The organism is Tamlana flava, from assembly GCF_041287255.1.
Lineage (GTDB): Bacteria > Bacteroidota > Bacteroidia > Flavobacteriales > Flavobacteriaceae > Tamlana > Tamlana flava.
In genome coordinates this window covers 346,029-461,371 of sequence record NZ_JBGGTX010000001.1, presented here as the reverse complement: position 1 = coordinate 461,371, position 115,343 = coordinate 346,029, and the positions used below count along the sequence as shown (strand labels likewise).

106 protein-coding genes, 1 tRNA gene and 2 pseudogenes (2 of these 109 cut by a window edge) are annotated in these 115,343 nt (G+C 35.7%); 35 read left to right on the top strand and 74 right to left on the bottom strand.

Features of this window, described 5'->3' with window-relative positions:
* The 3 genes in view from ACB104_RS01880 to ACB104_RS01870 are tightly spaced (at most 26 nt apart) and all read right to left on the bottom strand, a layout consistent with a single transcriptional unit that may run on beyond the window.
* Positions 1 to 428 carry the start of a cytochrome P450 gene (locus ACB104_RS01880; protein WP_370476582.1) on the bottom strand. 928 nt of this gene lie to the left of the window's left edge, so 428 of the gene's 1,356 nt are visible here — the first part of the coding sequence; its start codon is at positions 426 to 428; the stop codon falls past the left edge of the window.
* A gap of 13 nt (positions 429 to 441) precedes the next feature.
* Entirely contained in the window at positions 442 to 2,418 is a 1,977-nt protein-coding gene (locus tag ACB104_RS01875) for a 3-oxoacyl-[acyl-carrier-protein] synthase III C-terminal domain-containing protein (protein ID WP_370476581.1), read from the bottom strand.
* Positions 2,419 to 2,444: 26 nt separating this feature from the next.
* Positions 2,445 to 3,935, bottom strand: coding sequence for a hypothetical protein (locus tag ACB104_RS01870; RefSeq protein WP_370476580.1), 1,491 nt, complete (start codon positions 3,933 to 3,935; stop codon positions 2,445 to 2,447).
* 318 nt (positions 3,936 to 4,253) lie between these two features.
* Here ACB104_RS01870 and ACB104_RS01865 point away from each other — a divergent pair, with 318 nt between their 5' ends.
* From ACB104_RS01865 to ACB104_RS01845, 5 genes are read left to right on the top strand one after another with little or no spacing between them, the layout of a single operon-like run.
* The gene (locus tag ACB104_RS01865; RefSeq protein ID WP_370476579.1) at positions 4,254 to 5,936 is read left to right on the top strand and encodes a fatty acyl-AMP ligase; all 1,683 of its coding nucleotides are present in this window, start codon (positions 4,254 to 4,256) and stop codon (positions 5,934 to 5,936) included.
* 16 nt (positions 5,937 to 5,952) lie between these two features.
* Positions 5,953 to 7,263, top strand: coding sequence for an LLM class flavin-dependent oxidoreductase (locus tag ACB104_RS01860; RefSeq protein WP_370476578.1), 1,311 nt, complete (start codon positions 5,953 to 5,955; stop codon positions 7,261 to 7,263).
* A 29-nt stretch (positions 7,264 to 7,292) separates the two neighbouring features.
* A complete protein-coding gene (locus ACB104_RS01855) occupies positions 7,293 to 12,956 on the top strand; it encodes an SDR family NAD(P)-dependent oxidoreductase (RefSeq protein ID WP_370476577.1) in 5,664 nt (1,887 codons plus the stop codon).
* A gap of 1 nt (position 12,957) precedes the next feature.
* Positions 12,958 to 16,176, top strand: a complete 3,219-nt coding sequence (locus ACB104_RS01850; RefSeq protein ID WP_370476576.1) for a non-ribosomal peptide synthetase — start codon at positions 12,958 to 12,960, stop codon at positions 16,174 to 16,176.
* Between the two features lie 2 nt (positions 16,177 to 16,178).
* Positions 16,179 to 17,312: a fatty acid desaturase family protein gene (locus ACB104_RS01845; RefSeq protein WP_370476575.1), complete on the top strand. Its 1,134-nt coding sequence runs from the start codon at positions 16,179 to 16,181 to the stop codon at positions 17,310 to 17,312.
* Here the strand turns inward: ACB104_RS01845 and ACB104_RS01840 are convergent.
* Entirely contained in the window at positions 17,293 to 18,375 is a 1,083-nt protein-coding gene (locus ACB104_RS01840) for a sulfotransferase family protein (RefSeq protein ID WP_370476574.1), read from the bottom strand. The two genes, ACB104_RS01845 and ACB104_RS01840, sit on opposite strands and share 20 nt — an antisense overlap.
* A 142-nt stretch (positions 18,376 to 18,517) precedes the next feature.
* Between ACB104_RS01840 and ACB104_RS01835 the strand changes: the two genes are divergently transcribed.
* The 9 genes and pseudogenes from ACB104_RS01835 (at position 18,518) to ACB104_RS01795 (ending at position 26,769) form a co-directional block, all read left to right on the top strand.
* Positions 18,518 to 19,414: an alpha/beta fold hydrolase gene (locus ACB104_RS01835; RefSeq protein WP_370476573.1), complete on the top strand. Its 897-nt coding sequence runs from the start codon at positions 18,518 to 18,520 to the stop codon at positions 19,412 to 19,414.
* On the top strand, positions 19,407 to 21,068 hold the full coding sequence (locus ACB104_RS01830; RefSeq protein ID WP_370476572.1) for a fatty acid CoA ligase family protein: 1,662 nt from the start codon (positions 19,407 to 19,409) through the stop codon (positions 21,066 to 21,068). The genes ACB104_RS01835 and ACB104_RS01830 overlap by 8 nt, the downstream gene beginning before the upstream one ends.
* Before the next feature lie 10 nt (positions 21,069 to 21,078).
* Positions 21,079 to 22,071: an NAD-dependent epimerase/dehydratase family protein gene (locus tag ACB104_RS01825; RefSeq protein WP_370476571.1), complete on the top strand. Its 993-nt coding sequence runs from the start codon at positions 21,079 to 21,081 to the stop codon at positions 22,069 to 22,071.
* Between the two features lie 94 nt (positions 22,072 to 22,165).
* Positions 22,166 to 22,309, top strand: a pseudogene (locus ACB104_RS01820) (IS3 family transposase); the annotation flags it as partial.
* Between the two features lie 260 nt (positions 22,310 to 22,569).
* Complete coding sequence (locus ACB104_RS01815) at positions 22,570 to 22,959, top strand: hypothetical protein (protein WP_370476570.1); 390 nt, start codon at positions 22,570 to 22,572, stop codon at positions 22,957 to 22,959.
* Between the two features lie 254 nt (positions 22,960 to 23,213).
* A complete protein-coding gene (locus ACB104_RS01810; RefSeq protein WP_370476569.1) occupies positions 23,214 to 23,699 on the top strand; it encodes a hypothetical protein in 486 nt (161 codons plus the stop codon).
* A 398-nt stretch (positions 23,700 to 24,097) separates the two neighbouring features.
* Positions 24,098 to 24,700 (top strand): porin family protein, encoded by a 603-nt coding sequence (locus ACB104_RS01805; protein WP_370476568.1) that lies wholly within the window; start codon positions 24,098 to 24,100, stop codon positions 24,698 to 24,700.
* A gap of 701 nt (positions 24,701 to 25,401) precedes the next feature.
* A complete protein-coding gene (locus ACB104_RS01800; protein ID WP_370476567.1) occupies positions 25,402 to 25,710 on the top strand; it encodes a hypothetical protein in 309 nt (102 codons plus the stop codon).
* A 12-nt stretch (positions 25,711 to 25,722) separates the two neighbouring features.
* Positions 25,723 to 26,769, top strand: a complete 1,047-nt coding sequence (locus ACB104_RS01795) for a toxin-antitoxin system YwqK family antitoxin (protein ID WP_370476566.1) — start codon at positions 25,723 to 25,725, stop codon at positions 26,767 to 26,769.
* A gap of 334 nt (positions 26,770 to 27,103) precedes the next feature.
* Here ACB104_RS01795 and ACB104_RS01790 read toward each other — a convergent pair whose 3' ends face one another.
* On the bottom strand, positions 27,104 to 27,550 hold the full coding sequence (locus ACB104_RS01790) for a DUF2846 domain-containing protein (RefSeq protein ID WP_370476565.1): 447 nt from the start codon (positions 27,548 to 27,550) through the stop codon (positions 27,104 to 27,106).
* A gap of 210 nt (positions 27,551 to 27,760) precedes the next feature.
* Positions 27,761 to 29,008, bottom strand: coding sequence for a T9SS type A sorting domain-containing protein (locus ACB104_RS01785; protein WP_370476564.1), 1,248 nt, complete (start codon positions 29,006 to 29,008; stop codon positions 27,761 to 27,763).
* Between the two features lie 334 nt (positions 29,009 to 29,342).
* Here ACB104_RS01785 and ACB104_RS01780 point away from each other — a divergent pair, with 334 nt between their 5' ends.
* The 6 genes from ACB104_RS01780 (at position 29,343) to ACB104_RS01755 (ending at position 32,663) form a co-directional block, all read left to right on the top strand.
* Entirely contained in the window at positions 29,343 to 29,708 is a 366-nt protein-coding gene (locus ACB104_RS01780) for a hypothetical protein (protein WP_370476563.1), read from the top strand.
* Positions 29,709 to 29,758: 50 nt separating this feature from the next.
* A complete protein-coding gene (locus ACB104_RS01775) occupies positions 29,759 to 30,130 on the top strand; it encodes a hypothetical protein (RefSeq protein WP_370476562.1) in 372 nt (123 codons plus the stop codon).
* A gap of 201 nt (positions 30,131 to 30,331) precedes the next feature.
* Positions 30,332 to 30,814: a hypothetical protein gene (locus ACB104_RS01770; RefSeq protein WP_370476561.1), complete on the top strand. Its 483-nt coding sequence runs from the start codon at positions 30,332 to 30,334 to the stop codon at positions 30,812 to 30,814.
* Between the two features lie 137 nt (positions 30,815 to 30,951).
* Complete coding sequence (locus ACB104_RS01765) at positions 30,952 to 31,422, top strand: hypothetical protein (protein WP_370476560.1); 471 nt, start codon at positions 30,952 to 30,954, stop codon at positions 31,420 to 31,422.
* A gap of 11 nt (positions 31,423 to 31,433) precedes the next feature.
* Positions 31,434 to 31,850, top strand: a complete 417-nt coding sequence (locus ACB104_RS01760; protein ID WP_370476559.1) for a hypothetical protein — start codon at positions 31,434 to 31,436, stop codon at positions 31,848 to 31,850.
* A gap of 243 nt (positions 31,851 to 32,093) precedes the next feature.
* Entirely contained in the window at positions 32,094 to 32,663 is a 570-nt protein-coding gene (locus ACB104_RS01755; protein ID WP_370476558.1) for a hypothetical protein, read from the top strand.
* Here ACB104_RS01755 and ACB104_RS01750 read toward each other — a convergent pair.
* Together ACB104_RS01750 and ACB104_RS01745 are read right to left on the bottom strand one after the other, a co-directional pair.
* Positions 32,658 to 33,074 (bottom strand): TfoX/Sxy family protein, encoded by a 417-nt coding sequence (locus tag ACB104_RS01750; RefSeq protein ID WP_370476557.1) that lies wholly within the window; start codon positions 33,072 to 33,074, stop codon positions 32,658 to 32,660. The two genes, ACB104_RS01755 and ACB104_RS01750, sit on opposite strands and share 6 nt — an antisense overlap.
* Complete coding sequence (locus ACB104_RS01745; RefSeq protein ID WP_370476556.1) at positions 33,061 to 34,167, bottom strand: heparan-alpha-glucosaminide N-acetyltransferase domain-containing protein; 1,107 nt, start codon at positions 34,165 to 34,167, stop codon at positions 33,061 to 33,063. The genes ACB104_RS01750 and ACB104_RS01745 overlap by 14 nt, the downstream gene beginning before the upstream one ends.
* 90 nt (positions 34,168 to 34,257) lie before the next feature.
* Between ACB104_RS01745 and ACB104_RS01740 the strand changes: the two genes are divergently transcribed.
* The 5 genes from ACB104_RS01740 to ACB104_RS01720 all read left to right on the top strand — a co-directional run bounded on the left by ACB104_RS01740 (position 34,258) and on the right by ACB104_RS01720 (position 40,247).
* Entirely contained in the window at positions 34,258 to 35,622 is a 1,365-nt protein-coding gene (locus ACB104_RS01740) for an alanine/glycine:cation symporter family protein (protein ID WP_370476555.1), read from the top strand.
* A gap of 128 nt (positions 35,623 to 35,750) precedes the next feature.
* Entirely contained in the window at positions 35,751 to 36,005 is a 255-nt protein-coding gene (locus tag ACB104_RS01735) for a DUF4212 domain-containing protein (RefSeq protein ID WP_370476554.1), read from the top strand.
* Complete coding sequence (locus ACB104_RS01730) at positions 35,995 to 37,728, top strand: sodium:solute symporter family protein (protein WP_370476553.1); 1,734 nt, start codon at positions 35,995 to 35,997, stop codon at positions 37,726 to 37,728. The genes ACB104_RS01735 and ACB104_RS01730 overlap by 11 nt, the downstream gene beginning before the upstream one ends.
* A gap of 92 nt (positions 37,729 to 37,820) precedes the next feature.
* The gene (gene acs / locus ACB104_RS01725) at positions 37,821 to 39,728 is read left to right on the top strand and encodes an acetate--CoA ligase (protein WP_370476552.1); all 1,908 of its coding nucleotides are present in this window, start codon (positions 37,821 to 37,823) and stop codon (positions 39,726 to 39,728) included.
* A 216-nt stretch (positions 39,729 to 39,944) separates the two neighbouring features.
* Entirely contained in the window at positions 39,945 to 40,247 is a 303-nt protein-coding gene (locus ACB104_RS01720) for a hypothetical protein (protein ID WP_370476551.1), read from the top strand.
* Here ACB104_RS01720 and ACB104_RS01715 read toward each other — a convergent pair.
* The 21 genes and pseudogenes from ACB104_RS01715 to ACB104_RS01615 form a co-directional block, all read right to left on the bottom strand.
* Complete coding sequence (locus ACB104_RS01715; RefSeq protein ID WP_370476550.1) at positions 40,200 to 40,862, bottom strand: 3'-5' exonuclease; 663 nt, start codon at positions 40,860 to 40,862, stop codon at positions 40,200 to 40,202. The genes ACB104_RS01720 and ACB104_RS01715 overlap by 48 nt on opposite strands.
* A 1-nt stretch (position 40,863) precedes the next feature.
* On the bottom strand, positions 40,864 to 42,786 hold the full coding sequence (locus ACB104_RS01710) for a DUF294 nucleotidyltransferase-like domain-containing protein (protein WP_370476549.1): 1,923 nt from the start codon (positions 42,784 to 42,786) through the stop codon (positions 40,864 to 40,866).
* Positions 42,787 to 42,815: 29 nt separating this feature from the next.
* Positions 42,816 to 43,430, bottom strand: coding sequence for a fumarylacetoacetate hydrolase family protein (locus ACB104_RS01705; protein ID WP_370476548.1), 615 nt, complete (start codon positions 43,428 to 43,430; stop codon positions 42,816 to 42,818).
* A gap of 157 nt (positions 43,431 to 43,587) precedes the next feature.
* Entirely contained in the window at positions 43,588 to 44,022 is a 435-nt protein-coding gene (locus ACB104_RS01700) for a universal stress protein (protein WP_370476547.1), read from the bottom strand.
* 209 nt (positions 44,023 to 44,231) lie between these two features.
* On the bottom strand, positions 44,232 to 44,744 hold the full coding sequence (locus tag ACB104_RS01695) for a CIA30 family protein (RefSeq protein ID WP_370476546.1): 513 nt from the start codon (positions 44,742 to 44,744) through the stop codon (positions 44,232 to 44,234).
* Positions 44,745 to 44,853: 109 nt separating this feature from the next.
* A complete protein-coding gene (locus ACB104_RS01690) occupies positions 44,854 to 46,158 on the bottom strand; it encodes a cryptochrome/photolyase family protein (protein ID WP_370476545.1) in 1,305 nt (434 codons plus the stop codon).
* On the bottom strand, positions 46,155 to 46,622 hold the full coding sequence (locus ACB104_RS01685; RefSeq protein ID WP_370476544.1) for an SRPBCC family protein: 468 nt from the start codon (positions 46,620 to 46,622) through the stop codon (positions 46,155 to 46,157). Before ACB104_RS01685 ends, ACB104_RS01690 begins: the two co-directional genes overlap by 4 nt.
* Positions 46,623 to 46,624: 2 nt before the next feature.
* Positions 46,625 to 47,086, bottom strand: a complete 462-nt coding sequence (locus ACB104_RS01680) for a TspO/MBR family protein (protein WP_370476543.1) — start codon at positions 47,084 to 47,086, stop codon at positions 46,625 to 46,627.
* A gap of 3 nt (positions 47,087 to 47,089) precedes the next feature.
* Positions 47,090 to 47,773 (bottom strand): SDR family NAD(P)-dependent oxidoreductase, encoded by a 684-nt coding sequence (locus ACB104_RS01675; protein WP_370476542.1) that lies wholly within the window; start codon positions 47,771 to 47,773, stop codon positions 47,090 to 47,092.
* A 23-nt stretch (positions 47,774 to 47,796) separates the two neighbouring features.
* Positions 47,797 to 48,012 (bottom strand): hypothetical protein, encoded by a 216-nt coding sequence (locus ACB104_RS01670; RefSeq protein ID WP_370476541.1) that lies wholly within the window; start codon positions 48,010 to 48,012, stop codon positions 47,797 to 47,799.
* Positions 48,013 to 48,165: 153 nt separating this feature from the next.
* On the bottom strand, positions 48,166 to 48,399 hold the full coding sequence (locus ACB104_RS01665; RefSeq protein ID WP_370476540.1) for a hypothetical protein: 234 nt from the start codon (positions 48,397 to 48,399) through the stop codon (positions 48,166 to 48,168).
* A 4-nt stretch (positions 48,400 to 48,403) separates the two neighbouring features.
* On the bottom strand, positions 48,404 to 49,099 hold the full coding sequence (gene folE / locus ACB104_RS01660) for a GTP cyclohydrolase I FolE (RefSeq protein ID WP_370476539.1): 696 nt from the start codon (positions 49,097 to 49,099) through the stop codon (positions 48,404 to 48,406).
* Positions 49,100 to 49,148: 49 nt separating this feature from the next.
* Positions 49,149 to 49,421, bottom strand: coding sequence for a TIGR03643 family protein (locus ACB104_RS01655; protein WP_370476538.1), 273 nt, complete (start codon positions 49,419 to 49,421; stop codon positions 49,149 to 49,151).
* The gene (locus ACB104_RS01650) at positions 49,418 to 49,846 is read right to left on the bottom strand and encodes a hypothetical protein (RefSeq protein ID WP_370476537.1); all 429 of its coding nucleotides are present in this window, start codon (positions 49,844 to 49,846) and stop codon (positions 49,418 to 49,420) included. The genes ACB104_RS01655 and ACB104_RS01650 overlap by 4 nt, the downstream gene beginning before the upstream one ends.
* A gap of 88 nt (positions 49,847 to 49,934) precedes the next feature.
* Positions 49,935 to 51,466 (bottom strand): annotated as a pseudogene (locus ACB104_RS01645) (cryptochrome/photolyase family protein).
* 12 nt (positions 51,467 to 51,478) lie between these two features.
* Complete coding sequence (locus ACB104_RS01640; RefSeq protein WP_370476536.1) at positions 51,479 to 51,625, bottom strand: DUF2256 domain-containing protein; 147 nt, start codon at positions 51,623 to 51,625, stop codon at positions 51,479 to 51,481.
* Entirely contained in the window at positions 51,615 to 53,045 is a 1,431-nt protein-coding gene (locus ACB104_RS01635; RefSeq protein ID WP_370476535.1) for an SDR family oxidoreductase, read from the bottom strand. The genes ACB104_RS01640 and ACB104_RS01635 overlap by 11 nt, the downstream gene beginning before the upstream one ends.
* The gene (locus ACB104_RS01630) at positions 53,042 to 53,674 is read right to left on the bottom strand and encodes a flavin reductase family protein (RefSeq protein ID WP_370477090.1); all 633 of its coding nucleotides are present in this window, start codon (positions 53,672 to 53,674) and stop codon (positions 53,042 to 53,044) included. Before ACB104_RS01630 ends, ACB104_RS01635 begins: the two co-directional genes overlap by 4 nt.
* Positions 53,674 to 54,984 (bottom strand): ABC1 kinase family protein, encoded by a 1,311-nt coding sequence (locus ACB104_RS01625; protein WP_370476534.1) that lies wholly within the window; start codon positions 54,982 to 54,984, stop codon positions 53,674 to 53,676. The genes ACB104_RS01630 and ACB104_RS01625 overlap by 1 nt, the downstream gene beginning before the upstream one ends.
* A gap of 7 nt (positions 54,985 to 54,991) precedes the next feature.
* Complete coding sequence (locus ACB104_RS01620; protein WP_370476533.1) at positions 54,992 to 55,648, bottom strand: TetR family transcriptional regulator C-terminal domain-containing protein; 657 nt, start codon at positions 55,646 to 55,648, stop codon at positions 54,992 to 54,994.
* A 72-nt stretch (positions 55,649 to 55,720) separates the two neighbouring features.
* Entirely contained in the window at positions 55,721 to 56,377 is a 657-nt protein-coding gene (locus ACB104_RS01615) for an MIP/aquaporin family protein (protein ID WP_370476532.1), read from the bottom strand.
* Between the two features lie 239 nt (positions 56,378 to 56,616).
* On the opposite strand from ACB104_RS01615, the gene ACB104_RS01610 reads away from it, so the two are divergent.
* Positions 56,617 to 57,462, top strand: coding sequence for a DUF2911 domain-containing protein (locus tag ACB104_RS01610; protein WP_370476531.1), 846 nt, complete (start codon positions 56,617 to 56,619; stop codon positions 57,460 to 57,462).
* A 79-nt stretch (positions 57,463 to 57,541) separates the two neighbouring features.
* Here the strand turns inward: ACB104_RS01610 and ACB104_RS01605 are convergent, their stop codons facing one another.
* From ACB104_RS01605 to ACB104_RS01515, 19 genes are all read right to left on the bottom strand, one after another.
* On the bottom strand, positions 57,542 to 58,528 hold the full coding sequence (locus tag ACB104_RS01605; RefSeq protein WP_370476530.1) for a Gfo/Idh/MocA family protein: 987 nt from the start codon (positions 58,526 to 58,528) through the stop codon (positions 57,542 to 57,544).
* Positions 58,525 to 60,219, bottom strand: coding sequence for a sodium:solute symporter family protein (locus tag ACB104_RS01600; RefSeq protein ID WP_370476529.1), 1,695 nt, complete (start codon positions 60,217 to 60,219; stop codon positions 58,525 to 58,527). The genes ACB104_RS01605 and ACB104_RS01600 overlap by 4 nt, the downstream gene beginning before the upstream one ends.
* A 115-nt stretch (positions 60,220 to 60,334) precedes the next feature.
* Positions 60,335 to 62,860, bottom strand: a complete 2,526-nt coding sequence (locus ACB104_RS01595) for a PIG-L family deacetylase (RefSeq protein ID WP_370476528.1) — start codon at positions 62,858 to 62,860, stop codon at positions 60,335 to 60,337.
* Between the two features lie 92 nt (positions 62,861 to 62,952).
* Positions 62,953 to 63,432, bottom strand: coding sequence for a hypothetical protein (locus ACB104_RS01590; RefSeq protein ID WP_370476527.1), 480 nt, complete (start codon positions 63,430 to 63,432; stop codon positions 62,953 to 62,955).
* A gap of 149 nt (positions 63,433 to 63,581) precedes the next feature.
* A complete protein-coding gene (locus ACB104_RS01585) occupies positions 63,582 to 64,352 on the bottom strand; it encodes a trypsin-like peptidase domain-containing protein (protein WP_370476526.1) in 771 nt (256 codons plus the stop codon).
* A gap of 46 nt (positions 64,353 to 64,398) precedes the next feature.
* On the bottom strand, positions 64,399 to 65,613 hold the full coding sequence (locus ACB104_RS01580; RefSeq protein WP_370476525.1) for a DUF3500 domain-containing protein: 1,215 nt from the start codon (positions 65,611 to 65,613) through the stop codon (positions 64,399 to 64,401).
* Between the two features lie 76 nt (positions 65,614 to 65,689).
* Positions 65,690 to 66,517, bottom strand: a complete 828-nt coding sequence (locus tag ACB104_RS01575; protein WP_370476524.1) for a CPBP family intramembrane glutamic endopeptidase — start codon at positions 66,515 to 66,517, stop codon at positions 65,690 to 65,692.
* 24 nt (positions 66,518 to 66,541) lie between these two features.
* The gene (locus tag ACB104_RS01570; protein ID WP_370476523.1) at positions 66,542 to 66,841 is read right to left on the bottom strand and encodes a DUF1905 domain-containing protein; all 300 of its coding nucleotides are present in this window, start codon (positions 66,839 to 66,841) and stop codon (positions 66,542 to 66,544) included.
* Between the two features lie 12 nt (positions 66,842 to 66,853).
* Positions 66,854 to 68,308 (bottom strand): alpha/beta fold hydrolase, encoded by a 1,455-nt coding sequence (locus ACB104_RS01565; RefSeq protein ID WP_370476522.1) that lies wholly within the window; start codon positions 68,306 to 68,308, stop codon positions 66,854 to 66,856.
* Between the two features lie 76 nt (positions 68,309 to 68,384).
* Positions 68,385 to 69,560, bottom strand: coding sequence for a DmpA family aminopeptidase (locus ACB104_RS01560; protein WP_370476521.1), 1,176 nt, complete (start codon positions 69,558 to 69,560; stop codon positions 68,385 to 68,387).
* A gap of 82 nt (positions 69,561 to 69,642) precedes the next feature.
* Complete coding sequence (locus ACB104_RS01555) at positions 69,643 to 70,827, bottom strand: outer membrane protein assembly factor BamB family protein (protein WP_370476520.1); 1,185 nt, start codon at positions 70,825 to 70,827, stop codon at positions 69,643 to 69,645.
* Between the two features lie 90 nt (positions 70,828 to 70,917).
* Positions 70,918 to 72,030, bottom strand: coding sequence for an ATP-grasp domain-containing protein (locus ACB104_RS01550; protein WP_370476519.1), 1,113 nt, complete (start codon positions 72,028 to 72,030; stop codon positions 70,918 to 70,920).
* A 39-nt stretch (positions 72,031 to 72,069) separates the two neighbouring features.
* Positions 72,070 to 72,576: a YybH family protein gene (locus tag ACB104_RS01545; RefSeq protein ID WP_370476518.1), complete on the bottom strand. Its 507-nt coding sequence runs from the start codon at positions 72,574 to 72,576 to the stop codon at positions 72,070 to 72,072.
* 168 nt (positions 72,577 to 72,744) lie between these two features.
* Positions 72,745 to 73,812: a magnesium/cobalt transporter CorA gene (gene corA, locus ACB104_RS01540; RefSeq protein WP_370476517.1), complete on the bottom strand. Its 1,068-nt coding sequence runs from the start codon at positions 73,810 to 73,812 to the stop codon at positions 72,745 to 72,747.
* Between the two features lie 66 nt (positions 73,813 to 73,878).
* Positions 73,879 to 74,430 (bottom strand): mechanosensitive ion channel domain-containing protein, encoded by a 552-nt coding sequence (locus ACB104_RS01535; RefSeq protein ID WP_370476516.1) that lies wholly within the window; start codon positions 74,428 to 74,430, stop codon positions 73,879 to 73,881.
* Between the two features lie 99 nt (positions 74,431 to 74,529).
* Positions 74,530 to 75,123 (bottom strand): Maf-like protein, encoded by a 594-nt coding sequence (locus ACB104_RS01530; protein WP_370476515.1) that lies wholly within the window; start codon positions 75,121 to 75,123, stop codon positions 74,530 to 74,532.
* On the bottom strand, positions 75,123 to 76,037 hold the full coding sequence (locus ACB104_RS01525) for a geranylgeranylglycerol-phosphate geranylgeranyltransferase (protein ID WP_370476514.1): 915 nt from the start codon (positions 76,035 to 76,037) through the stop codon (positions 75,123 to 75,125). The genes ACB104_RS01530 and ACB104_RS01525 overlap by 1 nt, the downstream gene beginning before the upstream one ends.
* Before the next feature lie 60 nt (positions 76,038 to 76,097).
* Complete coding sequence (locus ACB104_RS01520; RefSeq protein WP_370476513.1) at positions 76,098 to 76,628, bottom strand: KdsC family phosphatase; 531 nt, start codon at positions 76,626 to 76,628, stop codon at positions 76,098 to 76,100.
* On the bottom strand, positions 76,609 to 77,376 hold the full coding sequence (locus ACB104_RS01515; RefSeq protein ID WP_370476512.1) for a Rossmann-like and DUF2520 domain-containing protein: 768 nt from the start codon (positions 77,374 to 77,376) through the stop codon (positions 76,609 to 76,611). Before ACB104_RS01515 ends, ACB104_RS01520 begins: the two co-directional genes overlap by 20 nt.
* Before the next feature lie 59 nt (positions 77,377 to 77,435).
* Here ACB104_RS01515 and ACB104_RS01510 point away from each other — a divergent pair, with 59 nt between their 5' ends.
* Entirely contained in the window at positions 77,436 to 77,825 is a 390-nt protein-coding gene (locus tag ACB104_RS01510) for a group III truncated hemoglobin (protein ID WP_370476511.1), read from the top strand.
* A 99-nt stretch (positions 77,826 to 77,924) separates the two neighbouring features.
* The gene (locus ACB104_RS01505; RefSeq protein ID WP_370476510.1) at positions 77,925 to 81,113 is read left to right on the top strand and encodes a cytochrome c biogenesis protein; all 3,189 of its coding nucleotides are present in this window, start codon (positions 77,925 to 77,927) and stop codon (positions 81,111 to 81,113) included.
* Positions 81,114 to 81,293: 180 nt separating this feature from the next.
* On the opposite strand, the gene ACB104_RS01500 is transcribed toward ACB104_RS01505, so the two are convergent.
* Entirely contained in the window at positions 81,294 to 81,566 is a 273-nt protein-coding gene (locus ACB104_RS01500; RefSeq protein ID WP_370476509.1) for a DUF4242 domain-containing protein, read from the bottom strand.
* Positions 81,567 to 81,740: 174 nt separating this feature from the next.
* Here ACB104_RS01500 and mscL point away from each other — a divergent pair, with 174 nt between their 5' ends.
* A complete protein-coding gene (mscL, locus tag ACB104_RS01495) occupies positions 81,741 to 82,193 on the top strand; it encodes a large conductance mechanosensitive channel protein MscL (protein ID WP_370476508.1) in 453 nt (150 codons plus the stop codon).
* 18 nt (positions 82,194 to 82,211) lie between these two features.
* Here mscL and ACB104_RS01490 read toward each other — a convergent pair whose 3' ends face one another.
* The 3 genes from ACB104_RS01490 to ACB104_RS01480 all read right to left on the bottom strand — a co-directional run bounded on the left by ACB104_RS01490 (position 82,212) and on the right by ACB104_RS01480 (position 86,594).
* Positions 82,212 to 82,874 (bottom strand): HAD family hydrolase, encoded by a 663-nt coding sequence (locus ACB104_RS01490; protein WP_370476507.1) that lies wholly within the window; start codon positions 82,872 to 82,874, stop codon positions 82,212 to 82,214.
* Between the two features lie 210 nt (positions 82,875 to 83,084).
* On the bottom strand, positions 83,085 to 84,716 hold the full coding sequence (gene pckA, locus ACB104_RS01485; protein ID WP_370476506.1) for a phosphoenolpyruvate carboxykinase (ATP): 1,632 nt from the start codon (positions 84,714 to 84,716) through the stop codon (positions 83,085 to 83,087).
* 36 nt (positions 84,717 to 84,752) lie between these two features.
* The gene (locus tag ACB104_RS01480; RefSeq protein ID WP_370476505.1) at positions 84,753 to 86,594 is read right to left on the bottom strand and encodes an SLC13 family permease; all 1,842 of its coding nucleotides are present in this window, start codon (positions 86,592 to 86,594) and stop codon (positions 84,753 to 84,755) included.
* A gap of 271 nt (positions 86,595 to 86,865) precedes the next feature.
* Here ACB104_RS01480 and bshB1 point away from each other — a divergent pair, with 271 nt between their 5' ends.
* Together bshB1 and ACB104_RS01470 are read left to right on the top strand one after the other, a co-directional pair.
* Positions 86,866 to 87,582: a bacillithiol biosynthesis deacetylase BshB1 gene (gene bshB1, locus ACB104_RS01475; RefSeq protein WP_370476504.1), complete on the top strand. Its 717-nt coding sequence runs from the start codon at positions 86,866 to 86,868 to the stop codon at positions 87,580 to 87,582.
* 181 nt (positions 87,583 to 87,763) lie between these two features.
* A tRNA-His gene (locus tag ACB104_RS01470) sits at positions 87,764 to 87,839 on the top strand.
* 72 nt (positions 87,840 to 87,911) lie between these two features.
* Here the strand turns inward: ACB104_RS01470 and ACB104_RS01465 are convergent.
* The 5 genes from ACB104_RS01465 to ACB104_RS01445 form a co-directional block, all read right to left on the bottom strand.
* Positions 87,912 to 88,382: a DUF1572 family protein gene (locus ACB104_RS01465; protein WP_370476503.1), complete on the bottom strand. Its 471-nt coding sequence runs from the start codon at positions 88,380 to 88,382 to the stop codon at positions 87,912 to 87,914.
* A 151-nt stretch (positions 88,383 to 88,533) separates the two neighbouring features.
* On the bottom strand, positions 88,534 to 89,274 hold the full coding sequence (locus tag ACB104_RS01460; protein ID WP_370476502.1) for a DUF2268 domain-containing putative Zn-dependent protease: 741 nt from the start codon (positions 89,272 to 89,274) through the stop codon (positions 88,534 to 88,536).
* Positions 89,275 to 89,288: 14 nt separating this feature from the next.
* Positions 89,289 to 89,711, bottom strand: coding sequence for a VOC family protein (locus ACB104_RS01455; protein WP_370476501.1), 423 nt, complete (start codon positions 89,709 to 89,711; stop codon positions 89,289 to 89,291).
* Positions 89,712 to 89,913: 202 nt separating this feature from the next.
* Positions 89,914 to 91,401, bottom strand: a complete 1,488-nt coding sequence (locus ACB104_RS01450) for a M61 metallopeptidase family protein (protein ID WP_370476500.1) — start codon at positions 91,399 to 91,401, stop codon at positions 89,914 to 89,916.
* A 17-nt stretch (positions 91,402 to 91,418) separates the two neighbouring features.
* A complete protein-coding gene (locus ACB104_RS01445) occupies positions 91,419 to 92,273 on the bottom strand; it encodes a CPBP family intramembrane glutamic endopeptidase (protein WP_370476499.1) in 855 nt (284 codons plus the stop codon).
* A 219-nt stretch (positions 92,274 to 92,492) separates the two neighbouring features.
* Here ACB104_RS01445 and ACB104_RS01440 point away from each other — a divergent pair, with 219 nt between their 5' ends.
* Both ACB104_RS01440 and ACB104_RS01435 read left to right on the top strand, forming a co-directional pair.
* On the top strand, positions 92,493 to 93,854 hold the full coding sequence (locus tag ACB104_RS01440) for a hypothetical protein (RefSeq protein ID WP_370476498.1): 1,362 nt from the start codon (positions 92,493 to 92,495) through the stop codon (positions 93,852 to 93,854).
* A 134-nt stretch (positions 93,855 to 93,988) separates the two neighbouring features.
* The gene (locus ACB104_RS01435; RefSeq protein ID WP_370476497.1) at positions 93,989 to 94,486 is read left to right on the top strand and encodes a CPBP family intramembrane glutamic endopeptidase; all 498 of its coding nucleotides are present in this window, start codon (positions 93,989 to 93,991) and stop codon (positions 94,484 to 94,486) included.
* A 189-nt stretch (positions 94,487 to 94,675) separates the two neighbouring features.
* Here ACB104_RS01435 and ACB104_RS01430 read toward each other — a convergent pair whose 3' ends face one another.
* The 17 genes from ACB104_RS01430 to ACB104_RS01350 all read right to left on the bottom strand — a co-directional run bounded on the left by ACB104_RS01430 (position 94,676) and on the right by ACB104_RS01350 (position 111,039).
* Entirely contained in the window at positions 94,676 to 95,155 is a 480-nt protein-coding gene (locus ACB104_RS01430; protein WP_370476496.1) for a nuclear transport factor 2 family protein, read from the bottom strand.
* 94 nt (positions 95,156 to 95,249) lie between these two features.
* Positions 95,250 to 96,017, bottom strand: a complete 768-nt coding sequence (locus ACB104_RS01425) for a DUF6090 family protein (RefSeq protein WP_370476495.1) — start codon at positions 96,015 to 96,017, stop codon at positions 95,250 to 95,252.
* A 157-nt stretch (positions 96,018 to 96,174) separates the two neighbouring features.
* Positions 96,175 to 96,900, bottom strand: a complete 726-nt coding sequence (locus ACB104_RS01420) for a DUF6090 family protein (RefSeq protein ID WP_370476494.1) — start codon at positions 96,898 to 96,900, stop codon at positions 96,175 to 96,177.
* A gap of 151 nt (positions 96,901 to 97,051) precedes the next feature.
* Positions 97,052 to 97,969 (bottom strand): carbon-nitrogen hydrolase family protein, encoded by a 918-nt coding sequence (locus tag ACB104_RS01415; protein WP_370476493.1) that lies wholly within the window; start codon positions 97,967 to 97,969, stop codon positions 97,052 to 97,054.
* A gap of 239 nt (positions 97,970 to 98,208) precedes the next feature.
* A complete protein-coding gene (locus ACB104_RS01410) occupies positions 98,209 to 99,120 on the bottom strand; it encodes a hypothetical protein (protein WP_370476492.1) in 912 nt (303 codons plus the stop codon).
* Between the two features lie 167 nt (positions 99,121 to 99,287).
* Positions 99,288 to 100,058 (bottom strand): DUF6090 family protein, encoded by a 771-nt coding sequence (locus ACB104_RS01405; RefSeq protein WP_370476491.1) that lies wholly within the window; start codon positions 100,056 to 100,058, stop codon positions 99,288 to 99,290.
* A gap of 133 nt (positions 100,059 to 100,191) precedes the next feature.
* Entirely contained in the window at positions 100,192 to 100,515 is a 324-nt protein-coding gene (locus ACB104_RS01400; protein WP_370476490.1) for an EthD family reductase, read from the bottom strand.
* Between the two features lie 244 nt (positions 100,516 to 100,759).
* Positions 100,760 to 101,788 (bottom strand): alpha/beta hydrolase, encoded by a 1,029-nt coding sequence (locus tag ACB104_RS01395; RefSeq protein ID WP_370476489.1) that lies wholly within the window; start codon positions 101,786 to 101,788, stop codon positions 100,760 to 100,762.
* 82 nt (positions 101,789 to 101,870) lie between these two features.
* Entirely contained in the window at positions 101,871 to 102,650 is a 780-nt protein-coding gene (locus ACB104_RS01390) for a DUF6090 family protein (RefSeq protein WP_370476488.1), read from the bottom strand.
* 162 nt (positions 102,651 to 102,812) lie between these two features.
* Positions 102,813 to 103,580 (bottom strand): DUF6090 family protein, encoded by a 768-nt coding sequence (locus tag ACB104_RS01385; protein ID WP_370476487.1) that lies wholly within the window; start codon positions 103,578 to 103,580, stop codon positions 102,813 to 102,815.
* Positions 103,581 to 103,729: 149 nt separating this feature from the next.
* Positions 103,730 to 104,539 carry a DUF6090 family protein gene (locus ACB104_RS01380; protein ID WP_370476486.1) on the bottom strand — a complete coding sequence of 270 codons (810 nt, stop codon included), beginning with the start codon at positions 104,537 to 104,539 and terminating at the stop codon, positions 103,730 to 103,732.
* Between the two features lie 162 nt (positions 104,540 to 104,701).
* Complete coding sequence (locus ACB104_RS01375; protein ID WP_370476485.1) at positions 104,702 to 105,679, bottom strand: PliI family lysozyme inhibitor of I-type lysozyme; 978 nt, start codon at positions 105,677 to 105,679, stop codon at positions 104,702 to 104,704.
* 204 nt (positions 105,680 to 105,883) lie between these two features.
* Positions 105,884 to 107,512 carry a M28 family metallopeptidase gene (locus ACB104_RS01370; RefSeq protein WP_370476484.1) on the bottom strand — a complete coding sequence of 543 codons (1,629 nt, stop codon included), beginning with the start codon at positions 107,510 to 107,512 and terminating at the stop codon, positions 105,884 to 105,886.
* A gap of 137 nt (positions 107,513 to 107,649) precedes the next feature.
* Positions 107,650 to 108,657, bottom strand: coding sequence for a M28 family metallopeptidase (locus ACB104_RS01365; RefSeq protein WP_370476483.1), 1,008 nt, complete (start codon positions 108,655 to 108,657; stop codon positions 107,650 to 107,652).
* Between the two features lie 66 nt (positions 108,658 to 108,723).
* Positions 108,724 to 109,776 (bottom strand): M28 family peptidase, encoded by a 1,053-nt coding sequence (locus tag ACB104_RS01360; RefSeq protein ID WP_370476482.1) that lies wholly within the window; start codon positions 109,774 to 109,776, stop codon positions 108,724 to 108,726.
* A gap of 126 nt (positions 109,777 to 109,902) precedes the next feature.
* Complete coding sequence (locus ACB104_RS01355; protein ID WP_370476481.1) at positions 109,903 to 110,274, bottom strand: FUSC family protein; 372 nt, start codon at positions 110,272 to 110,274, stop codon at positions 109,903 to 109,905.
* A 12-nt stretch (positions 110,275 to 110,286) separates the two neighbouring features.
* Entirely contained in the window at positions 110,287 to 111,039 is a 753-nt protein-coding gene (locus ACB104_RS01350; RefSeq protein WP_370476480.1) for a DUF3108 domain-containing protein, read from the bottom strand.
* Between the two features lie 251 nt (positions 111,040 to 111,290).
* Here ACB104_RS01350 and ACB104_RS01345 point away from each other — a divergent pair, with 251 nt between their 5' ends.
* The gene (locus tag ACB104_RS01345; RefSeq protein ID WP_370476479.1) at positions 111,291 to 112,130 is read left to right on the top strand and encodes a universal stress protein; all 840 of its coding nucleotides are present in this window, start codon (positions 111,291 to 111,293) and stop codon (positions 112,128 to 112,130) included.
* Between the two features lie 117 nt (positions 112,131 to 112,247).
* On the top strand, positions 112,248 to 115,343 hold the 5' portion of the coding sequence (locus ACB104_RS01340) for a tetratricopeptide repeat protein (RefSeq protein WP_370476478.1). It continues 279 nt past the right edge of the window; 3,096 of the gene's 3,375 nt are visible here — the first part of the coding sequence; it begins with the start codon at positions 112,248 to 112,250; its stop codon lies off the right edge, out of view.

Genomic DNA, 115,343 nt, shown 5'->3' with positions numbered 1-115,343 from the left:
TCCGGAAGAATGTTAATTTCCTGTCCATCTCTCCAGCTATTCATAATTCGTTCTGAATATTCGACCATTGCAGGAACATACAATTCCATCATTCGCATATGAAATGCGGGTTGAATAATTCTTGATTGTTTCTTGTGAAACAGGCCTTCACTACTCAATAATCCCTCCCCAAGTAATTCTTTGGCCATTTCAAGAGGCCTTCCTTTAACGAAATTTGAATGTCGCGACGTGAGAATCTCCTTTATGGGATCCGGGTGATTAAGTAAAACAACACGAAGTGGCCCCATACGAAAATGTACGATGTCGCCATATTCGTTGGCTATATTTCTAAGGAACTGAAGACTATCTTTCCTGAAACCAAAAACATTCCCGAATGGAACCTTAGATTTAGGTCCTGGAGGTAATTTCGATGATTTAGCTGATTTCATTAAAGTTCAGTAATTAGAAATGATAGATTGCACATCCAACCTGGATTCCAGAACCAACAGTAATAATTAGTCCTAGATCGCCATCCTTAGTATTAACTTCCTTTAACGCAAACGGAATCGTTGACGTAAACAGATCCACACCTTCTGCGATATCGAACATCTTCTCTCTTGGAACATTAAGTTTAGTTCTTAGCCTCTCAATAAATTTTGAACAGAATTGCGGAGGGATAATGATGTCGAATTCATCAATAACTAACCCTGATTTGGCTAGCAGTTTGTCCACACTTTTCAATATAGCTTCCTGGTATATATCTTCGAGATGAAGTGATTTAGTGATTTTAAGGAAAAGATCTACTGGTGATGGTTTTGCATATGAGGTGTAAGTATTAATGGCATCTGTAAAATACTCAAAGTGAAATTTCGAGAACCCTTTTTTAATTTGCGAACTATTTTTTAAAATAATGGCAGATGCAGTTTCTCGTAATCCAATCTGAGTATCCGGGAAATTGACGGCATTATTTTCAATTTCAGATGCTACTATCATAGCGGTTTTATATTGACCTGATAAAAAAAAGTTCTGTACCATGAATAAGGCATTCATAAAGCCCACCGTTCCGTTAAAAATATCAAACGCAAAAGTTGATTTATCTTCATTCTGATAACTCGAAGCATTCATCTCAAGTTTTCCAGCCAGCAAGGCTGCCATCGCAGGCTCAAGCAGATATTCACTTCTATAAACCCCGCAGAAAATTAATAATTCTATATCATTGCCTTTAAGATTCGAATTATTGAGACATTTTAATGCTGCTGTCTGCAATAAGTCCAGTGTATCCTTAACATTTGCTTCTTTATCTGCAATTCCGATACTCTCAACTACCATTCCTAAAGGAACAGGATCTGAAACCTTATTATCAATTAATCGTTGAAAAGAAGATTTTTCTTCTGGTTTATTTATAAATTTATTAGGCAGATCATCGAATGTATATAAGGCAGCCCCCACGGTCAATCCTGAAGCTGTTATGCTGAAAACCACTTTGTCTCCCTTTTCTACACTGCCTGAAGACAAGCGATCTGCGAGGGCCACAAAATGAGATGTAGAGGCAGTATTACCTCGATTTTTCAGGTTAATAACCGTATTGCCATCGTGAAAATAATCACCATTGAGAATTTTATTAATCTCTTTCTTTGCACTGTCGAGAGTCATTTTAGAAGTCTGATGCATAATTAAATGATCACATTCTGCAGCCGACCAATCTGCTTTTTCAAGCGTCGATATGGCGAACGCTATTCCAGTCTTTATTCCTGCTTCTGTAAGATTGACTGAATCTGTCAGCATTATCCACCCGCCGCTTTTGGCCTCCTTTGCTATACAATACGGACTATAACGACCAAAGGTATGGAATTGCATTGCCTGAAAACCAACATCATTATTGTCTCCTTCTTCCAGCAAAACGGCTGCACCTGCATCTCCTAAAGTCAAACAAGCCATTTTAGAATCCATGAAGTTCTCAATTTCTTTTTGAGCCGTCAATGTTAGATGAGTAATGTATTCTCCGCTAACCACAATTCCCCTGGCTATAGCACCAGACTTAATCAGATTATCGACAAGATAGATTCCAGTAAACATCCCTGCACAAGCATTGGCAATATCAAATACCATTGCGTTTTCAAATCCGAAATGATTCCTTAATCTGACTGATGTGCTTGGCTCAAATGTGAGATGACCAGGACCGTCTACTCTTGATATATTACAGCAAATCAACAGATCAATGTCCTTTGGTGAGTATTTGGACCTACTTAGGCATTCTTTTACGGCATTTATGGATAAATGTATCGAGAACTCTTCTGTTCCGGCCATACCTCGACTCTTAATACCGGTAATTTTTTCTAAAGGAAAACGAATAGGCGTTTCACATCCATTTAGAACATCTTCGGTTGAACAGGACCTTTGAGGATAATAAACACCTAGGCTTTCAATTACTGTATTCATTTTTTCAGTCATCTAATGATATGAATCTAATTTGTGCGCACTATATATTTCATGAGTTTTTCGGAAGTAACATAAACACCAATCCTTGATAATTGTTGACTAAGGCATGTTAGGACATGATTATATAGTAAATCAGATTCTACTCCAAAAGACTTGAATGCCTGAATGAGATGATGATCGTCATGTTTATCTCCGTAAACTGATTTCATAATTCGTTTTAGGGCTAAATTATTACGAATTCTCTCCCATTTACTTCCTGTTCGAAAGAGTTCATTGTAAATTTCTACACATAGATCCATGTGTCTGGTCTCGTCGTTAACAGAAATAGTCTTACTAATGTTGCGAAATAGCTTATCCGGCATAATTTCATCTCGGCTGAAAAACTCCAAATAGGAGGCGCCGATCGCCTCGATTATCACAGCCAGAAACATTCCTACACCTGGTGCGTAACGGGCAACCCACATATATTTTTTTGCGCCTTCAATAAGTTGGGAAGAAATAAATTCTTTTGCGTTTAACTTTTCCGCCAAAAAACGACGGAATGTAGCAGAGTGTTTGGCTTCATCATTGATAAAAGTCGTCAAAGCCTCCTGGATTTCCCTATAACGCTTATAATGGACTATCCCCATAGTAAGTGGTGCTATCGCACTTTGTTCGACAACCAATGCATGATTAGCGATATCCTTTAATCCTCGAAGTTGTCTTTTAACAATAAGGTCTCTTAAGACATCTAGATCCTTTGAATCTTTTGGTAATTCTTTCTCCTTTAATATCCCCTCAATAAATGCTTCAGTTCGTTCCAAGGCATTTAAAAGAAAGGGTTCTTTTTTTAACTGCTCAGCTCTGACCGAATTTTTCAATTCTTTTAATTCTGCTTTGTATTCTGCTTTTTGATACTTATATTTTCGCAGAGTCTGATCTACTTCAACTGATTTAGTATGCAACAGTGAGTCCAATTCATTTCTTTGAGAATCTGACTCTATGTATTTCGCCTCTACACCGATTTTTATCATCCCTAACCGTTTAAGTTCAGTCAAATCCATCAGTTCATTTTGCAGAATATCCAATTTATCATTGAGTGTTCGAACCAGAAGTCGCTTTTCCTGGAGCGGGGCATAAAGTCTAAGAATACTATCAACAGATTCATTAAGAGGTCGAGGTCCAATGCAATCTGATAAATCCTTAAGGGCGTCCTCAGAAAATAAGAAACTACCCTCTTTGATATCCTCAATCTTATTTCGAATTGATTCCTGAATCATGGGAAGCACTAAAAAGGAAATCCGGTATAATTCTTCATAGTTAAGGCTTTCAACATTTTCATACAGGTTTTCTTTGACATCCTGACTCCAGTCAAAAGACGTTTCTTTATTCCAGTATTTTCCCTCACAATCCTTGACATAACGAGTGAAATCTCTAGTTGGAGTCAGATAATAATCTGGTCGTCCTTTTATTATGTTTTTTTTAGGCATACTGTAAAAAGTTCGGTCCGTTTTATCAAGCTTAATTTGATCGAACATAAGATCATTTTAAATTGATCAGATCGATTTTTCTCTTAAAGGTATTAATTTTCATTAATTTTCATTAATTTTCTCTGAAATAAAGAGTTTTATAATATAACCTTATACTGATGCTCTTAATGTCGACAGAGTAAAAATTAATATTCGTCTTCATACGTTAAGTGTCGAGTGTTAAATAGGGTGGTAACTGTCAGATTTGTTAAAATTTTTGGTGTACCACAATTAAATTATTCTTATGCTCGATTAGATTATTCGGTCGATAATCAAAATCCTTATATGAATGTACAATCGGAAAGGAAAAGTTTAACAGATTCATGTATGACCTTAGTTGATGTGGTTCTCATGAGGGCGAAATATCAGCCGGATAAGTTAGTTTACAGGTTTCTAAAGGATGGGGAGTCTCATGAACATACAATGACCTTCCGACAACTTGATCAGCGTTCAAAATCCATTGCTTCTGAACTTCAACGGAGAACTTCTCCAGGAGAACGAGTCTTGCTACTGGTTCCGGCTGGACTTGATTTTATTTCCTCCTTTTTTGGAACCTTATATGCTGGAAATATTTCCATTCCGGTACCACCTCCTCATTTCGCCAGAATTGAAAGGACTCTTAATGCAACACTTAGGGTAATTAAAGATGCTAATCCTTCCGTTGTAATTGTGGATTCTAAGCTACATAGCATAATTAAACACAACCCAGAAATTGTTAGAAAGTTTGAAGGGATCCATTTTGTAATAGTCGGTGATGATATTGATGATAGCTCCAATTTATGGGAACGCCCCAACGTATCTGGAGAGGATCTCGCCTTGCTTCAATATACTTCCGGATCTACTTACACCCCAAAAGGGGTAATGCTATCCCATAATAATCTGTTAAGTAACCTTGAGGCCATTGAAAGATCAATGGATTTAACTGAGAAAAATGAATCCGTTTTTTGGCTTCCCCCTTTTCACGATATGGGTTTGATCGGTGGGATATTGCAGCCATTGTACAGTGGATTTACGGTTACATTGATTCCTCATCTGTTATTTTTACAAAGGCCTATACGCTGGCTTCAGGCAATCTCCAAATACAAGGCCCTGACAACGGGTGCTCCTAATTCCGCTTACGAACTATGCCTGAAAAAGGTAAAGCCTGAGCAGAGAGACGAACTCGACCTCAGCAGTTTGGAAATTGCAATTAATGGAGCTGAGCCGATTAACGTTTCCACATTGAATCGGTTTAAGAAATATTTCAGCTCAGCTGGTTTTCGGGAAACTGCATTTATACCCTGCTATGGTCTGGCAGAGGCTACTTTAATGGTGGCTGCTGATTCAAAGTTGAGTTCGTCTGGAACGGCAAGGATTGGCAGAAGAGGACTTGAGAGAAATGAAGTCGAGTTCAGTTCCATTAACGAAAAGGACCTGCAAACATTAGTGAGTTGCGGACGATGTATAGACAAACATGAAATAAAAATAGTTAATCCGGAATCCTGCCAAAATTGTTCAGAGAATGAAATCGGGGAAATATGGTTAAAAGGTCCTTCAGTAGCTAAAGGTTACTGGAACAATGTTACAGAATCGGAATATGCCTTTAAAGGATATATAAATGGAACAGATGAAGGCCCCTTTTTGCGTACCGGGGATCTCGGATTTAAAGCGGATGGTGAACTTTATGTTACGGGCAGAATGAAAAGTCTCATTATCATTGACGGAAAGAATTTTTATCCGCATGATATTGAGCGCGTAGTTCAAAACTCACATTTTGCTGTTCAGCCTTTGGGTTGTGCTGCGTTTTCAATCGAGGACGAAGGTAGAGAACAAATCATTATCTTGGCTGAAATTCGTCGTAATTCCAATTTCAATATGAATGACCTCACTACTGCAATAAGAAATTCAATATCCGGGGAGTTCGGACTTTCTGTTGCCGACATAAGGACCGTTCCGCTAGGTTTTATTCCAAGAACTACGAGTGGCAAGATTAAATATCATGAATGTAAAAAGAAATATTTGACTAACTAAATTAAATTTCTCGATTATGAAATTCGGAATCTTTATAGATTTACAGCTACCACGACCTTGGAATGAAGGGGATGAGGCCAAACTGTTTCATGATGCCTTAGAGCAAGCAGAGTTAGCCGATCGTATCGGTATTGACTATGTATGGGCTCAGGAGCATCATTTCCTTGAAGAATACAGTCATTCATCAGCACCAGAGGTATTTTTAGCTGCATGCAGTCAGCGCACCAAGAATATACGTTTAGGCCATGGTATTGTGCTTATGTCACCCAAATATAATCATCCGGCAAGAATAGCCGAACGACTTGCCACTTTGGATATTTTAAGTAATGGACGTGTTGAGTGGGGTTCCGGAGAATCAGGTTCAAGAATTGAGTTAGAGGGATTCGGGATAGATTTCGTTGATAAACGTCCGATGTGGGCAGAATCATTGAGGGAAACCGCTAGGATGATAAGTATGAATCCATATCCAGGCTATAAAGGAAAATTTTTTTCGATGCCTCAAAGAAATCTGGTTCCAAAACCCATTCAAAAACCGCATCCCCCTATTTGGGCGGCTTGTTCTAATCGAGATAGCTTGAAGCTTTCGGCTCAATTAGGTATCGGAGCCTTGACGTTTGCTTTTATTAATTCTGGAGAGGCTAAATTCTGGGTTGATGAATATTACTCGACATTTAAGAATGAATGCAACCCGATAGGCCAAAGTGTAAATCCTAATGTGGCTATGCTTACTGGATTTATGTGCGATAATGATGCTGAAAGAGCGATTGAGCGCGGATATGAAGGAGCACAGTTTTTTGCTTATGGACTAGGTCATTTTTGGCGAGATGGGACTCACACACCATCTAAGACCAATTTATGGCAACAGTTTAAGGAGAGACCTTGTAATGCAGATAAAAGACTGGAGCTTGAACGTAAAAAAGCCGGGATGACTGGAATTGGGACCCCTAAACAGTTGATTGAAAATTTTCGCGAACTAGAGAAAGCAGGTGTAGATCAATTAATACTTCTTCACCAGTGTGGTGCTTATAAGCATGAACATATCTGTGAATCCCTAGAACTTTTTGGTAAAGAAGTACTTCCGGAATTCAAGGAAAGGGAAATTATCAGAGAGAGAGACAAGTATAAGGAGTTAGAGACGTTTATTGAAGATGCAAACAGCCGGGTAAATAGATCAGGACTTCATGACGCCTTAGCACCAATCGAGGCATATCCACTTATCTGGAACAAAATGAGTGCTGAAACTGCTAATTCTAATCTAGACAGACGACCGGGCATGACTTCATTATGGCAATTACAAACCGGAGGAAAACGGAATAAGAAAAGTTAAATCGAATTCAAGGACTTCAAAACGGCAAAATGAAACCTGTTCACAATACAAGACAAATTCAGAATTGGTTAATTACCGAGATCGCAAAAATAATCGATCTAACGCCAGGTAAAATAGATATACATAAGCCCTTCAATGAATATGGTCTTTCCTCTGTTGACGTCGTTTCACTGTCCGGAGAACTTGAGCAATTTCTAGGGCGTAGGCTATCACCAACCCTGGCATATGAATACCCAGATATTGCAACATTGACTGAATATTTATCAAACGATAATTTACCCGATAACCAAATAGAAAAACCCCTAAGGGAAACAGATGAGCCCATTGCTATAATAGGAATGGGCTGCAGATTTCCAGGGGCCAATAATCCAGACGAATTTTGGGATCTTCTTAGAAATGGAGTTGATAAGATTTCTGAAGTTCCATCAAAGAGATGGGATAAAGACGCATTTTATCATCACGATCCTTCAACACCGGGAAAATCGGTTTCCAGCTGGGGTGGTTTTATGGATGATATTGATCAATTCGATCCGTTCTTCTTTGGAATATCACCAAAAGAGGCCAAAGACATGGATCCTCAGCAGCGATTGCTAATGGAACTCTCTTTCGAGACACTTGATGATGCAGGATTAACCAAGGATGAAATAGCGGATACCAGGACAGGTGTATTTATTGGAATCTCTGTTAATGAATACAGCAAGTTCCAGTTGGATGACCCCTTAAGGATTTCCAATCTATCGGGAACAGGCTCTGCATTATCAATAGCTGCAAACAGGATTTCCTACTATTATAATTTGCGTGGCCCGAGTATGGCTATAGATACTGCCTGCTCTTCATCGTTAGCAGCTTGCCATATAGCGTGTCACAGTATCAGGTCTGGTGAAAGTAAAATGGCATTGGTTGGTGGTGCTAATCTGATTTTATCACCAGCTCATTCTATAGCATTTACTAAAGCCGGTGTTTTGGCACCAGATGGAAAATGTAAGACTTTTGATGCTAGTGCGAATGGGTATGTTAGAGGAGAAGGAGTTGGGCTTGTCCTTCTTAAGTCGTTGACTGAAGCTTTGGCAGATGGAAATAAAGTATACGCTGTTATTCGGGGAAGTGCAATGAATCAGGATGGAAGAACAAACGGATTAATGGCTCCCAATCAGATATCACAGGAACTAATGCTGAAGGAAGCATATAAAAATGCACGGGTTCATCCTAGTGAAGTTCAGTATATAGAGGCACATGGTACAGGGACTTTATTAGGTGATTCTATTGAAGCCACTGCAATTGGTAATGTGATTGGAAAGGAACATTCAAATGGTAAATGTCAAATTGGGTCGGTTAAAACCAATATCGGACATCTTGAAGCAGCAGCAGGTATAGCAGGATTAATAAAAGTTGTTTTGTCTATTCAGAACAGGTCTATTCCACCGAGCTTAAATTTCCAAAATCCAAATCCGCATGTCGATTTTGACAATTTGAACCTGAGTGTCAATGATGAATTAGGGACATGGCCCGATTCTTCAAAACCCTTAACGGCAGGGGTCAGCTCTTTCGGATTTGGAGGTTCTAATGTGCATCTAGTGGTAACTGAATTTAACCCTTCGATTAAAAAGGAATCAAAACGAGATTTGAGTTCAGGAGGAAAAATTCATGTTCTTCCAATTTCAGCAAAGGATGAGCACAGCCTAAACTCCTTGGTAAATAATATGTTGGATTTAATCATTTCGGATTCAGATTTTCCCTTAAAGGAAATTTGCCTTGCGGCGTGCAAGAGGCGCAGTTCTTCTAATCACAGGCTAATAGCAATGGGAAGTTCACATGATGAAATGGTTGATCGTTTGCGGGATTATTTAAATGAAGAGCCACATTTTAACATGCAGGAGGGCTTGACACCCGATCAACTACCAAAAATTGTATTCGTTTTCTCTGGACAAGGTGGGCATTGGTTAGGAATGGGTCGAGAACTTATAGAACTTGAGCCATTATTTTATGAAAGCATAAAACAAGTCAGTTTTATCATTCAGGAATTTTATGGCTGGTCTGTGCTGGATGTTCTTCTTGACGACACAACTAAAGGAGTAGTCAACCAAATAGATAGAATTCAGCCTGCTATTTTTGCCATTCAGGTGGCATTAGTAGACCTTTTGAAATCATTGGGAATTGAACCGGATGCAGTAGTTGGACATAGTATGGGTGAGGTGGCAGCCGCTCATATATCTGGAATCCTATCCCTTGAGGAAGCTGTGAAAATTGTCTGCACAAGAAGTGAAATGCTGACCAAATTGGAAGAAAAGGGATGCATGATGATCACTGAATTAACGCCGGAACAAGCGGCTAAATGCCTGGAAGGATATGAGAATGCAATCTCTGTTGCTGCAGTTAACGGACCAAATTCCACGGTTTTATCTGGTGATCCTTATAAGATGCAGGAGATAATGGAAAAACTGGAACAGAAGAACCTCTTTTGTAAACTCGTAAAAGTTAATGTAGCATCCCATAGTCCGCAAATAGATATTCTCAAGGATGACATGATCGGCGCTCTGAAGGAAATTCGTCCTCAACCCCCTGTAATACCTATTTATTCGTCAGTAACTGGTTCTGAAGGTTCAGATCTACAATTTGATTCAGACTACTGGTTTTTTAATCTCAGGGCACCTGTACTTTTTTACGATACGATCGATTTATTGATAAAGGATGAGCATTCGGTTTTCATCGAAATAGGGCCTCATCCCGTATTACTGGGTTCCATACAACAATCCGCTAATCAGTCAGGTGCTGAGATCTCTCTTCTCCCTACTTTAAGGAGGGAGGAAGGTGAACTTGAAGTATTTATGAGAACCATTTCATCCCTTTACATTGCAGGATTTTCAATAGAATGGGATACATTTTACGGCAAATCAAACGTATATGTCAAGTTACCACCTGTTACCTGGAATCATGAACGGTTCTGGATTGATTATAAGGGAAGAATGAGAGCCTATTCTTCTCTTGATAAGAACACCCATCCTTTTCTTGGTAGTCGGATAAGTTTGGCGATTGCACCGGATAATTTTATATGGCAGAATACTATCAATACAGATTGCATAAACTACCTGAAAGATCATATAATATTCGAGAACGTGATCTTCCCGGCTTCTGGTTACATAGAAATTGGACTTCAATGTATACATGAACTGGGATTATCTGAATCTCATATTCTGGTTGACGTTTCTTTTATAGAGAACCTAATACTAAATAGTGAAATAGATTATACGCTTCAGATTTCGATGTCCCCTGATAAAAATGGGGCCTATAATTTGCAGATTCACAGCCGGTCTGATGATAGTAGTTGGACCCTAAATGCTTCTGCCTCCATTGAAAAATCAAGAAGTGATTTTAAATCAGATTACCCTAAACTCAGTGAAGAGGTTATAGAGAAGTGCCATCAACTTTCAAATGGGAGTGAATTTTACAACTCTATGGCTGAACGAGGTTTAGATTATGGTCCTAATTTAAGAGGAGTGCAGGGTGTTTGGGAGAGTGATGGTAAAATAATAGGTAGCACTGAACTGCTGCAATCATTGCACTGCAACAGTGATGAATATCGTTTCCATCCAGCCCTGCTTGATTCCTGTTTGCAGGTTATTGCTGGTTCGGAGATGAGCGTATTGAATAATGATCTTTATTTACCGGTTTCATCTAAGAAAATATTGTATTACGGGCAACCCTCACATTCGTTATGGACTGAGGTGATCATTATGGCTAGTAACGGACCGAATACCGATATGATTGAAGCTGATTTCAATATATTTGATCAGGATTTTAGGTTGATTGCTCAAATTCAAGGTCTTGTTCTGAAACGAATAAGAAAATTAAAGTCCAAAGGTATCTTTAAGGATGATATTTGGTTCTATACTACAGATTGGGTAAAGGAGGACATAAAGTCTGCATTATCAAATCTGGTTAAGGAAAAAAGAAACTGGTTAATTCTTTCTGATGATCAAGGTTATGGAGATAATTTGAAGTCTATGCTTGAATCGAATGGCGATCATTGTCAAATGTTGTATGCCAAGGAGGTTATCGAGCAGCTCAATGAATATGAGAATGAATCTTTTCTGCAAGATTTAATTGAAAAAGCAATTGTCACTGCAAATTCACCATTATTTGGAATTGTTCATCTCTGGAGTCTTTCTATTCCGACATGGGAAGAATCAGAAAATCCAAAGAACCTGCTATATGATTTGGGATGCTATAGTATTCTACATCTTGTACAGGCGCTATCAAGACAATTTAAGGGGTCTCCTAATCTATGGATGGTGAGTCAAGGCGTCCATGCCTCAGGTTCTGATTTTCAAGTTAATCTTGAGCAGTCAACGTTATGGGGCTTGTGTAAGACCGTTGGTTTTGAAATTCCTGAATTAAAATGTGTTCGTATTGACCTCGATCCGGATTCTTCAATCGAAGATTCAGTTAGATCACTCAGAAACAGGATATTATTAGATGATAAAGAAGATCAGATATGCTTCAGATTAGGACAAAGTTACGTTCAGCGTATTTTTCCTTTCTATCTTAAACCAATTGAAGACATTCCGGAGAAAAGTATCAAAGCTGAACACTCTTACTTAATCACAGGAGGTCTTGGGAGTCTGGGATTAGAGACCGCGAAGTGGCTTGTTAAAAAAGGGGCGAAGAATTTAATTCTGGTTTCAAGAACTGAATTGTCTGAATCCTCAAAAGCAGTTATTGAATATTTTATGGAATCAGGGGTTCATATTATGATCAGACAAGTGGATGTAAGGGAGAAAAAGGAGGTTGAATTGCTAATTGAGGAGATCAATGCATCACTTCCACAATTAAAGGGGATCATTCATGCTGCTGGAGTCCTTGATGACGCACCTTTGCTTGATATAAGCACAATTCAGATGAAAAGGGTGATGCAGCCCAAGGTTGAAGGTTCCTGGAATTTACATGAAAGTACATTGCAACTGGATCTTGATTTTTTCATTTTGTATTCCTCTGCGGTATCGGTTTTAGGGTCTCCTGGTCAGGGAAATTATTCTGCCGCAAGCACCTATCTCGATTGTTTGGCTCATTATCGCAGGACTATAGGACTACCGGCTATTAGTATTAACTGGGGACCATGGGCAGATGTGGGTCTGGCAGTTGAAGCCACTGAAAAAATGATTGATCAAGGCAAATCAACCGAGCACTTGGTTAAAATGATTAAAATTGATCAGGGTTTTGAAGTTTTAGATTTGCTTCTTAAGGAGTCGTTGCCTCAGATTACAGTACTTCCTTTTGATCTCAAATATCTGCTTGAATTGTACCCCCTAGCAGCAGCAATGCCTTTTTTCAAAAATGTCAGAGAAAGTGATACGCACGTGGCTAAACTTTATGCCCGACCAAAACTGAACCACAAATATGTTGCACCTAAGAATGAAATTGAACATAAAATGGTCAAGTTGTGGCAGCAAACACTTCATATAGATCGAGTTGGAATTCATGATTCCTTTTTTGAACTCGGAGGAGATTCAGTTCTTGCAGCTCAGATACTATCGAAGGTAAGAAAAACCTATGGAATTGATATAGATCCCAAAGATGCATTCCAATATTTCACAATAGAACGAATTGCCGAGATGATTGAAATGGAAATTATCAAACAGATTGAAGCGATGAGTGAGGAAGAGGCTCAAAGTCACCTTTTAAAAAAAGATAAATGACATGAGTAAGGAACTTTCTCCGGCTAAAAAATTATTATTGGAAAAATGGTTAAAGGGCAAGCATGCCAATAAAAACACCATTCAGATTCCGTTGAGAATTGATAAGGAATCAATACAACTTTCATTTCCTCAGCAGAGACAGTTATTCCTTGAGTTATTGGACAGACATACTGCGGTAAATAATCTGTCTGTGCTTTTAGAGTTGAAGGGTGATCTCAACATTGATTATCTGACATCGAGTGCGAATCAAATTATGGAACGGCATGAAGTACTGAGAACCCAATTTATAATGGATAAGGGAATGCCGACCGCTACTTTGTTAAAAATTCTAGGACTTTCGATTCCCGTTATCGAAATGGGAAATAGAGATCAACAAATTTTAGTTGAAGAAGCGATAGCATTAGTTCAAAACGAAGTATTAAAACCCTTCAATTTAAATCAGGCGCCCCTTATAAGATTAAAACTATATAAACTTGATATTGAACTGCATTATTTTCTTATCGTTATTCATCACACAATAGCTGATGGCTGGTCATTAGGAGTGTTTCTAAAAGAACTCATGTCATTATATAACGGCTTTAAAATAAATAAACCAATTGAGCTTGATAATTTACCAATCCAGTATTATGATTACGCAAGCTGGCAAACATCAGAGCAGCAGATGATCAATTGGAAAAGGGAACTCGATTACTGGAAAACGCAACTTAAAGGCGATTTACCGGTTCTTGATTTTCCGACCGACAAGACCCGGAACCCGCGACAATCTTACGATGGTAGTACCTATAATTTTGTTTTAAGCAAAGAACTTACTGGCGAACTTGAACAACTTAGTAAGCGAGAGAATGTTACCTTGTTCATGACTCTGTTGAGTGCTTTTTATATTGTTTTGCACAGATATAGCAATCAGGATGAAATTTTAATTGGGACTCCGGTCGCAAATCGAAATTTGATGGAGTTGGAAGAATTGATAGGTGTTTTTATTAATATTCTTGTTTTGCGTCTTGAGATTGATGGTTCCTTAAGTTTTAGAATGTTGTTAAAGCACATGAAAGAGGTCACCTCGGATGCTTTAGCACACAGTAATTTACCTTTTGAAAAACTAGTTGAAGAACTCAAGCCAAAAAGGGATCTAAGCCGGACACCATTATTTCAGGTTCTTTTTAATTTACAGAATTCACCAAAACCTGTACTCGATTTGTTGGATATTCAGTGTTCATTCGTCGATATTGATAGAGGAGTTTCCCAGTTTGATCTAACCTTGATGTTGACTATGGTTGATGGCCAGTGTCAGGCAATGGTTGAATTCAATAGAGATCTATTTAAGGAAGCAACCATAACTAGGCTATTCAAATCTTTTCAAACTGTTTTAGAGCATATTATCAAAGATCCTGAAATTTCTGTTTCCATGATCCCTCTGGTCTCCAGATCTGAGGAGAAAGAACTTATCCATGAATTCAGTAAGAATAATATGGATTTTCCATATAGCAAAAAAATGTATGAGCTGTTCGAAGAACAAGTACATATTAATCCAGATAAATTAGCCCTGATATATGGTCAGAACAAGCTGTCCTATCAAGAACTAAATTCCAAGGCTAATAGGATTGGGAGATATCTCCGGGAACTTGGTCTAAAACCTGGTATGGGTGTTGGAGTTCTTATGCACCGATCCAATGAGATTGTTGAAACAATCATTGGTATACATAAGGCAGGTGGGGTATACGTTCCTATTCACATATCATATCCAAATGAGCGTATTGGATATATACTTCAAGATGCCGATATAAATTTTTTGGTAACGAATAATAATAATCTGTTTATCCCGGAAAATGATGTGACCATAGTTCACGCGCAACAGATCCCATTTACTACAAATACAGGAAATATTGACCTGAAAGGTTCTGGTGATGATTCCAATCTGGCCTATATTATTTATACCTCCGGATCGACTGGTGAGCCAAAAGGTGTAATGATTAATCACTACTCTCTTGTTAACTTTCTGATTTCAATGCGTTCCCTACCCGGAATTAATAAGAATGATGTTTTATTGGCAGTCACGAACATCTCATTCGATATTTCGATACTCGAACTTTTTCTTCCCTTGATATCGGGAGCTACGGTGGTTATGGCTAGTGAAGAAATGATAAATGACCCTGATCTGATAACTGCGGCCCTTGAAGAACATAAGGTAAGTATCATGCAGGCAACACCGGTTTACTGGCAGCTTTTAGTAGAGTCAGGCTGGGCAGGCAAAAATGACATGAAAGCCTTATGTGGAGGTGATGTGCTAACTCGACAACTTGCACTGGACCTGTTGAAACGTTCAGAATCACTCTGGAACATGTATGGTCCGACTGAAACCACAATATGGTCCTCAGTTTGTAAAATTAACAAGAATGATGAAAATATAACTATTGGTCACCCAATAAACAACACCCAGCTTTATATACTCGATAAGCATTTGCAACCACTTCCTCCTGGTATTACAGGTGAATTATTTATAGGTGGTGACGGCCTGGCAGTTGGATACCTGAATAACGCCGAATTAACCAAGGAAAAGTTTGTATACAGCAGATTTATTCAGATTGGAGAAGCGTGCCTATATCGGACAGGAGATAATGCACGCTTGCTATCGAATCGTACTATAAAGCTTTTAGGGCGCTCTGATGATCAGGTAAAGATAAGCGGTAACCGAATTGAACTGGGAGAAATTTCTTCAATCGTATCTTCTATCCCTGGGATCAGTAATGGGGTGACGGTAACGTATGAAGAACAAAATGGCACATTAAAACTGGTAGTATATTATGTAACAGGTGAAAACCAATCTCTGACAGAGGAAGAAATAAAACAATATCTTAAGGCTAAACTACCCCCATACATGATTCCGTCGTATTTTATTGAGATTGATATCTTACCGCTCACCCCAAGTGGAAAAATTGACCGGAAAGCGCTTCCCAGACCTGGATATACGATTGACCTATCAAGATATGCATCTCCAGTCAATGAAGAGGAGAAGATCCTAGCCAGAATCTGGCAAAATGTTTTAGAGATTGATGAAATTGGTATTCATGACAATTTTTTTGATCTCGGTGGGGCTTCAATTCAGACTATTCAGGTTGTTACTAAGGCTAACATGTTCGGTTATAGAATTAATGTCGAAAATCTTTTTGAGTATCAAACTATTGCAGAATTAAGTAAATTTATTCAATCAACCAAAATGTAATAATGAGTAGTTTATATTCCGAGATAAAATTCAATTCAGATGGCAGGGACGGGTTAATGGGTGAATTACGAGCCAAGGTAAATACCTATTTTAATCAGAACAACTTATCAAGAAAGGCCAATAGGGAGATGGTGGTAAAAACTTTGGTCATACTTATGCTATATGTAATCCCATATTTTGCCATTGTATTTAATGCCTTCACAAATGCTATAATTGCTTTTTTTTCCTGGATTATTATGGGAATTGCCATGGCTGGTATTGGTTTTATAATTGGTCATGATGCAAATCATGGAAATTATTCAACTAAAAAGAGGGTAAACAAGGCGCTTTCGCATTTAATGATATTAATTGGAGGAAGTTCATTGGTCTGGAGGATTCAGCATAATGTATTGCATCATGTATACACCAATATTCCTGAGCAGGATGAGGACCTTGATGTAATACCCATTTTAAGATTTTCTCCAGATCAGAACCGAATGAAGATTCATCGCTATCAACATTATTATGCATGGCTATTATATGGGTTGTTTACATCGTCATGGGCTACAAGAAAGGACTTTATTAAATTATCTGGTTACAAGTCGAAGGATTTACTTAAAACACAAAATACCAAGTACATACAGGCACTTATTTTCCTTATTTTTTCAAAGACCATGTATTTCATATTTTTTTTAGGAATTCCGATTGCCTTTAGTGAACAACCATGGTTGTTCACCATCTTTGGTTTTTTAACAATGCATATTATTTGTGGATTTATATGGTCAGTTACCTTTCAACTCTCACACAAGATAACTGAAGTTAGTATTGACTCCCCAGGAAAGAAAGGACAAATCAATTCAAATTGGGCGGCACATCAGCTGAATACTACTGCAAATTTTGCTACCGATAGTAAGTTGATTACCTGGTTTACCGGAGGACTTAACTATCAGATCGAGCATCATTTATTTCCAGATATCTGCCACGTACATTTAAGGAAAATCTCCGTCTTGGTAAAGGAAATAACTGAAAAGTATGATCTCCCTTACTATGAAAAGACATTCTTTGGAGCCATTAGAAGTCATCAGGATTTTTTAATCAGGTTAGGAAGTCATGATGCGCTTGAAACAAAATTAAAGATCAATAGTTCCAGTGTTTAATGTAAGGCATCAGTTTCTCTTTGACCAAAGTTTTTTCTACGATAGGCAACTCATGTTTTAGACGAATAAAACTCTTCTGTTTTCTGAGATAGTCCTTAATTTTGTTTTTAATAACATCAAAATCCTCTAATTTTAAGGATTTATATACGTTTTCCATTGTTTCCAGTGGTGACTTCATCATTTCATCAAAAGACAACTCAACGAGATTTCCATCTGGAATTAAAGTCTTTTCTTCTAAATATCTATCCATCATGGAAGAATAGGTTTCAAAGATGATTCTATTTATATCTACATCCTTGAACTCGCCGAGTGCATATATTCTGTGAGTCACTTTCCAAAACCTTTTGTTAGATGCGTATACATCGTAAGGATTGCGGTGAATAAATATAAATTTAGCATTGGGATAATTAGCTAATAGGAGTTTGATTCTAGCTGTGTTTGGTGGGCTTTTTAAAATGAGCTGTTTTCCTTTATTGATAAACGATATTTTTTTATGCAGGAACAACATATCGTCCGTCCAGGCTTTACTTTCCTTGTCATCTAAGTTCTCAAATAGTACATATTTACGAAAATGCTTCATCATTATTCTCGGAAAAAAATAACCCCATTGTGCCCCTCTGGGATTCAGGCCCGTAGTCATTGTTCCATCTTCTTCGCCTGGATACTTAAACGACATTCGAATTCTGTGAACCGGATCTTGAATCTTGAACAAGCGGCAGATAAAATCGAGAAAAGGTGCGAGGAACCACTCCGTACTTATCATTATTTCCGGCAGTATCATCTGGTAATTCGTGTGATACCCAAATCGGTGATCCTGGGATAGGAATTCATGGGTGAAGGACGTTCCACTTCGATAGAATCCCAGAATGAAAATAGGGTCTTTTTCTATTTGATGCCGTCTAATCTTACTGTTAAATAATAATTCAACCCATCGAAAAGGCTCGAATACTATTGTTTTTATAAGCCATGCCGGGAGATTCCTAATCCCTCTTAAACTAACACCACCATTTTTAGCTATAATTTTTATAAATATGATAATCGGGATTGGGAAAAGGCTACTCATGAATTAAATGAATTGGTTATCCTTAAAATTAAAATCATTTATTAGAAAAAACTAAACTACGTCTTTTTTACATTCAAATCCGACTAAGATTAAGGTATTTCAACTATTTTTATAAATTGCGTTATAAACTATTCTCTTAACAATGTCATTTAGGAAAAAGGTAAGTCAGGATCTATATCCCTTCAAGAGTCGGTTCGTCACCATTAATGGGCACCGTCTTCATTATTTAGATGAAGGTAACGGATATCCGCTGTTGATGTTGCACGGAAATCCGTCATGGTCTTTCTACTACAGGGAACTTATAAAAAAGCTCAGAACTGGTTATCGGTGTATTGCACCAGATCATATCGGGATGGGGCTGTCTGATAAGCCAAGTGATTCGCAATACACATATACATTAGAACAGCGTGTGAAAGATCTTGAAGAATTTTTGATTATGATTGGGATCACAGAAAATATTACCATGATCGTTCACGATTGGGGCGGAATCATCGGGATGAGCTATGCACGTCATCATTCAAAGCAAATCAAAAGAATCGTGCTTTCGAACACCGCTGCGTTTCATCTGCCTGAGGGTAAGAAGCTTCCTTTTATGCTGAGATTGGCGCGCTCATTTGTTGGCAGAATAGCTGTAAGGGGTTTTAATGCTTTCAATGTCGGTTCAACACGAATTGGTGTAAAAAGAATAAAAATGTCACGTCAAGTTAAAGCGGGATATACGGCTCCTTATGATTCTTGGAAAAATCGTATCGGTATCATGCGTTTTGTAGAGGATATACCTTTGAAGCGTGGAGACCCTGGTTATGACTATATTCAAGATGTTCAGGATCATCTTCATCTTTTTAAGAAAAATCCTGTTCTGATTGTCTGGGGACTAAGAGATCTGGTCTTTGATATTCATTTTCTCAATAAATGGATCGAATACTTACCCTCAGCTCAGATAAATCGTTTCGAAGATTGTGGGCATTATATTCTCGAAGATGCCCAAGAGGAAGTAGGACTATTAATCACTGATTTTTTGAAGAATACTGATGACTAATTGCAACATTGTCACTTCAATTTTTGAAAATGCCGTTACTCAACCGGATATTCTGGCCATCGCAGAACCAAAAAGTCCGGGAGACCCTATTCCTATTGATGGTATAATTCCATATCGGAATATGAATTTCAGAGAACTTGCCACTGAAGTTGATATAGTCTCTCGGGGATTGCTTAAACATGGATTTAAGAAAGGAGACCGCGTGGTGTTGATGGTGCCGCCCAGTATTAATTTTTTTACTCTTTGTTTTGCTTTCATGCATATCGGAGTCGTTCCCGTTCTTATTGACCCGGGAATTGGAATTACAAACCTCAAGAAATGCATTAAGGAAGCGAATCCGGTAGGATTTATTGGAATTAGTAAGGCACATATTGCTAGAGTTGTATTTGGTTGGGGAAAAAAAAGCATTAGAAAGAAGGTTTCCATTGGTCCTGGATTATTTTATGGCGGTCTTCCTTTTAATAAAATTATGAAATCCGGAAGATCAATTGCCGAGAACTCTGATGGTTTTCTGGAAAGTTTTCAGGCTGCAGAAAATGATTTGGCCGCTATTTTGTTTACAAGTGGCTCAACGGGTATATCAAAGGGCGTGTCTTATACTTACGGGAATTTCATGCATCAGGTAAAAGGTATCAGCAGCACTTTTGGAATGGAATCCGGAGAAATTGATCTCCCGACCTTTCCACCTTTCGCCTTGTTCAATCCCGTTGTTGGTGTCAGTACAATTATTCCTGATATGGATGCTACCAGACCAGCTAGTGTTGATCCAAAAAAAATCATTGCCACAATTAGGCAATTTAACATAACCAATATGTTTGGTTCTCCTGCTCTGATTGACAGGGTTGGTCGTTATGCTGAAATGAAAAAATATGAACTTCCCTCTTTAAAAAGAGTGATAACAGCCGGTGCTCCGGTGCCTGAAAAAGCCTTAAGGAGATTTTCAAAATTGCTTAACGATGGTATTCATATTTATACGCCATACGGAGCCACTGAGGTTATGCCAGTCACTTGCGTCGGATCCGATTACCTGCTTATGGAAAACATAAGAATGCGCAGTATTAAAGGTGGTGGAATTTGCATTGGAAAACCGGTTAAAAACATTGAGTTGAAGATTATTAAGATAACTGATGATGTTATAGCGAGCTGGTCTAATGATTTGGAACTCGATTTCGGAGAAGTAGGGGAGATCGTAGTTAAAGGCCCAAATGTTACGAAAGCATACTATAACAGGGAAGTCGAAACAAGGCTCGCCAAGATCATGACCAAGAATGGGTTTTATCATAGAATGGGTGATCTTGGATACCGTGATGAAACCGGCAACGTATGGTATTGTGGACGAAAAGCTCACAGAGTCCGGACTGAAGACAGAGAATTGTATTCGGTGCAATGCGAAACCATATTTAATCAGCACCCCATGGTTTACCGAACCGCCCTCGTTAGTGTAAACAGGGAGGCTGTATTATGTGTTGAAGTTGATAAGGAGGTGATTAATCCTAATCTTGAAGAAATTAAAATCGATCTTACTGAATGCGCATTGCAAAATAATTTGAATGTTAAGGCATTTCTTTTTCACCCTTCATTTCCAGTTGACAAAAGACATAATGCAAAAATATTTAGAGAAAAGTTAGCCAAATGGGCGGCTTCAAGATTATAATCGATCAATTATGAACATACTTATAACCGGTGGAGGCGGGTTTTTAGGACAAGCAATTGTTTGTCAATGTCTAGCAGCTGGCTTTAGAATCCATACATTTTCCAGGAAATTTTATGATTCATTGAATGGTAATGGAATAGAACAATTTGCCGGGGATCTATCGAATTATGAAGCTTTAATAAAAGCAATGTATGGATGCGATGCAGTAATCCATGTGGCCGCCAAAACAGGTATTCAAGGTACGTATCGTGAATTCTTTGAAACCAACGTAACTGGAACAAAGAACATATTAAATGCATGCAACGAATTGCAAATCCGTTATCTGGTCTATACCAGTTCAGCGAGCGTAGTGTATTCAGGAGATTCAGAAGGAAAGAATGAAGACTTACTTTACCCTGAGAAATTCGACGCTTTCTATCCAAAGACAAAAGCTATAGCTGAAAAGATGATACTTGATGCAAATGACCATACCCTTGTTACTGTCGCTCTTAGACCACATCTGATTTGGGGGCCAGAAGACCCACACTTTATGCCTCGTTTGCTTGAAAAAAGGCGTAAAAATAAGCTTTGGTTACTGGGCAGGAAAAAATATCTTGTGGATATAACTTATATAGATAATGCAGCAAAGGCGCACCTTCAGGTTCTTAATAAGATGATCGATGAGCCGAAAAGCTTGGGAGGTAAGCCTTATTTCATTTCACAAGATGAACCTATTTCAGTTCAGGAATTTATTGATCGACTTTTGTATTGTGGTGGACTTGACCCCGTTGATAAAAGAATTAATCCAATAGTTGCAAGATTTGCAGGATGGACTATTCAGACTTTTTACCGAGTTTTCAAGTTAAAGAAAGAACCTCCATTCGACCTGTTTATTGCAAAACAACTTTCGAGTTCACATTGGTATGATATATCAGCTGCAAAAAGGAGTTTTAATTATTTTCCCGAGGTTTCAACTGATGAAGGCATGAAACGTTTAAAACGATTTCTGTGTAGCTTCAGCTAAATGTTTACCAGTTAAGGAATAAAGTTAAGTAGTAGATCATTAACTTGAAAGCATGCTTTCAAGGCTTTATTACAAACCTTAAAACGTAAATATTATGGCAGAGAAGAAATCAGCCGAGTCCATTGTCAAGGACATCAAAAGACAGACCAGAAGAAAGTTCTCATCAGAAGAGAAAATCCGAAACGTGTTGGAAGGATTAAAGGGAGAAGACTCTATTACTGTTATATGCAGGAAAGAGAAATGTTAAAATGTAAATTAATTTTTTCATGATTTACTGTATTTAAATTTTATCTCATATCTTAAATTACCTTTCATTTATAAATTAATGTCCAAAAAAATTTAGAAAGGATAAATCAGGACTTATTTCATAAGCAATAATGTAACTGTAATACTAAAATTTCACAATGAGGGATATCAGTTTAGATTGCGTTAAGTGATGAATATCATTTCATGCTTTAAATGTTCTAATTACATTACTCTATTGTTGTAATTATTGTAATGAAGACAAACGTTAAAATACATTTAAAGGCTATTACATGTCTTTTGGCATTGTTAGTATTGATTCAGGCTTGCTCAATATATAAACCTGTATCTGCCCCATATGAGGAGGCTACGAAACAAAATGCCCGTGTTCGGGTAAAGTATCCAAATCAATTTAGACTTAAATTCAATAGAATAGATATCATTGATGATGATCTATATGGTGTCAAAATAGTGAACGGTAGAACTGAAAAAACACTTATCAACAAAGAAAAACTTCCAAAAATACAGGTGAAAGACAAAAAATTGTCATGGATAGTCTCTCTTGGAATTCCTGTTGTTTGTATAGGTTTATTATTTGTTACTTGGGATGAATTGATTGATGTGGAATTGGGATTAGGGAATTAAGTAATCCTGTGTTAAAGTAGTTATCCTAATTTATCCATGAAGGCATATTTTGGATGGTTTAACAATAATTTAATAATAATGATTAACTATTTGTATTTAGAATTTAAATAGTTAAAGGTTTAATTTTTAAAAGGGAGATTATGAAAAAAGTACTATCATATCTTTTTAGTGCTATCATTCTATTTGAAAGCTGTGCAATATATTCTGGAGACTACACGCTGCAAGAATGTACAGAACATAGAGCGAAAGTTAAATTGAAAACTAATTATAGTCAGAATTTGTTATTCTCTGGCTATCAATATAATTATGACGGCTTTAATGATGGTTTTCATGTTTGGATACTTAATCCACGGGATTTAGCAGCAGCAACTAGTGTAATTGCGTCTGAGGGCAAGGGATATGAATATTTTAGAAACATTGTATCGGACATTGGAAATTATTACGGTACAGATGATTTGAATGACAGGGATAGTTGGACCATACTTAAGGATGAGGATATTGTCAGTCCACAAAAAACAATAAATAAATATTTCAAGGAAATTGTTTATCAGGAAGGTAATTATTTTGGTGTTCCTGATTCTGAAGAGTATGAGAATTTGATTCGCATCGATAAGAACCAAGTTCTTAAACTATCTAAATATAATCCGGGACTATCGGTTTTGGTATCAACTTTAGTTACACCTGTTATTGCTGCTGCTGGTGTAGTTATTCTATGGTTATCTGTAAACGCTGAGGAATGACAAATCATAATATTTAAAATATTAATTAATCAGGTTAAAGCGGTGCACATAGAGAGGAGGTGCTTTCAGTGTAATCATTAAGGCTAAAAATATCCTAGTATAGCTATATAGAGCATCAGATTTCAAATCAAACCCTGTCAGCCACAATAACCCCACCTATTCATTTGAAACTAAAGCCCAAGCTATGTTTACATAACACGTAGTTATAGTAAAATAAAAGTTGTAAGCTATAACGCCATTATGTAAAATAGTTACTGGACTCTTGTAACTGACCGATATCATTTTTTAATAGGATGATTTGATGTAGATTCAGACATTTTCAATTAAAATATCTTGTATGTCCGAATATGCTGAAAAAGGACTTTAAACGGAAGTAAGCTAAACTTAAATTAAACTTTATGAAACGTATTTTTTTACTATTTGTAATAACCTTATGTGGGTTTTATGGAAATTCACAAGAAGTTATATTTGGCGCGAAGGCAGGTCTCAATCTCGCTAACATTGATGGTGATTTTGCAAGTGAATTAGATGCTAGGGCTTCATTTCATTTAGGGGTAGTTGCTGAAGTAACACTATCAGATATATTTTCTATTCAACCAGAACTATTGTATTCTTCCCAAGGATCTAAATATTCATATAAAGATGAATTCGGTAGGGAAGAAGAAAAATATAAGCTTGATTATTTAAATCTTCCAATAATTGTAAAATATTACCCTACGGATGGTCTGAGTTTAGAAGCTGGACCTCAGATTGGTTTTAACTTAAATGCTAAGGTAGAATATGATTACAATTATGATGGATTTATTGAATCAGGAGAGGAGGATATCGACGATATTAAAGAAATTGATTTTGGACTTAATTTTGGAGTAGGGTATAAACTGGATAATGGATTAAATTTTGGAGCACGTTATAATCTAGGCCTTTCCAATATTATTGATGATACAGATTTTGAATGGAACAATAGTGTTTTTCAATTTTATGTAGGATACTTTTTTAAATAAAACTAAAATTATTTTTTATAATTTAATTTATTGAAGAAAAGAGAGGCGTACACTAAATGCACATATTTTGTTACTTTTTACAGCAATTAAAAAATGTAAACATTATAGTAATATAGCTTTACCTTCTTATTTGGAGAGAGTACAAGGTTAATATTAATCTATTTGAAACAAATAAAGGTACTTCTTATAACAACGCCCACATGTATTAAGCAAAATCGGTGTACTCCCATCAAGTTTATCTACACTGATGCCATCGCTATGTTTACATAATGTGCTGTTATAATACATTCATTTAATTTCTGTATTATAACGACATTATGCAAAATAGCCGCTCTCCAACGCTTTTAATAGCACATTACAATTTCTGGAAAAATTGTAAAGAGCTATTCTTTTCTGCCTGTACAAGTTGCTCAATTATAAGCTTTATTGCATAAAACTTTATAATACGCAACCTATACAAATGCTTTCCCTGGGTGACAATTAATAAATTGTAAATTAGTTTAGTAATAGAAAGGTTAGAAGCTTTTCCTTTTAGAAGATGCTTTTTTGTTTTTATACTCTTTCTTGCCTGAGTTTGTCCTATTTTATCTTTAATCAATTAAATAGGACATTAATAAAATGTAGTTATTGTAAATTCATGCCCAGATTAACTAATAATTTTATCTATGAAAATAGATCAATTGATATTAATAGTGTTCTTTATGATTTCCTGTTCAGCGGAAAAAGAAATTGATGATAGGGAATATATTACAACTTGTTACAAATTTGTAGAAAGTGAAAGTAAAGATCCCATTAGAGGTCTTCATTTGTTAATTCATTATGGGGATTATAATGTTCTGGGTGCTCAGGGGGTAACGGATGACGAGGGTATGTGGTGTTTTGATCATTGGAATGATGAAGGTCCCTTTGGAAATTTAACAATATTATCTAACTCTCCAGTTTATTACAGTTATCCAGGGAAATTGCCAATGAATGGGTCATTAAATACAATAGAAATAATTTATAAATAAAACTCAATTATGATGAAAAAAAAGGCATTCTTTTTAGTATTTGTTTTATTCTCCAGTCTAACATTTTCTCAAGAAGTTAAGAAAGAATACCATGAAAGTGGTCAATTAAAATCTATTGAAAATTATGATTTGGATGGTAACAGGATAGGTGAAAATAAACAGTTTTATTTGAATGGTCAATTACAGCAATTAGAAAATTATGACAACGGTCAACTAAATGGAGAGTTTAAAACATTTTACGAAAATGGTCAATTGAAACAAATAGGAAATTATGAAAATGGTAAACTAAAAGGTGTTATTAAACAGTTTTATTTGAATAGTCAATTACAGCAATTAGAAAATTATGACAATGGTCAACTAAATGGAGAAGTTAAACAGTTTTATGAAAATGGACAATTAAAAGAAATCGCGCATTATGAAAATAATCAGGTAATGGGTGAGTTTAAAGGATTTTACGATACAGGTGAATTACAAAAAATATCAATTTTTGAAGATGGTAAATTAACAGGCATAACGAAATTTTATTATAAAACCGGGCAATTATTAGAGGTTGGTAATTTTGATAATAATGAAAGAACTGGTGAGGCTAAAAAGTTTTACGAAACAGGTCAATTACAAGAAATCGGAAATTTTAAAAATGGAAAGCTGAATGGTGAATGGAAAACTTATTACGAAACTGGTCAATTAAGGGAAATTGGAAATTTTGAAAATGGAAATCAGAATGGTAAATGGAAAACTTATTACGAAACTGGACAATTATTTAGTATAGCAAATTTTGAAAATGGTCTGCAAATAGTTGAAACTAAGGGTTTTTTTAAGAGTGGGAAATTACGTTTTGTAGGTAATTTGGAGAATGGGAAACAAGTGGGTGAAGCAAAAACCTTTCATGAAAATGGTCAATTACATGAAATTGGAAATTTTATAAATGGAGTTCAAGCAGGTGTAAAAAGGACCTATTACGAGACAGGAGAATTACAATCAATAGAATATTTTACAAATGGACAACCTAATAAAGACTCAAAATATTATGATAAGAAAGGGAATCTTATAAAGAAATAAATTAAGAACGGTAGAATCATAATTCCATTGTGGATTTTTAATTTAAAAAATATTTAATTTTACAAAATAAATTATTACTTAATAAGGTTAAGTTTTTGCACATTATTTGCGCAAGCCTTGTCAGGAATAACTAAGACCAGAAAACATCGTAGCTCAGTTGGATAGAGCATCTGCCTTCTAAGCAGACGGTCACAGGTTCGAATCCTGTCGCGATCAAAAATAGCCCTCTGATCCAGAGGGCTATTTTGTTTTTAAAATATTTTTTGATTTGTCAAAACATCTTCTCTAAATAATATGCTGTCCAAAAAATTTAACAGAGTTTATGACAATGGAATTAAACACTTGTTTTAGGAGATTTAAGTTTTTTTAGCATTTCAACGGCTTCTTCTTCTGAAAGCAGTTCTAGGTCAGTTCTAGCCATAATCCATCCCATTTTGACTTTTTGCTTGATATAATAAGTCTTACCTGCTTCCGGAGTTACCGATAGCACAGAATAATTTTCAGATTTACTGATTACTTCTATTTGACCATTTGCAGGATCAACTTGCCATGCCAAATAACTATTAGGTCCTAATTCTCCAATGAACTTTTCGTTCTGATAAATCTTAAATGTTATAGCCGACCCAAATGAACTCGGTCTGAGCACATATATCTGAGCCATGGTTTCGCTACTGTAATTATTACTCTTTTTGTTGCTGTCAGAAACCTGAACGTATTGAGTGGTTGCAGCACAGCCAACTAATAAAAGAAATAAGCTAAATGCGGATAAAAATTTTTTCATGATTCCTAGTTTTTAAATTATTTCTACTCCTTTTTAAGTCAATACCCTAAGTTAAAATCAAATCAAGTATTAAACAATGATATCCATCAATGGGAAAGAAAAGAAGTAAAATAGTCTTATGCAGGTTCAAAAAAGCCCTCTGATTTTCAGACGGCTTTTTTTTGTGTTATTTGGTTTTGAACAATGAAACCAATCCATATAAAATTGCAATCAATTTTGTTTTACAAATTTTTTAATGGACATACCATTTGTGGTTTTTAATTGGATAAAATACATGCCACTTGAAATAGTGCTAATATCCAATATATAACTATTGTTAGTCATTTTCATTGATTTTATTAATTTGCCTTGAACATTGAAAACTTCTATGGTTGAGCTAATAGCATCCGGTGAAATTTCAAGAGTTAAAAAATCGTTGGCTGGATTAGGAAATAATTTAAATTGAACTTTAGAAAATTTTTTATCCGAAGAGCTTAAGGCATTTCCTTTAAACGAGATGAGCCCTTTATCGGTGCCAACCCATTTTGTTCCGTTTTCATCTACTAAAATGGAATTAATGGTGTTTGAAGGCAAAGTGGAATTGTCCGTATTATAGGTCTCCCAATTTACTCCATCAAAGCGTGTTAAGCCATTTTGGGTTGACATCCAGATGATATTGGCTCCCTCAACTGTGACATTCCAAACAGAGTCCGGGGGTATTTCTGAATTTGATGAACTATAATTGTTCCAGTTGGCTCCGTTAAAGGAAATCAAACCATTACCGTAAGTTCCCATCCAAATTTTTCCGGAAGGACATACACTAATAGAAAGGATGGCGCCATCACTTCCATCTAGGTACGAAGATGTGAACTTGGTAAATTGCATACCATCAAATTTTACCAAGTACATTGGTGGAGCCCATCTTGGTAGTACAAGTCCTGATGTTAAACCCAACCATTTGTTATTCTGATTGTCTACAGCAATTGCAGAAAAGGAAGTAGAAGGCATATCAGTGTTTGTCCAATCGTAACTAACTAAATCTGTCCCATCATACTGATATAAATTATTATGTGTAGCTAACCATAACTTGTCATCTTTATCAATAGCTAAACCCGTAAGAAACCCAGGTATTGCTACTTCTGTCCAACTATCATCTCCATTAAACTTTTCCAAGTAAGGTAATGGATTCGCGCATAATACCCAGGCCAATCCGTTGCTATTCAATAAAACCGAACGTGCATATCTGTCTGGATTAGGGTCAAAGCTTGACAAGGGAATTGAATAACTAGCCAAAGTTGCCCAGGAAGTTTTATCCATTTCTACCACTAAGTTATCTACACCAACCCATATGTTTTCTCCATCATCGGCAAGTCCCCCAATGTGCTGATCTTCGAAATAGGTTTTAACTTCTACATTTTGAGCAAAAATAAATGCCATAATACAGAAAAACCCAACAAAAAATAGAGTAAAATTTTTCATAACATTTAGAATTAATTAATCCTAAATGTCAATACAATTATCATTTGGTGCAATGATATAAATCAATATGGAGCTATTTTAGATAAACTATTTAGGGTCTTTGGCATTAATGAATTTTTAGATTAAGGCTTTTAAGGTTGTAAGTCAAATTACAATCAGACAACCAATCTCAACTGATATATATCATTCCATTTTAAAAAGTAAAAAACTATATTCATCAGGAAAGCAATTGTTTTTTAGACTTCTAAGAAGTCCTGATTTATCCTTCATAGATTATTTGGGACATGCTATGGTTAATTGAGTGGTAATTTTATGTAGTAAAATTTAAAAAACCATGAAAAAACCCAGAATACATTTTAAATCTATAGCAATATTTCTCTCGCTACTCATAATGCTTCAAAGTTGTTCAGTTTATAAATCGGCACCAGTAAGCATTGAAGAGGCATCTCAGGCCAATAGCAAAGTAAAAGTTTATAAGAGGAATGGAGAAAAAGTAAAATATAAAAAAATCATCATGACAAATGAGGGGCATTATTATGGTATTGGAAAAACAAAAATTTTTGACAAAAGTAAGCGAGTTTTGATTAATGAAGAGGAGATTGTTATGATAAGAGTCATAGACAAAGTTCAGTCATCTATTTCGACAGGAGGTCTTTTAATTACATGGATTGGCTTAAACATCTATGGTATCTCAAAATAATAATCATTTGAGTTGAGAAGTAATTTTATAACTAACATAAAAAAAATATTATGAAGGCACCCAAAATACATTTTAAATCTATAGCAATATTTCTCTCGCTACTTATAATGCTCCAAAGTTGTTCAGTTTATAAATCCGTACCAATAAGCATTGAAGAGGCGGTTCAGGCAAATAGCAAAGTAAAAGTTTATAAGAGGAATGGAGATGAAGTAAAATATAAAAAAATTATCTTCTCCAATGATGGACAATATTATGGTATTGAAAAAGCAACAATTTTTAAAAGTAATAACAATGTCTTGATTAATGAAGATCAAATTGTTATGATACGCGTTATAAACAAGGAACCATCTGCTATTATGACCGGTCTTTTAATTGCGTTTATATGCCTTCCGTTCTTTATGGTCGCACATTTAGCGTATTGAAAAAGCAACAATTTTTAAAAGAATTAACAATGTCTTGATTAATTAAGATCAAATTGTTATGATACACGTTATAAACAAGGATCCATCTGCCATTATGACCGGTCTTTTAATTGCGTGTATATGCTTTCTGTTCTATGTTGTCGCACAATTATAATAATTTCAGTTGACACTAATATTATATCTAACATAAAAAACAATGTCATGAAAGCACTAAAAATATTATTTATTACATTTTCTGTTGCTATTTTTTCATGCACAGGAGGTGATATTTTTGAAGGAGATGACATAATTAATGCATTTGTTTGGGATTTGGCAGATGTACATTATGATAACAAAACTTATTTTTCTCCTCCAGAATGGATAAGAGGTATTTGGTATTCAAATGATGATTATTGGTATGCAGTTCAGTTTACCCAAAATGATGTCATAAATTATTATTCGAAAGGTGGCTCTAGTACAAATAAGATACTAAATAGTATTAGTTGGGGAGATTATGATAAATTACTACTTGAGGAGATTGCTACAGATACCACTTATTATTATAGTATCAGGCATGAGAAAGACAGGATTAATGGATCAAAACCAGTTTACAATACATTATATCAAAAAATTTCCAATGATTCTATACTTTATACCCTCTCTGGGGCCAATAGTGGTACTAGAAAATATGGTAAAAGGGGATAGTTTTGGTTGGCCCAACTGTATGATATTAATCATTGCCTTTAGGTTTTTCTTGTATTACCTTATTAAGCTAATATGATTTTCTATACTGCTTCTTTTTAAGTAACCGGTAATGTGCAAATAACTAAAATAAACAAGTCATGAAAAAAATAATTTACGTTTTAGCTCTATCGCTTTTAATGTTTAATTGTAGTAAAAGTGATAACAATGATGATTCAATTGCAACCTTTTTAGAAAAATATGAAGGTACTGTATGGGTTTACTCAAGCTTTGATGAAGAATTTTACCTCAGGGTTATTGATAACGTAAACAGCCCATTTGAATTTTGGGAAGAATATGGAGATTGTTATGAATACTATCTAGGTACTATGGATGATGATTATGACTCAGTTACCACAACCAAAAATTCCAGTAACACACTAGAGCTCAAGTTTGTCGAAGAGCTTGAAGGTGTTGAATATATGGTTTTGTTTACATTAACAGTGACAGGCAACTCTATGGAAATTAAATACGCACTATATGAAGATGGGAAATTAACTGATTCTTATTCTGAATATCTTTCAAAAACTTCGGTAAACGTAGACAACTTAACCCTATGTGACGATTTTTAATTGGAAGCCACATGAAATCAATAAAAAATAAGTTAAGGGAAATAGCTCTTTTGTTAGCCGCATTAATATTTTTTCAATGCTGTTCAGTTTATAGAACAGTCACTCTAGAAGAAGCAATTAAGGGCAATGCAAAAGTTAAAGTTAAGACTTTTGACAATCAATCTTATAAATATAAAAGAATTGAAATTGTCGATAATAAAATTTATGGGATACAGCCTAAAAAAAATGAAAAAATTATAACTGCAGAGAATAAACGCTACAGCGTTACTAATTGGGAGGAAGTAAAAATAGAAATCGAAGAGAAAAGCATTGAAAAAATTAAACTAAAAGATAAAAATGTATCCAATTTCTTAACAGGGGTTCTTATCACTGGAATAGGAGTATTCATATATAAATTCCGCAATTTTAATGCTCCATTTAGTTCATAAGAAATAACTATATAGTAATTCTCTATAAGTATATATTAATTTCTGAAAATATTAGAGATAACTATTTGTTTTATCGTATAAGTATCGTGTTTGATGGTGTAAATGATATTCATCATTTCATGGCATATTAAGATTTTGTAAAATTAAACAAGTATTAACTACATAAGTTGTGTTAATGAAAAATTTAAGGCGAATCTCAATTTATATAAGACTTATAATTTATCAGCAATTAAATCTAACATTATGAAAAAAGTATATTTAATATTATTTCTTGTTTCATATTTTATTAATGCTCAAGAAGTATTTGAGGAACCTTCCTTTGTTGGGGAGGCATTTATTATTAAGACAGACAATACTATTCTTAACCTTGAAAAGGAACAAATTAAGTTAAAAACTAAAGCGGGTCTCAGTGTTTATCTTGCAGGAATTGGAAAATTAAAAACAAAAATTGACGTTCCTGGATGCTGTTCAGGGGCCTCATTTAATCCTGATAATGAAATAAAATTAATTGTTAGGGCAGTAGATAATGAAACAGATCCAATTTCAATTATACAAATATTTAAGTTCGAGAAGAAAAAGAAAAAAAGGCTAGCTGAACTTGCATCTTGGGGGACATTTACGGGACTTTCATCAAATAATTTGAATAACTTAAGTTTCGAAGCAAAAAAATATGGGGAGAAATCTTATATGCTTACAATAACAAATTTTGAAAGGGGAGCAGAGTATGGTATTATTGTGAATAATATTAATGCCTCAAACCAAGAATTGATTATGGTTTCGACATTTTCGGTGCAAGGAGACCCTAGTTTATAGCTTATTTGTTTTACTGGTAAAATTAGCTTTTTTTGGTCTTGTTTGTTGCTCTTTTTTTTTCTTACTGGCTTTCGCCAAAGGGTTAAACGCCAAACATAAATCAATCCAATAGGCTAAATCTTTATCGGTGTCAAAACCTTCGGGGGTAACAAAAATATAGCCTTTCATGGGGCGTCCCGTAAAATCCATTGGTAAGCATTCGGGTTTTTTAAGCTCTTGTTCATAAACCGATTCCCCAATGCGAGCCATGAGCAAACTATCACCAAATTTTTTATCGATATGGATGCCACAAAGCATTTTATTGTCTACTTTAAAGCATAGGCCACCCATCATTTTTAGTTCGGAAAAAACAACATGCTTTTCCTTGAGTTGCTGCCTAATCCGGTCAGCTAAAAATTCATCGTAGGCCATGGTAATAGTCTTTAAGTTTATCAGTGAGTTTTCGAATTAAATTATACACAAAAGTATTGGTCTTGGCATAGTGGAACGAAATAAAACAGACCACCAACATGAATAGCAAGGCACCAGAGATAGCTTCATATGGACTTAATGATTGGTTCAAAAATCGTTTAAGGCCATAACCCGTAAAGCTTCCGTAAAGCAATATAAAATGAATGACGTAAATGGATAAGGTTTTTTCGCCAATCCGAGCTATGATGGATTGCTTTAAAAAACGTTCAATGCTATAGAAAACCCCAAAAAGAATGAACACGTTGCCCAATCTTGTGAATAAGTAATTGTAGTCGGCACTCTCTTTTAACAGTTCTATGCCAGTAATGCCAGATAATTTGAGTAAAACCCACGAGGAATGATAAATAAGTAAATACCCAACAATAAAAAAAGTTGCTATGGTAAACACTTTAAATTGTTCGCGGTGCACATGCCTAAAAAATACAGTGGATATAAAGGCTCCAAAAGCCGAATAGCCAAACCAAGGTAAAATTGTGAAAACAGATCCATTTGATTTGGACATATAGTTGGCCAGAAATTGGGGTATGCCTTCAATAGTAAGGTTTCTGTAAAGCGGTTCGGTTACAAAACAAATACAACCAATGGTAAACAATACCACGGAAAAAATATAGCTATGCTTTTTTAGTAGCAGGTGCATGCCTACCAAAAAAATTAATGATAGGCCAATACATTGCAGTACATCAACAACAAAAAAATAATTGTTAAAATAACCCTTTAACCAACTTATGATATTGATACGTAAACTATAACCAATGGCTAGTAGCAGCAATCCCCTAAAAAGTCCTTTTTTAATTCGGGCTTTGTCATCCCCTTTGGCATAGGCACGCAATAACAAATACGTAAAAACCAACCCAGAAATGGTGAAAAAAGTAGGTGCCGTAATACCTCTAAAATAAGACCATACGTTATATGCCAAGTTAGCTTTGTCTCTGTAAACGGGCATTAACAAGGTGTCGATAAAATGTCCTTGCAGCATCATTAAAATGGCAAATGCCCTTACCGCATCAATAAAATATAATCGGGTTACTTGCAATTCTGTTGGTTTTTACCTGTATAAATATACTTTTAAATAATGGAATCTGTATGTGCTTAAAGTGATATATTTATAAAATATTGGGTAATTATGGAACAACTGATTAAGACCTTTTCTGATTATGCTTGGGGTTTGCCCCTGGTTATTTTGCTTATTGGAGGAGGCTTGTATCTTTTGGTTTTATCCAAATTTTTACCCTTTCGATATTTTGGTCATGCTATTGCTGTGTTATGGGGAAAATATGATGACCCCAATGACCCAGGGCAAATTTCACATTTTAAAGCCTTAACAACGGCACTGTCATCTACAATTGGTATGGGTAATATTGCTGGGGTGGCAGTAGCCATTTCGGTCGGAGGCCCCGGTGCTATGTTTTGGATGTGGGTAAGTGCCATTGTGGGCATGTCCACCAAATTCTTTACATGTACATTGGCGGTGATGTTTCGGGGAAAAGACAGTGACGGAGAATTGCAGGGCGGTCCTATGTATTTTATAGTTGAAGGTATGGGAAAGTCATGGAGACCACTCGCCATTATGTTTTGTGTTTTTGGAATGATTGGTGCTTTGCCCGTTGTGAATGTGAATCAATTGGTTCAGGCCATTAACGATATAGTATTGATCCCGAATGGGGTAAAAGTAGGATTGAAGTCCAATTTAATTCTGGCGACAATTTTAGTGATTCTAACTGCTGCAATTATATTGGGTGGATTGAAACGAATTAGCAACGCAGCATCCAAAATGGTACCATCTATGGTGCTTTTGTATTTTATTTTAGTAGCGTATATTTTGATTTCTAATTATCAAGTAGTTCCAAAATATTTTCTAATGATTTTTACCGATGCCTTTTCTGGAATTTATTACAATGGTGAAGCATTTATGGGTGGCGTTTTGGGCGCACTCATTTTGTTGGGCATTCGTCGTGGGGCATTTTCCAATGAAGCAGGTATTGGTACAGCACCATTGGCACATGGGGCGGCAAAAACAGACGAACCTGTACGCGAAGGTTTGGTTGCTATGCTGGGGCCTGCCATCGATACTTTGGTTGTTTGTACTCTTACGGCGTTGGCTATTTTGGTTACAGGTGTTTGGCAAACTTCGGTAGAGAATGGCGTTAGCTTAACGGCGGCAGCATTTAACCAAACCATGCCAGGTTATGGCAAATACTTGCTTATGGTTTGTATTTTCATTTTTAGCGTCTCATCTTTATTCTCCTATTCTTATTACGGATCAAAATGTCTGTCCTTTATAATAGGGGCGGATAAAAAGCAGTACTACAATTACTTCTATATTGTAAGCATTATATTAGCTGCAACAACCCCCTTTACTGTGATGCTTAATTTGATTGATGGTGTTTTTGCTCTAATGGCTGTCCCTACAATGTTGGCAACAATTATACTATCCCCAAAAGTCGTAAAGGAAGCCAAAACATATTTTAAATATAGATTGAAGCAGTAAAGTACAGGATGGAATTGAGTAAATTAGGTTATTTATTTGATAAATGGTCTTTTTGAAATTGGCTAGATTATTTAATTTAATAGCCCTTCCTACTTGAAAAGATTAATAACCAACTAAAACTAAATAAAATGGTAAAAAACAATGCAAAAGCCTATTGGAAAGAAAACATTAGGTATCTATTTATCCTATTAATCATATGGTTTCTGGTCTCTTTTGGAGCAGGTATTTTATTTAAAGATGCTTTGAATGAAATAAAAATAGGAGGCTTTAAACTTGGCTTTTGGTTTGCCCAGCAGGGCTCAATGTATGTATTTGTGATACTCATTTTTGTGTATGTGCGATTAATGAATAAACTAGATAAAAAATATGGGTATGATAAGTAGTATATTTTTGGCTGAGTCTATCGGCGTGCAGAATTGGACCTATATTTTAGTCGGACTAACATTCACCTTATATATCGGAATTGCCATGTGGTCCAGGGCTGGCTCAACAAAAGAGTTTTATGTAGCTGGAGGTGGTGTTTCGCCTTTGGCCAATGGAATGGCAACTGCAGCTGATTGGATGAGTGCAGCTTCGTTCATCTCCATGGCTGGGATTATTTCCTTTGCCGGTTATGACGGTGCCGTTTATTTAATGGGCTGGACAGGAGGTTATGTGCTGTTGGCACTTCTGTTGGCGCCTTATTTACGTAAATTCGGAAAGTTTACCGTTCCAGACTTTATTGGCGATCGCTATTATTCAAATACCGCCAGATTGGTGGGCGTTATCTGTGCACTTTTAGTATCGTTTACCTATGTTGCTGGACAAATGCGTGGCGTTGGTTTGGTGTTTTCTCGTTTTTTGGAGGTAAATATCAACACAGGTGTCATCATCGGGATGATTATTGTGCTTTTTTATGCCGTTTTGGGAGGTATGAAGGGCATTACCTATACCCAAGTGGCGCAATATTGCGTGCTGATTTTTGCCTTTATGGTGCCTGCTATTTTCATTTCCATTCAAATGACAGGAAACCCTATTCCTCAATTAGGCTTTGGAAGTACCGTTGCCGATGGGTCGGGAACATATTTATTGGATAAATTGGATGGTTTGAGTACCGACCTGGGGTTTGCTGAATATACCGAAGGGTCAAAATCAATGATTGATGTTTTTGCCATCACCTTGGCCTTAATGGTGGGAACCGCTGGTTTGCCCCATGTTATTGTCCGTTTCTTCACAGTAAAACGAGTAAGGGATGCTCGTAAATCTGCTGGATTAGCATTGTTGCTCATAGTAATTTTGTATACCACAGCTCCTGCGGTTTCGGTTTTTGCCAGAACAAATATGATTGAAACAGTTTCAAATAAACCCTATGAAACTGTACCGGAATGGTTTAAAAAATGGGAATCAACTGGACTGATTACCTTTACGGATAAAAACAACGACGGACTCATTCAATATGTGGCGGACAAGGATAAAAATGAATTGGTGGTTGATAACGACATCATGGTTTTAGCAAATCCTGAAATTGCCAAACTACCAAACTGGGTTGTTGCTTTAGTTGCGGCTGGTGGATTGGCTGCAGCTTTATCAACTGCCGCAGGATTGTTGTTGGTTATCTCGTCTTCAGTGTCACATGATTTAATAAAAAAGATGATAAACCCGAATATTTCTGAACAAGGCGAACTTATTGCAGCACGTTTTTCAGCTGTTGTTGCGGTTTGTGTTGCTGGATATTTCGGTATCAATCCACCAGGATTTGTTGCCGCTACAGTTGCTTTAGCTTTTGGTTTGGCGGCTGCATCGTTTTTCCCTGCCATTATTTTAGGGATTTTCTATAAAAAAATGAACAAGGAGGGTGCCATTGCCGGTATGGTTGTGGGGATTGTCGCTATGGTTTTATATATGGTAAAATATAGACTAGGATGGTTTGATGAGGTTACACCTGATAAAAGCGAATGGTGGTTTGGTATTTCACCGGAAGGTTTTGGTGTTGTGGCCATGGTTTTAAATTTTATTGTATCCATCGTTATTGTGCAATTCACACCACCACCTCCAGAAGATGTTCAAGATATTGTAGAAAATATTAGAATTCCAAGTGGCGCAGGAGAAGGAGCTAAAGGGCATTAATTTTGTCATTCCTAAGTAGGAATAAATCTACTTTGAATCTAAAAAACTATTAATTAACTTAGTCTTTATTTTACATAGATTAACCAGATATTATGAGTAATTATCATATAAAACATTTAGAAGAATATTATCAAGTTTACCGAAAATCAATCCGTGAGCCTGAAAATTTTTGGGAAGAAGTGGCCGAGGAGCATTTCATGTGGCGAAAAAAATGGGACAATGTGCTTAGTTGGGATTTCAGTAAACCCGAAATAAAGTGGTTTGAAGGGGCACAACTCAATATTACCGAGAACTGCGTAGATAGACATTTGTCCACCCGTGGTGATAAAACGGCCATTTTGTTTGAGCCCAACGACCCCAAAGAACCTGCTGAACATATAACCTATAAGGACTTGCACGAAAGGGTTAATAAATTTGCGAATGTTTTAAAAGGACAAGGTATAAAAAAGGGTGATAGGGTATGTGTTTATTTGCCCATGATTCCCGAATTGGCCATTTCGGTTTTGGCCTGTGCCAGAATAGGCGCCATTCATTCCGTTGTTTTTGCAGGATTTTCTTCCACCGCTTTGGCAACTAGGATAAACGACAGCGACTGTAAAATGGTCATTACCAGTGATGGTTCTTATCGTGGTTCGAAAACTATTGACTTAAAAGGTATTGTTGATGAAGCTTTGGAAGTATGCCCAAGTGTAAATAGGGTTTTAGTGGCCAAGCGCATCAATTCCAATATTACTATGAAAGAAGGCCGCGACCTTTGGCTAAAACCGCTTTTAGATGAAGCTTATGGCGATTGCGATCCTGTAATTATGAATGCCGAAGACCCATTGTTTATTTTGTACACTTCTGGTTCAACGGGCAAGCCAAAGGGTATGGTGCATACCACGGCGGGTTACATGGTTTATACGGCTTACACGTTTAAAAACGTATTTCAATATAGAGAAAATGATGTGTATTGGTGCACAGCAGATATAGGATGGATAACCGGGCATAGTTATATTGTCTATGGTCCGTTGGCAAATGGGGCAACCACAGTCATGTTTGAGGGAGTGCCTAGTTATCCTGATTTTGGACGTTTTTGGGAAATAGTTGAAAAGCACAAAGTCAACCAATTCTATACCGCGCCCACGGCCATCCGTGCTTTGGCCAAAGAAGGAGTAGATTTAATTGAAAAGCATGACTTATCATCATTGAAAGTATTGGGTTCCGTTGGTGAGCCTATTAACGAAGAGGCTTGGCATTGGTATAACGATAATATTGGTAAAAAGAAAAGCCCGATTGTGGATACTTGGTGGCAAACCGAAACGGGAGGCATCATGATTTCGCCTATACCATTTGTTACGCCCACAAAACCGACATACGCCACACTGCCGTTTATTGGCATACAACCAGCATTGATGGATGAAAACGGTAAGGAGCTAAAAGGCAATCAAATTGATGGCCGTTTGTGCATTAAGTTTCCGTGGCCAAGTATAGCAAGAACTATTTGGGGCAACCACCAGAGGTATAAGGACACCTATTTTTCAGCGTTTGAAAACAATTACTTTACAGGCGATGGAGCCATGCGGGATGAGGTTGGTTATTACAGGATTACGGGCAGGGTAGATGATGTAATTATTGTATCTGGCCATAATTTGGGAACAGCACCTATTGAAGACGCCATTAACGAACACCCTGCGGTTGCCGAAAGCGCCATTGTTGGGTTCCCGCACGATATTAAAGGAAATGCTTTGTATGGTTATGTTATTTTGAAAGACACTGGAGAAAGCAGGGACCAAAACAACTTACGCAAGGAAATTAACCAAATTATTACCGAGCATATCGGCCCAATTGCCAAGCTTGATAAAATTCAGTTTACCATTGGTTTGCCTAAAACCCGTTCTGGGAAAATCATGCGTCGTATTTTACGTAAAATAGCCTGTAAAGACACCAGTAACTTGGGAGATACCAGTACATTGCTAAACCCTGAAGTGGTGCAGGATATTATTGATAATGCTCTTTGATAGCAGTTGTGTCACTTACCAAACCTCAAAAACAGAACTATGAAAAATCAATTATTCATAGTGTTAGTACTATTTTTAATATTCTTTTCATGTAATAACCGAGTAATTGCCCGTTTTGAAATTACAAATAATACTGGAATAAAAATTGATTCCTTGAAAATTGAGCCAAAGGTAATTACAGATGGAATATATATTTCTCTAAATCCCTAGAAAAAAGTGAATAATAAAGCCGATATGACGGGCATTGAAAAAATAGATGGTTCTTATAGGTTTTCATATAAAAAAAAGAACGGTGAATTAATTGTAAAGGGTTTTGGATATTACACAAATAGATATCCAACCGAAAAATTAACTCGAATTGTAATTGAAAAAGACTCTATCAAGTTTGATGAGGAAATGGGAAACTATATTAATAGGAAAAAGCATATAAAACGATATATGGTTGGAGTTACAGCAGATAACATAATGCTACTACTTATTCAACAAATACCCCCAAGACAGTTTTTTTCTTTTACCTAATCGGCCCAGGATTTTTAAAAACACTAAAGCTGTAATTAGGGCATCGCCTGTTGCTGTGTGTCTGTCAATTGGTTGAACATTCAATTCCTTACATAAAAAGTCCAAAGTGTAGGGTTTGGTGTTATCTTTATAAATAATATGAAGCGATTTATTGTACATCACTCCAGTATCAATAAACCTGTTTTTTAGTTTCCCTAAACCATGCCTTGCCAACATATTGTTGATCATCGCTTTATCAAAACCAGCATGATGTGCTATAAGTATGGCGTCTTTTATATAATCCAAAAAAAGCTTAATGGCTTCCAATTCTGATATTTTTTCTTCAGAACCACTTTTCATCAAACCATGAATTTCAACGGTTTCTGCATTAAATACATCTTGTTTTAGATACAATTCCAAGGTATCGTTAACGGTAATGGTCTTACCTATAATAGCCACGGCACCTATGGACAAAACACGGTCTTCCTTTCGGTTAAAACCTGTGGTTTCAGTGTCAAAGGCTATAAACCGGGTGTTGTATATTTCACCCTTGTTTTTCTGTTTAAAATGACTTAAATAAGTCATGAAAAACTCGGGGTAATCAGGTTGTTTTTTAAAAGGCCAAGTAAACTTCATATTAGGCAAAGTTTTTTAAATCGAACCTTACTTGCAAGACTTCTTGAATATCATGGATAGGTTTAAAGCAACGCCTTAGTTTTAACTGTTCCTCTTTGGTAAGTGTTTCAATTTCTATGTATTTGCCTGAGTTGTTATGAAGCAAGCCTTGTTTGGTCTTGAACTTAATCAGTGCTTTAAAGGCATAGGCGCAAGACTGGTACAATTCCTTGTTGTTGGGGTCTATATCAGCCATTTTTTCAAACCTATCGGCGGTATTGTTTACGCCTTTTACTTTATTCTTTAAAATAAGCAATCGAGCTGCGTCAACCAATGGCATAATGGCGCGACTTTTAATGTTGAACAAGTCTTTTTGCTCATTGTCCTTCTCCACAACAAATTGTTTAAAGAAGCCAAGAGGTGGTGGGTTTTTAAGAGCATCGTGTCCTAAAAACCTAAAAAACAATGTGGTTTCATCCAAAGTTTCATATATGGAATCAGATAGTTGTTCTACCAAATTTTTTTTTCCGTAAATGTGATTGAAATCAAAAAATATTGAAGACAATAAAATGGCCTTGTCATCGGTGTTTAAAATCCAATCCTTAAACTGGGCTTTCCACTGACTAATGGATTTGCACCACTCTGGGTTGCTGGCCATCATATCGGCTTCGCAGTATTGAAACCCAATTTTATTCAATGATTTACTCACCAATTTGGAAAGCTCTAAAAAATATGCCTGCGTTTCTTCATATTTATTTTCTGGAATATCCTCAAAAATTAGGGCATTATCTTGATCCGTAAATAGTAATTGTTCTTTTCTGCCTTGGCTTCCCAATGCTATCCAAGAAAATTCTACTGGTGGTTTTGTGGGCATTTTTTTCAATGCAATTTGAATGGCACGAACGGTTACGGCGTCGTTTATTTGGGAAATGATTTTCGTGATGTGCCCAATGGGGATGTTCTGTTCCAAATAACTTTTAAGTAAGTTGTTGGCTGTTAGCCTTGCTGCCCTTAGTTTGTTGGTACGGTCTGCCCGTTTTATTTCTTTTAAAATAACGGTTGGGTTATTCCCTAAAGTGGCCAATACATCATGATGGGTTAAAACCCCAATGAGTTTTGAATTGACCGTACCGTCTTTGGTAATACATAAATGTCCAATGTTATACTGCAACATTTTTAGCTGACCCTCTGCCACGGTCAAGCCTCGTTTACAAGTTATTACTGGAGAACTCATGATGTTTTTTACACAAGTTTCAATAGGAAATTCACCCGTGGCAATTTTATTTTTTATATCGCTGTTAGTTATGATGCCCACAGGATTGTCACTTTCATCCACCACAATAATACATCCAATTCTATGGTTACGCATTTTTATGGCAGCTTCCTTTAAAGACGATTCTTGACTGCACGTAACAGGGTTTTTTGAATAGTTGGCTGCTTGAAAGTTTAAAATATCTTGTTCCGTATTGGGCAAATAATCAACAAATATTTTTTTGTTTTCTTCAGCAGTATAGGGGTCGAAAGTATTTGTGGCAAAAGCCGTGATTAAAAACTTGTAAACGTCTGTATTGTTGTTGCTCACTATTTTAAAAGCTTCAATGGGCATGGCGTAAACAATGGATTCTTCATTAGCGGTTGCCGTAAGCTTGTAATCTTCTTGCGCTATAAGTGGCCTAACGCCAAAAACATCTCCACCATCGCAAATGTTTACAATAACCTGAACGTTTTCATTAGTTGTATGATATAACGTAATGGCACCATTTCTTACGATGTAAAAATTACTGTTAAAGCTGTCACCTTTTTTAAAAACAGTATCACCTTTTTCAAGATAGATAATGGATACTTTTTGAGAAACCTCAAGTAGGTCTTCTTGTTTTAAAAGGTTGAATGGTGGATAGTTTTTTAAGAAATCGTAAACGCGATATGCAATAGAGTTTTTAATCATAAAATTTTATTAATACGTCTCTATGAAAATTAAATCATTTTAAAGTCCAACAACAATTCACCTTCAATAAAAGCCTGTAAATGGTCTCCTTTATGGATTTCGCCCGTTCCTGATGCTGGAGTTCCTGTAAAAATAAGGTCGCCTGGCTCTAAAGTCATAAATTTAGATGTAAAAGCAATAATGTCGCTAAAATTGTAAATCATTAAGGATGTATTGCCAACTTGTTTTTCTTCACCGTTTATAGATAGACTAAAGTTGATATCATTCAAATTTGGAAAATTTGAAATAGGTTTAAAATTTGAAATTGGTGCCGCGCCGTCAAATCCTTTTCCTAAATCCCACGGTCCTTTGGTTTCCCGGCACGCATTGAAGATGTCTTTAGCGGTATAATCTATGCCAATGCCTATTTCAGATATATGGGAAGCAGCCTCGCCTAAATCAATATCTTTTCCTTTTCTGCCAATTTTTATGACCAATTCAGCCTCGTAGTTCAACTGATTTGTAAAGCTCGGATACGCGACATCGTTATTATTTTTAACCAAACTCGACTCGGGTTTTGAAAAAATGATTTGGTTTCCAGTTTTGTTTGCGCTGATTTCATTTATATCAGTGACATAGTTTTTGCCAATTGCCAGTATTTTCATGATTTAGTTTTGTGTTAAAGTTAGATGTGTAAATTTAAATAAAATAAGGATGCTAAAAGCCACGCCTAGAAAAGGATTGGAAATTTATTCAGAAGAATAATTTATGATGTTGAATGATTGAACACTTGGGAATAATACTTCTCAAGATGGTCTTGGTTTAGTCGAAAGGAACAATAAGTACCGGAATTTTTGATTTTTTTATAATTTGCGATGAAACACTTCCTATAAAGGCTTTATAAAGAAAATCGTGGTCGCTATGGCCGGCAATAATTAAATCGATATTCAGGTCACTTGCTTTTTCCATGATGGTTTCAACAGTTGCCCCTTGAACGAGCAGTGCTTCGGTATCCAATCCTTTTTCCTCTAGGGCATCACTATATTCTTGGATTTTTTTATGCTCTTCACGCAGTTGATTAGCGCGAAAATCTCTTTCGAATTTCGGTCCTGCTTCGTACCCAACAAAATCTGGGTTTGGCGCTGCAATATGTAGTACCCATATTTTTGAACCAAATTTTTTTGCTAGCATAATGGCTTGGGCTAACAAGACACGTTCATTGCCATCAAAATCAATAGAAACCAAAATATTTTTCATCTTAAATACGCATAAATTTTACCAAATAATAATACTATAAGGTACGAAATTTTAATTTTTCCAACACGTACAACCGATAAAAAGATTTAACGGCTTTAATCCTCATCATCTAGGCAAATATCCCTTAAAGATATAGGTATTGCTTTTCTAAACTTGATTGTTGTTTTTTTTTGTTGTATTGAAAGGTATTTCAGTTGTAGTGTAATGCACTATTCTAATGCTATTTTATCCAATAACAATTTAAAGTGTTCATTTTTTCCGTTTGCTATCAAAAATGCAATTTCCTCAATATAATCTTTTGAAAAATTTGGGTGTTCAAGTCTTCTTCCCCTAAATGAAGGGTACATATCTTTTAAAGGAATTTCTATATTTTCCCATACTCCAGTGGTTGTAAACGGTTTTATATAGGAATAGTAATCATTGGAATTTGACTTGACTCTAAATTGATAGTTTTTCCCATCTCCTTTAAGTCTGATGATAACTTTGGTGAATTCCTTTACTTCCATTTTATCGAATCTGTAGTGTACTGATGAGAACCCACCGTTGTTTTCTAAAGATATAGAGCCTTCAAATAGGCCATGGCCTAAATTATTTACTTTAAAGTAGCCTAATGATTTGCCACCCATGACAACATCATTTACAACTATCCAATCTTTGGTGTCTGCGTTATTGTCAAAATCAAAAATTACTTTTTTGATTATTGCGGAAAATAATATTATCATGCAAATTATATATTTCATTGGTTTTAGTTGGTGGCTTATGAACTGTTATAGCGCTATATTCAACTTCGTAATTAAGTTGCCTTTTAACAAAAATCAAGAATGACTTTAATCAATTTAGAGCCAATTTATAAACTTTTAAACAGCGTTCACGCGCAAACTTATGGTCTGCAATAGGCTGAGGGTAAGTCAATTCCTGAAAATCGGGTACCCATGTTTTTATGTATTCTAGGTTTTTATCAAATTTTTCAATTTGTGTGGTGGGGTTAAAAATCCGGAAGTAAGGAGCGGCATCAACCCCACAACCGGCTACCCATTGCCAATTGCCCACATTGCTCGCCATGTCGTAATCATGCAGTTTTTCAGCGAAATAGGCCTCACCCCAGCGCCAATCAATAAGCAAATGTTTGCATAAAAAACTACCAACCAGCATACGCACACGATTGTGCATAAAGCCAGTTTCATTTAATTCGCGCATGCCGGCATCAACAAGAGGATATCCTGTTTTTCCTTCGCACCAAAGTTTGAATTCTTGTTCGTTGTTGCGCCATTTAATGTTGTCATACTTCGGCTTGAAACTTTTGGTAACTGTATGCGGAAAATGCCAAAGAATCTGCATGAAGAATTCGCGCCAAATCAATTCCTGCCAAAATATTTCATTTTTTTCGGCAATAGCTTTTTTAACCATTTTTCTAATGCTAACGGTTCCAAAGCGTAAATGTGGCCCTAAACGCGATGTTCCATTTTTTGCTGGGAAATTACGAATTGCTTCATAGTTTTGAATCAGTTCTGGAGTGACGGTATATGGTTCAATTTTCTGCTTTGATTTCTTAAAGCCAATATCTGATAAACTTAAATTTGGTAATTGCGAATGTTGCACCAAGTTGTTTAAATGCGGTTTTGTATTGTAAATTTTGAGGTAATAGGAGTTGAATTTTTCTTTCCAAGTTTTCATGTAGGGCGTATACACCACGTAAGGGGCGCCGTCGTTTTTAACCACTTCGTTTTTTTCAAATATGACTTGGTCTTTAAAGGTTTTGAATTGGACGTTATTTTCTTTTAGAAGTGTTTCGATTTCTTTATCCCTGTTAATGGCATAAGGTTCATAATCATGATTGGTGTAAACAGTATTTATGTCGTATTCATTGACCAAATTTTTATAGACATTAATTGGTTTTTCTTGAAAAATGGCAATGCTGCTATCGTAATCTCTTTGTATTGCAGAACGAATGCCTTGAAGTGTATCGTGAATGAATGTTACCCGGGCGTCATCTTCTGACAGTTTGTCCAGAATTTCTGTATCGAAAATAAAAATGGGCATTACAGGGCAATCACCTTTTAAGGCTTCGTAAAAACCATGGTTGTCATCCAAACGTAAATCACGTCTAAACCAAAAAATATTTATGGGTTCATTCATGTTTTATAAGTTCCAAAAAGTTCTTCCAATTTTTTTGTTCGGTAATTGAAAATCTCTTCAAGTTTAGGTTTTACTAAAACAGGGTGCACCAACTGTCCAAGGAAACCAAAAGGTACTTTATAATCAATAATATCTTCCATTTCAACACCGCCATCAATTTCTTTGATAAAATGTTTATGGTGCCAAAGCGAATAGGGTCCAAAGCGTTGTTCATCCACAAAATATTGTTTATCTATACAATGGGTGATTTCGGTAACCCATTTTGTTTTTATACCCATCACTGGAGTCACGATGTATTGAATAATTTGGCCTGCATACATTGGCCTGTCTGCTCCTGAAAGAATATTGAAGCCCATATAATTGGGTGTAATTACCTTGAGGTTTTTAGGGTCTGATAGAAAAGCCCAGGCTTCATTTATGGTAATTGGTAGATTTTGTTTTTTGTGCAATCTGTAAATTTTCATTCTCAATTATAGATTAAAATATAGGCATTTAACGATGAGGCAATACACAGCCAAATAAAATAGGGAAGTATTAAAATGGTTTTTAGCCCCATCTCTTTTTTAAAATTAATCATGAAGATGAAAATAGCACTGGTAAGAAATAAGATTGTAGTAAACCCCAAGCCGATAAAATGCCGATTAAAAAATATGTAATTCCAAATAACATTTAGAATAAACTGTAAGGCAAACAGCCCTAAAACCATTCCCTTTGAAATTGCTTTATAGAGAAAAGCCATATAAATGGAAAAACACACCATAATCGTTGTCCAAGCGGCACCAAAAACCCAACCGGGAGGTGTCCACGGAGCTTTGTTCAAATTCAAGTACCAAGAATCTTGCGGACCATTGCCCATTAGCCAAGTGCCAATAGCCAATGCCCCAAAATTGTTAATTAAAAAAATGATTATGTATTTCAATAGCTTCATAACTTAAATTTTTAAACTGACAATCCCGCAATCCATTTCGAATATTTGTCCTGAAAGAGATGATGCTTTGTCTGACAATAAAAATTCAGCCATATCTGCAACTTCATCAGGCGATAAAAACTTTTTAAGAGGATGGCGTTCCGTAATTTTTTCAATCATTTTTTCATTCCTCAATAGCGATGAGGCCAAGTCTGTATCGGTCACTGTAGGGGCTATAGCGTTTACGCGAATGGTTGGAGCCAACTCTGCTCCTAAAGATTTTACCAATCCCTCAACACCAGATTTGGCTACTGCGGTGCTGGCATGAAAGGGCATGCCCAATTTAGCCGCCACCGTACTGAACAGGACAATGGAAGGTTGATTCCCGACCTTAATTACTGGAAGGTACTTTTGAATTGCCTTTACCGCACCAAGAACATTAATTTCAAAATCTTTTTTAAAATCTTCAAGACTTAATCTAGAAATGGGCTTTAAATTTATACTGCCCGGACAATAAACCAAGCCGTCTGCAGCCGCTATTTCCGGTAATTTATCTTGGGTTATGTCGCATTTGTGATGCGTGAGGTTACTATGCGATAATTTTGGAGCGGTCCTGCTAATATTTATAACTTTATTCTGTTCCAGAAGCTTTTCAACTAAAGCTTTTCCAATGCCCTTACTGCCACCAATTAAAATAATTGTTTTCATATGGTTTTAGGGCATTTAATGTTTTATGGCCTGCCCTTCAGCCGTTTTTCTATTTTTTGCTTAATTACAGTTAAACGCTTCATTAAATCCATGATATCAGGATTTTTTTCTTCTTTATAAATGGTGTTTAAGCTCAAAATTAAATCTTTAACTTCTCTAGATGATTCAATACGCTCACTTGTAGTTTTAAAAGTGTGCTTACGCTGTTCAAATTCTAAAGCTTTGTCAATAATCTCCATGTTTAATCTTCGTACTAAAATTTTACAAATTTGAAACTTAATGAGTTTCCGAATCTGTCAATATAATAAAATCTATAGTATTTATGATTTTTATGGAGAATAATTATGAGAAATTTAATAATTCGTTTAAAATGATTGGCAATTTTATTGACTTCATAGCTCTTGTGCCGTTAATGGGAATCCTTTCAATCGCTTTTCGACTTTTTGCTTAATTGTGGTCAAGCGTTTCATGATATCCATGATTTTTTCATCTTTTTTGACCTTATAGAGCTTATTTAAATCTAAAATTAAGGCTTTAACTTCTCTTGAAATCATTACCCTATCACTAGTTGACAAGGATTTCAATTTCCGCTTTTCAAATTCTAATGCTTTGTCAATCAAATCCATGGCATTAACTGTTTAAATAATTTTGTAATTCTGTTATTTTTTCTGAACTATTAAACTTTCCTCCATAATAGGCTGTAACCGTCGCCGATGTGTCATCTTTTATTCCTCTTGATGACACACAAAGGTGCTTGGCATCAATAATAACTGTAACGTCCTCGGTGTTTAAAATTGATTTTAATTCAAAGGCAATTTGGTTGGTTAAGCGCTCTTGAACCTGAGGACGCTTGGCATAATATTGAACAATTCTATTTAATTTTGATAACCCAATTACTTTCCCAGAGGAGATATAGGCAATATGCGCTTTACCAATAATGGGAACAAAATGATGCTCGCAGTTAGAATAAAACGTGATATTTTTTTCTACCAACATTTGGTTATATTGATATTTATTGTCAAACAAAGCAACTTTGGGTTTGTTTGCCGGGTTTAATCCAGAAAAAATTTCATCAATGTACATTTTGGCAACGCGCTTCGGTGTGCCTTTTAGGGAATCGTCGTTAAGGTCTAAACCCATAACGTCCATTATTTCTTCAAATAAAATGGAAATGCGTTCCTTTTTTTCTTCATCACTAAGTTTAAAGGCATCTTTTTTCATTGGGGTTTCCATGCCAGTGTAAAGATGATCATCTCCTATTTCTTCAACTGATAATCCATTAAAGTGATGACTGTTTGTTTTTCTTCTTGTTTTTTCTAATTGCATAACCTCTTTTTTATGTGCTGTATTGATATGTGGCATCAATCAAAGCACGTTAACGCTTTGAAATTTTATTTTGAGTAATTTGTCTTTGGCGGCTGCATTTGAAGCGTCCTTTCTCAAATATTCTCAATTTTTCGTGTTTTGTTTTTCTTCCTTGAACTCTTTCCCTCCACCTTCTGAAGCTATTTACTTTAAGCTCTTTTCGCATTATTTCTATAACGTCCTGTTCGGCTAAGCCAAATTGAAATTTTATGGCCTCAAACGTGGTTCTGTCTTCCCAAGCCATTTCTATAACTCTATCTTTTTGGACTATGGATAAGCTCATAAGTTTTGAAAATTATATTTTTCGTCATGTTTTATTTTCTCATCCAACATTTTTTCAAAGAATCGTTTGTTCTCCTTGAACGTTCTGTTGTTTTTAAAATGGATGAACTTGCCTTGGGCATGTATACTTGCTCCATTTATTTTGTACATCACTAAATGATAATATGGTATGGCCCATGTAAAATTTTGTAATCCTTTATTAATAAAAACAAGAATGCCCTTCTGGCGCAGTTCTATATTGGAATAATTAATATCTGATACTATGTTTAAATAAGGCTGTAAATTGGGGCTTACCTCGTCAATAATCATGCGTTTAGAGCCGATGCCTTTCATTCTTACGGATTCGAAAAATGAAAACGGATTTCCTACTAAATCCGATAAAAGTTGCTTGTGCTCTTTATTGTTGTAAGTCGTGTTGAGTATCATTTAATGTTCTGTAACAATCAAATATACAAAATGTTTAATAATATTATTAAAAAGTTAAACAAAAGTGTTTATGATTAAATAGAAAAAACTAATATTGGTTTTGATGCGATATAATATGTCGCGCTTTTTCTTTGATTTTTTGCAGTTGTTGTTTATCCATTCTATCTAACAAGCTATACATCATGCCCATTCTAAAGTTATTGCCTAATTGCTCTCGCTTCTCAGCAAGGAAATTCCAGTAGAGGCTGTTAAACGGGCAGGCGTCGTGTTCAATTTTTTGTTTTTGTTGTAAAAGCAACCATTGCAATAATTGCTCATTTTATTGATGTATGAACTTGATGACACATAAGGTTTGGTTGCAATAAGCCCTCCATCGGCAAACTGGCTCATCCCTCGGGTGTTTGTAATTTGTACCCACTCAATGGCATCTACGTAAATACCCAAATACCAGTTGTCTACTTGATCAGGATGCATTTGGGTTAAAAGGGTGTAGTTGCCGGTAATCATTAATCGTTGAATATGATGCGCGTATCCATTTTCTAGAGAATTGGTAATGACATGTTTCAAGCAATTCATTTTTGTTTTGCCGGTCCAAAAGAAATCAGGAAGTTTATTATGGTTGTTCAACTCGTTCAGGTTTTTAAACTCAGGCATAAGTGCCCAATACATGCCGCGCATATATTCGCGCCAACCTATAATTTGCCTGATGAACCCTTCAACTTGGGAGATATGGATTTCGGTACTATGTTTTCTGTAGTAGTTTAAAACTGTTTTTACCACGTCTTTTGGCGAAATAAGCTTTAAGTTCATTGCAAAGGACAACCTTGAATGAAACAAGTAATGTTCTTTGGTATGCATGGCATCTTGATAATCGCCAAAATGCATGAGCAAATGTTCACAAAAATATTTTAGTTGTTCCAGTGCCTGTATTCTTATAATTGGGTAAGGAAATGTTTTGGTTTTGAATGTTCCAATAGTTTCTATGCCAGATTTATTAATGTCGTTTACAACTTCCGCAACATGATTTATAAAATATTTGTACTGTGGAATTTCAACATCTTCATTCCACTTGTTTCTGTTATTTTTGTCGAAATTCCATTTGCCGCCTTCAGGTTGATTGCCAACCATTAAAATATTATGTTTTTTACGCATATCTCGGTAAAAATTTTCCATGAGATATTGCTTTTTCCCTTTGAAAAAATGCTTCAGGTCATCTCTTCGGTTGTAAAAGTGTTCGGCAGAAACAACTTTTGATGGCATGCCTAAAGTTTTGCAGAAATCGCTTAGCTGTTTGTCTAAACGATATTCGTCAGGATAGATATATTCAAACGTTTGAAAGTTGTAGGTTTTTATGATTTTTGAAAGATTTTCGGTTAAGCTCTGTTTGTTTTTAGGGTGATTGATTCTATAATAGATAACATGGTGGTTTTTACTTAGCAAATCTGCTGAAAACTGCCGCATGGCCGCAAAAAAACCGATTACCTTTTGAATGTGGTGTTTTACATAGTCGGTTTCCTGGCGCATTTCAAAAAGACAATAAGTCACATCGTTGTCAACCTCTTTAAACCATGAGTGTTTTATATTCAATTGGTCTCCTAAAATAAGCCTGAGGGTTTTCATTTTAAATAAAGTCTAAACCAAAATGGTTTTGTTTCTCCTGCATCGTTCGCTACAATAAGTCACATTATTCCAGTTTTTCTCCCATTTCTGGCGCCAACTAAATGGGCGTTTGCAAACCGGACATGTTTTTTGTGGTAAGTATTCTTTTTTACGATTCAACCTTAACGAGTTTATTTATCATTCCAGAAAAAATAAAAACGTGAAATGGCAGTATACTGTACCAATATAGCCTGCCCCAAAGCCCTCGAGGTCTAAAGGTGGCCGTTTGTTTAAGTAGGTTGTCTTCAATTTTGAATTCCAGCCAAGCCTCACCGGGCAGCCTCATTTCGGCATAAAGCAATAGTTTTTGCTGGGATTTATCAGCAAAAATAACACGCCAAAAATCAAGGGCATCGCCTGCATCCAGATGTGTTGGGCTTGTGCGTCCACGACGTAGACCAATACCTCCAAAAAGTTTATCTAAATAACCCCTTATGCGCCATAAAAAGTTGCCATAATACCAGCCTGTTTTTCCGCCAATGCTCCAAATTTTGTCAATGGTTTTTTGGGCATCATTAATACGTCGTTCTTTATAATCCTTAAAACAACCAAATTTGGGAACGTTAATATATTTATATAAATTGTTTTTAAGCCGACCACTACTCACCATGGAGTCTTTCCAACTTGAAACTATACTGTTTTGCTCAATTTTTTCGAAAGCCAGTTTTACGGCTTTTTTATAGGTTAATGGCTTAACTTTTAAAATCTTGTTGATATCACTTGGTTGTCCAATTATTTGAACGCCCATGCTATCTACCAGCGTAACAGCCAATTTGTAGGAGGTTGAGGTGACAAAATATAACCAATATGATGATAATTTGGGCGTCATAACTGGTACCGTAAGTATATAGCGTTTTAAGTCCCTAACCTCTGCAAATTGTAGCAGCATGTCTTTATAGGTGATGATTTCAGGCCCGAAAACATCAAAAGTTTTATTAAATAATGCCTCATGGCCAGCAGCTTTGTGTAAAAAGGACAAAATATCCCTAACTGCAATGGGTTGTGTTTTGGTGTTGAGCCATTTTGGGGCAATCATAAAAGGAAGTTTTTCAACCAAATCTCTTATAATTTCGAAAGAAGAGCTGCCCGAACCAACAATAATACCCGCTTTGAAAATAGTTAAAGCATAGCGGTTGGAGGCCAAAATTTCTTCAACGTTTTTTCTGGATTGTAAATGTTTTGAAAGTTTATCTTCGTTGGTAATACCACTCAGGTATATAACCTGTTTGACATTAGTGGTTTCCATGTAATTTTTAAAGTTCAAAGCGCATTGTTCTTCAAGAGATTTAAAATCTTTTGAGGAATTAGACATGGAATGTATCAGGTAATAGGCTACGTCAATGTCTTTTGGGATATTTTTAAGGGTTTCTGGCTTTAAAAAATCGGCTTCAATGACATAAACTTTTTCCTCATCTAAATAGCTTTTATCTGCTCTTAATCTATCCCGTACAGCACAAAGAATGGTGTGCCCCTCATTTAACAAAAAAGGGATAAGGCGTTTGCCTATATAGCCTGTTGCACCCGTTACTAAAATTGTCATCTGTTGCCTATTAATGTTTTTGGTCTTTGGTAGCCAAAGCGTGTTTTGCCTTGGGGTATAGCATATCCGTCTAATCCATTTATAGCGGCTACTTCAGCCTTTGATAGGTTGATGAATCCATCATCCTCAATTAAGTTTTCTTTTATAAATAGACCAACTATTTTGCCTATTACCAAAATGGTGTCGTTGGCCTTAATGTGATATTCCTCAACAAACTGCATGGCTATTTGCACTGGAGCATCCTTTACAAAAGGTGCTGAAAATCCAGATTTATATTCAGGTTGAAGGTTGGTGACATCAAATTCTGAAACTAAAAAATCGTATTTGGCGGAGGTATGGTGTGCTTCACTTGCAATATCTTTATGAATGTGATTAATTGTATAGACGCCAGTTTCTTTCAAATTTTTATAGGTGTTTCTTGGTACGGTGGTTGGGCGTAAAAAGAAGCCCAACATGGCGGGACTAGAGCCTATGTGTGTAACTGAACTGAAAATAGCAACATTTTCAACGTCATCTTTAGAAATGCTGCCAATTAAATTGGCTGACTTGTAGCCTGAGCAGCTATTAATCAAGTTGATTTTATAAATGTGGCTTAGATTCTGTATGTCGGTTTCATTAAAATATTGCATCATAATCTTAAATAGTTGTCTATTTTAATATTCTGCGCCTTTAAATCGAACATTAAGTTGTAAAGACCAAAAAACGTTCTGTTTATATAAATGAAATGTTTGGAACCTCGGTTACCGTTCATTTTTCGTAATTCGGTGCTTTTCGAGTATCGCTCGCCCAGTTCGGCTATTTTTCCGAAGAAACCAGCATCAGAAAAATCGAAAGTGCTTTGGTGAAAAGGTTGTGTAAAGAGACTCAACATGTCAAGAAACATTTCAGTGAAAAATTTCTGTTCTTCAGCGCTGTCCTCTTTCTTTAAAATTTCAAGTTCATAAAGTCTGGAAACAAAAAATTCTCGATTGTTAATGTTTTCTTTTTTGGCTAGCTCAAAATATGGGATGTAAAATTCTTCAGGAATGGTTTTCATGCAACCAAAATCCAATACAATAAGTTCTCCATCTTTTGAAACCAAAAAATTACCGGGATGTGGGTCCGCATGTACCTTTTTTAACTGGTGAATTTGGTACATATAGAAATCCCAAAGCGCTTGCCCCAATTTGTCTGCCTTGTTTTTGTCTTGGTTGTGTCCGGTAAATTCCGAAAGGTGTTCACCGTACATAAAATCCATAGTTATAATGCGTTCTGATGAAAGTTCCTCATAATATTCCGGAAATTTTAAATTTGAAATATGCTGACAAGATTTGGCTATTTCTTTACTTTGCTTTATCTCTAAGAGGTAATTGGTTTCTTCAATAAGTTTATTTTCAACCTCTTTAAAGTATTTATCAGAATCTTTTCCTTTAATGTTGAACATGCTCATAGCCACAGGTTTAACCATGGCCAAATCTGAAGCTATACTTTCCGCAACTCCTGGATATTGGATTTTCACAGCAAGTTTTTTCCCATTTTTCTCTGCCAAATGCACTTGACCAATACTGGCAGCATTTACAGAAGTTGCGTTGAAAGTATCAAAAAGCTCATTTGGGTGTTTGCCAAAATATTTTTTAAATGTTTTAATGACCAATGGAGCGGACAGCGGTGGAACAGAAAATTGTGCTAATGAAAATTTTTCAACGTAGGCTTGGGGCATAATGCTTTTTTCCATGCTGAGCATCTGCGCAACTTTTAGGGCGCTTCCCTTTAACTGTTTAAGGCCGTCATATATATCGGAGGCATTATTTTTGTTAAGGCGTTCTTTGGCTTCCTCTTGCGTGCTAACCAGTTTGTCGCCATAATATTTTAAATAGTTTACCCCAACCTTTGCACCTGTTGAAACTAGTTTTGTGGCACGCTGGATTTTTGAGGTCGGTATGCTGTCAATGGTCTTCATATGTATGCTAGTTCATTTGGAATTTTTCTTTGAACAAAAATTTCCCTAAGTCCAAAACACTTTTAATGGGGGCAATGTCTAAAACATCAAAGGTTGTATTGACTGATTTTTCAATGAAAATATCTGTTTTTTCAAATGATGCCGAGGTGTCTTCAAGCCAGAATGTCATGGTTAGCAATAACTGCAGCCAAGCAGATTCTTTTAAAGCTTTTTGTTCAATTTTTTCAAATTGCTCCTGCTTAATATCTAACATTTGTATGCCCAATTCACCAATATATTTAGTAAAGTGATGTTTTAAACCTGAAAGCATTTTAAGTCCCTTTAGGTTGTTTTTGTACGTGTCTAGAACATGTTTCACATAACTTCTGTTGGCTGTTAAATTTTCAAAGAAGGTATAGTAAAAACTGAGGAGTTTGTTTCTTGCGTCAAAAATTTGATAATCTTCATTTTTGTTTAGTGCATCTATGGAATTGGTGAAGAATGCCTCAAATATGCCTTTTTCAATAGCCTCAAAAGATGCGAAGTGTTCATAAAATTGTGCTTCATCAAATTGATTTGCTTTAGCGAAGGCGTACACTGTTTTTGGGTTTTCGCCATGCTCTAAAACATAATCCATAAAAGATGATACGATATCGTATTTGAAGGGTACTTTTTTCTTTGCCATAATTTTGGATTTATGGTAAAGATATAAAATGTTTAACTATTTTTAAAATAAATTAAACAAAATATTAAAAGATTAGCAACACTGGTCGTCTTTCACCAATTTACAACTAGAAACTCCTGCCAATGCCCCAAGTATGGGGGCCAAAATATAGAGCCATAAATGCTCAAAATTCCCTGTAAATATAGCAGGAGCAATAGATCTTATCGGGTTCATAGAGGCTTTGGTCATCGGTCCGGCAAACATGGCTTCAAGTAAAATTACACCACCTACAGCTATGGCTGCCATCGTTCCGACTTCTTTGCTTCCTGTAGAGACATTGATAATAGTGACCATTAGGAAAAAGGTAAGTAGAAATTCTAGAATAGCAGCTTTGTATGTTGGAAAACCAATAGCTGGAGTGGTTTCACCTAAAAACTGGCTTTCGGGAAATAAAAACCGAAGTAAAAAGGCTGCAAGTATAGCACCAATGGCTTGGGCCAAAATGTATTTTGGCACTTTGTTCCAGGCAAATTTTTTGGCAAAGGCAAAACCAATGGTTACCGCAGGATTAAAATGTGCACCAGAAGTTTCCCCAAAGGCATATATCATGGCCATTACAATAAGTCCCCATGTGGCTGCCACACCAACGTGTGAAATGCTACCGTTGGTGATTTCGTTTATGGTCATGGCACCGCAGCCACAAAATATCATGGCAAATGTTCCTATAGTTTCCGAAATGTACTGTTTCATCCTGATGCTTTTTTTGCGTTAGGGATTGAACGGTTCGACTTCGCTCACCGCGGGCTCACTGTTTGAGCTCGCCGACAAAGGAGGTGGCGAGAAATGAAAGCCCGACCCTTGCGGTAACGCCCAAATTATTACGCGGTAAATATACAATCTCTTATTTTATGCTTTTGTTAACAATAAACGAATTTTGGATGTGTAAATTTATGACTAAAGTTTAACTAAAATATTAAATATAATACCACATGAAAAAATTACTATTGATTTTATTGACTTTTACAACGGTTTATTCAGTAAATGCACAAGTTAATACGCCTGCGCCAAGTCCGTTTTCCAAAGTGGAGCAGAAAGTTGGACTAACCGATATAACTCTGGAATACTCAAGACCAAGCGTTAAAGGACGCACCGTTTTTGGAGATTTAGTGCCTTTTGGAAAAATGTGGCGCACAGGGGCCAATAAAAATACCATAATTACATTTAGCACCGATGCTGTTGTTGATGGACAAACGCTAAAGGCGGGGTCTTACGCCCTTTTCACTAAACCAGGCGAAGAGTCTTGGGAGGTTTATTTTTATAGTGATACTGAAAACTGGGGCACACCAGGAAATTGGGATGATAGCAAAGTAGCAGCTAAAACAACGGCGAAAGTTTCACCTATTCCGTTTAATGTCGAAACGTTTACTTTAGATATCAACAGCATTACCAATAATGGAGCATCTTTAGAAGTGATTTGGGAGAAAACCTATATAGGAGTTCCTTTTACTTTGCCAACGGCTGATTTGGTTCAAAAATCCATTGATGCTGCATTAAGCGGACCTACTGCAAATGATTATTTCTCCGCTGCCGTTTATTATTCACAAGAAGGTAAAAATTTAGAGCAGGCCAAAACTTGGATGGAAAAAGCCATGAGTATGGTTAAAGAACCTCGTTTTTGGCAACTAAGACAGCAATCTTTAATTTATGCAAAATTGGGCGATAAAAAGTCGGCTATTGCAACCGCCAAAAAGTCGTTGGCGGATGCCGAAGCTGCTGGTAACGCAGATTATGTTAAGATGAACAAAGATTCCTTAAAAGAGTGGGGGGCGATGTAGACTTTTAAGAAACTTGGATTTCTGTAAAATTTAGATATAAAAAAGGGCTCAAGATTTAAATCTTGAGCCCTTTATTTGTTTAGTACTGTAAATTAATCAGGCTTCTTACTTCGTCCAAAGTTTTAATTAACTGTTCGCTGAACTGAAAGGTCATGATGTCGCTTTCTGTTTTGCCATCCCTTAAAAGTTGATTAAAATGAATGGTTTCAAAATTATAGCCAATGGTATAGTAACTAAATTCAATGACGTCTTCATTTTCATCTATAAAGATTGAAACGGTTGATGGCTCGTGAAACTTTGTGTTTATTTTAACCGTAGCATTTTCACAATAAAAAATGGCCTGGGTTGGTGTTTCCTCAATTAGCGAACTTCTTAAATGTGCTTCAACATCATTGTCATACTGAAAAACCATGTTGCAGGTTGAGTCGGCACCATTTTCAAAAAAGGTAGCTTTGGCTTCAATTTTTTTTGGCTTGCCTAAAGTTGAAAGGGCTACAAAAATGGGGTAAATACCAATGTCCAAAAGGCTTCCGCCACCGAGATCTTTGTTGAAAAGTCTGGTACTAATGTCGTAAGAACGTGAAAAACCAAAATCGGCCTCTAATTTTAAGACTTTTCCGAAGGTATTGCTTTTAATAGCTTCCAACACATACTGGTAATGCGGTAAAAAATACGTCCAAAGCGCTTCCATTAATAAGGTGTTTTTTCCTTTGGCAACGGCAATCATTTCATCAACTTCATTGGCGTTCATGGCAAAAGGTTTTTCACCTAAAACTGCAATGCCGTTTTTTAAGCACATGATGGCATTATCTTTATGCATGGCGTGCGGCGTTGCGACGTAAACAGCATCAATATTTTTGTCATTTGCTAAGGCTTCATAGCTGCCGTAAGCCTTTTTGGCGTTGTGTTTTTTTGCAAATTCACCAGCTTTTTCTTGTGAGCGTGATGCCACGGCATACAACTCGGCATCAGGAATTGTGGCAAGGTCTTTTGCAAAGCTATTGGCAATTCTTCCTAGGCCAATAATGCCCCATTTTATTTTTTTAGTTTGTGATGGTTCTGTCATTTTTTAACTAAGGTTTGAAGCAGGCAAGCCAAAGCGATTACAATGATACAACCCACAAAATTAAGCCATAAAAAAGGCAGATTGATTACTTCGTATTCATTCATGAAAAAAAGACCAATAACAATCCCTTGGGTAATTAATGCACTAACAAAAACGGCATGTCCTTTTGCAAATTTAAAGAAAAATGCCAACAGGAATATGCCCAATACATTGCCGTAAAAAATAGAGCCTATTATGTTGACCAATTGAATTAAATTTTCTGCCAAATCTGCAACACAAGCAACTCCAATAGCCATAATTCCCCAAGCAAACGTAAACCATTTGGAGGCCGTAACCATGTGTTCTTCGGTTTTTTCACTGGTGTTGCGTTTATACAAATCTATGGCAGTAGTGGAACCCAACGCATTAAGTTCGCTAGCTGTACTTGACATGGCTGCACTTAAAATAACGGCAAGTAATAAACCAATTAATCCACGAGGAAGATTGTTTAAAATGAAATGGATAAACACATAATCCTTGTCGTTGCTTTCTATTTTTATTTCTTGTTGCTCAGCTGCTTTATCAATGAGCAAAATGGCTTCGTTTCTCAGTTCCTCGTTTGCTTCATTGGCCATGGCAATGTAGTTGGAAGCGTTTGGGTTTTCATCATTAACAAACGATGCTATTATTTTCTGCTTATCGTTAAAGATTTGTTCTTGTTCGGCTTGAAGCGTTTTGAAATCTTCGGCATATTCAGAGTTTAAAACCATTTGGGTAGCGGTTGGATTGAAATTAACGGGAGACTCATTAAACTGATAAAAAACAAAAACCATAACCCCAACCAACAAAATAAAAAACTGCATAGGAACTTTTAGCAGGCCGTTAAAAATTAAGCCCAGTTGCATTTCTTTTACCGATTTTCCTGAAAGATAGCGCTGTACTTGGCTTTGGTCGGTTCCAAAATATGAAAGCATCAAAAATGTGCCACCAATAATACCGCTCCATACCGTGTATCGGTTGTTGAGGTTAAACGAAAAGTCCAAAACCTCCATTTTTCCACTGGCACCGGCAATTTCCAAAGCTTTGGTGAAGGAGATGTCTTGAGGAAGTTTATTAACAATAATAAAAAAGGCGACTAGCATTCCTATGAAAATAACCACCATTTGATGTTTTTGGGTAACGTTTACGGCGCGTGTTCCCCCTGAAACGGTATAGATGATTACCAATAAACCGATAATGATATTGAGTGTCAATAAATCCCAACCCAAAACTACCGATAAGATGATGGCTGGTGCAAAAATGGTAATGCCCGCGGCCAATCCCCGCTGAATTAAAAATAAAATAGCGGCTAGCGTTCTTGTTTTTAAATCGAAACGATTTTCAAGGAATTCATAGGCTGTGTAAACTTTTAAGCGGTAATACAATGGAATAAAAACCATGCAAATCACAATCATGGCTATGGGCAATCCAAAATAAAATTGCACAAAGCCCATGCCGTCATGAAATGCTTGCCCGGGCGTTGATAAAAAGGTAATGGCACTTGCCTGGGTTGCCATCACCGATAAACCTATGGTCCACCATTTAGAGGTGTTTCCACCACGCAAATAGTCCGATACATTTTTACTACCACGGGTTTGCCAGGTGCCGTATGCCACAATAACCAAAAGGGTTACCAATAAAACTGTCCAATCAATCCAGCTTAAAATTTGCATCTTTTAGAAGGATTTCGTGATTATATAAAAGACAATGAAGTAAATGACATTGGCTATTAAAACAATAGAATACCATTTTAGCCAACGCGATTTTGGAGATTTGTCTTCAGTCATTTTAATCGTTTAATTTGGCTTCTTCCTTTAAATCGTCTTTGCCCAAAGAAAGTATATTTGTGAACAGTCGGTATGCACCAGAAACGCCAGCAGGAAACTCTCTAAAAAAGCTCAATCCGGTATAGATGTAGTAACCTTTTCCATATTTGGCAACTAATAAGCTACCATCTTTTGGTGTTTCATTTTTATCGTTCATGGATAGAATTGGCGTAAATTCGTTGGACCATGAATTTGGATAATAAAGCCCACGTTCTTGCGTCCATCCTTCAAAATCCTTTTCAGTTATTTTATTTGGGTAGTTTAAAACGGGGTGTTCGGGGTTTATAAAACGCACTTCAGCATCTTCATCAGTAACCCTATCTCGCGAAATATTTAAATCGTAAGGTGCAAGATTGTTGGCAACCAAACCACGACCCGTGTTGTATTGCACAATCATGTTTCCGCCATTGGTGACAAAATCAAAAAGTATTTGCTGTTTGTATTTTAATTCATCTACAGTGTTATATGCTCTGATGCCAATAACTACAGCATCAAATAAACTTAGGGTTTCTGCATTAATTTCTTCTGGTTTTAGAATTCTAACATGATATCCAATTTGTTCCAAACTCTCAGGAACTGTATCCCCCGCACCTTGAATATAGGCTATATTTTCACCCTGTTTTTCGATATCCAGTCGAACAACCTTGCTTTCGCTTGGCAGTAAAACAATTTGGTTTGGTATGTGTTCATAATCAATTTCAATAAGCTCTTTGGTATAATCTTTATCGCCAATATGGACTATGGGACCAATATAACCTTCATTTTGGTTTTTAGGTGGAATTAAAGTGAAAACCAAGGTTTGCTCTTCACCTTTATGGGCAATGGACACTTTTTGCTTTTCTGGGTAAACATTCCAATCTTTTGGGTGACAAACTTCAACCGAACCTTCTAAATTATCGCGACCGGCTTTTACCAAAACAGTTATGTCATGTTGTTTATCACTATTTAGAATGATGACTTTTTCAGTGATTTTTGCCGATGCCTCGGGAATAATTTCAAACGGACTGTAAAGCTCGCCTTTGTCCGGTTCTGAATAACGTTGAATGATGTTTTTTGTGAACGTAATAGGGTAGTTTTCAATGAGCAAATTGAAATCGAATTTTAGAATTCTGGGTGTTTCCGGCGAACCAATGAGGTTTTTGTTTTCCACTTTATACATACCCAAAGTACCTTTACTGTTTAACCAATATGGAGAAGTGGGCTGAGCATCATCTTTAATTTTAATAGCTTCTTTAAAGCTAAATTTGGTGTTGTTGTTAAGGGAAATGTTTTTTAAAATATTCAAACCATCGGTATTGGTTAAACTTACCAAAGTTATAGGTGTTTCGCTTCGGTTAACTGCTTCAATGTTTATATTTACTGTTTCTGAAGGTGCCGCCATATGGGTTTCTGCCGATGCTTCCAAATACAGGCCAGCGCACATTTCTATAACAGATTTTAGTTCTTTTATTTTTTGCGTTTTCCAATACTCGTCTTCGATATTTTGAAGCAATTTGTAAGCTTCAATTAACTGAGTTATATGTTCTGAAGGTTTGGTGAAATTGAAGTTTTTTTCGATTTCAGTTAAAATATTGCCAATAGCTTTTCCTCCTTTTACTCGGTTCCATGAGGTGTCTATACCTGCAAAGATGTTTTCGTTATTGACTAATGGTTCACCTTTTAAAAATTCGATATATTCTTCTTGGGAGCCACGTTGTGTTAGCGAACCAAAACCTTGACTTAAATGTTTGCTTCGTGCCAAGGAAGCAACCTCGTTGTTAGATAGGCCTTTTAATGAGTAATAAGTGCCAATATCAAAAGTTAGCATGTTGCTTTTATCGGCCTTATCAAAATTTTCTTGGCTTCCATAAAACCACCAACTTGTATTGAAAAACAAGCGTTTGGGTTGCCAAAGGCTAGTTTGATTTAGTTGATTTGGAAAGGCTGTTTTGTCGTTTGCCATGTCGAAAGCCTCAAAACTTAACATAGCCGAACTGGTATGATGGCCGTGTGTGCTTCCGGGTGAACGATGGTCAAATCGGTTTATGATGACGTCTGGTTTAAATTTTCGAATGGCCAATACAACATCATTCAAAACTTCATCTTTGTTCCAAATGGACAAGGTTTCGTCGGGGTGTTTAGAATAGCCAAAATCGTTAGCTCGCGTAAAAAATTGTTCACCACCATCAATGTGTCTTGCTTCCAAGAGCTCTTGGGTTCTTATAACACCCAATAATTCTCTAATTTCTGGACCAATAAGGTTTTGTCCACCATCACCACGTGTTATGGAAAGATATGCGGTTCTGGCTTTTACGTAATTTGATAGGTATGCAATAAGCCGTGTGTTCTCGTCATCTGGATGAGCCGCAACATATAAAACCGAACCCAAAAAGTTGAGTTTTTGAATGGATTCATAAATTTCAGAGGAGGAAGGAGTTTTAGGTTTTTGGGCGTTTAAAATAGAACAAGTAAATACGAATAACAATAGGTGTTTTAAGGCTTTTTGCATAATGAAGTCCGTTAGCTAAAACCAAATATAAAAAAGAAACCAGCGATAATGCTGGTTTTAATTTTTATTTAACGCTTTGTTTACGCTCTGTATTAAATCTGTTTAAAATTTATTTTTTCGGTTTCTGGTTCAGTATTTTCGGGTTCGGCAGGAACAATTGGTCGTGAATGCTGTTCAAAAAATAGCTGCTGGATGGAGTCCATGCGCTTCATCATCCGCTTTATTTGTTCATCTTGGTTCATGAAACCTTTATAGAAAAAATCGTCGGAATTAAATTGACCGGTTAAAGAATCTTTACCAAAGAAATCATTGAAAAAGGAATCATTAAAAAACGAATGGTTTTTAAAATGTTTTTGAAATTGCTCTTTTAAGTTATCGTTTAATTTACCTTTTGACGAATAGCTGTACGAGTAAATGGAATCGTATTTAATAAGATTCCCTTGCTCGTCGTATTCTTTGTTCACCGTAATATTTTCATCAGGTTTGAGGGCAGTTTCATTGTTTTGTTTTTCCTGACCAGCACAACTAAAAATGAATAGAATAAAAATTGGAATAATTTGAAGTGTTTTCATAACAGATACAATTTAAATTAAACAAATATTCTATGTTTAGGCAGCAAAAAATATACCAATGGAAAAATTGAAATTATGGGGTTTTGTTAAAATGTCAGCTTGGCAGGATTCTAGACTTAGGGTATAAGAAATAATTTTTTTAAATGGTATTAGGGAGCGGTAGTTTTATATTTAATGCCATATTGGTCAAATAATTTGAATAAATAGGCTACGGATCCTATTACACCTAAATTGCCCTCAGCGCCAGAAACTAATCCAACAAGATAACCGTTTTCGTCAATTACTGGAGAACCACTTCTTCCTGCCGGATCAATATTTTGACTTAAAGTTCTAACGTAATAATAGTTTCCGAGATTTTCAAACATCTGCATTTTTACGATGGTTGGTTCAGTAGTGGTCTGTCTGTATGCCCATCCAACGGCATATATTATTTCTCCTTTTTTAAGTGGTGCCTTTCTAATTTTTAAAGGGTAAATCTGGTTGTCTTTGTTTTCAATGTTAAATATTATCCAATCTCTGTCTTTTAATGTATTGAATGCACCTATTCTCTCCTTGTTGTTTTGGTTTATCAGGTTTTTTATTATTACATTTTTGTCGTTCTGGGTTTTTGGATGCATAGTCCATTTTAAAAAGTCCTTTCCCAAGTCAATAGTGTTTAAGCCATTGTTTTTAAAAACTAAGAATATATGTTTACAACTAGCGGCAATAGTATCAGAATCTGTAGCAACAACAAATGAATTTGCAATATCTGTATATGTCGTGTCCGTAAATTGAACCGAGTTTGTAAGGACGAAATTTGGCCATTCGGAAATTGGTTTTTCAATCCAAGGTTCTTTGTCTGCTTCCACGTTATTTTTACAATTGGTGAAGCATAATGAAATTAGGAAAAGAGCTATTCCTTTTTGCTTATTATTTATCATTCTCATTTAATGGTTGCTAATGGGCATTCTAAGTTTTGATTATGGCTTAATGATGATGTTTCTCCTTATGCTGTCTTAATAAATCTTTACCATAGTCATTTCCGTTAGGTGTTCTTACCACCGTGTGAATATGGTTTCTTGATGGTTTTCCATCATCTGCATTGGGTACGCCAACAACTCTTTGATGGTCAAACTCAATAAGTACAACTGGGCTATGTATGCGATAGTAGAAAACCGCATCTTCATCAGTTCCACCAACCCAAGAAAACCAAGTATTATCAATATGCTCTATTATTTCATCCATTTTAATCTGATCGTGGCCCTCTCTGATATTACTAATGTACAGATAAACTAAATCCAATAGCTGTTGTTTTTGTTCTTTGGAAAATTTAGAGACCAAAATACCTTCGTAATTCAGGGTTATATTGTCCATATTGGCTCCGGCAACTATGTTATTCTTGATTTTTGACTCGAAAATGTTGGCTACCAATTGTTGTTCTTTGGTTAAGGATTGCATTAATGATAAGCCTAAATTTTGCTCATCTTGAAACAAAGTATTTCCCTTATATTTTCCTGAAGTGGTGATTATTGGTTCCCCGCCCATAAAAACTGGTGACATAACCACTTGGTCGCCTAAAACAAAATAATTAATAACCAGATGGTGACCATCCATTTGCCACCCCCAAGGTTCAGTAGGTGAGGGTTGCCCCATAATGGTAAAAAAATACAATTCCTCATCATAATCCAGTGAACCGTTGTTGAGCTCTTTAAGCGTTTGGTCGGTTTTCATAATATCCTTACTAAGTTGAAGTCCTTTAGCGCTCAATGAAGATTGCATTAATTCAAAAGCTTTCACTTTTTGTTCTTCAGTCATTTCTTTGAGGCTAACGCCCTGTCTATCATATATACCATTGTCCACATTACACCATTTACGCCATTCTTTATCATCAATATCGAACGTTGTACGTTCTTTTTGTGCAGTTGTCAAACTGTTTAAAAATTTTTGCGCAGATTGTATAATGGGCAGGGTAGAAACACCAGTTGAATGGATTTTAAATAAATCATTTTCCTTGCCGTCTTCTGTGAATATTCCTCTAAATGGTTCTTTAAGGGCGTCTTCTTCCATTTTTGCAAAGTGCAATTTTACAGGATTAACATCCGCAAGGCTGTCCATTGGTTTTTCAATCTGATTTTCCGTTGGTTTTTGTTTACAGTTAAGAATAATTAATAGGCTAAAAAGGAGAGTAAAATTTGTTTTCATTGTGTTGGTTTTTAGTATTTAGTAAGAAGTTGGATAATAGTCATTTTTAGGTAACGGTATTTTGCATCGATAGCCATTATCGATGGCTATTACTGATTTTCTTTTCTAATTTATTTTTTGCAATCAATATTCCAGTAAATATAAACATACCAATACCAGATAATAAATGTACTTTTTTGAAGTCCAGATTCAATTCAGGGAAAAAGAGTAATGCAATGCCTGCATTGATTGAAAGATGAAACAAAATGGCAACGAGTACACTGCCCTTGGAATTAATTACCAACCAAGTAATCATGACGGAAAGGCAGATTATCATTAAAAAATAGGTTGTTACTGGTAAAAAGGAGATGGGTGCTCCACTGACCAAAGTGCCAAAGGGAGCCCAGAATAATGGGATGTGCCAAGCGAACCAAATTATTCCTATGAAAATGGAACTTCTTAAATTTGAAAATGTTTTTTGAAATTCAGGCAGTAAAAAACCTCTCCAGCCCAGTTCTTCCCCAAGAGGGCCAGCATACAATCCTGCCCACAAAACTGTAGGTATAGAAAGAAAGGCCATTTTGTCAAACTGTCCAATGTTTCCAATAAAAATGCTGTAAATCGCAATTCCTAGTAAAACAAAAATGATTGGCGCCAAAATGATGAAAGCATAAATTTTAAAAGGGGCCTTCCAAATAAATAACTTGTTTAGCAAGCTTAAAATTCCTTTAAAACCATCGTAAAAAAATGTAGTGACTAGGGCACTTACCGTTGGCCCATAAACACCTGCAAAGAAAACTTTTAAAAATTTGACAATAGTATCTTGTGTGATTCCTTCTTTTAAATAGTAAAATCCAATTATCCAAAATGCCCAAGACCACAAAAAGGTAATAGCAAAAAATGTTATCGTCTTTTTATTTCTCATTGTTTTATGTCATTTCAAGGCTTTTCAAATCCATATATTCATATCGATTTTCTGATTAATTTTAAGGTCGGTTTTCTTTCTGATTTCGGATTTAATGGGGAGTATATAGGTATCCATTTTTGTGTCAAACCAAATGGCTGTTTCCCATACTAATTTACCAATTTGCGCAAAGGCTTTTATTCGGCCCCAGCCTTCTTCTTGCCATTTAAGGTTGTCTCTTATTTCTTTTGACAAAGTTTTGGGCAGTGAAACAAAATACCAACCACCAGACGAATCGTACCTCCACATTTTGGTTGTATATTCATATTTAATTTTGCCTTCCATTTTTGAGCACAACTATTTTTTATCTAGGGTCAAATAGTCTGGTATGGCAATCGGAGAACGTGTTTCTAAACTGGTGTTAAATATGTCGGTATACAAAACCCATTTCTGATTTACCTTTTTGTAAATGGCAACAAATTTTCCAATATCAAAAAATTCATTCTGCTCATTTCGCATTACATATTTCCCTCTCCCAAAAAGTAAATCACCTGATGTTTCAACATCCATTAGTTGGAGTTCAAGCGAGTGCATTCCTCTAATAGCCGCAGTATGCCAGAATGATTCGATTGCCTGACGCCCCATAACAGGAGGGGCTCCAGGAGCCATAATCCACGCGTCATTCGAATAAATTTCGGATACACCCGCCCAGTTAGCATCGTTTACTTGTTTAATCAATTCATTCTCAACTTTAATAACGACAGCTCTAGCTTGCTGATATGGTGTTCCGGTTTCGTCTAGGGGGAGTACAATTCCTGCACCTTTCGTATTGAATATGTTTGCTTTTGTTGATTTATTTTGCATAAATAATTCAACAGCCATGAAGAATGCATTTGGTTCATCAACATGAGGGAAATGACCTGAATTAGGCACTTTAATTAATGTGCTGTTGAGAAAACTATTTTTCCATTCTTCAAATGACTCCATTGGGATGCCATCCAGTTCACCACCAATAATGAGAACAGGAGCGGTTGCTTTTTTAAGTTGGTCGGTGATGTCATAATTTTTAAATGATTTGTGTATGTAATTGCGACCCGGGCTAAGTGTATTTATTGGATTGCAGTTACAAACATCGCCCCACATTCGGCGTGTCATTATTGAGCTAGGGTAAAACCCGCGGGCATCCAATGCATAATAATCCCAACAAGATTTTATGGTGTCTTTTGGGGCAGTAACAAATTTCTTTTTGTTCTGTTTCTTTAAAAGTTTTGACATGCTATCTAATTCACTTCCAAAACTTATTTTCCAACCTGCTTTTGCCGGAACTGGATTCACCAAAATCATTGAATTAATTCGTCCGGGATAAGTGGCTGCATAGTATCCGCAAAATATTCCTCCGGTTGAATGGCCCAAAAGGTTAAGTTTATTGATATTAAAATGTTTCCGAATTGTTTCTAAATCCTCAATATAGTTTGTTATGCCTAGTTTAGTTGTGTCAGATACAGAGGATGAGAACCCGGCAGCACGCTGATCGTAATACAATAATGTATGGTGCGCTGCAAGCGGTAGAAGGTCAGGACTCAGATAGCCTGAATTGTATGGACCTCCGTGTACAACTACAAGGGTGTCCTTTCCTTCTCCCTGTATTTTATAATAAAGTTGAACAGAATTCTGGGTCTTGATATATCCCTCTGAAGTCTTTAATTTAATGCTTTGCGCCGTTAAAGTTCCATTCACAAGTAAGAAGAATGATATACCAATTATCCAGTACGTTAATTCTTTAATCCGATTTAACAGATTTGTTTTTTTCATATTGAAGAATTTTCTAATAGAACACAAATGAGAATTTAAGTCGTTTTCAATGGCTTATCTATTCTGTTTTATAATGTTATTCTTTTATCCGATTATATTTTCTCAGGGTTTCAATTAGTAAATCATGCGGAATGGCATAGGCTTTATTGCCATTAATACCTTCCATGGTTTCTGCTGCTACCATTGCATTAATAATGGCTTCTTCAACAGCTTGCACGGTTGCTTGAAAAACTGGAAATAATAAATCATTTGACATAGTTTCCACCGTAGTCATTTCATCACGATTAAACGCCTTCTCATTTGCCGTTGAAAACGCCAAAAAAATATCTCCAGAGCCATTACTTCCTCGACCACCAACAATGCCAATACCGAGAGGAATTCTTTGAGCTACTCTTTTTAACTGATGTGGTAATAAAGGGACATCGGTAGCGACAACAACTATAATAGAACCGTCCCCTTCTTGTCTTCTTGATTTTGGTGGCGCTTTATATTCATAATTTAATGTGTCCTTTAACTCAATACCTACTGGAACACCTGCAATATTTAGATTAAACTTTGCTCCAAAATTTGATTGTACTATAGCTCCAATGGTATATGTAGAATCTTTTATTTTAAGAACTCTTGAAGAGGTACCTGTCCCACCTTTAAATCCTAAGCACAGCATACCTGTTCCACCGCCTACATTACCTTCGGTTATTTTTCCACTTGAAGAATTTTCAATAGCTTCTAAAACGTTTTTTTCCTTTACATGGAATCCATAAATATCATTAAGAAAGCCATCGTATGTTTCTGCCACTACCGGATAAGTATACCACCAATCTTCTCCTTTATACCAATCGGTGTCTACATACCATTTTAAAACCGCATCTCTTACAACTCCAACGCTATTGGTATTCGTAATCATTATAGGCGTTTCAAGAAAGCCTGACTCGGTAACCCAAGTTGTGCCCGTCATTTCTCCATTTCCGTTTAGACTGTACCAATTTGCGTAAACAGGACTAAATTTTTTAGCTTTACCTCTCGGGAATATTGCGGTAACTCCAGTCCTAATAGGTCCTTTGCCAATAATGTTTTCTCCTTCACCTGAAATAATAGTACTATAACCAACCTCAACACCTTTAACATCGGTAATGGCATTAAATTCACCTGTTTTACCCCCAAACGGGATTCCTAAATCTCTAGCTCGTGGTTTTTGTGCATAGAATTGGGAAGAAATGAGCGCTAGTACAATAACTATTAAAATATTCTTCATAATTAGTTGATATTTAATAAGGTAGCGTTTTGAGCATGGTGCGTATCGCGAGGGTGTGCACTTTAAACGATGTTAGCTAATCTTATTCAAGTATTAATGCATATAAGTTTCCATCAGAACTCCCAAAATATAGCTTGTTACTATGCAAAATGGGGTCAGATAATATGGAGCCTAAGTTATGAATCATCTTCTCTGATTCTAAATAATCTTCTCCATACAATTTAAAATCATCTTGAAAAGTACCATCTGCTTTATATATTTTGCTATAATTTTTTTTGCTTGCATCGGTTTGAAACTCCCAGTTTTGACTCCCTGTTTTGTAATTTACACTAACTATTTTACCATCAAATGTGCTAAATAGGATTTCATCTCTAAACCATGTGGCCTGAGAGTAAGTACGCATATTTGTAGGTATCTCCCATTTTTTATTTGTAGAGTTGATATCAAAACAATAGAATGTATGCCCATCAGAAGAACCAAAATAGACAAATTCCTGATATATGGTGGGAGTTGAAATGACCCATCCTTTAGGTTGTCGGTAGTTCCATACACCTTTTCCGTTTTTTGCGTCCACGACATATAGATTGTAATCTCGACTACCAAAATAAACTCGGCCATTATGAATGGTTACTTTTTTTTGAATTTCGCCTTTTGGGAAATAAGCTGCGCCTATTGTTTTAAATTTCCAGACAAGTGCTCCATTATATTTATTCAGCTTATACAAATGGCCATCAAAACTTCCTATGTATACCCCCTCTTCATAGATTACTGGATCCGCATGCACGATATCATTTGTTTTATATTTCCAAATTACTTTACCATTTATTGAATTTATAGCATAAATATTGCTGTCTCCAGAACCCCAATATAAGATATTGTCTTCTACCTTTGGAGAAGATAGGTAATAGTCCCATAACCCATGTTGTTTTTCCCCTTCAGATTCAAATTTCCATACAAGATTGCCCGTTGTTTTATTAAGACAATAAACATTACCATCTGTACTTGAAAAAAAAACATTATTATCATTAGTATCAGGTGAAGAATGAACTTTTCCTGCTGTCTTGAATTTCCATAATAATTTCCCTGTTTCGGCGTCTAATGCATAAATATGTTGATCGCCACTTCCGAAATAAAGAATATTATTATCGATTTTTGGAGTTGAATAAATTCTGCCATCAGTTTTGAATTTCCAAGAAATATTCTTTTGTCCATAGGAAATGCAGATGTTAAAAATAAGCGAAAAAAGGAGCAACAAATTTTTAGTCATTTTAAATGGTTTTAGTTTTAGCTAACATTTTGCATATGTGGCGAGGAGGCACTTAGCCGACACAACCATTTATGCCATGTTACAAGCTGTTTACTTTATTTTTTCGTAATAATCATTAAAATCAATTCGCAATAATTTGTTAATATTTTCGAAGTCTTCCTCAAGTGTATAGGTGCCAAATGCAAGTTGTTTTTGGTAATCAAAGACTGTTTTATTGAGAATTTTGGTAAACTCGCTTTCCAGCTTTTCCAAATTGGGCTTTTGCCTTGACTTATCTATTTGCGTTCCATTATAAGCTATTAAGAATGCAAAATTACTTTCAGGATAATGCTTCCATATTTCTTTCCAATCAGGACTCTTTTCTTCAATAAAAAACTGATATGGATTAACTTTTAGACTATGGTATATCATATTTCCCAAACCCATTCCTCCAAAGCGCATAGAATTTATTTCTATGGGTACTAGTTTGTCTGAAAGTCTGAATTCTGAATGAAGTGCTACATTTTTCAATTGCAATTTTTCATTTAGTCGATTAAAAAATGCTATAGCACGAGCATAAATTTTTTTAAATATTGCTTTGCTAGTGTAGTATATCATATGTAAATATTCTACATGTTTGGGAATCGGATGAAAATATATATTTACAATATGAGCTTGACCATTTGAGTCATAAAACATATCTACTGCATATTCCTCTCCTTCTATATAATCTTCAACAATAAATTCACTTTGAGAAAGAACACTTTCTGAAAGGACAATTGAGTTCTTTTGAACTTCAGATTTTATTTCTTGGGCAATCTTATCAAGATTACTGTTTTTATCTATAGTTTTTACGGCAGTTCCAAAGCATCCTTTAATAGGCTTTATGATTTTTTTCGTTGATATTTTTAACGTTTCAATATCTTGAAATGAAATTAAGTGATAATTAATTGATGGAAACATTTCTTTCAATAAGTCACGAAATAAATGCTTGTCTTTCATAGCGACTATTCCTTCTATTTTAGATTTATCCTTGATACATTTAAGAATACTTTCAAGAGAAGCTTCAGAGGTAATGCATACTTTACCGGAGTCGGCTACATCACAATGGTTTTTTAAAAAATCATCTTCTTGTACAAGCTTCATTCCATCAGTTTTTGGAAGCGTTTCTATTGTTCCAGATTCTGCACTTTTTGGGTAAACTAAATATAGTGTATTTTTCATGTAGCAATGGCTTATAGCCAATATTGTTCGATTGTGTTTTTATTGATTTGGTGCTGACTCATTACTACTCCACATTCCATAAGTGGAAATCCACTTGCCATCCTCATTCCGTTCCAATATTTCGATGTATTTTCCTATTTCTACTATGGTATCATTTTCTGCTCCGAGAAAACGCAAGGTAAATGTACCAACCTCATATCCTAAATCGCCATCACTTTTAGCATCAATTGTTTTTACAGTTGCATCAATTATACCTGCATCAATAGCTCCTTGCCAATAAGCTTGTATGTTAGCTCTCCCCTTAACTATAGGCTCGTTAGGAGGTAATAGGGAGGCATTTTCGCCATATAGATTAGCCGCAGCCAATGCATCTTTAGCAGTTAAAGCATTTGCAAAATATCGGTTCATTTGTCCGAGTTCTTCAATGGTTGCTGATTTGGACAATTCTGTTTCCTCTGAAGAACCACTTTGTTGTTTACAATTGAATAAAGTTGATAACGAAAGGGAAAATAATAGAAGCATTAAAATTTGTCGTATTGGTTTCATTTTATCAAATTTTTAATAAATGCCTACTCTGGTTGGTTTTCGGCTACTCCATTTTAATTTTACTCTCTAGTTTATTCTTTTCCGCATGACGCTCAGCGGTTTGGCTAAAAGCAATTACGTTTAAATACATTATATTTCTTGTATTAATATAAGTAAATCAGTACATTTTTATAACCATTTTTTTCGCTTAAAATAAATAAGCATGGATATAAAAAGAACAATCATGACGCCCCAAAGAATAAAATAGGAATATCTGTATTGCAGTTCTGGTATGTACTCGAAATTCATACCGTAAATACCCGCTATAAAGGTAAGGGGTATAAAAATGGAGGCCATAATGGTGAGTACTTTCATTACCTCGTTCATTTTGTTGCTAATGGTGGTCATGTACATGTCCATTAAACTCCAAATCATTTCACGGTAAATATCAATATTTTCCGATACCTGTATCAAATGGTCGTAAACATCGCGGTAAAAGGTGAGCGTTTTTTCGTGAATTAAGTTGTTTTGATCTTTTTCAATACGGCTGACTACCTCACGAAGCGGAAATATAGCACGGCGTACTCTTAAAATTTCACGTTTTAGGTTTTGTATGTCTTGGCTGATGTCTCCTTTACTGACATCACCTGAAAAAATGGCCGTTTCAAAATCTTCAATTTTATCGCCCAAAATTTCAATCACGCTAAAATAATGGTCCACAATGGCATCAATCAGCACATACAATAGATAATCGGCATTCATGCTGCGAACCCGACCTTTGCCATGCCTAATACGTTCCCTAACGCTATCGAAAACATCGCCTTCAGATTCTTGAAACGACAACACGTATTCTGGTCCAAGTATAAAGCTTACCTGTTCCGAAACTATTTTTTCGCTGGGGTCGTAATACAACATTTTAAGCACAACAAACAAATAATCTTCGTATTCGTCAATCTTCGGGCGCTGCGAAATGTTCACGATATCCTCAAGTACCAAGGGGTGAAGCTCATAATGCTCGCCAATTTTTGCAATGGCATCTACATGGCTTAAACCGTTGATGTTTATCCAAGTAATGGTGCCTTCTTCAAAGTCAAAACATTCTTCAACATTTACCAGTTCGCGCTCAATACAGGTATCCTTGGTATAATCAAAGGCATCGATAAAAAGCTTTTGTGATTCTTTTTCACCGGTGTAGATGATGCTTCCCGGCGCTTGACCTATTTTTTTTTTGGAAAAGTATTTTCTTGTTTTAGCCATTGTAGTTATTCTCCTTTAAATATAGGAAATATGCAATTGACTATTGAAAAATTAGATTAGATTTATTTACACAGCCTCGGAATCGTCTTCCACAGGGTCATCAATGGCATCCTTTTCTAAAAGTGTAACGGCCTTTTGAAGCATCAGGTTATTAGGGTAGGTTACCAAGTCGCCGTTGTCCATGCGCAAATGCAATTGAAAGGCACGAATATCCTCAATAATAGCTGTAACAGGAAAATCGTTGTCATGTATTTTTATCTTATCGCCAACCTTATAGGGGAAATTAAAAAACATGATGATTCCCGAAGTAATATTGCTTAAAATGGACCAAATGGCGAACAAGCCTATACCTATAACCGCAAAAATGGATGAGAAAACGACGGCTATTTCTTTAAACTCTGTACCAAAAACAAACGATTCCAGTAGCAGTGCCACCAGAAATAAGGTTACTGTAATGTATCTTCTGATCAAGCGGATTCTGGCTTCATTGATATCGTTTTTTCTGGCTACCTTAGTAATGGTAAAATGCGTGATGTAACGAATAATGAGTAATGAAAGAAGTATAATACCAGTGATGATTAACTCATCTTGGTAGGTTTTCAAGAAATTTAAAAACATAGGGTTAGATGTATAATTTTATACAAAGATACACTCAAAATAATTTTTAAAGCTTTTAAATAAGTTTACTTTTTGTACTTTTTTAATGAAACTGTAACCTTAGGAAAGTTCTGCAATGGCATTTAGGGCTTTGTAAACTAAATGGACGGGCAGCCCCATAACGTTGAAGTAAGAACCTTCAATTTTAGTGACACCTATTTCGCCAATCCATTCTTGAATGCCATAAGCACCTGCCTTATCAAAAGGTTTGCAGGTTTCTATGTAGTACAGTATTTCTTCGTCTGTCAGTTCCTTAAATGTAACTTTGGTGATGTCGTATATGGTTTTTTCAAATGCAGTGGTGGTAAAGCAAACCGATGTAATAACCTCGTGGGTGCTGTTGCTCAAAGATTTTAAAATACGGAATGCATCATCGGTATCAACAGGTTTCCCCAAGGCCTTATTGTTATGCCAAACTATGGTATCGCTGGTAATGAGGATGTCTTTTGTTTGCAATTCGTTTATAAACGGTATGGCCTTGAGCTGTGCCAGATAATCACTGATTTCAAAATGCGTTAACCGATCGGGATACTCTTCTTTGATGGGTTTTAGGCGAATTTCGAAAGGAATCCCCAAATTTTTTAAAAGCTTTTGTCTTCTAGGTGAACCTGAAGCCAATATGATATGATGGTTTTTTAGTTTTTCGTTGAACATTAATTCAGAATTACAAACTTGTATAAAAGTAATGAAAGCATTCCAAAAAGCATGGTCCATTTGTACATGGTGCTCAAGTGACGGAAGTCCGATTTCAATTTCGCACTAAAGGTTTTTATAACGATATAGATGAGTGGCCCAACCACAAAGAGCAATAAATAGCCAACGGCAATGGGCTGTTTGTAAAAATTTGAATTCACATAAAATATTAAAGCGCCCAACGGAACAAAGTTTAAAATGGATAATATGTTTTTGGCCCGTTCCCTGCCAATTGCTAAGGGTAGGGTGTTCATTTGGGTTTTATAATCGCCATCAATATCCTCAATGTCTTTAGCTATTTCACGCAAAAAATTAATTGCGAAGGCAAACAAAGCGCAATCTAGAATGACTTTAAAAAATAGAACTTGCGTCACTCTATTCCCAGAATTTAAAGTGGGGAGAAGTTCAAAAACACCAACAACAATTATGCTTAGCGCAACTAAAACGGAAATGACAAAGTTTCCAATCAGTAAGGTACGTTTTAAATAAGAAGCATAAACATAAAGCAGGATTGAAATAATAACAAATATCGAGAAAAATGGCGCTCTGCCAATTTTGTGTGATAAATAAAAACCAAAGGCAACGCCAATTAAATTGAAGGCAATGAAGAAGTTGTACGCTGTTTTTTCGGAAATGGTTTTACCAATAATTACCTTATCTGGTTTGTTGATGCTATCAGTCTCAACATCGTAAATATCGTTGATGATATTTCCTGCTGCTGCAATACAGACGGTGGCAATAATTAAAAGTGAAATACCCAAGCCATCCAAAGCTGTTTGAACACCAAAAGGTTCCAACAAAGCATATTTGATTAACATTTGCACAAGGACAATCATTAAAAGGTTTTTCCAACGGATGAGGTTTAAGAGGTTCATGGGTTTAAGTTTATGGTTTCAAGTTTATGGTTTAACCTAAAACTTGAAATCTGAAACGTTTCAATCATACTTAGCACCATAATTGCCACTCCATTTTCCTTGAACTTTTAAAACCTGCTCAATCACATCACGAACAGCTCCTTTGCCTCCTTTTTTATGTGAAATATATTTTGAAATACCCTTAATTTCCGGCACAGCATCCTGAGGGCAGCAAGGTAATCCAACCATTTTCATTACCGGAAAATCAGGAATGTCATCGCCCATAAAAAGAGTGTTTTCCGATTTTATTTGGCGTTTAGTTAAGTAGTCGTTTAACTGTTCAATTTTATTGTCCGCACCCAAATAAACATCGGCAACACCTAAATGATTTAATCTAACCCGTACACCTTCGTTTGTTCCACCAGAAATAATGCAAATATTAAATCCTTGTTTTATGGCCGTTTTTAGGGCATAACCATCTTTGGTGTTCATGGTTCTTAACATGTCACCATCGGTAGTAATGGTAACCGTACCGTCGGTTAAAACACCGTCAACGTCAAAAATAAATGTGGTGATATGCTCTAAATATTCCTTATAGCTTTTTTCTTCCATGGGTATGTTGTATTGATTTGGTTAGCAGCTCGTAAACTTCTTTGTGATGTCCCTTTTCCAAAAGGGTTAAATGCCTTTTTATTGTTTTTTGGTCGTTGCGCTTGGCTGGACCTGTTTGTGCCATATAAGGCGATAATTCCTGAACTTTGTTGGCCGTTTCCAGAATCAAGGGTTTCAATAAATCAAATTCTGCGCTTTCACTTTCTGTAATTTCATGCCCGATGCGGTAAAGCTGATTTGTAAAATTATTGACAAAAACAGCAGCTAAGTGCAATACTCTGCGTTGGTTGCTGTTAACACGCTTTGTTTGGCTTCCTAGACTTTTTGCCAGTTCCTTTAAAACGTGATAGTCTTCTTTGTCAATGGTTTCAATGCAAATAGGAACGTTGGCAAAATCAATTTCAGCTGTTTTGCTGAAAGACTGCAAGGGGTACAATACACCACGTTTGTGCTTTTTATCCAAATCATGAATGCCAACGCTACCTGAAGTATGCACCACCAATCTGTTTTCAAAAGGTAATTTTGAAGAAAGTTCGCCAACAACATCATCGCTGACGGCCAAAATATAGACATCCGCAGATTTAAGTTGGCTCAGGTTACTGGTGATTTCCACATCATTTTTATATGGGTTAATGGCATCTAAACTTCTGTTATACCATTGAACCACAGAAACGTTTTCGGTTTTTTGAAAAGCTTTAAATAAATGCGTTGCCACATTACCGGCACCAAGAATTACGACTGAAATCATAGTGCTAAAATAGGTAATAAAAGCTTATTTAAAAACCGATTGTTTTATCTTTACTGAACATGGAAAAAAGCGATATTAAAAATAGGGAAGATGTCTATTTATTAGTCTCCTTATTTTACAAAAAAGTGAGACAGGATAGCGTTCTAGGGCCTTTTTTTAATGAGACGATAAAAGATTGGGATGCGCATTTGAAACGACTGACCACCTTTTGGGAATCCAGTTTATTTTTAAAAACTAAGTATTTGGGTAATCCTTTGGATGCCCATGTTCGGGCGGATAAAGAACACAGTCACAGTATTACTGATCTTCATTTCGGACTATGGCTAAACCTTTGGTTTCAAACCATCGATGAACTTTTTGAAGGTGATTACGCCGAAAATGCTAAACACCGCGCCCGTAAAATGGGAACTTTTCTGTATCTAAAAATTTTTGAAGCGAGAAATCGGTAGGCAATATTTGTCTCTAGGTTCTAGCTTTTTTCCAACACTTTAATACCCCAAAATAAACTTAAATCCCTAAATTTGCACGACCTTTAAAACAGGTGTCTCATGATCCAAAAAAAACTTGCCAATATATTTTTTTCAACCAAGCTTACTGCCTTTTTATTTATTGCTTTTGCTGCTGCCATGGCAACGGGAACTTTTTTAGATGCAGGGCAGGAAACATCGCCAACACCTTACACTAGAAACTTGATTTACAATGCCTGGTGGTTCGAGGCCATTATGGTATTTTTCGTCATAAATTTTACAGGGAATGTTTTTAGATTCCGACTTTACAAAAAGGAAAAATGGGCGACTTTTATTTTGCACTTGGCGTTTATTTTTATTCTGTTGGGTGCCTTTATAACACGCTATTTTAGTTTTGAGGGTATGATGGCCATTCGGGAAGGCGCTACTGAAAATACCTTTCTTTCGCAAAAAACATACATTACAACTTATATTGATGGTGATTATATGATTGATGGTATGCCACAACGATTGCCTATTGAAAGTGAAGTAGATTTTTCAGGACGTTTAGAAAACGAATTTAAAATTGAAACGAAATATAACCAACAGCCTGTTACCATTGAATTGGTAAAATTTATTGTTGGTGCTGAAGAAGATATCATACCCGATGAAACTGGCGAGGAATACCTCAAAGTAGTTGAGGCAGGTCAATCAGGCCCACACAATCACTTTTTAAAAGTAGGAGAGGTGTCAAGCGTTCATAATGTGCTGTTTGCGTTGAACAAACCTACTAGCGGAGCCATTAACATTACCTATCAAGACGATTCGTTGAGTATTCAATCCCCTTTTGAAGGTGAGTATATGACCATGGCAACCATGGCTCAAGGAAAATTGGTAAAGGACAGTTTACAGCCTTTGTATTTGCGTTCCAGATATGTTATCGGGAATATGCAATTGGTGTTTCCAAAGCCCGTTGTAAAGGGCCGTTTTGATATTGTTCAAAAATCACAATTGCTTAAAAATGATCAAGATGGTGTGGTGCTAAACGTTACCACAAATGGCGAAACCAAGCAATTGGGGTTATTAGGCGGAAAAGGATCAAACGGAAAGTTTGAGCAAATAAAAGTTGGTGGTTTGGATTTTGCTTTTAAATATGGCAGTAAGGTTTTAGAATTGCCTTTTTCCATAAAGTTAAATGATTTTGAAGCCGAGCGTTATCCAGGTACTGAGCGCGGCTATTCTGCTTACTCAAGCGAGGTAACCGTAATTGACGACCGAACTGAGGATTTTGACTATAAAATTTACATGAACAATATTTTAGACCACGACGGTTATCGTTTTTTCCAATCTAGCTTTGATTCCGACGAAAAAGGAACCATACTTTCGGTAAACCACGATTCTTGGGGTACCATGATAACCTACATCGGTTATTTTATGCTCTATTTTGGGTTGATGGCCATTCTATTTAGTAAATATTCTCGATTTGGAGATTTAAAGCGTCGTCTTGAAGAAGTAAAGGCCAAAAAAGCGAAGTTGCTCACGGTTCTGTTTTTATGTTTTGGATTGCATGGTTTTGCGCAAGAGCATACGGCAGATGATGGCCATAACCATACTAAAACCACTAAAGCACAAATTGATTCTATTTTAAGCGCCAATATCACGCCGAAAGAGCATGCCGATAAATTTGGACATTTGGTGATTCAGGATTTAAGCGGACGAATGATGCCCGTAAACACCTATGCTTCAGAAATGTTGCGTAAATTGAGCAAGCATGACATCTATGAAGATTTTGATGCCAACCAAGTGTTTCTGTCTATTCAAGAAAGTCCCATGCTTTGGTACAATGTTCCTATCATCTATTTAAAACCTAAGAAGGGTGATTCCATTAGAAATCTTATCAATGCTCCTAAATCTGAAAAATATGTTGCTCTCGCAGATTTTTTCACCAATAAAGGGGAGTATATTTTAGGACCCTTTTTAGATGAGGCCTATAAAGCTCAAGTGCCTAATGGATTTCAGAAAGAATTCAAGGAAACCGACCAGCGAGTCAGTTTGATGTATAACACTATCGAGGGTATGTCCTTAAAAATATTCCCGATTCCTGATGATGAAAATAATAAATGGATTTCGGCTTATGATTACCGAATGGACGCCTCAAAGGTTCAAGATTCGCTTTATGGAAATTTTATTAGAAATGGGTTTAAAACCTACTTGTTCACCTTAAACCGGGCAAAACAAACTCGGGATTTTTCAGAAGCCGAAAAGTTACTTGAAGCATTCAAGAAAACACAGCACCGCTTTGGAGGTGAAGTCATGCTCACCGATAAAAAGATAAATACCGAAGTGCTTTACAACAAGTATGATATTTTCAAAAAACTGTTCAGTTGGTATTTGTATGCAGGGTTTTTAATGTTTGTGCTCTTGATTGTCCAAATATTTAATGAAAAAAGTAAGTTGTTGAATATTTCGATAAATGTTTTCAAATGGGTTATAGTCGGTCTGTTTGTATTACATACCGCTGGTTTGATTGTACGCTGGTATATTTCTGGACACGCCCCGTGGAGTGATGCGTATGAGTCTATGATTTACGTGGCTTGGGCTACGATGTTTTTTGGTTTGGCATTTGGTAGAAAGAGCGATTTAACCATTGCCTCAACGGCTTTTGTAACCGCAATGATTTTAATGATTGCCCATTGGAATTGGATGGATCCTGCTATAGCTAACTTGCAACCTGTTTTGAATAGCTATTGGTTGATGATACATGTGGCGGTAATTGTAGCCAGTTATGGGCCATTTACACTGGGTATGATTTTGGGCGTCGTGTCTTTGTTATTGATGGCCGTTACCACCCATAATAACAGGCTAAAGATGGATTTAAATATCAAAGAGTTGACCATTATAACTGAAATGGCCTTGACTGTTGGGTTGGTTATGCTTACGATAGGTAACTTTTTAGGCGGTATGTGGGCCAACGAAAGTTGGGGACGTTATTGGGGTTGGGACCCAAAGGAAACATGGGCGCTTATTAGTATTATGGTTTACGCGTTTGTCATCCATATGCGTTTAGTGCCAGGGTTGCGTAGCCGATGGTTTTTTAACTTGATGTCAATCGTGGCATATTCCAGTATTTTAATGACCTATTTTGGTGTGAATTTCTATTTGGCCGGATTGCACAGTTATGCCAGTGGTGACCAAATTGTTAGCGTGAAATTTATAAGCATTGCCTGCTTACTTATTGCCATTCTTGGTTTCTTTGGTTACCGAGGCTATGCCAAGTTTTACAAAAAGTAGTTTGTGTTTTATGGGATTTAAAACTTTAAGTTCTTCGTTCTTTTTGATCCCCTCAGATTTTTATTTACCAATATTAATGATTACTGGTGGATTTGCAATTAGCTTGTCCACCAGTAATTAAGATTTTAAGGTTGTCTTAGAAATATGAATTGATTTAATTTAATTTTAATGAACGCAGGATTACTCAGCAGTAACAGGGTCAATAATTGATAATACTTTGCTGACTTTATTAGAAGGAAAGCCACCTCGTTTTGCATGCTCACGAACCATTTCTTCATTGGGTGCGTTGTATATACAATAAATTTTATCATTAGCTACATAGCTGTGAACCCATTGTATTTCAGGTCCTAATTCTCTTAAAACTCCACAAGAAGTTTGTGAAATTCCTTTTAATTGTTCAGGAGTTAAATCACCAGCCCCTGGAATCTCTCTTTCGATTACATATTTTGGCATAATCTTAAATTTTAGTTCCTACTCTTTTGGTTTTTCGGATTTACCCCGTTTTTATAATGGTCTCTGGACTCCATTTGATTTGAGTGAAAAGTGATATAAGTTACAACAATTGTTTAACTTATAGGTGAATACAGCGCTGACTTTTATCTTTGTACTTAAATAAAAACAAGGATTATGCAATTAATAAAGGAATTTAAAGAGTTTGCTGTAAAAGGCAATATGATAGACATGGCCATAGGTATAATAATTGGTGCAGCATTTAATAAAGTTATTGATGTATTGGTTAAAAAGGTTTTTCTTCCTCCGTTATCGTTACTGACAAACGGTGTAAACTTCCAAGATAAACGTATTATTTTAAAAGATGCTGTATTGGATGACTCAGGTAATACTTTAACCGATGAGGTTGCCATTGGTTATGGAGCTTTAGGCGAGGTTGTGCTTGATTTTCTAATTATTGGTTTTACCGTTTTTATTGTTGTAAAGTTTATGAACCGATTGAAAAACAAGGCACAGGATTCCAAGGACACATCGGTGGCCACGCCAAAAGATATCGAATTGCTTTCTAACCTAAACGAACTTATGGAAGAACAAAACAAGCTTTTAAGGGCGAATCGAAAGATGGATTAAATAGGGAAAAACTATTTTTTACTTATTTAAAATATTTTTGATTTTTGAAAAGGCTATATCTTCAAAGTTCTCTATGACCAAATCAGCCTTGCTATAATCTTGGTTTTTAGAATGAAAGCTATCATAGCCAACGCAAAAAATACCGGCGGCTTTGGCGGCTTCTACACCATTGGTAGAATCTTCAATAACGATGCATTCTTCCTTGCGAAATCCAGTAGCTTCAACGGACTTGATGAAAATCTCGGGGTGCGGTTTAGACTGTTTTAAATCACCACCACTTAGTTTGGCTTTAAAGTATTTATTTAAATCAAAGCGTTCAAAAATTAGGTTAATGCCATCCATTGATGCAGATGAGCCTAATACAAGGGTTAGGCCGTTTTCATGATAGCTTTTTATCAAATCTAAAACACCATTAATAAGCGCCAAATCAGAATCTGAATCAAAAAACTGTCTGTAATGCTTACGTTTTAGAGCCACTAAGTCCTCTGGAGATTCGTTTAAGTTAAAAGTGTCGCACAAACGTTTGCAGATATTGATGGTAGATTGCCCGGTAAAAGATTCATAAAGTGCTGAGGACACCTTTATGCCAACTTCTTTGAACATATTATTATAAGCTCGTATATGCAATGGCTCGCTATCAATAATAACGCCATCCATATCAAAAATAATTGCTTTTAGCATTTGAATTTTTTTTTGCGAATATACTAAGAATTGGAAGGAAGTATGGTTTGTTATGTCAAGGAATTATAATTGTTTTTTATGAGAAGAAGCTCTGCCCAAAAGCTGCATAATTCCTTTAAGGGTTCTGTGAACTATTCTAATTTCTTTATAAAATCTATAGAATTAAAAAGGAGCTCTTTTAGAGCTCCTTCTGAAGTTAATAAGAACCTATTAAAAGTGTTCGTGTAAATGATGGTGTTCATCAATTAGCGGACCTCCTTCAATAATTTGTTCGGATGCTTGTTGTGCGAATTTCTCAAAGTTTAAGTGAAATGAGTGCGCCAATTGAATAGCTTTCCCCACATAAGCACCTTTTTGTAACCAAGTGTTCATCGGATCTAAAATCTCTGATGGCACACCAGGACAGTATTTAGGCATAAATAAGCCGAAAATAAAGTTTTGCTCGTAATCTACATTGTCCAGTTCACCGTTAAGAATTGCGGTAATCATGGCTCTTGTGTATTTCAATTTAATACGAGAACCAACACCATAAGCGCCGCCGCTCCATCCTGTATTGATCAACCATACGTTTACACCAGCTTCTTGCATTTTTTTGCTTAACATTTCTCCGTAAACGGTTGGGTGCAATGGCATAAATGGTTCACCAAAACAAGCTGAGAACGAAGGTACAGGCTCGGTAATTCCAGCTTCAGTTCCAGCTACTTTAGCGGTATACCCTGAAATAAAGTGATATGCTGCTTGGCCAGGCGTTAATTTTGATACTGGAGGCAATACACCAAAGGCATCACATGTTAAGAAGAAAATGTTCTTTGGGTTATTGGCATAAAGGGTTTCCTGAATGTTGTCAATATGGTAGATAGGATAACTTACACGTGTGTTTTGTGTAATACTGCTATCTTTATAATCTGGTTCACCATTATCTTTAAACACTACATTTTCAAGTAAGGCCCCTGGTTTTATGGCTCTAAAAATATCTGGTTCTTTTTCTTCTGTAAGGTCTATTACTTTAGCGTAGCATCCACCTTCAAAGTTAAAGATAGTGTTATCTGCGGTCCAGCCATGTTCGTCATCTCCAATTAACTTTCTTTCAGGGTCTGCTGAAAGCGTAGTTTTTCCTGTTCCAGATAATCCGAAGAAAATGGCAGTATCGCCATATTTACCAACGTTGGCTGAACAGTGCATAGGCAATACATTTTTTTCAACGGGTAAAATCATGTTTAATGCAGAGAAAATACCCTTTTTCATTTCACCTGTGTAAGCAGATCCACCAACCAAAGCTATTTTTTGGGTGAAGTTGATGATTGAGAAATTACCTTGACGAATACCATATGCCTTAGGATCTGGACATTCATAGCCCGGTGCATCGATAACCAACCAATCTTCTTCAAAATTCTCCAATTCTTTTTCGCTTGGTCTTAAGAACATGTTGTAAACAAATAGGTTAGACCAAGGGAATTCAGTTATGGTTCTAATATTTGTACGAAATTCTGGCTCGGCACAAACGTATCCATCTCTTGCATAAATTTCTTTTCCAGAAAGGTATTTTAGAACTTCGTTTTTAAGTTTATCGAAATTCTCAGGAGATACAGGTTTGTTAGTTTTTCCCCACCAAACTTTATCTGCAGTATAATCGTCTTTTACCAAAAATCTATCTTGAGGTGAACGCCCAGTAAATTTACCAGTGTTAATGGCAAGTGTTCCGTTCGCGGTTTCTCTTCCCATACCTTTTTCAACTGTTATTTTTTGCAGTTCTTCAGGCGATAGGTTCCAATGTACATCTACGTTTTTCAGCCCATATTGTTCTAAATCTGGACCTGCAGTTACTGTTGCTGATTCTTTCATGTCATTTAATTTTTAAGGTTCTTATTAAAATTTATTTTAAAATGGCCATATTACAGGCACTAATATCAACGTGATTATAAAAATGAATAATAGGAGCGGAGCACCTACTTTTAAGTAGTCCATAAACTTATAAGCCCCAGCCGTCATCACCATGGCATTTGTTGTGGTGCCAATTGGTGTTAAAAAAGCTGTTGATGCGCTTATGGCAACCACAATCATAAATGGGGCTGGCGATAAATTCAGTGAACTGGCAGCAAGTATGGCTATAGGTGCCATAAGTACGGCAGTAGCTGAGTTGTTTATTACTTGACTGAATGTTGTTGTAAGTAAGAAAACACCACCCAACAATAAAATGGGGTGTATTGAGCCTAAATAGTCTACCAAGCCGTTTGCAATAACTTGCGCAGTACCTGTTTTTTGTAGTGCAATACCCATGGGTATCATGGCGGCAATCATAACTACACTGGTCCAGCTAATGCCTTTATAGGCTTTGGATATTGGCACACAACCTGTTAAAAGAACAACCCCAGCTGAAATTAGCGCTGCAATGGAACCTGGTACAGCATTCAATACCATTAATACAATCATGAGTATAAGTGCACCCATGGCAATGAATGATTTAGTATTAAGGTTTTCAACATTTTTGGCCATACCCTCAGGACTTCCAATTATAACTAAGTTTTCATGTTGGTTTTTAAGGTCTTCAATATGTTCCCAACTACCTCTCAATAAAAAGGCATCTCCTGCTTTTACGGTAATTTCATTTTCCTGTAAAGCTTTATTGTTTCTTGAGGCTGCCAAAAGTTGGATGCCAAATCTTTTAAAATAATCTCCTAGTTTGTATTTTCTTCCAACCAAAATGGAGTTTGGGTTTACAATTACTTCAGTCATGCCAACCTCTTGATTGATTAAGTTGTGCTTAAGCTCATCAGTGATGGGTTCAAGGGGTAACAGACCTAATCTGAACGTAATCATTATTTTATTGATGGCATCGGTTTCTCCTTTAACCGTTATGATATCGTGGTAAAGAAACTCGGTATTTGGGTCTGGAAATTCAATAAACGTTGGTATCTTTTTTAGAACGTTAGGGTGTCTTCTTTTTATTCTAATGATGGATACATTGTAGTTTTTTTCGAAGTCCCAATCCTTTAGTTGCGTATTCAACAATGGAGAAATAGATCGAACACGAAGTCTGTAGTAACCAGTGTCAACTTTATAGGCTTCTATCCAATTGTGTAAGGTAGATTCAATATTTACCGGTTTGTTATTGGTTTTGTTTTTTGGCAATAATTTATAGCCTATATATCTAAAGTATAACAAGGCCACGATGAGTAAGGGAACACCAATAAGACCGAATTCAAAAAATGAAAAACCTTCAAACCCTGCATCAATCAAAGCATTGCTTGCAATAATATTTGGAGGAGTACCGGTTAATGTCAATAAACCGCCTGTGTTTGAACCAAAAGCAACGGGCATTAACATTTTTGATGGCAATGTGCCAATACTCCAAGCAGATGAAATGGTAAGAGGCATCAGCGTAGCTACAGTACCTGTATTACTAACAAAACCCGATAAAACGCCGGCACCAAGTGTTACAATGACCAAGAGTTTAGGAACGCTTTTTCCTGCCCATTCAACAAATTTCTTACCAGCAAGGGCGGTCCAACCGGTTTGCGCAATTCCCTCACCGATAATGAACAGAGCGGCAATCATAATTACTGTTGGGTTGCTAAAGCCACTTAAGGTTTCTTTAGCGTCCAAAATGCCGGTTAAGAAAAGCGTAATCATAGATATCAATGCCACAATGTCTGGCGGAAACTTTCCCCAAACAAAGAGGGCAATGGTAACAACTAATATGGCAAGCATTAAATAGATCATTTCTTGTTTTCTTTTTAATTTTGGCACGTTGTACAGTGCCTCAGAATTACATTGTAAAATTACAGATGGAGGTATCTAATTATTATGACAAATGTCATGCTTTGAGGCTACTGCTCATTTTTCAATTATTAGTATATTTATGGCCTAAAAAATGTTAAATACATTTACGAATACGTTTGCGTAATAACAGGTTTTAAGATTACTGAGTTTTTTGTTGCAAATTTTTGTGGCAATTGCTAAAAAAGTGACCCAAAAATCAAAAGAAATGAATATGAAATTAGACATTTTAGCCATAGGGGCGCACCCAGATGATGTTGAGTTAGGTTGTGGCGGCACCATAGCAAAAGAAGTGGCCCGTGGAAGAAAAGTTGGCATTTTGGATTTGACCAGAGGAGAACTTGGCACTAGGGGTTCGGCAGAAACGCGGGATATAGAAGCTGCAAATTCAGCAAAGATACTTGGTGTTTTGGTTAGGGAGAACCTTAGGTTTGCCGACGGCTTTTTTACCAACGATAAAGTGCACCAATTAGAAATTATCAAGATTATAAGGAAATACCAACCTGAAATCGTTCTGTGCAATGCTGTGGATGATAGGCATATTGATCACGGAAAAGCTAGTAAACTGGCCAGTGATGCCTGTTTTTTAAGTGGATTGGTTAAAATTGAAACTAATCTAGATGGTAAACCACAGAACGCTTGGAGACCGAAGCACGTTTACCATTTTATACAGTGGAAAAATATTGAACCTGATGTAGTTGTTGATATAACCGGTTATATTGACCAAAAGATGGAAGCTGTTCTGGCCTTTAAAACCCAATTTTACAATGAGGAAAGCCAAGAGCCCCAAACCCCAATATCAAGCAAAAACTTTACAGATAGCATTATTTACAGGGCTAGGGATCTAGGGCGTTTGATAGGAGTAGAGCATGCCGAAGGTTTTACCGCAGAACGTAATGTTGCTGTCGACAGTTTGTTTGATTTAAAGTAGGTCGGCTTGCAGAATCTTTTATTATATTTTCATTAGAAATATTAAAAAAGTCTTTGTAGATACCATTGAAAAGATTTACATTTGCACTCGCATTTATAATGCGCTTTACAGGGTAGCTTTTAACGGTTGGTGAGAGCTTTCCTTTTGCAAAACTTTTTTAAAGTTTTAAAATAAAAAACATGGTGGTTGTAGCTCAGTTGGTTAGAGCGCCTGATTGTGGTTCAGGAGGTCGTCGGTTCGAGACCGATCTTCCACCCAAAAAGACCAAGCCTTTCAATACGTTGAAAGGCTTTTTTTGTTCTTTAAATTTTGGTTTTTGGTATACCGTTTTATTGACCGAGAATTATTTTTTTTATCATTACAATCTGACCAAGATGGTAATAGCTATGCCCAATAAGTCCATCAATGTTTCTATGGTATGTGCCATATTTTTTATTAACAAAATCTTGATTTAGCAGTTCTTCCGATATTTTTTCTATTAAATCAGCTAGTTGTTCTGTGTCGTTCCAAAACCTACTTAAAAATGTTTCCCAACCGGATTCGGATTCAATGGGAGTAAAATCAAAGCTGTATTTATCTCTAATATTAAGTTCTCCGTTTATAAAAACATTTTTTACTCCGCTTATATAATAATGGATGTGTTGTGCTAAAACGGCAATTGAATTAAGAGACTCTACTCTGGTAGTGGCCATTTTCCATTCTAAATCCTTTAATTGGTGTTTAAAATTGGTGTTTGCAATCCATGTTCCATTTAGAATTACTTGTCGAAGTCTATTGGCGAGTTGTTCGGTTTGTTTCATTAAAATGAATTTTCTACTAATTTAGAGATTTTGTGAAACTATTTTAGCTGGTTATAAGCTAAACTGAAGCGAGGCTGAATGGTCGTCAAATCCTTGATAGAGGCAGGCAGATGCCGTAATTGTGGTTATACATTGTTGTCATTTTTTGAATTTATTCAACAAATGAGCTGGCAGGTTCATCAACCACATCTGAAGCTCTCAAGGATGGATTTTGTTCTAAATAATCTTGCGCTAATTTAAAGCCGACGGAATATCCTGTCCAGCGCGGTATATCATTAGAGACCCCAAAAAACCATTCATCATGGTTATACGTAGTGTCATTCCAAATGGAACTTGCTGTTTCTTTCCAATATTCTAAATCGCTAGTTGAAAGAGCGGTGCACCAAATAGGAGGGGCAATACCGAAAATTTCAACAGAAAAAGAATCGGCCAACCCTTCTGTCACCATAGCCTGTAATAAACTACTGCCATAACCAACAGAACGCCTTCTTTTTGCATGGTGCATTTCGTGAGCTATGGTGGGGCCCAATTCATTTGAAATAGATTGGTTTAGGTTAGCAAAATTTGGATTTATGGACACAATAACTTCATTGGCGTTGGGGTTAAAACCTCCAATGTCAATTTCAGGAATTACATTTGTTGCGGAAGCCCTAATCTTAATGTTGATATTTTCGGTAGGCATTTTTGCGTTTACCACTGAAACAGCTTCTTTTACCTTGGTTTCGATTGTGCTTTTTTGGCTATCAAATGCATTGTTATTCTCAAAGTAAAGAAAGCTGTTAAACCCCAAATCTATCTTGGAGTCTGCAGTTTCTTGACTTTTTGAAGAACAATTGAACAATGCTAAGAAGCAAAAAGCAAAAAGTGCCTTTGATATGTGATTGAAAATCATCTTATTTTTAGTTTTTATTTATAAAAGTCTTCCTCATTTACTTTTAGGGTAGTCAGTTCAACAATATGGCCATCCAAGTCTCTTGTGTATATAGAGTCAAAGTAATGATGATCTCTAATGTGAAATTCCAGATTCAGTTCAAGATATCTGTTTTTGGCCTTTTCAAAATTTTCGTTTGTTACATTGAAAGCGAAGTGGTCTATTTTCACATTTTTTGAAGTTGAATCTAGTTCGGCATCTGTTATGTTTGCTGGAAACAAGGCAATTCCTGATTTTCCTGAAAGTAAAAAAATCGGAAAGTCTTTCCATTCGGGCAATTGATAGCGTTTAAGCCCCAATACGTTTTCATACCATTTAGCAGAAGCTTCCATATCGGCTACTCTTATAGCAACGTGGTCTAAAAATTCAAGTTGTATATCATTGTTATTCTTTGTCATTTGCAGGATTGCCCTTTGAGTTTGTAATGGTTTGTTCCCTAATTTACTAAATAAAAAAATGGAGGCAAAATCTTGGTTTACGGGCTGCCAAAAGAAGGAAAAGTAACGAGGCCAAATAGGTTGTTTGATACTATTATAGTATTAAAGGTTATTCTTTTCAGCTTGGTCTTTTATCCGACATTCAAATTAGAAATAGCAGGAGTTAAGCTTTTAGTCGTCTTCCAAGCTTTTTCAAATCGTCAGATTCAATTTTTAATATTGGGATGCCCTCTTGGTCTTCAACCATAAGCCCCTCAGGAAGTTGATTACTGAAATCAATTAGCTCGCCTTGATTGATGTATTTTTCAAAATCTGATGCCGTATCTGTGTCGTTTAAGTATTTTGACAAGGTTCGTAAGAACAGGGTTTTATTTAATCTCATATTTTCGTCTTGTAATGCCATTTCAAATAATTCGTGCATCACATCATCCAAGCTTCGCGAATAATGGTTTTGCTCCTTTATTTTATTGTCAATATAAAAGGCGTATAAAAGCCCTCGTCTGTAAGGAAGCTTCATATATTTAATGTAATTGGTCCAATATTCTTCAAAGGTCAAAGCCCCATTCGGGGTATTGTTCACGGGGTCTTTATAGTGCGGAATAATGACATCCTTGTTAAGAATATCTATGTATTCAGTTGTGTTCAGGCGGTTGTTTTTAAGCAACAGTTTATAGGCGTAATAATCTGTAAAACCTTCGCTAAACCAGTATTGCTCCACTTCATTTTCATTAAGAATCGTTCTTCCTATCCATTTATGTAATAATTCATGGTTGTACAACCATTTCATGTGGGCCAAAGTAACCTTGTTGTTGTTTGAGGCAAATGAGATGAAAGATGATGAAAAACCGCTGCCACCAACAGAATACCAGTTTTCAAAAGTAGGGATTAGCGAAACGGAAAAGTTACCTTTTCTAGGGTCGTTCCAAAAGTTGTGTTGTGCGCTAATGGTTTCTTTTAAAATATTGAAAATATCTTTATCTTTAAAGGGCTTCCAGTTGCCTCTGGTCACAAAATAAACAGTGTCCTTTTCCAAGGGGAAAGAATACCTTCTAAAATCACCTCCCGCAAAAAATGATGCATATAAATCTTCTCTAATAACGTCTATATTTTGGACGTTGTTTTTGCCAAAACTGCTATGATATAATGCTGTGTTTGAATTTTTCTCATAGGTTATTTTGATATTCGCCTTGCTTGTATCTGTTTCAAATACCCGTTCAGGAACCATAAATAACCGCATACCCAAAATATGAAAGTAGGTGGAATCGACTATCGGTCTGTAGCGCAACTGATTTTGAGGCAACCCCTTATAATCTTGAACAATCTGGTAGTGGATGGCCGATTTTAAATTTGGTTTGGTTTTAATGGTTATTTGGCTGCTATCTCGTTTAAATTCAATGTTATCAGGTTTGGGAGAGACTTCAAAGTTTTTTATACAATTAAAAATATCCTTGTCTCCCCACGAGTTGTTTTCATACCTTAAAACAATTAACCCATTGTTGTCGCTTTCATAATCAAATTCAACCTGTAGAGAGGGAATACTATCATTTAAATTAGACTCGACCTTATATTCAATATCTGCTAAGCTTTCATTGTTCTTGGAGCAACTTGTAATTAATAGGCTTAAAATGATGAGGTAAAAAAGTGATTTCATTTTTGCTTTGTCGTTCATTATATTTTTTCTTTGATTGCTTTTCTCCAAAAGTAAATTCCAAAAACGCAAGTTACAATGGCGAACATAATGCCGTTTTCGCCCAGCCAGTGTTCCTTTCCTTCAATTTCCATTGTTAGAGGAGGAAATATTTTTTGAATATAAACATTGCTTACGGCGTGAAAAATAACGGCCGACCATAAACTTTTAGATTTAAACGTGTAATAGGTCATCATAAACGACATCGATATAATCACAACATAAAATGCTGCCAATTCCAAGATTACATTTTCACTGAAATATACAATAAGTGGCCAATGCCAAGTTGCCCAAACAATGCCGCTAAAAAGTGAAACACCCGTAAAGGAAAGTACTTTTCTTAATTCATAAATAAAGAAACCTCGCCATCCAATCTCTTCTCCTAAAGTGGTTGCTGCTGACCTAATTACTTCAATAGTTCCCAATAAGATAATTGCCATAATTATTATGGTTGTTGGACTTAATGTCCCTATTCCAACCAAGCCAAGTTCATTTGCCCAGTCTTTAATTGCTTCTTTATTCGCTAAGTTGCCAAATCCAAAAATCCAGATGAGGATATAAGTGATTAGGCCATACAGAGCTGGAATAGAATAAGACCATCGTATATATTTCCAATTTCCCCAATTCCAATTCAGGGAAGAGATAGGTCGCTTTTTTAGTCTTAACGTTATTATAGCTGCTAAGGCAGGACACCACATCAGCGCCCCAATATATATTCGCGAAGGGTATAAATTAACAATAGCGTAATGAAATAACGAACTAATAACCGTAACAATGGCGAGAAAAATAAAAATTGTTGTCCAAGTTTCTCGACGTTCCGATAAATCTTTAAGCATTTGGCTTTTACGATTGGTTTGTTACTGAAAGACGAAGAGAAAGCGGTTTTGTTACATATTGTTTAACATGTTTATTTAAGTATGGTTAGGTTTGCAAGGAACTAACTCCTAGCATCCCCAAGAGTGTTAAAAAAAGGGTTTGAGTATTTTCTTTCTGTTGTAATAAGTAAAGGCTTTTTTTTGTATTTTTAAGTAAGGGAAAAATTCCGATAATTACTTATGGGAAGCAGAAAAAATATTAACCCCTTTATTCTTTTCTTTATCATACTCTTGCTCTGGCAATGTAAAGAAAAAGAAGAAGATGATATCCGCATGATTACTTTTCAAGGATCACAAGTTCAACGTTTATCAGACTCCTATGCCCATTTTTCTGTTCTAGACAGCCTTAGTTATGGTAGCCTAATGATACATGATGGTGATTTAGTGTCGACCGATGAATTTTATTTCTCCATTCGAGGTGATTTGTTGGACACATTACGTTTTAAACGATTGGATTCATTAATGTATATCAATGGGGATTTGGCTGGGATTTCCATTTCAAAAGATGGTCCACCATTATCATTTTTTGAACAACTTTCAACAGATGAAATTTCCCATCTAAGAACTATCCAGTTTGTGAAGCCTATTTGGGATTCTATTAAGCCATATTTGGAGAAGATTGCACATTTAAATCCTACGGTCGACATCTGTTATATTTCTGAAATAGACTCGATATCCCTCTTAAATAAGGATTTGTTTTGGCTTTCTAAATATTTTAAACCTAAGGTACTCTTACTTGGAAATGAAACAGATTCTATTTCTTTTTCCAGTCTTACAAAATTTCCTTCTCTAGAATCCGTTATGACTAGTCTTCCAATAAATGGAGATGGTTACTTTCCTCACCTGCCACATTTGAAAGACTTGGTTCTTGGTAATAACGAAAATAGTATTCCTTTAGGTTCCGAATTTTTTAGAGAAATCGCCGATTTGGAGAGTCTAACAATTATAGTTGAGGAATCTGCAAATATAGATTGGACTTCTTTGGATAAATTAAAAAATTTACGGAAGCTTTCCATTGAGACGGATAGTATAATTCTCAATGATATATATGGGCATCATCCGCACCTTCAGTCTTTGCATTTAGGAGTTTATAATGAAGGAGTCTCTATTTCAGACATCTTTAATAAAAACAAGCTTAAGTGGCTTTCCCTTTATCCAGCGGATGAATTTTTAATATGGCAAAAATCCAAGGTATTGCAGGATTCTTTTCCTGAATTGGAATATCTTGAATTTGAAAATAAGGATAGCCTACTAGATTATCGTAATTTCAAAAACATTAAAAAGTTAAAATACCTTGTTATTCAGAGTGAAGTGGGGTTGGATTCCACACTCCATAATTTGGATCATCTTCGCTACCTTTCTCTTTCTCATGATTTCTTAAAGGATTCCGTTAATGTTGCCAGATTACAGAGGGCATTGCCAAACACAGTTATTGCTCCAAATTCAGGAGCTTGCTTGGGTTCAGGTTGGTTATTGGTTATAATTCCTTTGGCAGGTCTTTGGTTTTATTTTTTAAAGCCTAAAAAGTCTAGGAATCTATGATTGGAAAGTTTAAAAGAATCCCATGGAAAGCCCTGGCTCTTAGTTTATTTTTATGGCTTTTTTCTTTGTTTATCTATTTTAATTTTCCCCTAAAAATAATTGCTTTATCTGCTTTGGTAATGACAGGTTTCTGGATGAATTCTATACATAGAGAGTTTTCGGAATCTGTTTTTTCGCCTTCTTTATGGCGTTTTAAGAAACACTTTAACTGGATTTTTATTGCAATCATTTTATCCTTAATTCTTGCTACGTATTCCCGAATCGAAGATGGTTTGCCGGCAATACCATCAATAATAGGCAAATTTGTATTAATAGCTGTCCTAATCGGTTTTGTTGAGGAATTGGTCTTTCGAGGATTTGTGCAAGGTGGAGCAGAGCAATGGAACAAAAAAGGTGCTATCGTATTGGCATCAGTGTCGCATGCTGGCTACAAAGCGTTATTGTTTGTTTTTCCCGTGCAACACATTAACAACAGCTCTTTGGAGTTATTTGGTTATACATTTTTAGCGGGACTAGTTTTAGGCTACACGCGTTATATTACAGGGTCTTTATGGCCTGCGATTTTGGCACATTGTTTTTTTGACTTTTGGCTATACATAGAGCAATCTACGGCTCCTTGGTGGGTATGGTAATTTTTTTAGTTCAGTATTTTTGTCTATTTGTTAGAAATTCATTTTGGTTCATTTCGATTGAATCAACCCTATTTTCTCTCATAATAAATTGTTGTCTTGAATGTTTTATGGCCTTATATATTAGCCTTATCCAGAAAGTTATGGTTTAAACTCTTATTGGCTGTTGTTTTTAAGAAAAAATATATTTTACTATTTTTTAATTCGAACAGATACATAAGAACCGTTCAGTATTTTCCAATTACCATCTTCTTTAATTAGTGTGAAATAGTCTAAATTATTATTTTTTGGTTCATCATTTATCGTAAAAATAGCATCAGCTCTTACAAATGCTAACATTCCCATTTCAATGTGTACTGTAAAATCAGAAACAGGTTCTGTATATTTTTTTGGGTTATCATCTGATTTTAAGCGTTGCAAAAATTCCTGAATTGTATACGTATTCGTAACCCATTTTCCATCTTTCAAAGAAGCACCATATATGTTAGCCTTATCGCTAAACATTGTCTGAACTGTTTCTATATCGTAATCTCCAATAGCAGTTAAAAATTGCTCCACTAAGCTAATAACAGCGGCTTTTTCAGATTCTAAATGCGAATCATTGGTTGTCTGTTGTGCAATGGCTAAAAAACAGGATGAGATTACAATAAAGAGTGTAAACATTTTTTTCATTTCGCCACTTGTTTAATTTATTAAAGTTTGTTCGGCACTGCAGCCAAAGGTTTTGTATAACCGTCAGTTACAATTATAAATGGTTAAGCCTTCGTTATTTTAATTCTTTTTCTAATGCATCAATTAATTTCATTGCTTCATCTTTAGCGTTTAATAGGACACTCTGATTAACTATAGCAGCTTTAATCCGTAGATTGATTGCATTAAACAATTCAAGCTCATTATCTGAATCGGTTAACTTCATTTTTAGTACCGATTGTAATTTACTGGGTAAATCATTTGTGTTATTATTTAAACTCAAATTTTCTTGAGTAATAATTGTGGATGATTTCAAGGTTGGATAAATGTGGCTATAAACAATATCTGATAATATAAACCTCATGCCTACTTGACTTTCCTTTGCGTTTTGGTAATATGAAATGATTTTAGTTCGAACAAACTTATTCTTGATTAAGTTGATTTGTCCAGTACTTTTTAATTCATCAAATGTTGTAGAGATTTCTGGAAAATTTTCTGCATAAAAAAATAATGATAATTTTTTATTTAGGTCATTGATTAATGAAAAGTCTTGAATAGATTTATAATCATTCAGGATGTTATTTCCAACAATTAAAATGGAATCACACCTCTTAACTAAACTATTGAATACTGGAATTTGTTTTTCCAAATCATTCTTTATTCCTATTAAATAGTCCTTTTCCCGTATGGTATTTATTCTATCACTATTCCAATTGTTAATTCCAAGAGCAATCAAAATTCCAATAACTACAAGAACTATTTCTCCAATAGCATAAACCAAATACTTACTGAATTTATTTTCAGAAATTAGTTTTTGTCTAATTTTTCTAAAGAATTTTATCATTGGTTAGCTATAATGTTACACAACAGATTGGCTATGGTTTCGTTGCGTGTAAAATCTACTAGGATTTTTCGCCGAAAAACCGAAGATAACAAATTTGCGAGTACTTTCAGAGAGGAAAGTCAGAACCAATGAATTATATACGTTGTGCTTTCGTTATTTATCTATCAATTTCATCATTAATCTGTTGAACTAAGGCATCAATCTTTGGTAAAAATTCATTGATTGCGTTTTTTGAACTATTGGCTCGCCATTCAATATCTGAAAGTAACCATACAAATTCTGGTTTTTGGAAAATATCTTCAGGGATGCGGTTAACTATCCAAGTGTTATTTTTATCCATGTATGGATATTCACGAAGTGAGAGTAACATTTCAACATTAGGCCTATAGCGCCTAGTGGTATGTTCTATTTGAGTTTGAAAGACCGGTAAAACAAAGTCAAAGAAATTTATAAGATGATTTCGTATACTATCATTAGACACTCTATCTATACCAGAGGACTTTAAGGCATCATAAGGCCCTCTGTTAAATTGAAAATATCTTCCAATGTTTAAATTCCATAATCTCGGGTACAAAGAGTCATGAAAAGTGGCGCTGTTTTGGGTCAAGTTTGAGAAATATTTAACAGTGCTATCGAGAGTAGCATAAGCATTAAAATTTTCTTGTAAATTCAAATGGTCAGCCTTTAATCCCTTTTCAATTTCTGATAGCATTTTAACTTCAAAAGCCCTATTTTTTTTAGCCTCATTCCAATTGTTAATCTGCAAGGCAATTAAAATCCCAATAACTACAAGAACTATTTCTCCAATAGCATAAACCAAATACTTACTGAACTTATTTTCAGAGAGTAGTTTTTGTCTAATTTTTCTAAAGAATTTTATCATTTTTTAGCGGTTTGTGATAATGAAGCGCAACGGTTTGGCTATTATTCTGTTGCGAGGGAAACCCGAAGGATTTTTGAAGTTGTAATCAAAGTATTTATAAAAATAAGGATTTATAATATTATTCCATTTAATTAATGGATTACAGCTAGTTTCAATTTGGTTGATTTACTTTGAAATTAAAAACATCAGGTCTTGAATAATGGCCAACGACATCAAACATTCGTTTTGCTTTAATTATATCTTGAAGATTAATATCGGCATATAATATTCCTTCTTTAGCTTCTAAAGGTCCAGCAATAACTTTGCCGTTAGGTGCAATTATAGAACTATTGCCAACATTAATCCATTCCCTTCCTTCCGGGTAAAGTTTTTTAAATTCATATTCACCGGGAATATCATCCATTTTTAAAGCCATACAGGTGCTTATTACAAACAATCCGCCTTCTCTTGCAACATGCTGCATAGTTTGCATCCAGTTGGGGCTTTTATCCCAGGTAGGCGAAACTAATATTTGAGTTCCCAATTCATAGATGGCATTTCTTGCCAACGGCATGAAATTCTCCCAACAGATCAATCCCGCTATTTTTCCTATTGACGTATCATAGGACTGCAGCGTACTTCCGTCCCCTTGTGACCATATAAGACGTTCTCCGCCCGTTGGAATTAACTTCCTGTGTTTACCTAGAATTGTGCCTTTATCATCTATAAAAAGTAAGCTATTAAATAAACTTGCACTACTGGATTCATTATTACGTTCGTGCATTCCGATAACTACATTAATACCAGCTTTTTTTGCCGATTCGCAAAGCTTTTTTGTAGATTCATCAGGTACAGAAATGGCATTTTCAACAAGTTTTAAGTAAAGTTCACTTAATTCAGCGCCTTTGCTATTTGGAATAAGCCATACCCAATCTGGATAACCTGAAATATAGGCCTCTGGAAAAACGATTAAGTTAGCACCATTTTCACCAGCCTCTAAAATGGCTTTGCATGCCTTTTCAACCGTTTTTTCTTTATCTAAGAAAATGGGTGAAAGTTGTGCAGCTGCTACCTTTGTATTTTTAATCATATTATTCGTTTTTAATTAGCAGGCCGATGGAACACATTTTCCAAAGGGGCGGGAACAGCACAGCTGTGTAGCAACTTTGGTCGGCTTTCGCTGAATGTGTTCCATCGGTATTGTGTATGGTTTGTTGCGTGTTTGAGCACTAAATTTAGCAAATAGAAACCAAATAGAAAATCCACAAGGATTTTCGTAAGTAGGCGAGAACTAGCCATTAATTATACACGGTGTTCTGCATAGTTTAATCATTCAATAACTCCATCTAACCAGTGAATTATATTCAGTAATAATTGATAATTCTCAGGAGCCACTTTATTATTCATTCCCATTTTTCTTTTTTTTGTGCCAGCTAATTGGGCTGAAAACATAGCCGCCTCTCCAAATACCACAATTCTCCCTTTTCCATATTTTTTATATGCTCCTTGTGACCATCCTTCTACATTGTATTTAGTAGTCTTTTTATCAAAAACCCAGGCTGTCTCAGGAAGCATATTCACATAATTTTTATTAAAAGTTAGAAATGGATTAGCATCATCTGGAATTTTGAAAGCCTGACCTGTAAATGTTGCAATTTGATTAACACTTTCAAATGAGTTTCTTCCTTTAGTAATAATACTTTCAGTAAGTGTTTTTTCTTTCAGATTAAAATATGCTGGTCCTCTATTTATTGTATCAAATACAAATCCATTTGTAAATTCAAATTCAAATTCCATTGCCAAATCCTTTGCAGCTCCGGCCATTGGCATATGATCGGCAATAAGGAATAAACTCCCACCAGAATTAACCCATTTTTTAACTGCTTTTATTTCAGATTTTGAAAAAGCCGATGGATTAGGAAGAACCCAATCATCAACATTAATCTCGTTTAATGCATTGGATATAACAAGTATTTTTCCTTTTGACAGGTCAATTTCATTAAACTTGCCTTTGTGCTCTTTCACAATGTATCCATCTCTCTCTAAAAGATTTGAAAATGCCTTATACCTACCATTCTTTGTATGGAAATTATGATGCCCTTCATCAATAAAAACAGTAGGCCCTTCTCCATGCTCATATACTGCATTTTGTATTTTTGGATTATATAAGGTGTCCGCAACTTGTTGTGAAAAAGACCAATTAGGTAAAATTAAAATAATGAGAATTAATAACGTTTTCATGATTGAAGAATTATTTAGTTATTATTTTGCACAACGGTCTCGATTATGAGTAGTAGCGTGGGTTAACACTTAACTTCGCAAGTACACCTAACTGAAAATCCGCGAGGAATTTCAGAAGTAGGCGAGAACCAGCAATTACTTATAGACATTGTTGTGCTTTCGTTATTTTACAACCTTGATTTCAATTCAAAATCAATCATATCAATGGTTTTATAAACTTCTTTTTTGACTTCGGGAGCTGTTCCCTCTTTTAGGAGTCTAGACATCAATGAAGCTGATTTTTGGTTGTATCTAAATGAAAAATCGCTTTTAAGCTCGTCCAAATTTTTAAACAACAATTTCTCACCAGGAAATCCATGACCATTAAAATATCGTGCATAATCAGATTTAATTGTTCCTAGATTTTCATTTAACAAATTATTATAATCCATGTATTTTTTGTAATGATATTCATAAAGTTGCGAAATTTGATTTCTTAAAGAATCATTACTAACATTTCTTAGTCCATACTGTTTTAAATTCTCGTAGGCGCTTCGATTGATAAATATATCTGAGGGAAATGAAGTATAAAATATAGCGGTTTGAAGTGAATCTTGAAAACCATGATTACTCTCTAGCCATTTTATGATATATTCATGGCTTTTGGCTTTCAGGGCATAATTAGTAATGTTCTCATCTAAATCCTCAAGATCTGTTTGAAGGTTATTTTTAATCTCTAACAGAATTTTTGTTTCAACTTTCACCTCTTTCCGTCCTTCATTCCAATTGTTGATTCCAAGAGCAATCAAAATTCCAATAACTACAAGAACTATTTCTCCAATAGCATAAACCAAATACTTACTGAATTTATTTTCAGAGAGTAGTTTTTGTCTAATTTTTCTAAAGAATTTTATCATGGTTATTGGTGGATCATAATGAAGCACAACGTGTTTGTGCATGGTTTCGTTGCGTGAAAATCCGCAAGGATTTTCCACTGTAAACCGAAGATAGTATAAGTGCAGGATTTTTCGGTAGAAAAATCTGAATCAATGAACTATAAACGGTGTTGTGGGTTGTTCTTTCCTGATTTTTTTAAATCATTACTTCACTAATTTGAACAATCGGTTCAATATTTGTAAAATTAGGAAGGTCTCCCATGATTTTTTCCGCATTCGGACCAAATGAATTCTGAAATGAATCCATGGAAGCAAAATATAAATTTCCCATAGCTGCATATGCTGCGGTTGATCCAGGCGCACCTCCTCCAAGTCCTTTTTCAACGGTTGCAGCCTTTACAGCATCACCCAATAATCCTCCAACCATGGGCACATGTTGGTTACAATAATAATCCATATCAAAATTTTTCCCTTCTCCGTTAGGATACAAAACGCTTACTTTAATCATACCTTTTTCCATAATAGTTTGTTTTAAATTTATTTACTCATTTCATTTCAGTAACACTCGGTTTATTTAATAGATTCTGGCTCAATAATATTCTTTTTAAGAATATTATCTTTGAATTACCCACAACGGTTTGGCTATGATTCCGTTGCGGAGAAAAATCAGAGATTTTTCGGATTAGGAATCGAGCTAAGTTAAAGATAGCATTTTTTGGTTTAGCATATTGCAAGCAATGGATTAAAGCTGTTGTTGTAGCATATTATTCAAATTCCAATTGGTCATTTAAGAATGGTAACATTTCTTTTGCTATGCGACCATCAACCTCAAGAATTCGGTTAAAATGGGTGCCATTATATTCTTCAGCGATATGGTCAATTCCTAAATTTTCTAATTTTTTGCTGAAAGCTCTACACGATGAAACAACATTTTTAAAGTCATCATTCCTGCCCCATTCAAGTTTTAAAGAATTAAGTGACCGAAGCTGATTAATGTAATCATCTATCATATTGAAGGGGAGTTGTTGATTCCAATTGCTTAAAGCAAAATCATTTATTTTTTTCTTTCCGTTTTCAAATTTTACTGGTAAGTCTGCAAAGTATGGTGGGTTATTCGGGTTTGGCGCAAAAGCCCTACCGGCTGCTACCAATACATTGGGTATTCCTACCCATTCCTTTTGTAACTTTTCATAATCTTTAATTTCTTCAAGTTCTTTATAAGAGGGACTGTCAGGAGCAAATTCATCCGATAAAATTAAGAGACCAGGAGAAAGTGAATAAACATTGGAAAAGACATCACTACTCTGCATGCCTATTTTGAGGGCTCCAAATCCACCCGAAGACCATCCTGTTAATGCACGACTTTCTTTCTTTTTTAATGTCCTGTAATTGGCATCAATATATTCAACGACCTCCTTTTTTGTGAATGTTATCCAATCACCAATTAAAGAAGAGTTTGAAAAATAACTTCCTTGATAAAGCGAATAATGGTCTGGGATAACAAACATTACGGGTTGGATATCATTTGATAAAATAGCATTATCGAGTAATGGCTTTATTTTTCCCATCAACCAGTCATTAGTCATACTTATCCCTGGTAGATAATAAATCACAGGATAATGAGTTGTCTCCTTGTTATAATTTGGGGGTAAATAAATAGTAAGCTTCCGATTAGGATCTTCGCCACCTGAATTTACTAAAGATTTTGAATATATTTTTACCGATTGTACAATTCCCTGACCGTAAATAGTCTGACAAAATATAGTAAACATTATTAAAGTAATTATTCTCATGACTCAAAAGTTTAATGTGTTCCATCGGTTGGTGTATGGTGCGTAACCCGAGAGTATGCATTATACACGTTGTTGTACTTCGTTATTTTCCCTTTACTTCCATAAGGATTCCATATTGAATTTTTATGGATAAATCTCTTAATATTTCAAATCCACCTAATCTGTCTTTATGAATATCAATCATATCGTATAGTTTTGGGTTTAAACTTTTGTTATTTCTAAAAGATTGTAAATCATAAGTTGCGGTAAATTGACTTTCAGCAGCACCTGAGAAATTTGATATTTCTCTGGCATCACCAAGCTTTACAGGGATTATTTCATAATACTGAGATAATTCATAAATTAAATCATTGCTTAGCTGATGAGATTGTACGGAATAACTTTTGAGGAAGTCAATTTGTCCGTAATATTCGTTCAAATTATGTTTTAAATCTTCCGATCTTATTTGTGATAATAAGTTGGAGGTCATCAGTTCGTTAAATGCGTTGTTTAGGGACTTAATAGCGGGAGTGAAACATGCTAGTCTAAAGGAGATTCTAACTATGGAATCTATTTCTTCAGAATTAAGATTATTTGAATGTAAATTAAATAATACCTCGGCTCCATACAGAAAAATGTCTTTTTCAGCATTGTATACATTACTAAAATAAATTGAGTCCTGTCTAATCTCCTTGCTTAAATTATTTAAAACATGGTGCGCACGTAACAGATCTTTTCTGTTTTCATTCCAATTATTTATTTGCAATGCAATTAAAATCCCAATTACCACAAGAATAATTTCACCAATTGCATAAATTAGATATTTGCTGAATTTATTTTCAGAGAGTAGTTTTTGTCTAATTTTTATAAAGAATTTTATCATTGGTTATTGGTTGGTTATAGTGAAGCAAAACGTGTTTGGCGATGGTTTCGTTGCGTGAAAATCCGCTAGGATTTTCCGCCGTAAACCGAAGACAGCAATGAACTATAGCTGGTGTTGTGCTTTGTATTATTTTTGGGTTTAAATACCTTTTTATTAAAATTATCATTTAACATCTTCAATCATTTGATCTATTTCAGCAATTATGTTTAATCCAATTACTTTTCCTCTATTATAAGGGACTAAAATATTTCTCTCTTGACTTACAGCTTGACTTACAATATTTCTAAACGCAGCAGAATTATGTATATTTTTAAATACAATTTCAATTTCTTCTTGAGTTGTCTTTGTACTTTTTAATTTTTCAGGATCCATAAAAATATATGCCATCATCAATGTTCTATCCATGTCGTATGCCATTTTAGTTTCCAAGTTTTCTAAAAATTCATTGTAACTTATTTCTGCATCTTTTATTTGATGAGCGTTGGAATAATAGTCAATAATTAGATTATTTAAATTAGAACCGTTTATTTTTCCCAGATAGGGTGAATTTTTTAAAGCGTCATATGCACTTGAATTGGGCTGAAAATAGAAGTCTAAATAGGATGTTAATGCGTAACGTGTATTTTCAAAATTAAATGTGCTATTTAAAAAATTAAGTTGTTCCTTTTTACTGTGTGCTATTATGATTTCCCTTCTTTTAATTAGAGAATCTAATACTTGTATATCTTCTTTTATATTTTCCTTTAAACTTGACAAATATTGATTTAATTCTGCCTTTTCTTTTTTTTCTTCGTTCCAATTATTAATAGTTAATGCAATTAGGATTCCAATTACAACAAGAACAATTTCTCCTATAGCATATTTGAGATATTTACCAGTTTTACCTTCTGAAAGGAAGTTTTGCCTAATTTTTTTAAAGAATTTAATCATTGGTTATTGGTTAATCTTAATGAAGTGCTATGGTTTGTTGCGTTGGTCTGGTTACTAATTTAGTAAATAAAACTGGCAATAGTTTAGCGTGAGGATTTTCAGAAGTAGGCACGAACAAGCAATTAATTATGGCAATTGCTATGCTTTCATTATTTATTTAATTCAATTTCTTCTTCTAGAACACGCAAAAGTTGTTTTGATCTTTCTTTCAAACTTTGATTTCCTGCTTTTTGTAAATTCGACATAGTATTCCTGTAGACAACTTTATTAATAAGTTCAAGTCTATTTTTAGGCTCATTTATAATTTCAGTTGATATGTTCTTCAGTTCACTATCCCTAACTTTATTGGTTACAAAAGGATAGAAGTCATTGAATTTTTGTACCATTCTATTAGAATTTCCATAAGAAGCATATGAACCAATTTCTATAAAGGTTTGAGTAGTGAAATTGTCAATCAGATTAGTGTTATTAATATTCGTGTTTTTAGTAAACAAATCAATTTGTTGATTAAAAGTAATTAGTTCTTCTTTTAGTTGTCTGTTCAGAATAATATTTATTTGGTTTGAATTTAACATTTGCAACAGAGTCGTATTAGCGTTAGAAAAGGTCCATCTAACTGATAAGTCGTGTAACTTTGGATAAATACTATCCATATTTTTAAATCCATCATTTAACTCATAATGTTTTGTGATATCATTTGTTTGATCAATTATTATGTTTTCAAAATCAATATAGACATCTAGCATTTGTATTTGAGCAGTTATGTCATTTTTTAAATTGTTGAGGTAAATAATTTCTTGGTTATGCAATTTTCTATTTTCGTTCCAATTGTTTATCGCTAACGCAATCAAAATCCCAAGAACTACAAGTATTATTTCTCCAATAGCATAAACCAAATATTTACTGAACTTATTTTCAGAGAGTAGTTTTTGTCTAATTTTTCTAAAGAATTTTATCATTGATTATTGCTTGATTTTAATGAAACACAACGGTCTTGACTATAAATAACAGGTTTGGTTAGTATTGAACTTTACAAGTACACACTAAGTTGGGAATTCCGAAGGAATTTCCAAAGTAATCGAGAGCAAGCAATTACTTATAGCCATTGTTGGCGGTAGTTTTTAATATTCAGTGATTTTATCAACTTCAAGTTTTCTCATGGCTTCTCCTTCAACTAGTCTATAAGAAACTTGTCTTGTTCCTCCAGTCGGTTCAGCATTTGTATCACCTTCTTTATAGATTGGAAAGCGCTGACCTAAAGTGTTTTCAACGATCGAAAATTCATCGTGTCCCATATATCCTTTGTTTATCTCGCTGTTTTCTGCTGTAGGTTGAAAATACACCTCACTCATAGATTTCTTATTGTTAACGGAAAATGCGTACACATTTCCGTAACTTCCACTTCCAACTGAACGAGTAAAAACAAAAAGTTCAGGTGAGCCATCAGAATTAAGGTCTTCAACTTCTGCGTTGATTACTTCTTCACCGTCAATGTTGAATGTCTCTTGGTATTCACGTTTATCTAAACCAAATGTGAAAATTGTTAGGGTGCTTTTGCCTTCTTTTTCTATTGAAGAGACATTAAATCCAACGTCTTGTAAGTTTAGTACTCTATTGAATTTTGTTTTGTCAATTTGATTTTGATCAATTGGTTCATTTATTTTCTGGTATGTTCCGGCAATACTTGCACCACCAGAGCAATAAAAATACAGTAAGCCTTCATCTTCTTCTTTTTCTGTAGTTATATTGATTTGCACGTTGGTAAATTCAAACAAAATGGACTTCCCATCAATTTGGGTTTGGTAAACTTTGTCATCTACTTTTTTAGCAACTGCATCAAATGTACAAGTAGGTTTTTTCTTGTCTGCTCGTGAGCGGACCGAAATATTCAATTGATTACTTTCTGCTTCCGTAACCGATATGGCTATCCAATCATAGCCTTCACTTCTCTTCGAATAATCGTCAGAAACGTAGCTGCCTAATATGTTTAACTCTTCAATAAATTCTGTTTTTGAAACGTCTTCAATCTTTTTTGTTTCGTTTTTACACCCGATAGTCAAAAAGAGAACTATCGCGATTGCATAAAAATTGTTATTCATATTTTCTGACATTAGTGATTAAAGTAATTATCGTCAACGGACTCGCATAACCGTCAGTTACGGGTTTTTATTTACTATTTTTCGGTTTAAACCGACTTTAGAAATTTCGAGTGGATGCGGATATAGTCAAATCCGCCGTAATTGCGGTTATACCTTGTTGGCAATAGTTTTATTTTTTAATAATATCACTTTCTCATAGAATTATTAATTGTTTTCTCTGATAAGTTTGAATTCGCTTCCTTTCTTCCATTTTGGAAAAGAATTTTCGTTGGCCAGTTTAAAACCAACTTGAAATAAAAGTTGTGCATCAAATTGAACACCACTTAATTCAGTGGTGTTAGGATTGTATTCATCTGTAGGTTGATGATAAATATTTTTTCGGTAATTTTCATTCCATTGTTTGATTTTATAAATGTTTGAATTAAAACCTTCATAAGATCCTTTGGCATAAAGTGCAGGAATACCAATTTTTGCAAAATTAAAGTGATCTGATCTAAAGAAAATACCTGCTTCAGGTTTTGGATCAGGAATTATGTAACGACCTTGGGCCATAGCAGCTTCTTCTGCATAATCGTCTAATTCTGATTGACCATAACCAATAACAGTAAGATCTTTCATTGGCTCTGGGCTATTAAAAGCATCCATATTAATATTTGCAACGGTTTTTTTTGGCTTAAAAATAGGGTTTTGGGCATAAAAAGCTGAACCTAATAAACCTTGTTCTTCTCCAGTTACTGCCATAAAGACAATAGAACGTTTTGTTACATTACTTTTCTTGAACGCTTCTGCTATAGCTAATAAGCCTGCGGTTCCAGATGCATTATCTATAGCACCATTATATATTGAATCACCTTCGATAGCTTTACCAATACCAAAATGATCCCAATGTGCAGAGTAAATTATAAATTCATCTTTTCTTTCAGTACCAGGTATAAGTGCTACTACATTCTTAGAAACGTCTTTCTTAATTTTATTTTTAATGTTTACCGAAACGTTTAAATTTAACGGAATCGGTTTAAATCTTTTATTTCTAGCTATGGTTTTATAATCTTGCTCTTTCATGGAAGAAGCATCAAACATTTTTTCAGCACTTTCAGCACTTATCCATGATTCGACATTTAAAAGAGGCAAATCACTTTCTATTATTAAATGAGCGCCACTCCCACTAGATTCTATTACATTCCATCCATAAGAAGCTGGTTCCGTATCATGAATTATAATTAATCCATCAGCACCTTGCCTAGCAGCTTCCTCATATTTATAAGTCCAACGTCCATAATAAGTCATTTCATTACCTTTAAATAAGGTTGAATCACCAGATTTAAAACCTGGGTCATTAATTAAAACTACAGCTGTTTTACCTTTCCAGTCGATACCTTCATAATCATTCCATCCATATTCTAGAGCAACAATTCCATAACCTGCAAAAACAAGTTCAGAGTTTTCAAGACTAACTTCAGTCACGGTTTTATTTGTCGTGGCTACAAAATCTTTTAAGAGTTTCAAATTGAAACTTCCATTTTTACCCGAAATCACCATATTTTCAGAAGAAGTTCCTGTTATTTCTATCATAGGAACATCTTGAAAAAAACTATCACCATTTCCTGGTAAAAGCCCCACTTTCTCAAACTCATCTTTTAAATAATTCACGGTTTTTACTTCTCCTTCAGTAAATGGTTTTCTCCCTGCGAATTCATCTGATGCTAACCGTTCAATGTGATTACCAATAGTTGTTTGATCTACTTCAACTATGTTTATTTTTAACTTTTTGTCGTTTTCACAACTGCTAAAAAGTACTGCTGCTGCTAAAATTTTTAAATAATTTTTTATCATTTGTATTTTAAATTAAATGTGTGGTTTAATTATTGCCAACGTGTTATATGTGGAATAAAAGTGCGCATTATCCCTTATTTATTTCCGGATAATAGGAGTTTTTGTTCCTTGTTTTAGGTTTCTTTTAATAGGGTTATTTAATCCAATTTTACCCGCTCATCTCTGTTGGCAAGTTCCCAAGCCATATAAAAAACTAATTGGGCCCGTGTTTCCAAAATGCTATAATTTATCTTATCTGGCGTATCGGTTGGCTTATGGTAATCTTCATGTGTGCCGTTAAAATAAAATATTACGGGTATATTGTGTTTGGCAAAATTATAGTGGTCCGATCGGTAATAAAACCTATTGGGATCGTCATCGGCGTTATAGGTATAGTCAAACTCTAGATTGAAGTGTTTTTTGTTCACTTCTTCAGACATATTATGCAGTTCTGTGCTCAATTTGTCAGACCCAATTAAATACAGGTAGTTTGGTTTGCCTTCATGTTTGGGATCTACACGGCCAATCATGTCTATATTTAAATTGGCAACCGTGTTTTCCAACGGAAAAACAGGGTCAACATCGGTGTAATAACGTGAGCCATACAGCCCTAATTCTTCCCCAGAAACATGTAAAAATAATATGCTGCGCTTTGGTGTAAAGCCATCTTTTGAGGCGGCTTTAAAAGCTTCGGCAATTTCTATTATGGCCACCGTACCTGATCCATCATCATCCGCACCATTATTGATGTCGCCATTTCTTGAAATGCCTATGTGGTCTAAATGTGCCGAAATAACTATTACTTCTTCAGGTTTTTCACTTCCTTTTATGTAGGCTAGTACATTTTCAGAATCCTTGGTTCCATTAGGTAAAAACGATGCCGGAATTTCTTGAAAATAGTCGTCATCTGAAATTGGGGACGGGATGCCTTCCAAAACATATTGGTCCTTAATGAATTCTATGGCTTTTTTCTGCCCTGGTTCACCGGTTTTTCTACCTTCAAAATCATCTGAAGCATACGTGTACAGCATGCTTTTTAGTTCGCTTGCCGTAATGGTTTTGGCATATTTTTCTGGATTGGTAATAACCGATCTGTTTTTGCTCTGCGAGTTGCTGCATGACGAAATAGATAGGGCAGCAGAAATAAAAATAGCAAGTATTTTCAAAGTTACATAGTTTATAATACGTAACTATATTACAAAAAAAGAACGGAGTTTGGCGTTAAATTTTATCTATTTTAACAGTTCGTTCTCTGCATCTATGGCCAAGCGGTGCTCTTGGTTTGCAATTTGCCAAGCCGTGGCGAATATAAGCTTTGTGCGTTTTTGTAAAAGCTCGAATTCTATTTTGTCTGGTGTGTCGGTTGGCCTGTGGTAATCTTGGTGTTCACCATTGAAGTAAAAAATAACGGGAATATCTTGTACGGCAAAATTGTAGTGGTCTGACCTTGAGTAGTAATCATTTTTTTCGCCTTCTACATTATATCGATAATCAATATTGATGTTGAAATAGGCATTGTTTACTTTTTCAGAAATGTAATGCAGTTCTTTGCTCAGTCGGTCTGAGCCAATCAAATAAATGTAGTTTTTATTGTTTTTTTGCTGCTCGTCAACTCGGCCAATCATATCAATATTTAGGTTGGTGAGCGTATTTTCCAAAGGGAAAACAGGGTGCAACGCGTAAAATTCAGAACCGAGTTTTCCTATTTCTTCGGCCGTTAAATGAAGAAAAAGTATTGAGCGTTTTGGTCCGTGCCCTTCATCTTTTGCTTTTTTAAAGGCTTGCGCCATTTCCATTAGGGCAACTGTTCCTGAACCGTCATCATCGGCACCATAATTTATTCTTCCGTCTTTTGTAATGCCAAGGTGGTCTAAATGCGCCGAGATGATTATAATTTCTTCCGGATTTTCCGTGCCCTCAACTATAGCCAAAACGTTTTCTGAGTTTTTTATGTTGTTGCCAAGAAATTCACCCGGGATAAATTGAAAGTAACTATCTCCTTCAAATGGTGATGGAATATGCTCCTCTATATAATAGTCCCTTAAAAAGTTGGCAGCCTTTTTTTGACCAGATTCCCCAACTCTTCTGCCAGCAAATTCTGTGGAACAAAATGCATACAAATGTGTTTTTAATTCCTCTACGGTTATGGTATTGGCAAATTGCATGACCAAAGCACTGTCTACCAGCTGTATATTGTCTTTTACATTTTGTATTCTTTCTGTGTATTTCGGTTTGGCACACGTACCAACTAAGGCTAAAAGAGAGAGGATTGTAAAGGTTTTCATGTGTGTTTTTACAGGTTTAATCCCTAGCAATTTACAGTCAAAATATTCTCTGGGGCGTAAAATTTTTTATTGAATTCGTTTCATTTTAAATCTTATACAAAGATAAAAAAAAACAGAAATTACTTACTATTGAATAGACATATCTTCCAGTTCTGATTCGTCAATCTCAACCTCTTCAATTTCAATACCTTCCAATTCGTCCAAGGCTTCTTCTTCAAGTTTTATTTCAGTAGCTTCCAAAGCTTCGGTATCGGCAACTTTCGCTTCTGTAAATATGGCTTTATAAATGGTAATGCCCAATGCCATAATGGTCAACAAAAATGAAAACTGGATGATTTTCTTTACTTGTCCCGATTTTTTTGAGAGATAAAAGGCAATTAAGCCAAAGATTAATGCCGCTATTGACGGAAATACCGCAAAGTTTGAAACGGGCAATACGGCCAATATTATGGCGAAAACGGATGCGATTATGGCCAAAATAGTGAATAGTCTTTTCATTTTTTTTATACGTTAATTTTTTAAACCAGTGACCGAATTTATCTTGAGTTCGCCTGTGCCAACAGGTATTTTGAATTTTCCGTAAACCGGAATTTTGTTGGCATCGGCTGTTAGCCACAATGTGCCTTTTAATGTTCCGCTTTCACTTGTTCCTATAGAGATTTTGTAACAGGATTTTTTTCCAAGGGATGTGCTAATGGTTTCTTTGCCCAAATAGGTAATCATGCCCTTAAATTCTTCATTATCAAAAATAATAGGGAATGTCTTGTTGGTTCCTGATGCCATACCTTCAAAATCCAAAATACGGATGTAGTACAACGTTGAAATAACGTCTTTTGTGTTGCTTCCAATGCTAACGGTTTTATTTACGGTGTTGTTTTTTTTCTTCATAACCGATTTTACCGTTTTTGTTTTATGGCTGTAGGTGTATTTCATGTTTTTGTAATAGCCACCTTCATTGATATCTCTGTTATACAGATAAGGGGTTAAGCTTTTTGGGCTAACGTAACTTTCGTATAAATCCCTTATTTTAAAAAAATTATCCCATTTGCTGTATGTGGTTGCCGTACATTTTAATTTTAAAAGTGTTGCCGAAGATGTCTTTACGGGGCTTGTTTCCATGGTAACTTCTGCCAAATCGGTTAGGATACCAGACATGTTGTAGGATGCCGTATAAGTGAGTTTTTCGTTAAACCCGATGGCGTTGTTTTGGGCACTTAAGGTTAAGGAAAATAAGCATATATGTAAAAGTAGTATGTGGCGCATGTATTTAAGTTTAAGATATAACGTGTTGCTTATCATTTATTGTGCCGAAAATACAATGCTTAAAATTATTATGCTAATATTTTGTTTGCTTTAAACACGATGGTTGCCACCTGATTTTTGTCATAGTTTTATTTTTATAACTCTTCTATATTTACTTGACAAACTAATTTTTTACAATAACACCTGCCCATGAATCAGTGAGTTAACTGAATGAAATTTAATTTTTTAAGCCGAATTAATACCTCAAACCGATGAAAAATATTTTACTGCCAACCGATTTCTCCAAAAATTCCATAGGTGCTATAAATTATGCCATGCAATTGCTTAAGGATGAAGCCTGTCATTTTTATATTCTAAATGTGCAAAAGGCATCATCGTTTATTACTGACGACCTTATGGTGGTAAATTCATCAGCTACGGTTTACAAAACATTGATTGATGCCTCAAAAAAATCGATGGAAAACATTGTATTGAGTACTAAAAAGAAATTTAAGAACGGCAAACATGAATTTCATACCATCGTGGATTACGACAATTTTGTAGATTCTATAAACCAAGTTTGTACGAACCAAGATATCGATTTGATTATTATGGGAACCCATGGGGCATCAGGTCTTGAAAAAGTATTTTTTGGCAGCAATACAGCACATGTTATGCAACGCTGTAAAACTCCTGTTTTGGCCATACCCCATGGCTATAAATTTACCAAGTTGGATGCCATTGCCTTTACCACCAGTAACCTAACATTTTTTAAAATTAAGGATTTAATGGCCTTAAAGTATTTGGTGAAGTTTCATCGGGCAAAATTAAATATTCTGCATGTGGCCGATGAACAATCAGCACAAAACCAAGCTTTAAATGAAGGCTTTTTTCAAGTGTATTTTAATGATGCCAGTAACGAGCTTGTTAACCTTAATGGAAAAGATGTTTTTGATGTAATACATGATTATATTAAAAATCATGATATAAAAATGCTGGCGATGATGAACAAAAAACATTCATTTCTTGAACGATTATTTACGAGACACCCTGTTGAAACCTTCGCCTTTAAAATAGATATCCCGCTTTTGGTGATGCATAAAAATAACTAGAAAGGCATTTTTTCAATTGAAAATTTAATCTGAAGTCATCAGTTAATGCTCTACAATTTTTGTTGTTAAATATTAACTAGTAACTTTATAAAATTATAGACCAACCTTTAATTTTATATGAAGTTCAGACCCCTCTTTTTACTGTTTTTTCTTTGTCTTCATAATCTATTTGGCCAATCCACCAAGCTTGATAGTTTAAAAAACTCATTTGGAAATAATAAGTTGGCAGATTCCATAAGGTTTGAAGCCGGTTTAGATGCTTTTATGCTTTTATTCAGACAAAATCTTGATACGGCAAGAGTTTATGGAAATGAGGTTTTGGAATTTTCTAAAGAAAAAGGAAACAAAAATTGGGAAGCAACTTCGTTGCGCTTTTTGGGCAATACTTATGCGGTACAAGGCAATTATAATGAGGCCTTAAAGTTTTTTTATTCCAGCCATGAAATTCTAGAGGCATTGGATGATAAAAAGGGGTTGACCACCACTTATAACAACATTGGAAGCATTTATTATGAACTGGGCAATTTTACGAAGGCCTTGGAATATGAGCTAAAGGGGCTCAAATTGGCTGAGGAGAATGACGATAAGGTTAATTTGGCGCGCCTATCCAATAATTTGGGAAATGTATTTATTCGGCAAAAAAATAATGAAAAGGCTCTGGAATATTATACGTATAGCCTAAACATAAAAAAAGACTTGGGCGATAAATATTCCTTGACACATACTTACAATAATTTGGGATTGGCGCATCAAAACTTAAAGAATTACGACTTGTCCTTGAGTAATTTTTTAAAGTCGGCCGAGATTGCTGAGGAAATAAACGATTCACGTTCAGAGGCAAGAGCTTACAGTAATATTGGTGAAATGTATAATGCGCAGGGTAAGTTTTCCGAAGCATTGGAATACTTAAACAGAAGTATGACGATGCACCATGAAATTGGTGATCGTGAGGGTATGATAAGTACCTATTTATATCGAGGAGGAGGAACTTATTTTCATCAAGGTAAATATCTTTTGGCGGGAGATGATTGCAAAAAATCATTTGATTTGGCGACGGAAATGGGGGTTCTAATAGCCAAAAAGGAGGCCTGTGATTGTTTGTCAAAGGTTTATGAAAAATTAGGCAATTACAGCGAATCCCTTAAATATTTTAAGATGTCTTCTGTTGCCAAAGATTCCTTATTCAATAATTCTAAAACACAAGAAATAACGCGGAAGGAAATGGAATACCAGTTTGAGAGGCAGCAACTGGCAGATAGTATTGCCTTCAACAAGGAAAAGGCGGAACAGGAATTGCGTTATTCTGAAGATCTAAGCAAGCAGCGAAATAAGGTAAATCTTGTCATTTTTGGCACCACCGGTTTATTATTGATAGGTGGCGTTTACTGGCGGTCTAGGCAAAAAAGTGCAAAGTTAAAACAAGAACGTAACGTAATTTTAAGATTAAAACAGATTGACCAGCTAAAAGACCAGTTTTTGGCAAATACATCGCACGAATTGCGAACACCGCTTAATGGTATTATTGGGATTTCAGAATCCTTAAAGGATGGTGCAGCGGGCAAGTTATCTGCAAAGGCCATGGAAAATCTAGACATGATAGCCAATAGCGGTAAACGCCTCTCTAATTTGGTAAACGACATTCTGGATTTTTCAAAGCTTAAAAATCAAGATTTAAAATTAGCAATGCAACCTGTGGACCTTTATTCCGTAACAAAACTAGTGCTAAAAGTTTCAGAAACTTTAGTTGATGGAAAATCCATTAGGCTCATCAATTCCATACCAAAGGATATTGCTTTGGTAGAGGCCGATGAAAATAGAGTGCAACAAATACTTTATAATTTAATAGGCAACGCCATAAAATTTACTGAGGAAGGCAAAGTAGAAATTCAGGCCGCAAATTTAGATGGAAAGGTGGCTGTTGCCATTGCGGACACTGGCATTGGCATTCCTGAAAATAAATTTGAGGATATTTTTAAATCTTTTGAACAGATTGATGGCTCAAGGATACGGGACTATGGTGGCACAGGATTGGGACTTTCGGTTACCAAACAATTGGTGGAGCTTCATGGTGGCGATATTGAGGTGCATTCAAAAGTTGGCGAGGGTTCTACGTTTACATTTACCTTGCCTGTAAGTGATAAAACGCGTGAAGATTTGAGTGAAATTGACCCTGCTGGAATTGAGGAAAAAGTTCAAAGAACAACTCCGGAAAATTCGCAATTAGTATCACCTCTGGAAAATAAAGATAGTTTCGATATTAAAATATTGATTGTTGATGACGAGCCCATAAACAGGAGGGTGTTAGAAAACCATTTAAACCTTGCGGGCTACCAAGTTTTTGAAGCCAGCAATGGCAAGGAAGCTTTAGAACTGGTCGAGAAGAATGATTTTGATTTGATTCTATTGGATATTATGATGCCCAGGATGTCTGGATATGAGGTTTGCGAAATCATCAGAAAAACCTATTCGCCAAGCGAATTACCCATAGTCATGCTCACTGCCAAAAACAGGGTTAGTGATTTGGTGACGGGTTTTAATTTAGGGGCCAACGATTATTTAACCAAGCCTTTTTCAAAAAACGAATTGCTAAGTAGAATAAAAATGCATTTAAATTTATATGGCATTCACAAAGCTACAAGTCGTTTTGTGCCATCTGCTTTTTTGAAATCGGTTGGAAGAGATGCGATTACAGATGTGGTTTTAGGCGATTTTACAGAAAGGGAAGTAACAGTAATGTTTGCCGACGTTCGAGATTATACCAATCTTTCGGAATCCATGACTCCAAAGCAAAATTTTAAGTTTGTAAATGCTTATGTTGGTCGGATGGGGCCTTTGATTCAAAATAATGGCGGCTTTGTCAACCAGTATCTTGGCGATGGCATTATGGCATTGTTTCCCGAAAATGCAGGTCATGCTTTGCAAGCTTCAATTGAAATGCAAAAAACCATTCAGGAGTATAATAAAAGGCGTATTTCCGAAGGGTTTAAGCCGATTTCAGTCGGTATAGGTCTTCACACTGGCGATTTGGTCATGGGTATTATTGGTGACAGTGAAAGAAATGATACAGCCATTATAGCCGATACCGTCAATACGGCTTCTAGGATGGAGGGCGTTACCAAGCATTATGGTGCAAATATTATTGTTAGCGAAGATGCTTTAAACACAATAGAAAACAAAGATGATTTTAACTTTAGGTATCTTGGTAAAGTTCGG

Bases quoted from the DNA above. Each gene is read 5' to 3' on its own strand.
- ACB104_RS01875 (WP_370476581.1), bottom strand. From the start codon at position 2,418: ATGAATACAGTAATTGAAAGCCTAGGTGTTTATTATCCTCAAAGGTCC.
- ACB104_RS01865 (WP_370476579.1), top strand. From the start codon at position 4,254: ATGACCTTAGTTGATGTGGTTCTCATGAGGGCGAAATATCAGCCGGAT.
- ACB104_RS01505 (WP_370476510.1), top strand. From the start codon at position 77,925: ATGATCCAAAAAAAACTTGCCAATATATTTTTTTCAACCAAGCTTACT.
- ACB104_RS01635 (WP_370476535.1), bottom strand. From the start codon at position 53,045: ATGACAATTTTAGTAACGGGTGCAACAGGCTATATAGGCAAACGCCTT.
- ACB104_RS01360 (WP_370476482.1), bottom strand. From the start codon at position 109,776: ATGAAAACCTTTACAATCCTCTCTCTTTTAGCCTTAGTTGGTACGTGT.
- ACB104_RS01755 (WP_370476558.1), top strand. From the start codon at position 32,094: ATGAAAAAAGTATATTTAATATTATTTCTTGTTTCATATTTTATTAAT.
- ACB104_RS01800 (WP_370476567.1), top strand. From the start codon at position 25,402: ATGATTTCCTGTTCAGCGGAAAAAGAAATTGATGATAGGGAATATATT.
- ACB104_RS01460 (WP_370476502.1), bottom strand. From the start codon at position 89,274: ATGATTTTCAATCACATATCAAAGGCACTTTTTGCTTTTTGCTTCTTA.
- ACB104_RS01775 (WP_370476562.1), top strand. From the start codon at position 29,759: ATGAAGGCACCCAAAATACATTTTAAATCTATAGCAATATTTCTCTCG.
- ACB104_RS01860 (WP_370476578.1), top strand. From the start codon at position 5,953: ATGAAATTCGGAATCTTTATAGATTTACAGCTACCACGACCTTGGAAT.
- ACB104_RS01870 (WP_370476580.1), bottom strand. From the start codon at position 3,935: ATGTTCGATCAAATTAAGCTTGATAAAACGGACCGAACTTTTTACAGT.
- pckA (WP_370476506.1), bottom strand. From the start codon at position 84,716: ATGAAAGAATCAGCAACAGTAACTGCAGGTCCAGATTTAGAACAATAT.
- ACB104_RS01555 (WP_370476520.1), bottom strand. From the start codon at position 70,827: ATGACTAAAAATTTGTTGCTCCTTTTTTCGCTTATTTTTAACATCTGC.
- ACB104_RS01595 (WP_370476528.1), bottom strand. From the start codon at position 62,860: ATGCAAAAAGCCTTAAAACACCTATTGTTATTCGTATTTACTTGTTCT.
- ACB104_RS01620 (WP_370476533.1), bottom strand. From the start codon at position 55,648: ATGGCAAAGAAAAAAGTACCCTTCAAATACGATATCGTATCATCTTTT.
- ACB104_RS01395 (WP_370476489.1), bottom strand. From the start codon at position 101,788: ATGAGAATAATTACTTTAATAATGTTTACTATATTTTGTCAGACTATT.
- ACB104_RS01410 (WP_370476492.1), bottom strand. From the start codon at position 99,120: ATGAAAACGTTATTAATTCTCATTATTTTAATTTTACCTAATTGGTCT.
- ACB104_RS01445 (WP_370476499.1), bottom strand. From the start codon at position 92,273: ATGCTTAAAGATTTATCGGAACGTCGAGAAACTTGGACAACAATTTTT.
- ACB104_RS01510 (WP_370476511.1), top strand. From the start codon at position 77,436: ATGGAAAAAAGCGATATTAAAAATAGGGAAGATGTCTATTTATTAGTC.
- ACB104_RS01420 (WP_370476494.1), bottom strand. From the start codon at position 96,900: ATGATAAAATTCTTTAGAAAAATTAGACAAAAACTACTCTCTGAAAAT.
- bshB1 (WP_370476504.1), top strand. From the start codon at position 86,866: ATGAAATTAGACATTTTAGCCATAGGGGCGCACCCAGATGATGTTGAG.
- folE (WP_370476539.1), bottom strand. From the start codon at position 49,099: ATGCAATTAGAAAAAACAAGAAGAAAAACAAACAGTCATCACTTTAAT.
- ACB104_RS01500 (WP_370476509.1), bottom strand. From the start codon at position 81,566: ATGCCAAAATATGTAATCGAAAGAGAGATTCCAGGGGCTGGTGATTTA.
- ACB104_RS01355 (WP_370476481.1), bottom strand. From the start codon at position 110,274: ATGAAAAGACTATTCACTATTTTGGCCATAATCGCATCCGTTTTCGCC.
- ACB104_RS01380 (WP_370476486.1), bottom strand. From the start codon at position 104,539: ATGATAAAATTCTTTAGAAAAATTAGACAAAAACTACTCTCTGAAAAT.
- ACB104_RS01825 (WP_370476571.1), top strand. From the start codon at position 21,079: ATGAACATACTTATAACCGGTGGAGGCGGGTTTTTAGGACAAGCAATT.
- ACB104_RS01450 (WP_370476500.1), bottom strand. From the start codon at position 91,401: ATGAAATCACTTTTTTACCTCATCATTTTAAGCCTATTAATTACAAGT.
- ACB104_RS01570 (WP_370476523.1), bottom strand. From the start codon at position 66,841: ATGGAAGGCAAAATTAAATATGAATATACAACCAAAATGTGGAGGTAC.
- mscL (WP_370476508.1), top strand. From the start codon at position 81,741: ATGCAATTAATAAAGGAATTTAAAGAGTTTGCTGTAAAAGGCAATATG.
- ACB104_RS01735 (WP_370476554.1), top strand. From the start codon at position 35,751: ATGGTAAAAAACAATGCAAAAGCCTATTGGAAAGAAAACATTAGGTAT.
- ACB104_RS01515 (WP_370476512.1), bottom strand. From the start codon at position 77,376: ATGATTTCAGTCGTAATTCTTGGTGCCGGTAATGTGGCAACGCATTTA.
- ACB104_RS01600 (WP_370476529.1), bottom strand. From the start codon at position 60,219: ATGCAAATTTTAAGCTGGATTGATTGGACAGTTTTATTGGTAACCCTT.
- ACB104_RS01585 (WP_370476526.1), bottom strand. From the start codon at position 64,352: ATGATAAATAATAAGCAAAAAGGAATAGCTCTTTTCCTAATTTCATTA.
- ACB104_RS01710 (WP_370476549.1), bottom strand. From the start codon at position 42,786: ATGATTAAAAACTCTATTGCATATCGCGTTTACGATTTCTTAAAAAAC.
- ACB104_RS01560 (WP_370476521.1), bottom strand. From the start codon at position 69,560: ATGAAGAATATTTTAATAGTTATTGTACTAGCGCTCATTTCTTCCCAA.
- ACB104_RS01425 (WP_370476495.1), bottom strand. From the start codon at position 96,017: ATGATAAAATTCTTTAGAAAAATTAGACAAAAACTAATTTCTGAAAAT.
- ACB104_RS01750 (WP_370476557.1), bottom strand. From the start codon at position 33,074: ATGGCCTACGATGAATTTTTAGCTGACCGGATTAGGCAGCAACTCAAG.
- ACB104_RS01685 (WP_370476544.1), bottom strand. From the start codon at position 46,622: ATGAAAATTTACAGATTGCACAAAAAACAAAATCTACCAATTACCATA.
- ACB104_RS01785 (WP_370476564.1), bottom strand. From the start codon at position 29,008: ATGAAAAATTTTACTCTATTTTTTGTTGGGTTTTTCTGTATTATGGCA.
- ACB104_RS01675 (WP_370476542.1), bottom strand. From the start codon at position 47,773: ATGAAAACAATTATTTTAATTGGTGGCAGTAAGGGCATTGGAAAAGCT.
- ACB104_RS01655 (WP_370476538.1), bottom strand. From the start codon at position 49,421: ATGAGCTTATCCATAGTCCAAAAAGATAGAGTTATAGAAATGGCTTGG.
- ACB104_RS01680 (WP_370476543.1), bottom strand. From the start codon at position 47,086: ATGAAGCTATTGAAATACATAATCATTTTTTTAATTAACAATTTTGGG.
- ACB104_RS01650 (WP_370476537.1), bottom strand. From the start codon at position 49,846: ATGATACTCAACACGACTTACAACAATAAAGAGCACAAGCAACTTTTA.
- ACB104_RS01610 (WP_370476531.1), top strand. From the start codon at position 56,617: ATGAAAAAATTACTATTGATTTTATTGACTTTTACAACGGTTTATTCA.
- ACB104_RS01730 (WP_370476553.1), top strand. From the start codon at position 35,995: ATGATAAGTAGTATATTTTTGGCTGAGTCTATCGGCGTGCAGAATTGG.
- ACB104_RS01550 (WP_370476519.1), bottom strand. From the start codon at position 72,030: ATGAAAAATACACTATATTTAGTTTACCCAAAAAGTGCAGAATCTGGA.
- ACB104_RS01415 (WP_370476493.1), bottom strand. From the start codon at position 97,969: ATGATTAAAAATACAAAGGTAGCAGCTGCACAACTTTCACCCATTTTC.
- ACB104_RS01480 (WP_370476505.1), bottom strand. From the start codon at position 86,594: ATGATCTATTTAATGCTTGCCATATTAGTTGTTACCATTGCCCTCTTT.
- ACB104_RS01815 (WP_370476570.1), top strand. From the start codon at position 22,570: ATGAAGACAAACGTTAAAATACATTTAAAGGCTATTACATGTCTTTTG.
- ACB104_RS01390 (WP_370476488.1), bottom strand. From the start codon at position 102,650: ATGATAAAATTCTTTATAAAAATTAGACAAAAACTACTCTCTGAAAAT.
- ACB104_RS01345 (WP_370476479.1), top strand. From the start codon at position 111,291: ATGAAAAATATTTTACTGCCAACCGATTTCTCCAAAAATTCCATAGGT.
- ACB104_RS01850 (WP_370476576.1), top strand. From the start codon at position 12,958: ATGAGTAAGGAACTTTCTCCGGCTAAAAAATTATTATTGGAAAAATGG.
- ACB104_RS01520 (WP_370476513.1), bottom strand. From the start codon at position 76,628: ATGGAAGAAAAAAGCTATAAGGAATATTTAGAGCATATCACCACATTT.
- ACB104_RS01615 (WP_370476532.1), bottom strand. From the start codon at position 56,377: ATGAAACAGTACATTTCGGAAACTATAGGAACATTTGCCATGATATTT.
- ACB104_RS01370 (WP_370476484.1), bottom strand. From the start codon at position 107,512: ATGATAAAAAATTATTTAAAAATTTTAGCAGCAGCAGTACTTTTTAGC.
- ACB104_RS01690 (WP_370476545.1), bottom strand. From the start codon at position 46,158: ATGAATGAACCCATAAATATTTTTTGGTTTAGACGTGATTTACGTTTG.
- ACB104_RS01715 (WP_370476550.1), bottom strand. From the start codon at position 40,862: ATGAAGTTTACTTGGCCTTTTAAAAAACAACCTGATTACCCCGAGTTT.
- ACB104_RS01780 (WP_370476563.1), top strand. From the start codon at position 29,343: ATGAAAAAACCCAGAATACATTTTAAATCTATAGCAATATTTCTCTCG.
- ACB104_RS01845 (WP_370476575.1), top strand. From the start codon at position 16,179: ATGAGTAGTTTATATTCCGAGATAAAATTCAATTCAGATGGCAGGGAC.
- ACB104_RS01760 (WP_370476559.1), top strand. From the start codon at position 31,434: ATGAAATCAATAAAAAATAAGTTAAGGGAAATAGCTCTTTTGTTAGCC.
- ACB104_RS01835 (WP_370476573.1), top strand. From the start codon at position 18,518: ATGTCATTTAGGAAAAAGGTAAGTCAGGATCTATATCCCTTCAAGAGT.
- ACB104_RS01375 (WP_370476485.1), bottom strand. From the start codon at position 105,679: ATGAATAACAATTTTTATGCAATCGCGATAGTTCTCTTTTTGACTATC.
- ACB104_RS01625 (WP_370476534.1), bottom strand. From the start codon at position 54,984: ATGAAGACCATTGACAGCATACCGACCTCAAAAATCCAGCGTGCCACA.
- ACB104_RS01605 (WP_370476530.1), bottom strand. From the start codon at position 58,528: ATGACAGAACCATCACAAACTAAAAAAATAAAATGGGGCATTATTGGC.
- ACB104_RS01805 (WP_370476568.1), top strand. From the start codon at position 24,098: ATGAAACGTATTTTTTTACTATTTGTAATAACCTTATGTGGGTTTTAT.
- ACB104_RS01580 (WP_370476525.1), bottom strand. From the start codon at position 65,613: ATGAAAACAAATTTTACTCTCCTTTTTAGCCTATTAATTATTCTTAAC.
- ACB104_RS01430 (WP_370476496.1), bottom strand. From the start codon at position 95,155: ATGAAAAAAATGTTTACACTCTTTATTGTAATCTCATCCTGTTTTTTA.
- ACB104_RS01530 (WP_370476515.1), bottom strand. From the start codon at position 75,123: ATGTTCAACGAAAAACTAAAAAACCATCATATCATATTGGCTTCAGGT.
- ACB104_RS01350 (WP_370476480.1), bottom strand. From the start codon at position 111,039: ATGCGCCACATACTACTTTTACATATATGCTTATTTTCCTTAACCTTA.
- ACB104_RS01565 (WP_370476522.1), bottom strand. From the start codon at position 68,308: ATGAAAAAAACAAATCTGTTAAATCGGATTAAAGAATTAACGTACTGG.
- ACB104_RS01695 (WP_370476546.1), bottom strand. From the start codon at position 44,744: ATGATAATATTATTTTCCGCAATAATCAAAAAAGTAATTTTTGATTTT.
- ACB104_RS01840 (WP_370476574.1), bottom strand. From the start codon at position 18,375: ATGAGTAGCCTTTTCCCAATCCCGATTATCATATTTATAAAAATTATA.
- ACB104_RS01705 (WP_370476548.1), bottom strand. From the start codon at position 43,430: ATGAAAATACTGGCAATTGGCAAAAACTATGTCACTGATATAAATGAA.
- ACB104_RS01855 (WP_370476577.1), top strand. From the start codon at position 7,293: ATGAAACCTGTTCACAATACAAGACAAATTCAGAATTGGTTAATTACC.
- ACB104_RS01440 (WP_370476498.1), top strand. From the start codon at position 92,493: ATGGGAAGCAGAAAAAATATTAACCCCTTTATTCTTTTCTTTATCATA.
- ACB104_RS01545 (WP_370476518.1), bottom strand. From the start codon at position 72,576: ATGAAACCAATACGACAAATTTTAATGCTTCTATTATTTTCCCTTTCG.
- ACB104_RS01465 (WP_370476503.1), bottom strand. From the start codon at position 88,382: ATGAAACAAACCGAACAACTCGCCAATAGACTTCGACAAGTAATTCTA.
- ACB104_RS01770 (WP_370476561.1), top strand. From the start codon at position 30,332: ATGAAAGCACTAAAAATATTATTTATTACATTTTCTGTTGCTATTTTT.
- ACB104_RS01765 (WP_370476560.1), top strand. From the start codon at position 30,952: ATGAAAAAAATAATTTACGTTTTAGCTCTATCGCTTTTAATGTTTAAT.
- ACB104_RS01670 (WP_370476541.1), bottom strand. From the start codon at position 48,012: ATGGAGATTATTGACAAAGCTTTAGAATTTGAACAGCGTAAGCACACT.
- ACB104_RS01435 (WP_370476497.1), top strand. From the start codon at position 93,989: ATGAATTCTATACATAGAGAGTTTTCGGAATCTGTTTTTTCGCCTTCT.
- ACB104_RS01525 (WP_370476514.1), bottom strand. From the start codon at position 76,037: ATGAACCTCTTAAACCTCATCCGTTGGAAAAACCTTTTAATGATTGTC.
- ACB104_RS01740 (WP_370476555.1), top strand. From the start codon at position 34,258: ATGGAACAACTGATTAAGACCTTTTCTGATTATGCTTGGGGTTTGCCC.
- ACB104_RS01455 (WP_370476501.1), bottom strand. From the start codon at position 89,711: ATGACAAAGAATAACAATGATATACAACTTGAATTTTTAGACCACGTT.
- ACB104_RS01630 (WP_370477090.1), bottom strand. From the start codon at position 53,674: ATGCAATATTTTAATGAAACCGACATACAGAATCTAAGCCACATTTAT.
- acs (WP_370476552.1), top strand. From the start codon at position 37,821: ATGAGTAATTATCATATAAAACATTTAGAAGAATATTATCAAGTTTAC.
- ACB104_RS01700 (WP_370476547.1), bottom strand. From the start codon at position 44,022: ATGAAAAATATTTTGGTTTCTATTGATTTTGATGGCAATGAACGTGTC.
- ACB104_RS01575 (WP_370476524.1), bottom strand. From the start codon at position 66,517: ATGAGAAATAAAAAGACGATAACATTTTTTGCTATTACCTTTTTGTGG.
- ACB104_RS01535 (WP_370476516.1), bottom strand. From the start codon at position 74,430: ATGTTTTTAAATTTCTTGAAAACCTACCAAGATGAGTTAATCATCACT.
- corA (WP_370476517.1), bottom strand. From the start codon at position 73,812: ATGGCTAAAACAAGAAAATACTTTTCCAAAAAAAAAATAGGTCAAGCG.
- ACB104_RS01490 (WP_370476507.1), bottom strand. From the start codon at position 82,874: ATGCTAAAAGCAATTATTTTTGATATGGATGGCGTTATTATTGATAGC.
- ACB104_RS01830 (WP_370476572.1), top strand. From the start codon at position 19,407: ATGACTAATTGCAACATTGTCACTTCAATTTTTGAAAATGCCGTTACT.
- ACB104_RS01405 (WP_370476491.1), bottom strand. From the start codon at position 100,058: ATGCACAAACACGTTGTGCTTCATTATGATCCACCAATAACCATGATA.
- ACB104_RS01795 (WP_370476566.1), top strand. From the start codon at position 25,723: ATGAAAAAAAAGGCATTCTTTTTAGTATTTGTTTTATTCTCCAGTCTA.
- ACB104_RS01790 (WP_370476565.1), bottom strand. From the start codon at position 27,550: ATGAAAAAATTTTTATCCGCATTTAGCTTATTTCTTTTATTAGTTGGC.
- ACB104_RS01385 (WP_370476487.1), bottom strand. From the start codon at position 103,580: ATGATTAAATTCTTTAAAAAAATTAGGCAAAACTTCCTTTCAGAAGGT.
- ACB104_RS01590 (WP_370476527.1), bottom strand. From the start codon at position 63,432: ATGAAAACACTTCAAATTATTCCAATTTTTATTCTATTCATTTTTAGT.
- ACB104_RS01400 (WP_370476490.1), bottom strand. From the start codon at position 100,515: ATGGAAAAAGGTATGATTAAAGTAAGCGTTTTGTATCCTAACGGAGAA.
- ACB104_RS01665 (WP_370476540.1), bottom strand. From the start codon at position 48,399: ATGGATTTGATTGACAAAGCATTAGAATTTGAAAAGCGGAAATTGAAA.